88 protein-coding genes (2 of these 88 cut by a window edge) are annotated in these 115,343 nt (G+C 72.1%); 44 read left to right on the top strand and 44 right to left on the bottom strand.

All coding sequences use genetic code 11. The features are described from left to right. Positions 1-1,038: the 5' portion of an Nramp family divalent metal transporter gene (locus tag ACZ6TI_RS12610; RefSeq protein ID WP_465345146.1), read on the bottom strand. It extends 402 nt beyond the left edge of the window; only the first 1,038 of its 1,440 coding nucleotides appear in the window; its start codon is at positions 1,036-1,038; its stop codon lies beyond the left edge, outside the window. A gap of 143 nt (positions 1,039-1,181) precedes the next feature. Here ACZ6TI_RS12610 and ACZ6TI_RS12605 point away from each other — a divergent pair, with 143 nt between their 5' ends. Both ACZ6TI_RS12605 and metH read left to right on the top strand, forming a co-directional pair. Next, on the top strand, positions 1,182-1,469 hold the full coding sequence (locus ACZ6TI_RS12605) for a hypothetical protein (RefSeq protein WP_465345145.1): 288 nt from the start codon (positions 1,182-1,184) through the stop codon (positions 1,467-1,469). A gap of 204 nt (positions 1,470-1,673) precedes the next feature. Continuing rightward, a complete protein-coding gene (gene metH / locus ACZ6TI_RS12600; protein ID WP_465345144.1) occupies positions 1,674-5,450 on the top strand; it encodes a methionine synthase in 3,777 nt (1,258 codons plus the stop codon). A gap of 9 nt (positions 5,451-5,459) precedes the next feature. Here the strand turns inward: metH and ACZ6TI_RS12595 are convergent, their stop codons facing one another. Genes ACZ6TI_RS12595 through ACZ6TI_RS12585 form a run of 3 tightly spaced genes read right to left on the bottom strand, consistent with a single transcriptional unit; the run spans position 5,460 to position 10,194 of the window. Continuing rightward, positions 5,460-6,617: an MFS transporter gene (locus ACZ6TI_RS12595; protein ID WP_465345143.1), complete on the bottom strand. Its 1,158-nt coding sequence runs from the start codon at positions 6,615-6,617 to the stop codon at positions 5,460-5,462. After that, positions 6,527-6,829, bottom strand: a complete 303-nt coding sequence (locus tag ACZ6TI_RS12590) for a hypothetical protein (protein ID WP_465345142.1) — start codon at positions 6,827-6,829, stop codon at positions 6,527-6,529. Before ACZ6TI_RS12590 ends, ACZ6TI_RS12595 begins: the two co-directional genes overlap by 91 nt. A 5-nt stretch (positions 6,830-6,834) precedes the next feature. Beyond that, entirely contained in the window at positions 6,835-10,194 is a 3,360-nt protein-coding gene (locus ACZ6TI_RS12585; RefSeq protein WP_465345141.1) for an AMP-binding protein, read from the bottom strand. Between the two features lie 100 nt (positions 10,195-10,294). Here ACZ6TI_RS12585 and ACZ6TI_RS12580 point away from each other — a divergent pair, with 100 nt between their 5' ends. The 12 genes from ACZ6TI_RS12580 (at position 10,295) to ACZ6TI_RS12525 (ending at position 38,019) form a co-directional block, all read left to right on the top strand. Next, positions 10,295-11,923: a PfaD family polyunsaturated fatty acid/polyketide biosynthesis protein gene (locus tag ACZ6TI_RS12580; RefSeq protein ID WP_465345140.1), complete on the top strand. Its 1,629-nt coding sequence runs from the start codon at positions 10,295-10,297 to the stop codon at positions 11,921-11,923. An 8-nt stretch (positions 11,924-11,931) separates the two neighbouring features. Further along, positions 11,932-17,532, top strand: a complete 5,601-nt coding sequence (locus tag ACZ6TI_RS12575; RefSeq protein WP_465345139.1) for an SDR family NAD(P)-dependent oxidoreductase — start codon at positions 11,932-11,934, stop codon at positions 17,530-17,532. Further along, a complete protein-coding gene (locus ACZ6TI_RS12570) occupies positions 17,529-23,501 on the top strand; it encodes a beta-ketoacyl synthase N-terminal-like domain-containing protein (protein WP_465345138.1) in 5,973 nt (1,990 codons plus the stop codon). The genes ACZ6TI_RS12575 and ACZ6TI_RS12570 overlap by 4 nt, the downstream gene beginning before the upstream one ends. 44 nt (positions 23,502-23,545) lie before the next feature. After that, positions 23,546-24,466 carry a DUF6929 family protein gene (locus ACZ6TI_RS12565; protein WP_465345137.1) on the top strand — a complete coding sequence of 307 codons (921 nt, stop codon included), beginning with the start codon at positions 23,546-23,548 and terminating at the stop codon, positions 24,464-24,466. Positions 24,467-24,689: 223 nt separating this feature from the next. Continuing rightward, entirely contained in the window at positions 24,690-30,398 is a 5,709-nt protein-coding gene (locus ACZ6TI_RS12560; protein ID WP_465345447.1) for a ThuA domain-containing protein, read from the top strand. A gap of 2 nt (positions 30,399-30,400) precedes the next feature. Further along, positions 30,401-30,949, top strand: a complete 549-nt coding sequence (locus ACZ6TI_RS12555; RefSeq protein ID WP_465345136.1) for a hypothetical protein — start codon at positions 30,401-30,403, stop codon at positions 30,947-30,949. Next, positions 30,924-32,156, top strand: a complete 1,233-nt coding sequence (locus tag ACZ6TI_RS12550) for a sarcosine oxidase subunit beta family protein (protein WP_465345135.1) — start codon at positions 30,924-30,926, stop codon at positions 32,154-32,156. The genes ACZ6TI_RS12555 and ACZ6TI_RS12550 overlap by 26 nt, the downstream gene beginning before the upstream one ends. A 15-nt stretch (positions 32,157-32,171) precedes the next feature. Beyond that, complete coding sequence (locus ACZ6TI_RS12545) at positions 32,172-32,438, top strand: sarcosine oxidase subunit delta (RefSeq protein ID WP_465345134.1); 267 nt, start codon at positions 32,172-32,174, stop codon at positions 32,436-32,438. Beyond that, positions 32,435-35,236 carry a 2Fe-2S iron-sulfur cluster-binding protein gene (locus ACZ6TI_RS12540; protein WP_465345133.1) on the top strand — a complete coding sequence of 934 codons (2,802 nt, stop codon included), beginning with the start codon at positions 32,435-32,437 and terminating at the stop codon, positions 35,234-35,236. Before ACZ6TI_RS12545 ends, ACZ6TI_RS12540 begins: the two co-directional genes overlap by 4 nt. Continuing rightward, a complete protein-coding gene (locus ACZ6TI_RS12535; protein WP_465345132.1) occupies positions 35,229-35,756 on the top strand; it encodes a sarcosine oxidase subunit gamma in 528 nt (175 codons plus the stop codon). The genes ACZ6TI_RS12540 and ACZ6TI_RS12535 overlap by 8 nt, the downstream gene beginning before the upstream one ends. A 109-nt stretch (positions 35,757-35,865) precedes the next feature. Then, positions 35,866-37,422 carry a trypsin-like serine protease gene (locus ACZ6TI_RS12530; RefSeq protein ID WP_465345131.1) on the top strand — a complete coding sequence of 519 codons (1,557 nt, stop codon included), beginning with the start codon at positions 35,866-35,868 and terminating at the stop codon, positions 37,420-37,422. A gap of 54 nt (positions 37,423-37,476) precedes the next feature. Then, complete coding sequence (locus ACZ6TI_RS12525; protein WP_465345130.1) at positions 37,477-38,019, top strand: hypothetical protein; 543 nt, start codon at positions 37,477-37,479, stop codon at positions 38,017-38,019. Between the two features lies 1 nt (position 38,020). Here ACZ6TI_RS12525 and ACZ6TI_RS12520 read toward each other — a convergent pair whose 3' ends face one another. Both ACZ6TI_RS12520 and ACZ6TI_RS12515 read right to left on the bottom strand, forming a co-directional pair. Continuing rightward, positions 38,021-39,382: an alpha/beta hydrolase gene (locus tag ACZ6TI_RS12520; RefSeq protein ID WP_465345129.1), complete on the bottom strand. Its 1,362-nt coding sequence runs from the start codon at positions 39,380-39,382 to the stop codon at positions 38,021-38,023. A gap of 75 nt (positions 39,383-39,457) precedes the next feature. Next, positions 39,458-40,288 (bottom strand): helix-turn-helix transcriptional regulator, encoded by an 831-nt coding sequence (locus tag ACZ6TI_RS12515; RefSeq protein ID WP_465345128.1) that lies wholly within the window; start codon positions 40,286-40,288, stop codon positions 39,458-39,460. Between the two features lie 50 nt (positions 40,289-40,338). Between ACZ6TI_RS12515 and ACZ6TI_RS12510 the strand changes: the two genes are divergently transcribed. The 4 genes from ACZ6TI_RS12510 (at position 40,339) to nhaA (ending at position 43,955) form a co-directional block, all read left to right on the top strand. Continuing rightward, complete coding sequence (locus ACZ6TI_RS12510) at positions 40,339-41,010, top strand: hypothetical protein (RefSeq protein WP_465345127.1); 672 nt, start codon at positions 40,339-40,341, stop codon at positions 41,008-41,010. Continuing rightward, positions 41,007-41,369, top strand: coding sequence for a YciI family protein (locus tag ACZ6TI_RS12505; protein WP_465345126.1), 363 nt, complete (start codon positions 41,007-41,009; stop codon positions 41,367-41,369). The genes ACZ6TI_RS12510 and ACZ6TI_RS12505 overlap by 4 nt, the downstream gene beginning before the upstream one ends. After that, positions 41,366-42,568, top strand: a complete 1,203-nt coding sequence (locus ACZ6TI_RS12500) for an RNA polymerase sigma factor (protein ID WP_465345125.1) — start codon at positions 41,366-41,368, stop codon at positions 42,566-42,568. Before ACZ6TI_RS12505 ends, ACZ6TI_RS12500 begins: the two co-directional genes overlap by 4 nt. A 103-nt stretch (positions 42,569-42,671) precedes the next feature. After that, positions 42,672-43,955, top strand: coding sequence for a Na+/H+ antiporter NhaA (gene nhaA, locus ACZ6TI_RS12495; RefSeq protein ID WP_465345124.1), 1,284 nt, complete (start codon positions 42,672-42,674; stop codon positions 43,953-43,955). A 150-nt stretch (positions 43,956-44,105) separates the two neighbouring features. Here nhaA and ACZ6TI_RS12490 read toward each other — a convergent pair whose 3' ends face one another. Beyond that, on the bottom strand, positions 44,106-45,257 hold the full coding sequence (locus ACZ6TI_RS12490; protein WP_465345123.1) for an FAD-dependent monooxygenase: 1,152 nt from the start codon (positions 45,255-45,257) through the stop codon (positions 44,106-44,108). A 208-nt stretch (positions 45,258-45,465) separates the two neighbouring features. On the opposite strand from ACZ6TI_RS12490, the gene ACZ6TI_RS12485 reads away from it, so the two are divergent. The 3 genes from ACZ6TI_RS12485 to ACZ6TI_RS12475 are packed head-to-tail and all read left to right on the top strand — an operon-like array spanning position 45,466 to position 48,262. Continuing rightward, positions 45,466-46,206, top strand: a complete 741-nt coding sequence (locus tag ACZ6TI_RS12485; protein ID WP_465345122.1) for an ABC transporter ATP-binding protein — start codon at positions 45,466-45,468, stop codon at positions 46,204-46,206. Next, positions 46,203-47,774: a hypothetical protein gene (locus tag ACZ6TI_RS12480; protein ID WP_465345121.1), complete on the top strand. Its 1,572-nt coding sequence runs from the start codon at positions 46,203-46,205 to the stop codon at positions 47,772-47,774. Before ACZ6TI_RS12485 ends, ACZ6TI_RS12480 begins: the two co-directional genes overlap by 4 nt. Positions 47,775-47,815: 41 nt before the next feature. Beyond that, positions 47,816-48,262: a CBS domain-containing protein gene (locus ACZ6TI_RS12475; protein WP_465345120.1), complete on the top strand. Its 447-nt coding sequence runs from the start codon at positions 47,816-47,818 to the stop codon at positions 48,260-48,262. 7 nt (positions 48,263-48,269) lie between these two features. Here the strand turns inward: ACZ6TI_RS12475 and ACZ6TI_RS12470 are convergent, their stop codons facing one another. The 3 genes from ACZ6TI_RS12470 to ACZ6TI_RS12460 form a co-directional block, all read right to left on the bottom strand. Beyond that, a complete protein-coding gene (locus ACZ6TI_RS12470) occupies positions 48,270-49,565 on the bottom strand; it encodes an ArsB/NhaD family transporter (protein ID WP_465345119.1) in 1,296 nt (431 codons plus the stop codon). Positions 49,566-49,669: 104 nt separating this feature from the next. Beyond that, on the bottom strand, positions 49,670-51,526 hold the full coding sequence (locus ACZ6TI_RS12465; RefSeq protein WP_465345118.1) for a sensor histidine kinase: 1,857 nt from the start codon (positions 51,524-51,526) through the stop codon (positions 49,670-49,672). Positions 51,527-51,637: 111 nt separating this feature from the next. Beyond that, on the bottom strand, positions 51,638-52,342 hold the full coding sequence (locus ACZ6TI_RS12460; RefSeq protein ID WP_465345117.1) for a flavodoxin family protein: 705 nt from the start codon (positions 52,340-52,342) through the stop codon (positions 51,638-51,640). Between the two features lie 198 nt (positions 52,343-52,540). On the opposite strand from ACZ6TI_RS12460, the gene ACZ6TI_RS12455 reads away from it, so the two are divergent. Beyond that, positions 52,541-53,329: a class I SAM-dependent methyltransferase gene (locus ACZ6TI_RS12455; protein ID WP_465345116.1), complete on the top strand. Its 789-nt coding sequence runs from the start codon at positions 52,541-52,543 to the stop codon at positions 53,327-53,329. Here the strand turns inward: ACZ6TI_RS12455 and ACZ6TI_RS12450 are convergent, their stop codons facing one another. The 5 genes from ACZ6TI_RS12450 to ACZ6TI_RS12430 are packed head-to-tail and all read right to left on the bottom strand — an operon-like array spanning position 53,330 to position 58,590. Further along, positions 53,330-53,902: a nucleotidyltransferase family protein gene (locus ACZ6TI_RS12450; RefSeq protein WP_465345115.1), complete on the bottom strand. Its 573-nt coding sequence runs from the start codon at positions 53,900-53,902 to the stop codon at positions 53,330-53,332. Next, positions 53,902-56,076, bottom strand: a complete 2,175-nt coding sequence (locus ACZ6TI_RS12445) for a non-ribosomal peptide synthetase (protein WP_465345114.1) — start codon at positions 56,074-56,076, stop codon at positions 53,902-53,904. Before ACZ6TI_RS12445 ends, ACZ6TI_RS12450 begins: the two co-directional genes overlap by 1 nt. 22 nt (positions 56,077-56,098) lie before the next feature. Continuing rightward, positions 56,099-56,830, bottom strand: a complete 732-nt coding sequence (locus tag ACZ6TI_RS12440) for a thioesterase II family protein (protein WP_465345113.1) — start codon at positions 56,828-56,830, stop codon at positions 56,099-56,101. A 16-nt stretch (positions 56,831-56,846) separates the two neighbouring features. Further along, entirely contained in the window at positions 56,847-57,476 is a 630-nt protein-coding gene (locus ACZ6TI_RS12435; protein WP_465345112.1) for a tryptophan 2,3-dioxygenase family protein, read from the bottom strand. Beyond that, positions 57,460-58,590: a pyridoxal phosphate-dependent aminotransferase gene (locus ACZ6TI_RS12430; RefSeq protein WP_465345111.1), complete on the bottom strand. Its 1,131-nt coding sequence runs from the start codon at positions 58,588-58,590 to the stop codon at positions 57,460-57,462. The genes ACZ6TI_RS12435 and ACZ6TI_RS12430 overlap by 17 nt, the downstream gene beginning before the upstream one ends. A 217-nt stretch (positions 58,591-58,807) precedes the next feature. On the opposite strand from ACZ6TI_RS12430, the gene ACZ6TI_RS12425 reads away from it, so the two are divergent. Continuing rightward, positions 58,808-60,022: a cytochrome P450 gene (locus ACZ6TI_RS12425; protein WP_465345110.1), complete on the top strand. Its 1,215-nt coding sequence runs from the start codon at positions 58,808-58,810 to the stop codon at positions 60,020-60,022. On the opposite strand, the gene ACZ6TI_RS12420 is transcribed toward ACZ6TI_RS12425, so the two are convergent. From ACZ6TI_RS12420 to ACZ6TI_RS12410, 3 genes are read right to left on the bottom strand one after another with little or no spacing between them, the layout of a single operon-like run. Then, positions 60,010-60,501: a methyltransferase gene (locus tag ACZ6TI_RS12420; RefSeq protein WP_465345109.1), complete on the bottom strand. Its 492-nt coding sequence runs from the start codon at positions 60,499-60,501 to the stop codon at positions 60,010-60,012. The two genes, ACZ6TI_RS12425 and ACZ6TI_RS12420, sit on opposite strands and share 13 nt — an antisense overlap. After that, positions 60,474-60,755 carry a methyltransferase family protein gene (locus tag ACZ6TI_RS12415; protein WP_465345108.1) on the bottom strand — a complete coding sequence of 94 codons (282 nt, stop codon included), beginning with the start codon at positions 60,753-60,755 and terminating at the stop codon, positions 60,474-60,476. Before ACZ6TI_RS12415 ends, ACZ6TI_RS12420 begins: the two co-directional genes overlap by 28 nt. Before the next feature lie 26 nt (positions 60,756-60,781). Next, a complete protein-coding gene (locus tag ACZ6TI_RS12410; RefSeq protein WP_465345107.1) occupies positions 60,782-61,609 on the bottom strand; it encodes an acyl-CoA thioesterase in 828 nt (275 codons plus the stop codon). Between the two features lie 226 nt (positions 61,610-61,835). On the opposite strand from ACZ6TI_RS12410, the gene ACZ6TI_RS12405 reads away from it, so the two are divergent. From ACZ6TI_RS12405 to ACZ6TI_RS12390, 4 genes are read left to right on the top strand one after another with little or no spacing between them, the layout of a single operon-like run. Then, entirely contained in the window at positions 61,836-66,374 is a 4,539-nt protein-coding gene (locus ACZ6TI_RS12405) for a non-ribosomal peptide synthetase (protein WP_465345106.1), read from the top strand. Further along, positions 66,371-67,402: an NAD-dependent epimerase/dehydratase family protein gene (locus ACZ6TI_RS12400; protein ID WP_465345105.1), complete on the top strand. Its 1,032-nt coding sequence runs from the start codon at positions 66,371-66,373 to the stop codon at positions 67,400-67,402. The genes ACZ6TI_RS12405 and ACZ6TI_RS12400 overlap by 4 nt, the downstream gene beginning before the upstream one ends. Then, a complete protein-coding gene (locus ACZ6TI_RS12395) occupies positions 67,399-68,175 on the top strand; it encodes a thioesterase II family protein (protein WP_465345104.1) in 777 nt (258 codons plus the stop codon). The genes ACZ6TI_RS12400 and ACZ6TI_RS12395 overlap by 4 nt, the downstream gene beginning before the upstream one ends. Before the next feature lie 43 nt (positions 68,176-68,218). Then, entirely contained in the window at positions 68,219-69,427 is a 1,209-nt protein-coding gene (locus ACZ6TI_RS12390) for a cytochrome P450 (RefSeq protein ID WP_465345103.1), read from the top strand. Between the two features lie 9 nt (positions 69,428-69,436). Here ACZ6TI_RS12390 and ACZ6TI_RS12385 read toward each other — a convergent pair whose 3' ends face one another. Next, a complete protein-coding gene (locus ACZ6TI_RS12385) occupies positions 69,437-71,095 on the bottom strand; it encodes an AMP-binding protein (RefSeq protein WP_465345102.1) in 1,659 nt (552 codons plus the stop codon). Positions 71,096-71,235: 140 nt separating this feature from the next. Between ACZ6TI_RS12385 and ACZ6TI_RS12380 the strand changes: the two genes are divergently transcribed. After that, entirely contained in the window at positions 71,236-71,517 is a 282-nt protein-coding gene (locus ACZ6TI_RS12380; protein ID WP_465345101.1) for an acyl carrier protein, read from the top strand. Here ACZ6TI_RS12380 and ACZ6TI_RS12375 read toward each other — a convergent pair. Continuing rightward, positions 71,503-72,555 (bottom strand): phosphotransferase family protein, encoded by a 1,053-nt coding sequence (locus ACZ6TI_RS12375; protein ID WP_465345100.1) that lies wholly within the window; start codon positions 72,553-72,555, stop codon positions 71,503-71,505. The genes ACZ6TI_RS12380 and ACZ6TI_RS12375 overlap by 15 nt on opposite strands. Continuing rightward, complete coding sequence (locus ACZ6TI_RS12370) at positions 72,552-73,814, bottom strand: cytochrome P450 (RefSeq protein ID WP_465345099.1); 1,263 nt, start codon at positions 73,812-73,814, stop codon at positions 72,552-72,554. Before ACZ6TI_RS12370 ends, ACZ6TI_RS12375 begins: the two co-directional genes overlap by 4 nt. A 156-nt stretch (positions 73,815-73,970) precedes the next feature. Between ACZ6TI_RS12370 and ACZ6TI_RS12365 the strand changes: the two genes are divergently transcribed. From ACZ6TI_RS12365 to ACZ6TI_RS12355, 3 genes are read left to right on the top strand one after another with little or no spacing between them, the layout of a single operon-like run. Continuing rightward, the gene (locus ACZ6TI_RS12365) at positions 73,971-75,416 is read left to right on the top strand and encodes a 4-hydroxyphenylacetate 3-hydroxylase family protein (protein WP_465345098.1); all 1,446 of its coding nucleotides are present in this window, start codon (positions 73,971-73,973) and stop codon (positions 75,414-75,416) included. Between the two features lie 41 nt (positions 75,417-75,457). Beyond that, a complete protein-coding gene (locus ACZ6TI_RS12360) occupies positions 75,458-76,300 on the top strand; it encodes an FAD binding domain-containing protein (RefSeq protein WP_465345097.1) in 843 nt (280 codons plus the stop codon). Next, positions 76,293-79,073: a molybdopterin-dependent oxidoreductase gene (locus tag ACZ6TI_RS12355; RefSeq protein WP_465345096.1), complete on the top strand. Its 2,781-nt coding sequence runs from the start codon at positions 76,293-76,295 to the stop codon at positions 79,071-79,073. Before ACZ6TI_RS12360 ends, ACZ6TI_RS12355 begins: the two co-directional genes overlap by 8 nt. Here ACZ6TI_RS12355 and ACZ6TI_RS12350 read toward each other — a convergent pair. Next, positions 79,042-80,571, bottom strand: coding sequence for a GMC family oxidoreductase (locus tag ACZ6TI_RS12350; protein ID WP_465345095.1), 1,530 nt, complete (start codon positions 80,569-80,571; stop codon positions 79,042-79,044). The genes ACZ6TI_RS12355 and ACZ6TI_RS12350 overlap by 32 nt on opposite strands. Positions 80,572-80,656: 85 nt before the next feature. On the opposite strand from ACZ6TI_RS12350, the gene ACZ6TI_RS12345 reads away from it, so the two are divergent. After that, on the top strand, positions 80,657-81,760 hold the full coding sequence (locus ACZ6TI_RS12345) for an XdhC family protein (RefSeq protein WP_465345094.1): 1,104 nt from the start codon (positions 80,657-80,659) through the stop codon (positions 81,758-81,760). Between the two features lie 6 nt (positions 81,761-81,766). On the opposite strand, the gene ACZ6TI_RS12340 is transcribed toward ACZ6TI_RS12345, so the two are convergent. From ACZ6TI_RS12340 to ACZ6TI_RS12330, 3 genes are all read right to left on the bottom strand, one after another. Continuing rightward, positions 81,767-82,504, bottom strand: a complete 738-nt coding sequence (locus tag ACZ6TI_RS12340) for an ABC transporter permease (RefSeq protein WP_465345093.1) — start codon at positions 82,502-82,504, stop codon at positions 81,767-81,769. 113 nt (positions 82,505-82,617) lie between these two features. Continuing rightward, positions 82,618-83,412 (bottom strand): DUF7065 domain-containing protein, encoded by a 795-nt coding sequence (locus ACZ6TI_RS12335; protein ID WP_465345092.1) that lies wholly within the window; start codon positions 83,410-83,412, stop codon positions 82,618-82,620. Between the two features lie 9 nt (positions 83,413-83,421). Continuing rightward, positions 83,422-84,447: a ParB/RepB/Spo0J family partition protein gene (locus tag ACZ6TI_RS12330; protein WP_465345091.1), complete on the bottom strand. Its 1,026-nt coding sequence runs from the start codon at positions 84,445-84,447 to the stop codon at positions 83,422-83,424. Positions 84,448-84,714: 267 nt separating this feature from the next. On the opposite strand from ACZ6TI_RS12330, the gene ACZ6TI_RS12325 reads away from it, so the two are divergent. The 4 genes from ACZ6TI_RS12325 to ACZ6TI_RS12310 are packed head-to-tail and all read left to right on the top strand — an operon-like array spanning position 84,715 to position 88,404. Then, complete coding sequence (locus ACZ6TI_RS12325) at positions 84,715-85,857, top strand: acyl-CoA dehydrogenase family protein (RefSeq protein ID WP_465345090.1); 1,143 nt, start codon at positions 84,715-84,717, stop codon at positions 85,855-85,857. Then, the gene (locus ACZ6TI_RS12320) at positions 85,854-87,317 is read left to right on the top strand and encodes an amino acid adenylation domain-containing protein (RefSeq protein WP_465345089.1); all 1,464 of its coding nucleotides are present in this window, start codon (positions 85,854-85,856) and stop codon (positions 87,315-87,317) included. Before ACZ6TI_RS12325 ends, ACZ6TI_RS12320 begins: the two co-directional genes overlap by 4 nt. Continuing rightward, positions 87,314-87,577, top strand: coding sequence for an acyl carrier protein (locus tag ACZ6TI_RS12315; RefSeq protein WP_465345088.1), 264 nt, complete (start codon positions 87,314-87,316; stop codon positions 87,575-87,577). The genes ACZ6TI_RS12320 and ACZ6TI_RS12315 overlap by 4 nt, the downstream gene beginning before the upstream one ends. After that, a complete protein-coding gene (locus ACZ6TI_RS12310; protein WP_465345087.1) occupies positions 87,574-88,404 on the top strand; it encodes an alpha/beta fold hydrolase in 831 nt (276 codons plus the stop codon). Before ACZ6TI_RS12315 ends, ACZ6TI_RS12310 begins: the two co-directional genes overlap by 4 nt. A 55-nt stretch (positions 88,405-88,459) precedes the next feature. Here the strand turns inward: ACZ6TI_RS12310 and ACZ6TI_RS12305 are convergent, their stop codons facing one another. Beyond that, positions 88,460-89,386, bottom strand: coding sequence for a thioesterase family protein (locus ACZ6TI_RS12305; protein WP_465345086.1), 927 nt, complete (start codon positions 89,384-89,386; stop codon positions 88,460-88,462). Positions 89,387-89,579: 193 nt separating this feature from the next. Between ACZ6TI_RS12305 and ACZ6TI_RS12300 the strand changes: the two genes are divergently transcribed. Next, positions 89,580-90,452 carry an ABC transporter ATP-binding protein gene (locus ACZ6TI_RS12300; protein WP_465345085.1) on the top strand — a complete coding sequence of 291 codons (873 nt, stop codon included), beginning with the start codon at positions 89,580-89,582 and terminating at the stop codon, positions 90,450-90,452. Here ACZ6TI_RS12300 and ACZ6TI_RS12295 read toward each other — a convergent pair. The 4 genes from ACZ6TI_RS12295 to ACZ6TI_RS12280 all read right to left on the bottom strand — a co-directional run bounded on the left by ACZ6TI_RS12295 (position 90,390) and on the right by ACZ6TI_RS12280 (position 94,058). Beyond that, positions 90,390-91,700, bottom strand: coding sequence for a condensation domain-containing protein (locus ACZ6TI_RS12295; protein WP_465345084.1), 1,311 nt, complete (start codon positions 91,698-91,700; stop codon positions 90,390-90,392). The two genes, ACZ6TI_RS12300 and ACZ6TI_RS12295, sit on opposite strands and share 63 nt — an antisense overlap. Continuing rightward, the gene (locus ACZ6TI_RS12290; RefSeq protein WP_465345083.1) at positions 91,688-92,806 is read right to left on the bottom strand and encodes a cytochrome P450; all 1,119 of its coding nucleotides are present in this window, start codon (positions 92,804-92,806) and stop codon (positions 91,688-91,690) included. Before ACZ6TI_RS12290 ends, ACZ6TI_RS12295 begins: the two co-directional genes overlap by 13 nt. A gap of 167 nt (positions 92,807-92,973) precedes the next feature. Next, complete coding sequence (locus ACZ6TI_RS12285; RefSeq protein WP_465345082.1) at positions 92,974-93,606, bottom strand: O-methyltransferase; 633 nt, start codon at positions 93,604-93,606, stop codon at positions 92,974-92,976. Continuing rightward, positions 93,603-94,058, bottom strand: a complete 456-nt coding sequence (locus ACZ6TI_RS12280; protein WP_465345081.1) for a VOC family protein — start codon at positions 94,056-94,058, stop codon at positions 93,603-93,605. The genes ACZ6TI_RS12285 and ACZ6TI_RS12280 overlap by 4 nt, the downstream gene beginning before the upstream one ends. 66 nt (positions 94,059-94,124) lie before the next feature. On the opposite strand from ACZ6TI_RS12280, the gene ACZ6TI_RS12275 reads away from it, so the two are divergent. Beyond that, on the top strand, positions 94,125-95,732 hold the full coding sequence (locus tag ACZ6TI_RS12275; RefSeq protein WP_465345080.1) for a (2,3-dihydroxybenzoyl)adenylate synthase: 1,608 nt from the start codon (positions 94,125-94,127) through the stop codon (positions 95,730-95,732). Position 95,733: 1 nt separating this feature from the next. Beyond that, positions 95,734-96,477, top strand: a complete 744-nt coding sequence (locus ACZ6TI_RS12270) for an SDR family NAD(P)-dependent oxidoreductase (protein ID WP_465345079.1) — start codon at positions 95,734-95,736, stop codon at positions 96,475-96,477. A gap of 10 nt (positions 96,478-96,487) precedes the next feature. Here the strand turns inward: ACZ6TI_RS12270 and ACZ6TI_RS12265 are convergent, their stop codons facing one another. After that, positions 96,488-99,772 carry a non-ribosomal peptide synthetase gene (locus ACZ6TI_RS12265; RefSeq protein ID WP_465345078.1) on the bottom strand — a complete coding sequence of 1,095 codons (3,285 nt, stop codon included), beginning with the start codon at positions 99,770-99,772 and terminating at the stop codon, positions 96,488-96,490. 235 nt (positions 99,773-100,007) lie between these two features. Between ACZ6TI_RS12265 and ACZ6TI_RS12260 the strand changes: the two genes are divergently transcribed. Then, positions 100,008-101,288: an aminotransferase class V-fold PLP-dependent enzyme gene (locus tag ACZ6TI_RS12260; protein ID WP_465345077.1), complete on the top strand. Its 1,281-nt coding sequence runs from the start codon at positions 100,008-100,010 to the stop codon at positions 101,286-101,288. Here the strand turns inward: ACZ6TI_RS12260 and ACZ6TI_RS12255 are convergent. Genes ACZ6TI_RS12255 through ACZ6TI_RS12240 form a run of 4 tightly spaced genes read right to left on the bottom strand, consistent with a single transcriptional unit; the run spans position 101,285 to position 106,174 of the window. Continuing rightward, on the bottom strand, positions 101,285-102,493 hold the full coding sequence (locus ACZ6TI_RS12255; protein WP_465345076.1) for a molybdopterin molybdotransferase MoeA: 1,209 nt from the start codon (positions 102,491-102,493) through the stop codon (positions 101,285-101,287). The genes ACZ6TI_RS12260 and ACZ6TI_RS12255 overlap by 4 nt on opposite strands. Beyond that, positions 102,490-103,650, bottom strand: coding sequence for a cytochrome P450 (locus ACZ6TI_RS12250; RefSeq protein ID WP_465345075.1), 1,161 nt, complete (start codon positions 103,648-103,650; stop codon positions 102,490-102,492). Before ACZ6TI_RS12250 ends, ACZ6TI_RS12255 begins: the two co-directional genes overlap by 4 nt. 23 nt (positions 103,651-103,673) lie before the next feature. Continuing rightward, positions 103,674-104,855, bottom strand: a complete 1,182-nt coding sequence (locus tag ACZ6TI_RS12245) for a cytochrome P450 (protein WP_465345074.1) — start codon at positions 104,853-104,855, stop codon at positions 103,674-103,676. Then, the gene (locus tag ACZ6TI_RS12240; protein ID WP_465345073.1) at positions 104,852-106,174 is read right to left on the bottom strand and encodes a tetratricopeptide repeat protein; all 1,323 of its coding nucleotides are present in this window, start codon (positions 106,172-106,174) and stop codon (positions 104,852-104,854) included. The genes ACZ6TI_RS12245 and ACZ6TI_RS12240 overlap by 4 nt, the downstream gene beginning before the upstream one ends. A 178-nt stretch (positions 106,175-106,352) precedes the next feature. Between ACZ6TI_RS12240 and ACZ6TI_RS12235 the strand changes: the two genes are divergently transcribed. Together ACZ6TI_RS12235 and ACZ6TI_RS12230 are read left to right on the top strand one after the other, a co-directional pair. Then, a complete protein-coding gene (locus tag ACZ6TI_RS12235) occupies positions 106,353-107,387 on the top strand; it encodes a methyltransferase (protein ID WP_465345072.1) in 1,035 nt (344 codons plus the stop codon). Positions 107,388-107,472: 85 nt separating this feature from the next. After that, positions 107,473-108,291, top strand: coding sequence for an endonuclease/exonuclease/phosphatase family protein (locus tag ACZ6TI_RS12230; RefSeq protein ID WP_465345071.1), 819 nt, complete (start codon positions 107,473-107,475; stop codon positions 108,289-108,291). 129 nt (positions 108,292-108,420) lie between these two features. Here the strand turns inward: ACZ6TI_RS12230 and ACZ6TI_RS12225 are convergent, their stop codons facing one another. The 7 genes from ACZ6TI_RS12225 to ACZ6TI_RS12195 form a co-directional block, all read right to left on the bottom strand. After that, entirely contained in the window at positions 108,421-109,308 is an 888-nt protein-coding gene (locus ACZ6TI_RS12225) for an FG-GAP repeat domain-containing protein (RefSeq protein ID WP_465345070.1), read from the bottom strand. Positions 109,309-109,389: 81 nt separating this feature from the next. Continuing rightward, positions 109,390-109,836 carry an SRPBCC family protein gene (locus ACZ6TI_RS12220; RefSeq protein WP_465345069.1) on the bottom strand — a complete coding sequence of 149 codons (447 nt, stop codon included), beginning with the start codon at positions 109,834-109,836 and terminating at the stop codon, positions 109,390-109,392. Between the two features lies 1 nt (position 109,837). Beyond that, positions 109,838-110,185 (bottom strand): ArsR/SmtB family transcription factor, encoded by a 348-nt coding sequence (locus tag ACZ6TI_RS12215; RefSeq protein WP_465345068.1) that lies wholly within the window; start codon positions 110,183-110,185, stop codon positions 109,838-109,840. After that, positions 110,182-110,625 (bottom strand): SRPBCC family protein, encoded by a 444-nt coding sequence (locus ACZ6TI_RS12210; protein ID WP_465345067.1) that lies wholly within the window; start codon positions 110,623-110,625, stop codon positions 110,182-110,184. The genes ACZ6TI_RS12215 and ACZ6TI_RS12210 overlap by 4 nt, the downstream gene beginning before the upstream one ends. Positions 110,626-110,662: 37 nt before the next feature. Beyond that, complete coding sequence (locus ACZ6TI_RS12205) at positions 110,663-111,871, bottom strand: MFS transporter (RefSeq protein ID WP_465345066.1); 1,209 nt, start codon at positions 111,869-111,871, stop codon at positions 110,663-110,665. An 18-nt stretch (positions 111,872-111,889) separates the two neighbouring features. Then, on the bottom strand, positions 111,890-112,228 hold the full coding sequence (locus tag ACZ6TI_RS12200; RefSeq protein ID WP_465345065.1) for an ArsR/SmtB family transcription factor: 339 nt from the start codon (positions 112,226-112,228) through the stop codon (positions 111,890-111,892). Beyond that, complete coding sequence (locus ACZ6TI_RS12195) at positions 112,218-112,649, bottom strand: SRPBCC domain-containing protein (protein ID WP_465345064.1); 432 nt, start codon at positions 112,647-112,649, stop codon at positions 112,218-112,220. Before ACZ6TI_RS12195 ends, ACZ6TI_RS12200 begins: the two co-directional genes overlap by 11 nt. Before the next feature lie 40 nt (positions 112,650-112,689). Between ACZ6TI_RS12195 and ACZ6TI_RS12190 the strand changes: the two genes are divergently transcribed. After that, entirely contained in the window at positions 112,690-112,995 is a 306-nt protein-coding gene (locus ACZ6TI_RS12190) for a hypothetical protein (protein ID WP_465345063.1), read from the top strand. A gap of 51 nt (positions 112,996-113,046) precedes the next feature. Here the strand turns inward: ACZ6TI_RS12190 and ACZ6TI_RS12185 are convergent, their stop codons facing one another. Continuing rightward, positions 113,047-113,496 (bottom strand): DUF4383 domain-containing protein, encoded by a 450-nt coding sequence (locus ACZ6TI_RS12185; protein ID WP_465345062.1) that lies wholly within the window; start codon positions 113,494-113,496, stop codon positions 113,047-113,049. A gap of 162 nt (positions 113,497-113,658) precedes the next feature. On the opposite strand from ACZ6TI_RS12185, the gene ACZ6TI_RS12180 reads away from it, so the two are divergent. Then, positions 113,659-114,480, top strand: a complete 822-nt coding sequence (locus ACZ6TI_RS12180; RefSeq protein ID WP_465345061.1) for an MBL fold metallo-hydrolase — start codon at positions 113,659-113,661, stop codon at positions 114,478-114,480. An 89-nt stretch (positions 114,481-114,569) separates the two neighbouring features. Here ACZ6TI_RS12180 and ACZ6TI_RS12175 read toward each other — a convergent pair whose 3' ends face one another. Further along, positions 114,570-115,343 carry the 3' portion of a hypothetical protein gene (locus ACZ6TI_RS12175; protein ID WP_465345060.1) on the bottom strand. Its footprint extends 609 nt past the window's final position, so the window shows 774 of its 1,383 coding nt (coding positions 610-1,383); its start codon lies beyond the right edge, outside the window — the gene reads right to left on this strand; it ends in the stop codon at positions 114,570-114,572.

Below are 115,343 nucleotides of genomic sequence, written 5' to 3'. Positions count from 1 at the left end.
GTATTGGAACCACGATCCGACCCGCTCACCCAGGACCTGACCCTCGATCTCGAGGAAGCCGATGCTGTTCTCCAGGCCCTCGCGGCCGAACACCGTGGAGTACGCGAGCAGCGAGGTGAACATGATCGTGAGGAACGTGATGAGGACGAAGGTGGTGAGCTGCTCGATGTTCGCGAACTTCCACCAGCCGCGCCAGCGCCGCAGGTTGTCCGGGGTGGGCTCGAAGGCGTACCCGGTGCTCGGCTCCGCCTCGGGCTGGCCGGTCACAGGGCTGACCAGCCGTGGCACATACGTACCCATGCCGTAGCCCTTGTCGCGGATCCAGTTCGATTGAACGAGGTTCTGCCCGCCGCCCGCACCGGCGAACGCGAGCGCCCCGAGCAGCAGCGCGAAGCCCAGCTCCTCGATCGGCAGCCCCGGCTGCGTCACCACCTGCGGCAGGTCGTTGTATGCCGCCGCGCCGATCGCGAAGACCGCACCGATCAGGAACAGCGCCACCACCGCGGCGACCTTCACCATCTGCGCCTTCTCGAGCGCGACGTAGACCACCGGCGCGAGCGTGAGGACCAGGCCGATGATCAGCAGCATGCAGACCGCGATCACCGTGCGGTTGCCACCGAAGATGTACGTGGTCAGCGTCGCCGAGCTCGTCGCCCAGCCCGGCCACAGGTTCGCGAAGTAGGTGAGGATCGCGAAGAACAGACCCCAGTGCCGCCAGTACCGGCTGAACCCGGTGAGGGCGGTCTCGCCGGTGGCCAGCGTGTATCGCTCGATCTCCATGTTGAGGAAGTACTGGGTGATCAGGCCGACCAGCGCCGCCCACACGAACACCAGCCCGACCTGCGAGGCGATGTAGGGGAACAGCACGAACTCGCCGGAGGCCAGGCCGACGCCGGCGGCGATGATGCCCGGCCCGATCAGCTTCCAGTAGCCGCGCGGCTCGTCCGGCATGTCGCGGATCCGCGGCGCCGGGAGGTGCCGGGTGGGGAAGGCAGCCACCACTCCGGTCGCATTGCTCGCCTTGTCGGAAGTCGCCACCGCAGCCTCCTTGATCGGGACTCCCACCCTGCTCGAAGCAGGTGTCCTGTGTCAACGGTCACATCGACGGGCCGGCAGATCCCTCCACCCGGGCACGATGTCGATCACCCGAATGAGCGCGGACCGCGATATCGTTGCCGCATATGGCTACCTTCCGCAGTGCTTCGACGCTCGTTTCCTCAGACGGCACCAGGACGCCCGGCACCGCCGCGCTCTTCGCCGAGCCCGCGCGCAAGGGCGGAGTTCCGCCGTGGGCCGGTGACTTCCGGCCCGCGAACAGCGCCGGGCACGGTCCCCGAAATTCGGTCGGAAAGTCCTTCACGTTGGAGCTGCCGGACGGCAGCACGGGCAAGGTCGTGGTGCAGAGCGTCAAGAGCGGCAAGGGCGGCGTCACGCTCGCGCTGATGGGCCAGGACGCGCCTCCCTTCTGACGCTCCGATCCGGAGGCTCTGACGCTCCGATCCGGAGGCGGTGACGGCGTGTCCCCGAACCTCGGCGACCTGCTGGACACCGCCCGGTAGGCGCCGCCTCCAAGCCGTGCCGGACTGCGACGTCGCTCACATCTTGGCCCGATCCGGTGCTTGTCCGGCGGTCCGCGTTCGCGGGTTGGCTCGCGGGCTGACAGAATCGTGCAAATGTCCTTGCGCCCGGATGCCACCGCACAGCTGACCGAACTCCTGCGGTCCCGGATCCTCGTCCTCGACGGCGCCATGGGCACGATGATCCAGCGGCACGTCTTCACCGAGCAGGACTTCCGGGGTGAGCGGTTCGCGGAGTGGCCGTCCGACGTGCGGGGCAACAACGACCTGCTGTCGATCACCCAGCCCGAGGCGATCCGCGAGATCCACCGCGACTACCTGCGGGCCGGGGCCGACCTGATCGAGACGAACACCTTCAACGCCCAGCGGATCTCCCTCGCCGACTACGGCATGCAGGACATCGCCTATGAGCTCAACCTCGAGGCGGCCCGGCTGGCCCGGGTGGAGTGCGACGCGGCGACCGCGGCCGGCCCGGCCCGGCCCCGGTTCGTGGTCGGCGCGCTGGGCCCGACCAACCGGACGGCGTCGATCTCGCCGGACGTCAACGACCCGGGCGCGCGCAACGTCACGTACACCGAATTGGTCGACGCCTACCTGGAGCAGGCCAACGGCCTGGTCGACGGCGGCGCCGACATCCTGATGATCGAGACGATCTTCGACACGCTCAATGCCAAGGCCGCGATCTTCGCGCTGGAGACCCTCTTCGAGCAGCGCGAGCGCCGCTGGCCGGTGATGATCTCCGGCACCATCACCGACGCCTCCGGCCGGACGCTGTCCGGGCAGGTCACCGAGGCGTTCTGGAACTCGGTGCGGCACGCGCGGCCGCTGCTCGTCGGGCTCAACTGCGCGCTCGGCGCGCAGGAGATGCGGCCCTACCTGGCCGAGGTGTCGCGGCTGGCCGACTGCTTCGTGTCCTGCTATCCGAACGCCGGCCTGCCGAACCAGTTCGGCGAATACGACGAGGTGCCCGCGCAGACCGCCGCGATCGTGCGGGAGTTCGCCGAGAGTGGCCTGCTCAACGTGCTCGGCGGATGCTGCGGCACCACCCCGGAGCACATCGCGGCCATGGCCGAGGCGGTCGACGGCCTCGACCCCCGGGTGCCGGCCACCCCCGGCACGGCCTGCCGGCTGTCCGGCCTCGAGCCGCTCAACATCACCGCCGAGTCACTGTTCGTCAACGTCGGCGAGCGGACCAACATCACCGGCTCGGCGCGGTTCCGCAACCTGATCCGCGACGGCGACTACCCGGCCGCGCTGTCGGTCGCCCGTCAGCAGGTCGAGAACGGCGCCCAGGTCATCGACATCAACATGGACGAGGGCATGATCGACGGCGTTGCCGCGATGGACCGCTTCGTCAAGCTGATCGCGAGCGAGCCGGACATCAGCCGGGTCCCGCTGATGGTCGACTCGTCGAAGTTCGAGGTGATCGAGGCCGGGCTGCGCTGCGTGCAGGGCAAGCCGATCGTGAACTCGATCTCGCTGAAGGAGGGCGAGGAGAAGTTCCGCGCCCAGGCGCGGCTGTGCCGCAAGTACGGCGCCGCCGTCGTCGTGATGGCCTTCGACGAGGAGGGGCAGGCCGACAACCTCGAGCGCCGCGAGCAGATCTGCGAGCGGGCCTACCGGATCCTCGTCGACGACGTCGGCTTCCCGGCCGAGGACATCATCTTCGACCCGAACATCTTCGCGGTCGCGACCGGCATCGAGGAGCACGCGAACTACGGCGTCGACTTCATCGAGGGGACGCGCTGGATCAAGCAGAACCTGCCGGGCGCTCTGGTGTCCGGTGGGGTTTCCAATGTGTCCTTCTCGTTCCGCGGCAACAACGCCGTGCGGGAGGCGATCCACGCGGTCTTCCTCTATCACGCCGTCGCCGCCGGCATGGACATGGGCATCGTGAACGCCGGCGCCCTGGTCGTCTATGACGAGGTCGACCCGGTGCTGCGCGAGCGCATCGAGGACGTGATCCTGGGCCGTCGCCGCGACGCCGGGGAGCGGCTGCTGGAGATCGCCACCGAGTTCGCCGGCGACGGCCGCAAGGCCGAGGCGGTCAACGACGCCTGGCGTTCGCTGCCGGTCGGCGAACGCATCACGCATGCCCTGGTCAAGGGCATCGACGACAACGTGGAAGACGACACCGAGGAGCTCCGGGCGCTCATCGAGGCCCGCGGCGGCCAGCCCATCGAGGTCATCGAGGGCCCGCTGATGGCCGGCATGAACGTCGTCGGCGACCTGTTCGGCGCCGGGAAGATGTTCCTGCCGCAGGTGGTCAAGTCGGCGCGGGTGATGAAGAAGGCCGTCGCCTATCTGATCCCGTTCATCGAGGCGACCAAGACACCGGAGAGCGCCGGCCGCAGCAACGGCGTCGTCATCATGGCCACCGTCAAGGGCGACGTGCACGACATCGGCAAGAACATCGTCGGCGTGGTCCTGCAGTGCAACAACTACGACGTCATCGACCTCGGCGTGATGGTGCCCGCCGAGAAGATCCTCGCCGCGGCCGAGGAACACGGCGCCGACATCATCGGGCTGTCCGGGCTGATCACCCCGTCGCTGGAGGAGATGGTCGGCTTCGCGGCCGAGATGGAGCGCCGCGGGCTGGAGATCCCCCTGCTCCTCGGTGGTGCCACCACCTCCCGGGCGCACACCGCGGTCAAGGTCGACCAGAAATACCACGGGCCGGTCGTCTGGGTGAAGGACGCCTCGCGCTCGGTGCCGGTCGTCGCGGCGCTGCTCTCCGACGAGCAGCGCCCGGGTCTGCTCGCCGAGGTCAAGGCCGACTACGAGGCGCTGCGGGAGCGGTACGCCGCCCGCAACGAGACGAAGGTGATGCTGCCGATCGCGGCGGCGCGGGAGAACCACACGCCGATCGACTGGACCGGCTATCGCCCGCCGCGCCCCCGGCTGATCGCCGCGCAGTCGCCGCGGATCCAGCACGACGGCCGGCCGGCGCCGGCGGCACACCAGTTCGTCAAGACGTTCCCCGACTACCCGATCAGCGAACTGCGCGAGTACATCGACTGGCAGCCGTTCTTCAACGCGTGGGAGATGAAGGGCCGGTTCCCCGACATCCTCAACAACCCGGCCACCGGGGAGGCCGCCCGCCGGCTCTACGACGACGCCCAGGTGATGCTCGACCGGATCATCGCCGAGAAGTGGATCAGCGCGGCCGGTGTCTTCGGTCTGTTCCCCGCCAACGCGGCCGGCGACGACATCGAGGTCTACACCGGCGAGGACCGCACCGCGATGCTCGGCACCCTGCACCAGCTGCGGCAGCAGACCGAGCACCGGGCCGGGGTCCCGCACCGGTCGCTCGCCGACTTCGTCGCGCCCCGGGACACCGGCCTGCCGGACTATGTCGGCGCGTTCGCGGTGACCGCCGGTCTCGGCATCGGCGACAAGATCGCCGAGTTCAAGGCCGCGCTGGACGACTACAGCGCCATCCTGCTGGAGTCACTCGCCGACCGGCTGGCCGAGGCCTTCGCCGAGCGGCTGCACGAGCGGGTCCGCACCGAGTTCTGGGCATACCAGCCGGACGAGAAGCTCGACAACGAGGCGCTGATCAAGGAGAAGTACGTCGGCATCCGGCCCGCTCCCGGCTACCCGGCCTGCCCCGAGCACACCGAGAAGCAGACGATCTGGCAGCTGCTCGACGTCCAGGCCAACACCGGCATCGAGCTGACCGAGAGCATGGCCATGTGGCCCGGCGCCGCGGTCAGCGGTCTGTACTTCTCGCACCCGCAGTCGCAGTACTTCGTGCTCGGCCAGATCGGCCGCGACCAGGTCGAGGAGTACGCACGCCGCAAGGGCTGGACCGTCTCCGAGGCGGAGAAGTGGCTGGCCCCCAATCTCGGCTACCGCTCGGACAACGACTGACCGCCGCCGTCACGCCCGGGTGTTCCGGGGCAGGACGGCGGCCATGCCCAGGCCGGCCGCGACGAATGCGGCGGCGGTGAGCAGGGCCGGCGTGAGGCCGTCGACGAAGTCGGCCCGGGTGTAGGCGCCGGTGGAGGCGAAGATCGAGACCAGGACCGCCACGCCGACCGCCACGCCCAGCTCGCGCACGGTGCTGTTGGTGCCGATCGCCATGCCCTCCGCGTCACGCGGTGCGGCGTCGATGGCGAGCGTGCTGATCGGCGGGTAGCTCACGCCCAGCCCGATCCCGGCCAGCAGGAACGGTCCGGCGAGCACCGGATAGGCGACGTCGGTGGAGAAGACCGCGGCCATCCAGCAGAGCGCGACGACCACCATCGCCTGGCCGGCCAGGATCAGCCGGACCGCACCCCACCGGTTCACCAGCAGCCCGGCCACCGGCCCGGCGACCAGGGGAGCCAGCGAGCAGGGGAGGGTCCGCAGGCCGGCCTCCAGCGGGTCGTGGCCCTGCACGACCTGGAAGAACAGGGCGAGCAGGAAGATGCTGCCGAACACGCCGACGTTGAACGTGAACGCGAGGGCGTTGACCAGGCTGAACGTGCGCGACCGGAACAACCGCACGGACAGCATCGGGGACCGGGCGTGCACCTCCCAGCCGGTGAACACCAGGGTCAGCGCCGCGCCGCCGCCGATCGCGACCAGCACCCGGCCGGAGGTCCAGCCGTGCACCGGCGCCTGCACCACACCCCAGACCAGCGCGAAGATCGCGGCGGAGAGCAGGACCATGCCGGCTGGGTCGAGGCGGACCGGCGGCCCGTGCGACTCGGCCAGCAGCGCACCGGCGAGCAGGACCGCGACCAGGCCCACCGGCACGTTCAGCCAGAAGATCCAGGTCCAGTGCAGGCTCTGCACGACCACCCCGCCGAGGACCGGTCCGATCGCGATGCCGAGCCCACTGAACGCGCTCAGCACGCCGATCGCCATCGCACGCTGCCCGGCCGGCACCGACGTCACCAGCAGCGTGAGCGACAGCGTCACCACGAGCGCGCCGCCCGCACCCTGGACCGCCCGCGCCGCCATCAGCGTGCCGGCGGTCGTGGCCAGCGCGCAGGCGGCCGAGGCGGCGACGAACGTGACGATGCCGGCCAGGAAGACCGCCCGCCGCCCCACCGATCGCCCAGCGCCGCCGCTGGCAGCAGCAGGGCCGCGAACGGGAGCGTGTACGCGTCGGCGATCCACTGCAGGTCGCCGACCGAAGCGTCGAGCGCGGACTGGATCGCCGGCATCGCGGTCGTGACGACGAGGTTGTCCAGATGGACCATGAACGCCGGGAGCCCGACCGCGGCGATCAGTAACGCCGTCCGCTTCCGCTCATCGAGCACGGAAGTCATCGAGCACGGAAGCCGGTGAGCTCGTCCGCGAACGTGGTCGTCCACTCATCGATCTCCGCTCCCGACCAGTTCAGGTGCCGTGCCGAATACTCCCAGCGGAAGCGCGTCGTGCCCGCGACGATGGCGCATTCCAGATAGAGCGGCGGCTGCCGCACGCCCGCCTCGGGATCCCACATGTCGCCGAGCGGGGAGTCACGCAGCGAGAAGAGGCCGCTGCCACTGCGCGTCGGCGCCTCTCCCTGGAAGTTGAACCACAGCGTCGGCGAAGGCGCGTCCGGGATGCCGTTGCGCAGATACTTGAGCGCGTCGAACGAGATTCCCGCGGAGGGGACCAGGGCGAGTCGCCCGGCCACCGCGGTCAACGTCTCTTCCGGGCTCTGGCCGGTGCTGTCCTCGAAGGTGAGCGGGAACGCGCACTGGATGTCGCCGGCCGTCCGGGAGAGGTCGAGGCCGTGCACCGCCGTCTGCCGCCCGAAACTGGACAGCTCGATGACGAGGCGGCCACTTCGCCATCGGCGTTGAGCGGTCCGCACCAGCGCCGCGAGCAGCGTCGTAGCGATCGGAGCCCGGGGGCCGGCCGGGCCACCCGTGCGCACGTTGCGGAGCGTACGCGTCTCGTCGGGTTTGAGGTCTTGGAAGGCGAATTCCAGGTCTTTCATCCGGATGTCCGGACGCGGGTCGAAGACGGCCGGCGGCGGCACGGTGAGCTGGTCGCGCCAGAAGTCCAGATCGGCGGTCGCGTCCCCGCGCGCGAAGTCGTGCTGCCAGCGGGAGAACACCTCGAACGTCGCCGACGCCCGCGGCTGGGTGCGGGGCTCCCGGCAGAGGCGGTCCAGGTCGTCGACCAGGATGCCCAGCGTGACGCCGTCCATGACGAGGTGGTTGACGGTGATGAAGAGGCGTTGCTCCGAGCCGGTCTCCACCAGCAGGAGACGCAGCACCGGGCCGTGCTCCAGGCTGAGCCGGCGATGCTGGTCGTCGAGCAGGGGGAGGAGAGCGTCGGGTTCGCTCAGCGTGACCGACTCGACGGCGAAGCTGCTCTCGACGTCGCCGTAGCGCTGGGTGAAGTGGCCGTCGGCCCGGCGGAACCGCAGGCGCAGCGCCTCGTGCCGGGCGACCAGCGCGGACACGGCTCGGCGCAGCTGTTCCGGCGTGAGCCGCTCATGCACGTCCAGCATGACCGCGCGGTTCCACCAGTTCCACTGTCCCCGGTGCAGGGCGGCCGTCTGCCCGGCGCTCAACGGGACCTCGCCGGTGTCCGGCGCTTCCGATCGATCGCTCGGCGGGGAGGGTGCGAGTGCGAACTCCCGCACGACCGAGGCCGCCGTCTCCCGCAGGGTCGAACCGTCATCGGCGCTCGCCGGCGCCACCCGCACCCCGGTGCGGTCCTCGACGCGTTTCGCGAGGTCCATCAGTCCGAGGGAGTCGAGGCCGAGATCGCGCAACGGCACGTCCACCGGCACGTCGCTCGACTGCAGCATGGCGGCGACCTCGGCTTGCAGCAGCCGGAGCACATACTCCGCGCCGTGCTGCTCACTAGCCGGAGCCGGAGCCGAAGTCCGGTGATGTCCGGAGTGCGCCGATGAGCGCAACGAGCCGGTCACCCATCGCTCCCGGCATTCCCCGCGCCGCGGTTTGCCGCTGGTCGTCTTGGGCAGGCTGTCCGGCTTCATCAGCAGGACCTCGTGGCACTGCACGCCGCAGTGTGCGGCCACCGCGGCTCGAATCGCCGCCACCGCCCGTTCGAGCGGGACGGTCTCTCTGCCTTCGAGGGGCTTGCGGCGCAGCTCAGCGGCCACGACGACGCGTTCGACGCCATCCACCCGCACGCCGAAGGCGACCGCGTTGCCCGGCCGCAGGATCGGGTCGGCGGCCACCACCGCCGCCTCCAGGTCCGCCGGATGGATGTTGCGGCCGCCGATGATGATCAGGTCTTTGAGGCGCCCGCAGACGAAGACCTCGCCGTCGCCGGCGACCACCCCGAGATCACCGGTACGCAGGAAGCGCCGCTCGTCCCCGGTCGCCAGGCGCGCGGCGAAGACGGCCGCGTTCTCCTCGTCGGTGCGTCCCCAGTAGCCGTCCGACACGCTCGGGCTCGACACCCAGAGCTCCCCGACGACGCCGGGGTCTTGTGGCAGCCGGGTGCCGGGGTCGACGGCGATCACCGACACGCCCAGCTCCGCGTCCGGGAGGCCGCTCCCCACCAGCGTCACCACGGGCGCGCCCGGCGCGGGCGGGACGATCACGCCGTCCCGGTCCAGCACCGCCCGATCGCCGTGGAGCAGGGTCGGCCCGCCGCCGACCTGACCGCAGACGAACAGTACGGCCTCCGCCATGCCGTAGACGTTGCAGAACGACGCCGGATCGAACCGCATCGGCGCCAGCCCCGCTTCGACGCGGTCCATGGTCGCCGGAAGCATCGGCTCGCCGCCCTGCAGCGTGGCGCGCAGCGACGACAGGTCGAGCGTCTCGCCGCCGCGCAGGCCACGCAGGACGTAGTCGTAGCCGAAGTTCGGCCCGGCGATGTGCGTGCCGCGATAGCGATCGATCGCCTCCAGCCAGAGGCGTGGCGCGGCGAGGAAGGTCAGCGGGGAGAAGGCGATGCAGCGCGCGCCGGTGTGCATCGCGTTGAGGATCCCGCCCGCCAGTCCCATGTCGTGGAACAGCGGCACCCAGCCGACGAGCACCGACGCGCTGCCGACCCGGGTGTTGCGGGCGATGAGTTCGAGGTTGTGCTGGAGATTCCGGTGGCGCACGACCACGCCCTTGGGCGCCGAGGTGGAGCCCGAGGTGTATTGCAGATAAACGATGTCGTCCGGGCCGAACGTGTCCGCCGCGCGGGCGAGCGCGTCGGCGGACGCCTCCGGCTCCGCCCGCTTGCTGCGGTTCGACAGCAGCCAGGTGAGCGCGGGCCAGCTCGAATTGTCGCGGCCGCGCAGGCGGTTCGAGACGGTGTCCCGCACCGACGCGAGGGTGGTGAGCGCGCGGTACTTCGCGTGCGTGAGCGCCACCCGCGCACCGCTGTCCTCGACGATGTGCCGCAGCTTCGGCAGTTCCCGATCGAGATGCCTCGGATCGGGGCTCGCCACCGGGACCGCGATCGCGCCGGCCAGCAGGCAGCCGAAGAAGCCGGTGACGAATTCGAGGCCGTCCGGCGGAAACACCAGCAGGACGCGATCGCCGGGACCCACCCCGGCCGTCCGGAGGAGATCGGCGGTCCCGGCCGCGCGCCGCACGATCTCCTCGCAGTCGGCCGCATCCACCTCATTCCCGTGCCGGTCGAGAAACGAATAGAGGGGCGCCCGGGGAGCGGCGCCGAGGCGCTCGACCATCGTGGTGAGGAGGCTGGCGGTCACGCGTGAGTCCGTTCTGATTGGCGAACATGACTTCCGGGTCTAACGTAGACGCCAGTCGCTCTCAGGGTCCGCGCGCCGCCAACGGGGAGAAGGTGCTGTGGTGGACGCGTCTGTCCCGGTTCGTGCCGCGCCCGCGCTGCGCTGGATTCCGGGCGAGCGCGCGGCTGACTTCTCGCCCGCGGGCATCGTCGAGGGCGTTCGCCGGTTTCGCGAGCCCGTGCACATCGTCCGCGGCCGGGCCGGCCACGAACCGGGGCTCGGGCTGGGCGGGCGACCGGCGGCCGGCGGAGATCAGGGATGCGAGCTGGTCGGCGCGCTGCCCGCGCTCTACCCCGAATGGCTCGGCGACCGGTCCTTCAACCGGACCCACGGCGTGCGATTTCCGTACGTGGCCGGGGAGATGGCCAACGGCATCGCGACCGTCGCATCGGTCGTGGCGATGGCCCGCGCGCAGATGCTCGGCTTCTTCGGAGCCGCCGGACTCGCGATGCCGGCCCTCGAGCGTGCGGTGGACGAACTGCGCCGCGGCCTGCCTGACCGGGACAACTGGGGCGTCAACCTGATCCACTCGCCGACCGAGCCCGGACACGAGGAACGCCTGGTCGACCTGCTGATCCGCGCCGCGGTGCCGAGGGTCTCGGCATCCGCCTATATGGAGCTGACCCCGGCCGTCGTCCGGTGCGCGGTCGCCGGGCTGCGCGCGGACTCCGATGTCGACGGCGGCGTCGTGCGGGCCCGCCAGCTGTTCGCGAAGGTGTCCCGGCCCGAGGTCGCCGCGAAGTTCCTCGCCCCGGCGCCACCCGAGATCCTGCGCCGGCTCGTCGAGCGCGGCCAGATCACCCGGGACGAGGCCGGCCTGGCCGCGCGGGTGCCGCTCGCCGGGGACGTCACCGTCGAGGCGGACAGCGGCGGGCACACCGACAACCGGCCGCTCGCCGTCGTGCTCCCGGTGATCACGGCGCTGCGGGACGAGCTGAAGCTGCGGCACGGATTCGCCCGGCCCAGCCGGGTCGGCGCCGCCGGTGGACTGGGCGACCCGGCCGGGGTCGCGGCCGCGTTCGCCGCCGGGGCGGCCTATGTGGTGACCGGCACCATCAACCAGCTCTCCGCCGAGGCGGGGCTCTCGGACGCGGCGAAGGGGCTGCTCGCGCAGGCGGATCTCGCCGACGTGGTGATGGCGCCCGCCGCGGACATGTTCGAGTACGGCATCAAGGTGCAGGTGCTGCGGCGCGGCACGCTGTTCGCCGCCCGTGCGGGCCTGCTCTACGACGCCTACCTGGCCCATCGGTCGCTCGAGGAGATTCCCGATGCGACCCGTGAGCGGCTCGAGAAGGACGTCCTGCGTGCCACCTTCGAGGACTGCTGGCAGCAGACCCGCCGGTTCTGGCTGGACCGCGACCCGGGCGAGGTCGACCGGGCCGAGCAGGACCCGCGTCATCGGATGGCGCTGGTCTTCCGGTCCTATCTGGGGTTGTCGAGCCGCTGGGCGATCACCGGAGAGCCGACCCGGCTGACCGACTTCCAGATCTGGTGCGGCCCGGCGATCGGCTCGTTCAACCGCTGGGTGGCGGGCAGCCCGCTCGCCCAGCCCGCGCGGCGCACGGTCGTGCAGATCGCCCTCAACCTGCTGGAGGGCGCGGCCCAGGTGACCCGCGCTCAGCAGCTGCGCTCGTACGGCGTCCCGGTGCCCGGGGAGGCCTTCGCGCCGCGTCCACGTCTGCTGTCCTGAGGAGCGCCATGATTCCGATCGCGGTGGTGGGGGTGGCCGCCCTCATGCCCGGCTCTCGCGACGCGGGCGAGTTCTGGCGCAACATCGTCGCGGGCCGGGATCTGATCACCGAGGTGCCACCCGGCCGCTGGCCCGCCGACGGGTTCTACGACCCGGACCCGGCGACCCCGGACACGACCTACAGCCACCGTGGCGCGTTCCTGCCCGACATCGAGTTCGACGCCCTCGCCCACGGGCTGCCGCCGAACACGCTCGCGGCCATCGACCCGGCCCAGTTGCTGGGCCTCACCGTGGCCGACGCGCTGCTGGCCGACCTGGACCGAAACCTGGCCGGCCCACTCGACCGGGAACGCGTCAGCGTCATCCTGGGCAGCTCCACCCTCAGCCGGGTGGGCACGATGGACGCGCGGATCCAGCGTCCGCTGTGGCTCAAGGCCCTGCACGAGCAGGGCATCGGGGAGGCCGAGGCGCTGCGGATCTGCGATCGGATCAGCGAGCAGTACGTGCCGTGGCAGGAGGACTCGTTCCCCGGCCTGCTGTCGAACGTGGTCGCCGGCCGGATCGCCAACCGCCTCGACCTGCACGGCACCAACTGCACCGTGGACGCCGCCTGCGCCAGCTCGCTCGCGGCGGTGGCGGCCGCGGCCAACGAGCTGGCTCTGGGCCAGGCGGACCTGGTCGTCACCGGCGGGGTGGACGCGACGAACAACCCGCTGATGTACGTGTGCTTCAGCAAGACCCCGGCGCTCTCGCCGACCGGTGACGCGCGCCCGTTCGCCGCGGACGCCGACGGCACGCTGCTCGGCGAGGGCCTGGCGATGCTGGGTCTCAAGCGCCTGGACGCCGCCGAGCGCGACGGTGACCGCGTCTACGCCGTGATTCGCGGGCTCGGCACCTCCTCGGACGGCCGCGGCGGCGCCATCTACGCGCCGATGGCCACCGGCCAGGTGCGGGCCCTGCGGCGGGCCTACGAGGCCGCGGGATACGGCCCGGACACGGTCGATCTGGTCGAGGCGCACGGCACCGCGACTCGCGCCGGAGACGCCGCCGAGTTCGAGTCGTTGCGCCGGGTCTTCGGCGAGACCGGGCGCTCCGACAGCGGCTGGTGCGCGCTCGGCAGCGTCAAGTCGCAGATCGGGCACACCAAGGCGGCCGCGGGCGCGGCCGGGCTGGTCAAGACGGTGCTGGCCCTGCACCAGCGGACGCTTCCGCCGACCATCAAGGTGCGCGAACCCCATCCCGGCCTCGGCATCGAGGACAGCCCGTTCTATCTGAACACGGTCGCGCGGCCGTGGACCCGGCGCGCGTCGCACGCGCGGCGGGCATCGGTCTCCAGCTTCGGCTTCGGCGGCGCCAACTTCCACGTCACGATGGAAGAGCATCGCGACGGCGACGCGCCGGCCCGGATCCGGACCGGCGCCGGCGAGCTCGTCCTGCTCAGCGCCGGCTCGCCGGAGGACCTGGTCGCCGCCGACCGGTTCGAAGCCGCCGATCCGCACCGGCTGGCCCTGGTGGCGAGCGACGACGACGATCGCCGGCAGAAGCTCGGCCGGGCCGCCGAGGTGATCGCCCGGCAACCCGGCGTGCCGTTCACCCTTCCCGGCGGCGTCTGCTATGCGTGCGGACCCGCCGACCCCGGCCGGATCGCGTTCGTCTTCCCCGGCCAGGGCTCGCAGTACGTCGGGATGGGCGCCGAGATCGCCCTGGCCCTGCCGGCCGCCCAGGACGTCTGGGACTTCGCGGCCGGCCCCGACCTGGCCGACGTGGTCTTCCCGCCGCCGGTCTTCACCGACGAGCAGCGCGCGGCGCAGCAACGCCGGCTCACCGACACCCGGTGGGCGCAGCCGGCGCTGGCCGCGCACAGCCTGTCGCTGCTCGCGCTGCTCACCTCGATCGGACTCGCCCCGGACTGCGTGGCCGGCCACAGCCTCGGCGAGCTGGTCGCGCTGCACGCGGCCGGCGTCCTGGACGCGCAGAGCCTGCTGCGCCTGGCGAGGCGCCGGGGCGAACTGCTGGCGGGGGTCGGCGCCGAGCCGGGCACGATGCTCGCGGTCGACGCGGACGCGGACGTCGTGGAGGCGGCGATCAAGGACTCCGCCACCCCGGACGTCTGGCTCGCGAACCGGAACGCGCCCGGTCAGGTCGTCGTCTCCGGCGCCGTGCGGGCGATCGAGGCACTGCACGCGCGGCTCTCCGCCGACGGCCTCACCGCGCGCCGGCTCGCGGTCTCCGCCGCCTTCCACAGCCCGCTGATGCGGTCCGCCGAGGCGCCGATGCTCGACTTCCTGGAGACGCTCGACCTGGCCGCGCCGCGCATCGACGTCTATGCGAACGCCGACGCGGTGACATACCGGCGGGAGCCCGCGTCGATCCGGCGCGCTCTCGCCCGGCATCCCGGCGCGCCGGTCCTGTTCCACGACCAGATCGAGGCGATGTACGCCGCCGGCGTGCGGACGTTCGTCGAGGTGGGTCCCGGAACCGTGCTGACCGGGTTGATCGGGCGGATTCTCGGCGGCCGGGCGCACCTGGCGGTCAGCCTCGACCGGCGCGGCCGCGACGGTGTGACCACGTGTTACGAGGCTCTCGGCCGGCTCGCGGTGCACGGCGTCGCGATGGACCTGACGAAGTTGCCGGGGACTGAGACCCCGATGCCCGAAGCGAAGCGGCCGCAGATGCCGGTCCGCGTCAACGGCTCGGGCTACGTCCGTCCGCCCACACCCGAGCAAACCCGGCCGGCCCCGATCCGATCGACACCTTCCGCCCCCGTCCCACCGACCCTTCTGGAGCCTGCCGCCCCGATGACCGAGCCCGAGCCCAGCGCCGAATGGCTGACCGCGCTGCAGGAGATGCAGCGCCAGACCGCCGAGGCGCATATGCACTTCCAGCGCGTCCTCGCCGAATCGCACCAGGCCTTCCTGCAGATGGCCGAGAACACGTTCGCCGCCTTCACCGGGCAGCCGTCGCGCCCGGTCGCCCCGCGACCGACCGCTCCCGAGCCACCGCGCCTGGAGGCGCCGCGCCTGGAGGCACCACGCTTCGAGGCGCCGCCTTTAGAGACGCCGCGCGCCGCGTCGCCGTCGCCGGTGCTTCGTCCGCCCGATCCCGTGGCGCGACCACTGCCACCACCACCGCCCGCCGAGCCGGTCGCGGCCACCGAGCCGGTGAGCCTCGCCCTGCTGCTGTCCGTGGTGGCCGACAAGACCGGCTACCCGGTGGACATGCTCGACGGCGGCATGGATCTGGAGAGCGACCTCGGCATCGACTCGATCAAGCGGGTGGAGATCTTCGCGGCCGTCCGGGAGCGCGCGGAGGGCCTCCCGGCGACCGATTCGGAGCAGATGGCCCAGCTGTTCCGGGCCCGCACGCTGGACGAGGTGATGGGCGGCGTCGCCGCGGAGTCCGCCGGGCCGGCCGGTGACGGCCTGCCCCGATTACAGGTCCAGCCGGTCGCCGCACCGGCTTCCGGGTCGGCGCTGGCCGGCCTCCGAGACGGACCGATCGCCGTCGTCGACGGCGGCAGTGCCCTCGGGTACGCCGTGGTGGAACAGCTCCGCGCCCACGGCATCACGGCGAACCTCGACGACATGCCCGCACCCGACGCGCACGGCGTGATCCTGCTCGGCGGCCTCGCACCGGCGGAGCAGGCCGCCGCGGTGAGCCGGCAGGCGTTCCGGGCCGCCCGGGCCGCGGCGGCCGGCCTGGCCGGAAGCGGCGGTGTCTTCGTGACCGTGCAGGACACCGGCGGCTGCTTCGGCCTGATCGACCCCGATCCGGACCGCGCCTGGCTCGGCGGCTTCGCGGCGCTCACCAGAACCGCCGCCAAGGAGTGGCCCGCGGTCGCGGCCAAGGCGATCGACTGCCAGCGCGGCGGCCGCGGTCCGGCGGAGGTGGCCGCCGCGATCGTCGCCGAGCTGCTGACCGGCGGGCCGACCCCGGACGTGGGCCTGCGCGCCGACGGAACACGATGGACCCTGGGGGAGGCCGAGTCCGTCCCGGCCGCGCCCGCGGACCTCGGCGAGGACGCGGTTCTCGTCGTCAGCGGCGGCGCGCGTGGCGTCACCGCCGCCGCGATGCTCGCGCTCGCGGCGACGAGCCGGCCACGCCTGCTGCTCCTCGGGCGCACGGCACTGGTCGAGGAGCCCGGGTTCCTGGCGGCGGCCCGCGACGAGCCTTCGCTCATCCACCTGCTCGCCGCACGCGAGCGCACCGCCTCGCCGGCCGACCTGACCGCCCAGGCCCGCGCCGTCCTCGCCCGCCGGGAGGTGCGCGCGACGCTCGCCGGTCTCCAGCGTGCCGGGACAACCGTGCGATACGCGGCGATCGACGTCACCGACCGTTCCGCACTCGACCGCGAACTGGCCCGCACGCGCCGGGAGTGGGGTCCCGTCACCGGGCTCGTGCACGGCGCCGGAGTCCTCGCCGACAAGCCCATCGCGGCGAAGACCGACGAGCAGTTCGACCGCGTCTACGACACCAAGGTCGCCGGGCTCGCCGCCCTGCTCGACGCGACCGCCGCCGATCCGCTGGAACTGCTGTGCCTGTTCTCGTCCGTCGCCGCGCGTTACGGCAACCCCGGGCAGTGCGACTACGCGATGGCCAACGAGGTGCTCAATCAGGTGGCCCACGCCGAGCAGCGGCGGCGGCCGTCCTGCCGGGTCCGCGCGATCGGCTGGGGGCCGTGGGAAGCGGGCATGGTCACCGCGGCGCATGCCGCGCACTTCACGAACCTCGGTGTCCCGCTCATCCCGCTCGACGCGGGCGCGCGGGCCTTCGTCGCGGAGGTGAGCACGCCCGGCGACGCGGCCCAGGTGCTCATCGCCGGCGGTGATTTCGCCGCCGCGGGCCGGCCACGGCTCGCCGCCGAATTTTCGGTCGACGCGCGCACGCACGGCTTCCTGGCCGACCACGCACCGGCCGGCGTGCCGGTCCTTCCGGTGGCCATGGCGGTGGAGTGGTTCGCCGCCGCCGGGCAGGCGCGCCACCCGGGCCGCCCGGCCGCCCTGGCCGGCATCCGGGTGCTCCACCGGATCGAGCTGCCCGACCTGGCTACGCGCGGTCACCGCTTCACCGTCGAGGCCACGCCGGACGACGAACTGCGCATCGGAAACCACTACCGGGCCCGGCTCGCCGCCCCGGAACGCCCGCGCACCTGGACCGCGCCGACCGACCTGGAGCCGTTCACCGGATCGTCCGTCTACGACGAAGCCGCGTTGTTCCACGGTCCTCGATTCCAGGTGCTGCGACAGGTGCACGGACTGTCCCGGCACGGCGCCGAGGCGCAGGTCGTCGGCGCGCGGGCGGCCGGTTGGCCCGATGCTGCGTGGTGGACGGACCCGGCCGCCGTCGACGGCGCGCTGCAGGCCGCGGTTCTGTGGGTCCGGCACGCCACCGGCGCCGCGACACTGCCGATGAGCGTCGACGCGGTGCAGGTCCACCGCCCGGGACCGGCCCCGGCGGCGTTGCGCTGCCTCGTGCGCGCCGGGGCCGTCGCCACCGACGAGGCGCGCTGCGACATCGCGCTGCTCGACGAGGACGGCGAGGCGCGCACCGAGTTGCTCGGTGTCAGCCTGATCCGGCGTCCCGACCTGGCGCCGGCGGGCCGCGCGTGACCGAGCCGGGCTTCGAGCCGATCGCGATCGTCGGGCGCGGTTGCGTGCTGCCCGGAGCGCTGAGCCCCGAGCAGTTCTGGCGCAACATCGCGGCCGCCCGGGTCGACCTCGACGCGGTGCGGGAGGAGGACTGGCGGCTGCCGCCGGGCTCGCTCGGCGCCGGCCCGACGGCCGGTCTGGTCCGGGGCTTCACCGAGGTCTTCGAGCCGGACGGCTTCGCGACCGCGTCCGGAGACGTCGCCGCGTACGACCCGGCGTTGCAGTGGGTTCTGCACGCCGGACGGGCGGCTCTACGCGAGGCCGGTGACCACGCGCGCCCGGCGCGCAGCGGGCTGATCCTGGGCAACCTGGGATATCCCAGTCGGAGCCTGGCCGCGTACGCGGAAAGGGTCTGGCTGGGCGACCAGCCGGACCGGACCGACCCGCCGGCCCGCTTCTGCTCGGGGATGTGGGCGCACACCGTGGCGACCGCCCTCGGGCTGGGAGGCGGGTCCCTCGCCCTCGACGCGGCCTGCGCCTCCGCGCTGTACGCCATCAAGATCGCCTGTGACCGGCTGCACGACGGCACGGCCGACCTGATGCTGGCCGGTGCGGTGAGCGGCTGCGACGGGCTGATCATCGACTCCGGGTTCCAGGCTCTGGGCGCGTTGAGCCCGTCCGGCCGCAGCCGGCCGTTCCACCGTGCGGCCGACGGGCTGATCCCGGCCGAGGGCGCGGCCCTGCTCGCGTTCATGCGGCTGCGCGACGCGGTGGCCGCCGGCGTGCCGGTGCTCGGCGTCGTGCGCGGCATCGGCCTGTCGAACGACGGCCGCACCGGCGGGTTCCTGGTGCCGGCGGAGGCGGGTCAGATTCGCGCCATGCGCGCGGCGTACCGGTCGGCGGGTTGTGATCCGGAGACGGTGGAACTGCTGGAATGCCATGCCACGGGCACACCGGTCGGCGACGCCGTGGAGGCCCGGTCGTCCGCCGAGTGTTTCGGGGGACGGGTGGAACCACTGCCGATCGGGTCGGCGAAGTCGAACGTCGGCCACCTGCTGACCGCCTCCGGCGCGGCCGGGCTGCTGAAGCTGCTCGGCGCGATCGACCACGGGACGCTCCCCGCGACGGCCGGCGCCACCGACCCGATCGACGAACTGCGGGCCGGGCCGCTGCGGCTGCTCCGCTCCAACGAACCGTGGACCGGACCGCGGCGGCGCGCGGCGATCAGTGCCTTCGGATTCGGCGGCAACAACGCGCACCTGATCGTCGAGGCGTTCGACGGCACGCCGGCGTTCAGCGTCGCGATGCCCGGCCTTCCGCCGGACATCGCGATCGTCGCGATCGGCGCCCGCCTCGGGGACACGGACGCCGACGGGCTCCGGGACGCCGTGCTGAGCGGGTCGCCGCCCGGTGCGGCGCCGGACGCCATCGAGGTCGTGCTGGACGGCCTGCGCTACCCGCCGCACGATCTCGGTGAGACGCTGGGCCAGCAGATCCTGGTGCTGGAAGCCGCCCGCGACGCCGTCCGCGGCCTCGACCTTCCGCCGGAGCGCACGGCCGTGCTGGTGGGCCTGGGCTGCGATCCCGAGGTCGCTCGAGCGCACGCCCGCCGGCGCCTCGGGGCCGGCGACGAGTTCAGCCCGCCGCTCACCGCCGCCCGCGTGCTGGGCGCCATGGCGAACATCGCCGCCAACCGCATCGGCGGGCAGCTCGGGCTGTCCGGGCCGGGCTTCGCCGTCAGCGCCGAGGAAGCCTCCGGAATCGCGGCCCTGGAGCTGGCGACGCGGGCGCTGCGGGCCGGCGAGGTCGACGCCGCGCTCGTCGGCGCGGTCGACCTCTCCGACGAACCCGTGCACCGCGCCGCCCTGACCCAGTTGGGCCGGACCGCGAAGCCGATCGACGCGGCGGTCGTCCTCGTGCTCAAACGCCGCGACGACGCGTGCCGGGACGGCGATCGGATCATCGCCCTGATCGGCGGCGAAGACCCGGCCGACGCCTTCCCGACCGGTCTTCTCGGTGCGCCGCACGCCGCCGCCGGCCTGCTCGACGTCGCGGCCGCGGCATTCGCACTGCGGCACCGGGCCCGGCCGCGGGCGGGACAGGCCGCCGAGCCGCACCCCGGCGTGACGACGGTCGACGTCGTCACGCCCGTGCTCGGCGCCGCACCCGCCCGGGTTCGCCTGCGCGCCGCCGATGCCGAGCCGTGGGCGCCGGACCCGGTGCCCAGGCTGCACGTCTACTCGGGGGCGAACAGGTCCGATGTGCTGGCCGGCGTGGAGAGCGACACCGGTCCGGCGCGGCTGGCCGTCCTCGCCCGCGACCCCGCCCACCTGGCCGCCCAGCTCGACGCCGCGCGTGCCTGGCTGGGCGGCGAGGCGCTGCGCCCGCCCGGCGTGGCCTTCCGCGAGACCCCGATCGGCGGCGAGACGGCATTCGTCTACACCGAGGGCTCGTCTTTCTACCCCGGCATGGGCTCCGACCTCGCGCTGGCGTTCGCCCCCCTCGCGACCGGCGGGCTCCACGACGGCCGTGCGGCGCACGAGCTCCTGGACCAGATCCTCGCGGTCGGCTCTCTCTCGACCCTGCACACCCGAATCTCCCGCGAGGTGCTGGGCATCGAACCGCGGGCGGCGCTCGGGTTCTCCGCCGGGGAGTCGGCCGCCCTCGTCGCGCTGGGCGCGTGGAACGACGTGCCGGCCATGGCCGCCGACGCCCGCGCCGACGGAGTGTTCGCGCACGATCTCAGCGGCGAGCTGCGCGCGGTGCGCCGATTCTGGGCACGCCACGGCATCGCCGGCGAGCGCTGGGCCGGCTACCTCCTCGCGGCGGACCCGGAACAGGTGCGAGCCATGGTCGAGGACGAGCCGGCCGTGCACCTGTCCGCGGTCTGTGCCCCCGGGACGTGCGTGGTCTCCGGCGAGGAAAAGGCCTGCACAACGTTCGCCGAACGCTTCGACCCGGCCTCCCGCATCCGGCTGGACTACCTGGTGGCGCACGTGCCCGAGGTGGCCGAGCTGCGCGACCGCTGGCGTGCCCTGCACCGCCGGCCCACGACGAGCGTGCCGGGCATCCGGTTCTATCGCGGCGCGACCGGCGACTGGTATCACCCGACCGAGGAGTCGGCCGCCGACGCGATCACCGAGCAGATGATGGCGCCCGTCGACTTCCCCCACCTCATCGAACGCGCCTGGCAGGACGGCGTCCGCGTCTTCGTCGAGCAGGGCCCGGCGGCCCAGTGCACGGGCTGGATCCGCCGGATCCTCCGGGACCGGGAGCATGTCGCGGTGGCCCTGGACGCCCTGCCGGGCCAGGGCGTGTGGTCGCTGTCGATGGCTGTCGCGGAGCTGGCCGCCGCCGGCGTACCGGTGCGGCACGATGCGCTGCCGGCCTATTTCGCCCGGTCCGCGCCCGCGGCCGGGACCACGGTCCGCCTGCCCCGGCGGCTCCCCGCCCCGGTCCTGTTCGAGGTGATGGAACCCGCACCGGACCTCCGGCCGATGCCGGCGGAAACGACAGAGCCGGTCTCGCCCGCGGTGGCCTGGCGGACCGCCGTCACGGCCGCGCACCACCAGTACCTGGAGATCCAGGCCGCCGCGCACGCTCGATTCCTGAGCGGCCGAGCCGCGGCCATCGCCGCGCTCGTCCACACCGAGGCCCCGGCGGGCTTCCCCGGACCTCGGTTCGACCGCGCGCAGCTCGAACACCTGGCGCACGGCCGGATCTCCGAGGTGTTCGGACCCGCGTTCGCCGCACAGGACGCCGACGTGCGGCAGACCCGGATGCCGGGGCCGCCCCTGCTGCTCGCCGATCGCGTCCTCGGCATCGACGCCGTGCCGGGTGGGCTGGGCAAGGGCGTCATCTGGACCGAGACCGACGTGCACCACGACTCCTGGTACCTCGATCCCGCCGGCCGCATGCCCGCCGGCCTGGTCGTCGAGGCCGGCCAGGCCGATCTGCTGCTGATCAGCTGGCTCGGCGCCGACCTGCACAACCGGGGCGAGCGGGTCTATCGCCTGCTCGGCAGCGACGTGACGTTCCACGGCCCGCCGCCCGGACCGGGCCAGACCCTGCGCTTCGAGATCCGGGTCGTCGGCCACGTCGCGCACGGTCCGATCCGGCTCTTCTTCTTCGAGTACGACTGCCACGTGGGCGACGCTCTCCTGCTGACCGTGCGCAACGGCCAAGCGGGGTTCTTCACCGACGAAGAGCTCAGCCGCGGCGCGGGTGTGCTCTGGGATGCGGCCGCCCTCCGCCCGCCCGAAACCGCATCACCGGCCGCCTTCGACTCCAACGCGGTCGGCGCCTTCGCGGCCGGCCGCCCCGACGAGTGTTTCGGCCCCGGATGGGAGGCGACCCGCGCCCACGTGCGAACCCCGCGCATCGGATCGGGACGGCTGCGCCTGCTCGACGAGGTGCCCGTCTTCGACCCCGGGCGCGGGTATCTCCGAGCCGAAACCGCGGTCGGCCCGGACGACTGGTTCTTCGACGGCCACTTCCACAACGACCCCTGCATGCCCGGCACCCTCATGTCGGAGGCCTGCTTCCAGGCCGTCTCGTTCTATCTGGCCGCCGCCGGCCACACCATCGACCGGGACGGCTGGCGGTTCGAGCCGGATCCCGGGCGCGCCGCCCGGATGCGCTGCCGCAGCCAGGTCACCCCGGACAGCCGCACGCTGACCTATGAGGTCTTCGTCTCCGAGATCTCGGCCGGCCCGTTTCCGGCGGTCGTCGCGGATGTGCTGGTCACCGTCGACGGCGTGAAGGCCCTGCACGTCGCCGACTGCGCCGTGCGGCTGGTGCCGGACTGGCCGCTCGAGCACTGGCGGCACCTCGGCCCGCCCGCCGTGCAACGGACCGCGCGGCCCGAGCCGCTGCCCACGCTCGGCGGGCTCGCCGGGCACCGCGAGGAGCGGCCCGTCGGCCGGATCGGTGATCTGCCGCTCGGCTACGCCTCGCTGCTGGCCTGTGCCTGGGGGCGGCCGACGGACGCGCTCGGGCCGATGGCCGAGGCCTTCTCCGGTACCCGCCGCGGACCGCGCCTGCCCGGGCCGCCGTATCTGTTCATGAGCCGGGTCACCGCGGTCGAAGGTCCCTATCAGGGCATGGCGATCGGCAGCGCGGTCGTCGCGGAGTACGACGTGCCCGAGGAGGCCTGGTTCTTCGCCGACCACACCATGCCGGCGGCCGCCCTGATGGAGGTCGCCCTGCAACCCTGCGGCTGGCTGGGCTGTCATGTCGGCAGCCCGGTGCAGATCGACGCGGAGCTGCTGTTCCGCAACCTCGACGGCGACCTGCGACTGCGGCGTGAGGTGCGGCCGGGAACCCGCGTCATCCGCACCCGCGCCGAGCTCACGGACGTGTCCCGGGCCGCCGGAATGATCATCGAAACCTTCCGGATCGAGTGCCACGCGGACACCGAGCCGCTGCTGAGCGGCACCGCCGTGTTCGGATACTTCCTCACCACGGCCTTCGCGCAACAGCCCGGCCTGCCCCCGACGCCGGCCGAGCGCGCCGGCCTGACCGCTGTTTCGGAGCACCGATCGGCGTTCCACCATTCCGCCGGCCCGATGCTCACCATGCTCGACCGGATCACCGGCTACTGGCCGGAGGGCGGGGCGGCCGGGCTCGGCCGGCTGCGCGCCGAGAAGGACGTGGATGCCGGCGCCTGGTTCTTCAAGGCCCACTTCTTCCAGGACCCGGTCATGCCCGGCTCACTCGGCGTCGAGGCGATGTGCCAGCTGCTGCAGTGGTACCTGATCGACCGCGGCATCGGCGCGGACCTGCCCGGCGCACGCTTCGAGCCGGTGGCGCTCGACGAGCCGCTGAAGTGGTCCTATCGCGGCCAGATCGTGCCCACCGACCGCCTGCTGACGGTCGAGCTGGAGATTTTGGAGATCCGCGACCGGACCGTGTTCGCCCGGTGCTGGCTCTGGGTCGACGGCCGCCGGATCTACCGCGTCGACCGGCTCGCCGCCCGTATGGTCGTCTGACACCGGCCGGTGCCGGTCGGAGTGCGTGACTGAGGGGAGTCCTCGTGCGAGTGCGGGTGGATGGCATCTCTCGCCTGTCCTTCGACGACGGCTCGCCGGTGCGCGCCGCCTCGGCGATCGCCGCCTTCGGCGACGGGTGGCTGGTCGTGCAGGACGATGCCACCCACGCCGCCTGGTGGCGCCCGGACTCGGTGACCGCTGTGCGGGTGGTCGATCCGGTCGACGGCCTGGAGACGTTCAGCTCGGCCGCGGGCACGAAGCACCTGAAGCCCGACTTCGAGGCGGCCTGTCCGGTCACCGCCGATGGGGGATCGGGGGTCCTGCTGCTCGGCTCCGGATCGACCGCCGCCCGGATGCGAGCATCGCTGGTGACGCTCGGCCCGGACGGTCCGGCTTTCGTGGTGGCCGATCTGACTTCGCTGTACGAGCGGGTCGCCGCCCGGCTCGGTCTCGAAGTCGCGCGGTTGAACCTGGAAGGCGCATGTCAGGTGGGCGACCGGTTGCGGTGGTTCCAGCGCGGCAACGCCGCGGCCGGCGTGCCCACGGCCAGCGTCGACGTCGATCTCGCCCGATTGCTCGCCGCGCTGGCGGGCGCGGACGCAGACCTGATCGGGGTCACCGGCGTGCGCCACTACGACCTGGGATCCGTGGGTCACGTCGCGCTGGCGGTGACCGACGCGGTGGCGCTCGCGGACGGGCGGATCCTTCTCAGCGCGGCCGCGGAGGACACGCCGAACGCGGTGGACGACGGCCCGGTGGTCGGCGCAGTGGTGGCCCTGCTCGACGATCAGGCCGTCGTCGCGGTCGCCGGTTTGCCGCTGCTGTCCGGAGCCGTTGCCAAGGTCGAGGGCCTGGCGGTGCGCGAAACGACGCCCGGCGGGCTGCGGCTGCTGGCGGTGGTCGACGCCGACGACCCGGCGGCCGCGTCCCAGGCGATCGAGCTGAGCCTGCAGTGCGAGGACTGATCGGGTTATCAAACCGTTACATGCTCAACTCTTGCTCGAAACGTGGCCACCCACGAGGTTTGTACAAGCAATAAACAAATCTCGATGCGTGGCCGTGGCACGCCTGCGGATCGGGACCGGATGGCCTCGGCGGGCCGGCCCGGGAACCGCTGTCCACCCAGGACAAGGAGAACACGTGTCCCGTCCACGCCTGCTTACCGCCATCCTGCTCTCGTTCGCCCTCATGACCACGGTTCTGGCCGGCACACCGGCGGCGGCGCAGGCTGCCCCAGTGGCCGCTCCGGCCGCCGCCGACCCGTACTCGGTGCTGGTCTTCTCCAAGACCGCCGCCTTCCGGCACGACTCCATTCCGGCCGGTATCGCCGCAATCCGGCAGCTCGGCGCGGACCACGGCTTCACCGTCGACGCCACTGAGGACGGTGCCGCGTTCACCGACGCCAACCTCGCCAAGTATCGGGCGGTGATCTGGCTCTCCACCACCGGAGACGTGCTCGACCCCGGCCAGCAGTCGGCCTTCGAGCGCTACATCCAGGCCGGCGGCGGATACGCGGGCATCCACGCCGCCTCCGACACCGAGTACAGCTGGCCCTGGTACGGCGAACTGGTCGGCGCGTATTTCGCCAGCCACCCCGCCAACCAGCAGGCCACGGTGAAGGTGGAGGACCCCGCCCATCCGTCCACGGCCGACCTGCCGGAGCGCTGGTCCCGGTTCGACGAGTGGTACAACTTCCAGTCCAACCCGCGCGGCGACGTGCACGTGCTGGCCAGCCTGGACGAGACCAGCTACACCCCGGGCGCGGGCGCGATGGGCCAGGACCACCCGACCGCGTGGTGCCGGGACTACGACGGCGGCCGGACCTGGTACACCGGCGGCGGCCACACCCAGGAGTCGTACGCCGATCCGCAGTTCCTCGCCCACCTGCTCGGCGGCATCCAGACCGCCGCGGGAGTGCTGGACGCCGACTGCGGCGCCTCGCTGACCCCGAGCTTCGAGAAGGTCACGCTGGACGCGAACACCAGCAACCCGATGGAGCTCGACGTCGCCGCGGACGGCCGGGTGTTCTACGTGGAGCGCGACGGCCGCGTGCAGATCGTCAAGCCGGACACCGGGCGTACGGTGACCGCGGTTGACCTTGATGTTTTCACCGGGAACGAGGACGGCCTGATCGGCATCCGGCTCGACCCGGACTTCGCCGACAACGGCTGGGTCTATCTGTATTACGCCCGTAACGACGGAGTGGCCCGCAACCTGCTGTCCCGGTTCACCGTCACCGGCGACACCATCGACGTGGCCAGCGAGAAGGTCGTCCTGCAGGTCGACACCCAGCGCAACACCTGCTGCCACGCCGGCGGCAGCATGACCTTTGACCGGGCCGGCAATCTCTATCTGGCCACCGGTGACAACACGAACCCGTTCGAGTCGGACGCGTTCACCCCGATCGACGAGCGGCCCGGGCGGCAGGACTACGACGCCCAGCGGAGTTCCGGCAACACCAACGACCTGCGCGGCAAGGTGCTGCGGGTGCACCCGGAGGACGACGGGACCTACACCGTCCCGGCGGGCAACCTCTTCGCGCCGGGCACCGCGCGCACCCGCCCGGAGATCTATGCGATGGGCTTCCGCAACCCGTTCCGCATCGGCGTCGACCCGGCCACCGACACCCTCTACGTCGCCGACTACGGCCCCGACGCGGGTGCGCCCAACCCCAACCGGGGACCCGAGGGCACGGTGGAGTGGAACGCAGTCGCCGCCGCCGGCAACTTCGGATGGCCGTACTGCACGGGCGCCAACTATGCCTACAACGACTACCAGTTCCCGTCCGGGCCGAGCGGGGCACAGTTCAACTGCGCGGCGCCGGTGAACAACTCGCCCAACAACACCGGCCTGACCACGCTGCCGCCGGCCGTCAGCGCCACGGTGGACTATGACTATGGCGGCAACCCGCGCTTCCCGGAGATCGGCGGCGGCGGCGCGCCGATGGGCGGTCCGGTCTACCGGTACGACGCGGAGCTGACCTCCGAGCGCAAGTGGCCGGCCTACTTCGACGGCAAGGCGATGTTCGGCGAGTGGAACCAGTCGAAGATGTACACGATGCAGATGACCGCCGACGGCCGGTCCCTGGTCGACATCAACCAGCTGCTGACCGGCATGAGCTTCATCCGTCCGATGGACTTCGAGTTCGGCCCGGACGGCGCGATGTACATGATCGAGTGGGGCAGCGGCTTCGGCGGCGACAACGACGACTCCGGGGTCTACCGGATCGACTACGTCGCCGGTGACCGGGCCCCGCTCGCCGCGGCGAGCGCCACCCCGACCTCCGGGCCGGTGCCGCTGACCGCGCGGTTCTCCAGCGCCGGCTCCCGCGATCCGGACGGCGGCGCCCTGACCTTCGCCTGGGCGTTCGGCGATGGCGGAACCTCGGCCGAGCCCAACCCCACCCACACGTACACCGAGGCGGGCAACTACACCGCGCAGCTCACCGTCACCAACCCCAAGGGCCGCACCGCGGTGGCGAACGTGCTCGTGACGGTCGGCAACACCGCGCCGACGGTGACCATCGAGTTCCCGCCGGCCGGCGGCTTCTTCGAGTGGGGCGACCAGGTCAAGTACACGGTCACGGTGACCGACCCGGAGGACGGCGAGATCGACTGCGACCGGGTGCGGCTGCAGGTGCTGCTCGGCCACGACGAGCACGCCCACCCGCTGGAGCAGCACACCGGCTGCACCGGCACCGTGCAGACCGCGCTCGCCTCCGGGCACGGCGCCGAGGCGAACGTCTTCGCCCTCTTCGAGGCGACCTACACCGACGACGGCGGCACCGGTGGCGCCGAGCCGCTCACCGGGCGCGCGATCGAGAAGCTGCAGCCCAAGCGCAAGCAGGCCGAGTACTACACCGCGACCGGACGGGTGGCCGGCGCGACCGGCGGCGGCGACCCGGGCGTGCAGCGGGAGACCACCACCGACCCGGCCGGCGGCGGTCAGAACATCGGCTTCATCGAGGACGGGGACTGGTGGTCGCTCGATCCGGCCGACCTGACCGGCATCGACTCGATCCGCTTCCGCGTCGCCTCGGCCGCCGCCGGCGCGCGGATCGAGGTGCGCGCGAACGCCGCCGACGGACCGCTGGTCGCCACGGCCACCGTGCCGGGCACCGGCGGGTGGCAGAACTGGGTGGACGTCACGGCGCCGGTCACCGCCGCCGACACGAGTTCGCTGTTCTTCGTCGCCCGGGACCCGGCCGGCGGGGCGGGCTCCATAGTCAACGTGAACTGGATGGACTTCCTCGGGCGGGGCATCACCGAGAACGCGCCGCCGCAGGTCAGCGCCGTCGCCACACCGACAACCGGCACGGCGCCACTCGCCGTCGCCTTCGACGGCACGGCCACCGACGCCGAGGGCGACACCCCGCTGGCGTACGCCTGGGACTTCGGCGACGGCGGCACCGCGGACACGCTGGACGCCGATCACGTCTACCGGGTGCCCGGCGACTTCACCGCCACCCTGACGGTGACCGACAGCCGCGGCGCCAAGGCGTATGCCAACGTGCCGATCACGGTGGACGCGCCGAACACCGCCTGCTTCGGTGCGCGTTCGGACGACTTCCTGGGCACCGCGCTGAACCGCGGCCGCTGGTCGGTGGTCCGGGAGAACCAGACCTTCTCGGTCGCCGACGGGACGCTGCGCCTGCCGACCGCCGCGGGCGACCTCTACGGCACCCGCAACGACGCCACCAACCTGGTCCTGCAACCGGCGCCCGGTGGCGCCTGGCAGGCCACCACGAAGGTCGCCGTGCCGGTCACCGCGAACTATCAGCAGGCCGGCCTGATCGTGTACGGCGACGACGACAACTACGCCAAGCTCGACCTGCTCTTCAACGGCTCGCGCACGGTGGAGTTCATCCGGGAGACCGCCGCGGTCCCGCGCAACGAGGGCGGCGACAGCACCGCGGCGCCCGCCGGTGACGTGATCTATCTGCGGTTGACCAGCGACGGGACGAACCTGACGGCGGAGGCCTCCGGCGACGGACAGACCTTCACCCCGGTCGGCCGCTCCGCCGCGCTGGCCGGCATCGCGAACCCGCGTGTCGGGGTCTTCGCCCTCAACGGCGGCACCACCGCGCCGGTGGTGGACGCGGTCTTCGACTGGTTCCAGTTCACGCCGGACGCCCCGGCGGAACCGGTGGCGCCGTCGGACGAGTTCACCGGCGACGCGCTGGACAAGTGCCGGTGGGACGCGATCGTCCGGGAGGACCCGGCGACCTACCGGGTCACCGGCGGGGCGTTGCGGATCGACGTGCCGAACGGCGACATCTACACCGGGAGCAACACCGGGCCGACGAACTTCATCCTGCAGGACACGCCGTCCGGTGACTGGACCGTGGAGACGAAGGTCGACGGCAGCCTGCTGAACGAGCAGTACCAGCAGGCCGGGCTGCTCGTGTACGGCGACGACGACAACTACGTCAAGCTGGACTTCGTCCTGGACAACACCGCGGGCCAGCCGGTCAGCCGGCGGATCGAGTTCCGCAGCGAGATCGGCGCGGTGGTGCAGAATCCGCAACCGCAGCTCGGCAACCTGACGTCGGCGGTGTGGCACCTGCGGGTGGCCAAGGTGGGGAACACCTACACCGCCTCCTATTCGGCCGACGGCACGGAATGGACGTCGTTCGAGCCGCTGACCAACGCCGCGGTCGGTGCCACCCCGAAGGTGGGGCTGTTCAGCCTCGGCGCGGCGCAGACCGCGTCGAAGACGGTGTCGTTCGACTACTTCCGGATCGGCACCGGGGACAGCGACACCACCGCGCCGGTGACCGCCGCCGAGGTGTCCGGAACGCCGGTCGAGGGCTGGTACACCGGCGACGTCACGGTCACCCTGACCGCGGACGACGAGGAGGCGAGCACCGAGTATCAGCTGGACGGCGCCACCGCGTGGACCGCGTACACCGCCCCGATCGTCGTCGCCGGCGACGGCAACCATGAGGTGCGGTTCCGGTCGACCGACGCCGCCGGGAACGTGGAGGCGACCAAGTCGGTCGCCGTCAAGATCGACGGTACGGCTCCGGTCACGACGGCACAGTTCGCGCCGGCCAACGACAACGGCTGGCACGACGGGACCGTCCCGGTGGTGCTGACCTCGGCCGATGCCGGATCCGGGGTGGGGCTGCTGGAGTGGTCGCTGGACGGCGGCGCCTGGACGGCGTACACCGCGCCGGTGGACATCACCGGGGACGGGCAGCACGAGCTGCTCTACCGGGCCACCGACAAGGCCGGCAACGCCGAGACGCTCAAGTCGGCGGTCGTCCGGATCGACGGCAGCAAGCCGACCCTGCTGGTCTCCGGGCTGGCCGACGGTCAGCTCTACGGTGACAGCCAGGACGTCCGGATCTCGTGGCAGGCGGTCGACCCGACCTCCGGCATCGCGACCACGGCGGCCACCCTGGACGGGCGGGCCTACACCAACGGCGCCCTCCAGTCGCTGTACGAGCTGCCACTCGGCCTGCACGAGCTGACCGCGACCGCGACCGACAAGGCGGGGAACAGCACCTCGACCACGGTCCGGTTCTTCGTCACCACCTCGTTCCGGGACATGCAGAACCTGCTGGACCGCTTCAAGGCGACCGGACGGCTCTCCACCGCGGCGCATCGGCAGTTGTCCAACAAGCTGGACGCGGCCCGCGCCTCGGAGGCGGCCGGCAACGACAAGCGGGCGATCCAGCAGTTGACCGCGCTCAAGGCGCTCGCCACCAACGCAGCACTGGTCACCGACACGGACGTCCGGGACACCCTGGTCCGGGACGCCGACGCGATGATCGTGCGGCTGGGCGGCACGGCGAGCAAGGCCGGGGCGCGGGCGAACGCCGGCAAACCGGTCACCGGCGCCGGCCGGCTCGCCGGGGATCCCACCCGGATCTCCCCGGACCGTCCGCTCTGACGATGCGCATCCGCGGAGCTGCCGTCCTGCTGGGCCTGGTGCTGGCGATCCTGCCGGCACCGGGCCCGGCCTGGGCGCACGACGGAAAACTGAAGCTGGAGGTGGCCGGCGACGGCGCCACCGGCGTCACCGTGCAGGCCCGGCACGCCGACGGGCACCGGCTGGACGAGCTGGTCCGGCTGGTGCTCACCGCCACCGCCGAGGGCGGGCGGACGGTCGGACCGCTGCAACTCGAACCGGCCGGCGAGGGGCAGGGCTTCTACAGCAGCGGCCCGATCCTGGCCGCCGGAAGCTGGCGGGTGACGGTCCGCGCGCCGGCCCCGTTCACCAGCACGGCGACCGTCGAGGTGCGGGCCAGAGCGGCCCAATCCGCCCCGGCGCAGGCGGCGCCCATGTCGGCGGCGAATCAGGACGAGCCGGTGTGGCGGTGGTGGGGGGCGATCGGGCTCGGCGTCTTCGCCGTCCTGGCGATCGTCGTGGTGGCGGTGCGTCTCCGCCGCCGAACCTCGCCGATATCATCGCCCGATGACACCGCGTTCCCCCGGCGCTGATCTGCCCGAACACCCGGACTTCCTCTGGCGCAATCCGGAGCCGCGACGCTCCTACGACGTGGTGATCGTCGGCGGGGGCGGGCACGGCCTGGCGACCGCGCACTACCTGGCCAAGAACCACGGCATCACCAACGTCGCGGTGCTCGAGAAGGGCTGGCTGGCCGGCGGGAACATGGCTCGCAACACCACGCTGATCCGCTCGAACTACCTGTGGGACGAGAGCACGGCGATCTACGAGCACGCGCTGAAGCTCTGGGAGGGCCTGGAGGACGACCTGGGCTACCCGATCCTGTTCAGCCAGCGGGGTGTGCTCAACCTCGCGCACAACCTGCAGGACGTCCGGGACAGCGTGCGCCGGGTGGAGGCGAACAAGCTCAACGGGATCGACGCCGAATGGCTCGGCCCGGACGAGGTGCGCAAGATCTGCCCGATCGTCAACACATCGGCCGACATCCGTTACCCGGTGCTGGGCGCCACCTATCAGCCGCGGGCCGGCATCGCCAAGCACGACTACGTCGCCTGGGGCTTCGCCCGGCGGATCGATCAGGCCGGCATCGACCTGATCCAGGACTGCGAGGTCACCGGATTCGACACCGCCGGCGATCAGGTCACCGGGGTACGCACGACGCGAGGCGACATCGCCGCCGGCCGGGTGCTGCTCTGCGCCGCCGGCCACACCACCGTGCTCACCGACATGCTCGGCTTCCGGGTGCCGATCCAGAGCCACCCCCTGCAGGCCCTGGTCTCCGAGCTGCTGGAGCCGGTGCACCCGACGATCGTGATGTCGAACGCGGTGCACGTCTACGTCTCCCAGGCGCACAAGGGCGAGCTGGTGATGGGCGCCGGCGTCGACTCGTACAACGGCTACGGCCAGCGCGGCGCCTTCCACATCATCGAACGGCAGATGGCCGCCGCGGTGGAGTTGTTCCCGGTCTTCGCCCGCGCGCACCTGCTGCGCAGCTGGGCCGGCATCGTCGACACCAGCCCGGACGCGTCGCCGATCGCCGGCCGCACCCCCTTCGAGAACCTCTACCTCAACTGCGGCTGGGGGACCGGCGGCTTCAAGGCCACCCCCGGCATCGGCTGGTGCCTGGCCGAGACCGTCGCCACCGGCGAGCCGCACCCGTACGTGGCGCCGTTCGCGCTCGACCGGTTCGTCACCGGCGCCCTCGTCGACGAGCACGGCGCCGCCGCCGTGGCTCACTGATCCGCAGGAGCTCGCGTGCAACTCATCGAATGCCCGTGGTGCGGCCCCCGCGAGGAGGTCGAGTTCCACTACGGCGGACAGGCCCACGTGCCGTACCCGCGGGACCCCGCCGCCCTCTCCGACGAACAGTGGGCGCACTACGTGTTCTTCCGGGACAACCGCAAGGGCCGGTTCGCCGAGCGCTGGAACCACTCCGCCGGGTGCCGCCGCTGGTTCAACGCGATCCGCGACACCGCCACCTACCGCTTCGAGCGCGTCTACCGCCCAGGAGACCCGGCATGAGCTTCCGCACCACCACGGGCGGCCGCATCGATCGTGACCGGACCATCGGGTTCACCTTCGACGGCGAGTCGTTCACCGGCCACCCCGGCGACACCCTCGCCTCGGCGCTGCTGGCCGCCGGCCGGCACTCGATCGCGACCAGCGTCAAGCTCGGCCGGCCGCGGGGCATCACCGCCGCGTGGGCCGAGGACTCCGGCGGGCTGGTGCAGATCGAGGAGCCGTTCCCCGAGCCGATGCTGCTCGCCACCACGATCGAGCTGTATGAAGGTCTGTCCGCCAGCGGGCTGCCGGGTCAGGGCCGGCTCGCCGACATGCCCGACTCGGCCCGCTACGACGCCGTGCACCACCACGCCGACGTGCTGGTCGTCGGCGCCGGCCCGGCCGGGCTGACCGCCGCGCTCGCCGCCGCCCGGTCCGGCGCCCGGGTCGCCCTGGTCGACGAGCAGTCCGAGCCCGGCGGGTCCCTGCTGTCCGGCACCGACCTGCTCGACGACGCGCCGGCGCTCGACTGGGTCGCCGCTGTCACCGCCGAGCTGGGCGCGCACCCGGACGTGCTGCACCTGCAACGCACGACCGCCTTCGGCAGCTACGACGACGGTTTCGTGCTGGCCCTCGAGCGGCGGACCGACCACCTCGGCGCGGCCGCGCCCCGGCACGTCTCCCGGCAGCGGGTGTGGCGGCTGCGGGCGAAGAAGATCGTGCTGGCGACCGGCGCGCACGAGCGGCCGGTCGTGTTCTGCGACAACGACCGCCCCGGCATCATGCTGGCCGGCGCCGCCCGCACGTTCCTGCATCGCTATGGCGTGCTGCCCGGCCGGGAGGCGGTCGTCTTCACCACGAACGACAGCGCCTACGACGCCGCGCTCGACCTGCACCGCGCGGGCGTACCGGTGAAGGCCGTGGCCGACGCCCGCGCCGAGGTCCCGGCGCACCTGGCCGAGCGGTGCGCGGCGGCCGGGATCCGGGTCCTGCCCGGGTCCGTGGTGACCGGCACCCGCGGCGAGGAGCGGATCACCCACGCGCTGGTCGGAACCGAGTCGATCCCGTGCGATCTGCTCCTGGTCAGCGGGGGCTGGAACCCCGCGGTGCACCTGTTCAGCCAGGCCCGCGGCCGGTTGCGCTACGACGAGACCCTGGGCGCGTTCGTGCCGGGGGAGCGGCTCGACGGACTGGCCGTGGCCGGTGCCGCGGCCGGCGTGTTCGACCTGGCCGGGTGCCTGGCCGGCGGACGTGCGGCCCTGGGATTCGAACCGGTCGGCGGCGCCCCGATCGCCGCCGCAACCGTCCCGTCGGCCGCGCCTCTGGTGCTTTGGCGAGTGCCGGGCACGTCGGACGGCAGCCAGTTCGTCGACCTGCAGCGCGATGCCACGGTGGCCGACATCGCCCGCGCGGTCGGGGCGGGGATGCGGTCCATCGAGCACATCAAGCGGTACACGACGATCGGCACCGCGCACGATCAGGGGAAGACGTCCGGGGTGATCACCTCGGGCATCGTGGCCGAGATGCTCGGCGTACCCGTGCAGGAGACCGGGACCACGACGTTCCGCCCGCCGTACACCCCGATCGCCTTCGCCGCGCTGGCCGGCCGCGACCGCGGCCGTCTCTTCGACCCGGAGCGGCGCACCGCGCTGCACGACTGGCACGTCGCCGCCGGCGCCGTCTTCGAGGACGTCGGGCAGTGGAAGCGCCCGCGCTTCTACCCGCAGCCGGGCGAGGACCTGGAGGCCGCGGTGCTGCGCGAGTGCGCCGCCGCGCGCACCGGCGTCGGGATCATCGACGGCTCCACGCTCGGCAAGATCGATGTACGCGGCCCGGACGCCCCCGTCCTGCTCGACCTGCTCTACACGAACCTGATCAGCAGCCTCAAGCCCGGCATGGTCCGGTACGGCGTGATGTGCGGCGTCGACGGCATGGTGATCGACGACGGCACCGTGCTGCGGCTCGCCGAGGACCACTTCCTGGTGCTCACCACCACCGGCGGTGCGGCGAAGATCCTCGACTGGATGGAGGAGTGGCTGCAGACCGAGTGGCCGCACCTGCGCGTGCACCTGACCTCGGTCACCGAGCAGTGGGCCACCTTCCCGGTGGTCGGCCCGCGCTCCCGCGACGTCATCGGGGCCGTGTTCCCGGCCGTCGACGTCAGCAAGGAGGCGTTCCCCTTCATGGCGTTGCGCGACGCCGAGCTGGACGGCGTGCCGATCCGGCTGGCGCGGATCAGTTTCTCCGGGGAGCTGGCCTACGAGGTCTACGTAAAATCGTGGCACGCGGTCGCCGTCTGGGAGCGGCTGCTGGCGGCCGGTGAGCGATACGGCATCACGCCGTACGGCACCGAGACCATGCACGTGCTGCGGGCCGAGAAGGGCTACCCGATCATCGGGCAGGACACCGACGGCACGGTGACGCCGCACGACCTGGGCCTGGGGTGGGCGGTCTCGAAGAAGAAGGTCGACTTCGTCGGCAAGCGCTCCTTCACCCGGGCGGCCAACCAGGACGCGATGCGCAAGCACCTGGTCGGGCTCCTGCCCGCCGACCGGCACACCGTGCTTCCCGAGGGCTCGCAGATCATCGACTTCCGGGCCGACGGGCAGCTGCCCCCGCCGCCGGTGCCGATGCTGGGCCACGTCACGTCCAGCTACCGCAGCGCCGAGCTGGGCCGGCCGTTCGCCCTGGCGCTGGTCAAGGGCGGCCGCGACCGGATCGGCGACACCGTGCACGTTCCCGTCGACGGCACCCTGGTCCCCGCCGAGGTGACCGGTTCCGTGCTGGTCGATCCGGAAGGAGCCCGCCGCGATGGCTGAGCCACTGCTGCCGCGCACCCACCCGCTGCAGAACTGGACGGAGGCGTTCGCCGCGCTGCCGCCCGCGGTGGGCATCACCGTCGAGCCGTACGTACCGATGGTCAACGTGCGGCCGGCCCCGGACGGCCCGGGACCGGCCCTCCCGGCCGAGCCGAACACCTGGGCCGAGATCGACGGCGGCCGGGCGATCTGGCTCGGCCCGGACGAATGGCTGCTGACCGGTACGACCACAGTCCCGCCCGGCGGCACCGGCACCGACGTCTCCGCCCAGCGGATCACGGTGCGCCTGACCGGTGAGCGGGTCCGCGACGTCCTGGCCAAGGGCTGCTCGATCGACCTGCATCCGCGGGTCTTCGGCCGCGGGCGCAGCGCGCAGAGCACTCTCGGCCAGGCCGCGGTGGTGCTGCTCTCGCTCAGCGACGCCGGCGACGACTACATCGTGCTGGTCCGCTCGTCCTTCGCCGGCTACCTGGCCGTCTGGCTCCTCGACGCGACGCTCGAGTTCGCCGCGGCTCAGTAGGTTCTCCGGAGGCGCTCGACCTGCTTTCCCAGGGGGCCCAGCGACGGCGGTAAATCCCTTATAGTCCTGTGTGGACGCGGATCCGCGTGCGAATCGGGGGAGGATCTTGATGGGGTTCGGGGTGCGAAGTCGCGGCGTCGCGGTGCTGGCGGCGGTGGCCGTCGGCATGGCCGGCCTGGCGGCGGGGGATCAGGCATTGGCGGTGGCCGGCGGGTCGGCGCCGGCGGCCGCGGCCTATGGATACGTGGTCAAGGTCAACGTCGGAGAGGGCCGGAGTTGCAGCGGGGTGCGGCTGGACCCCACGCTCGTGGCCACCTCGAAGGAGTGCTTCCAGATCGGGTCCGCGGCGCCGGTGACCGGGCCGCCGGTGGTCGCTTCGACCGTCGTGACGCGCCCGGATCAGGGCTCGGCCTCGCGGACCGTGGCAATCGACTACCTGCATGTCCGGGACGACCGAAATCTGATTCTGGCGCACCTGGCCACGGGTGTGCCGGGCCTGCTCGGCGACGCCCCGGTGTCGGCCGCGGTCCCGGCCGTCGGCGAGACGCTGCGGGTGCTGGGATTCGGCCGGACCGCCGACCAATGGGTGCCGGAGCTGCCGCACACCGGACTGTTCTCGGTGCAGGACGTGTCGGCGACCGGCATCGGCATCGCACCGACCGAGGACGGCGCGGTCTGCAAGGGTGACGCCGGTGGCCCGGTGATCCGGGAGAACGGCGACGGGACCGCGAGCCTGGTCGCCGTGCTCGGCACCTCGTTCCAGGGCGGCTGCCTCGGCGAGACCGAGACCCGGCGGGACGCCACCGCGACCCGGGTCGACGACCTGGCCGGCTGGATCGGCCAGGCCCGGGAGTTCGAGCTGACCGGTGTCGTGCAGGCCGGCGCCGTGGCCGGCTGCCTGGTCCTGAACGACGGCACCGCGACCTACAACCTGGCCGGCGGCGACGGCGCCGTGGTCAAGGCCGGCGAGACCGTCCACGTCTACGGCTACCGGGCGCCGAGCCCGGCCGGATCGTGCGCCCAGGGCGTCCGGTTCCAGGTCACCCAGGCGTTCACGGTCGCGACGCTGGTCGGCACGGTGACCGCGGGAGCCGAGGGGTGCCTCTTCCTGTCGTCCGGGGGCGTGACCTATCGCCTGGTGGGCGGCGACCCGGCCGTCGTGAAGGTGGGCGCGAAACTGTCCGTCTCGGGCTACGCGCCGCCGGGAGTGGTCAGCAAGTGCGCGCAGGGCACGTCGTTCCGGGTGCTGTCGGTCGTGCCGGCGACGGTGGTCAGCCTGCGCGCCCGGGTCAACAGCAAGTTCGTCACCGCGGAAAGTGCCGGTGCCGCCGCCCTGATCGCCAACCGGGCCGCGGTCGGCGGGACGTGGGAGTTGTTCGACCTGTTCGACCTGGGCAAGGGCAATGTCGCCCTGCGCGCGAACGTCAACAACAAGTACGTGACCGCGGAGAACGCGGGAGCCGGTGCGCTGATCGCCAACCGGGACGTGGTCGGTGGCACGTGGGAGAAGTTCCAGCTGGTCCGCAATGCCGACGGCAGCGTCAGCTTCAAGGCGCAGGTCAACGGCAAGTTCGTCACCGCGGAGAATGCGGGCGCCGACCCGCTGATCGCCAACCGCGACACGATCGGCGGTTCGTGGGAGAGGTTCGATCTGATCGCCAGATGACGAGTCGGTGACCTGATGACGCCGGGGCCCCGGGCAGTTCGGCATACTGCCCGGGTGTCCGTCATCGTTCGGCCGAATCGTCTCGTTCTCGTCAACGGTGAGGAGGGCGCCGGGAAGTCGACCATCGTCCGTGCGCTGGTGCCACATACGCCGGACAGTGCCCGGATCGACGCCGAGGATCTCGGGCAGACCAACCCGTGCCACATGGACGACGAGTTCTTCGCCCTGCTCCGGCGCAACGTCGCCGGCCTGGTGGAGAACTTCTGGACCGCCGGCTACGCCACCGTCGTGGCCGGCAGTTTCGTCCGCGACTACCCCGACTACCTGGCTTTTCGTGGGCTGCTCACGCTGCCGTGTGCGGTGTTCCTGGTCGACCTCATCGTCGACAAGGAGGTGCGCGACGGCCGGCGGGTCACCCGGGCGAAGCAGACGACGCAGGAGTGGCGCGACATGGTCGATCTGACCCCGGAAGATCTGACCATCCGGCAGGCGGCCGACGCCGACTACCGATACATCGGCATCGACACCACCGGCATGGACGTCCCGCAGACCGTGCGACGCATCAAGCGCGCCATTCCGGAGATCTATGCGCGGTGACTCAACTCGTCGTGAGGAACTCCCGGACCGCCCGGTCGCCCTCGGCGTTGCGGCCCTGGATCGAGTGGCCCATGCCCTCGATGACGACCAGCCGGCCGTGCGGCGTGCGGGCCGCCTGCTCGCGGGCCCACTCCACCGGCGTGGACAGGTCGCGGTCACCGTTGATCAGCAGCACCGGCATGGTCAGCCGGGAGTGCGGCGGCCGCGGGTTGGGCCGGGCCGGCGGCCAGTGCCGGCAGCCCTGGACGATGCCCTGTTCCACCGCGGTCCGCGGTTCGAACGGCCACGCCTCGGCGGTCGAGATCTTGTCCAGGGCGCGGATCACGGCTTCGTCCCGCACCCACAGCGGCGCGCTCGCGTCGCCCCACGGCGCGCTTCGCAGGTCCGCGCAGAGTGTCGCCACGTGCAGGCCGGCGCTGTATTCGGCCGGTGGCGTGACGGCGCCGTGCTGCAGGTCCTCGATGGCGGCGTGCAACGGGCCGGGGTCGCCCTGCGCGGCCCGGTGCAGCAGGTCGAGCACCGGATAGAACGTGGTCCCGGTCAGCTTCGGGTCGACGATGCTCGCGATGATCAGCAGGTCGAGGACGCCTGCCCCGTTGTCGTGCCGGCGCACCACGCCGGCGAGTTCGGCGGCCGGATCGTAGCCGCACTGCTGCTCCCGGCACGCCTTGCGCAGCACCGAGCCGGCCCGGTGCAGGCTGTCCAGATAGAGGGCGTCGGGACCGTCCTGCGGGACGACCGAGTCGAGGACCATCCGGCGCACCCGCTGTGGGTGGGTCAGGCCGTACTGTCCGGCCACGAAGCTGCCGTAGGACACCCCGTCGAGCGTCCACCGCGGCACACCCAGCGCACGGCGCAGATCCTCCAGGTCGGCCACGGTGTCCGCGGTCGGGTAGTGATTGCGGGTGCGGCCGAGCAGGTCGGCGCACTCCCGCACGGCGGCCGCCGACGGCGGGGTGACGTCCGAGGAGCCCACCTCCGCCTGCAGCCGCGGGCAGTCGATCGCGCCGGCGCCGGTGCCCCGCTGGTCGATCATGACCAGGCGGTAGTCGTCGAGCAGGTAGGACAGCCGCTGGGCGATCCGCGGCACGAGCGCGGGACCGGGCTGGCCGGGGCCGCCGGACAGAACCATCAACACGCCCCGGGGAGCGTCCGCGTTGCCGGCGACGGCCACGCGGAGCCGCAGCGAGCCGGGCCGATGGCCGCTGCGATCGAGCGGCACGGTCAGATAGGCGCAGGTGAACGTGGTGATCTCCGCGCACGGCCGGGCGTCGGCCAGGGCCGGGGGACGGGTCGCGCCGCTGAGCGGAACGATCAGCACGACACTGACCAGAATGGCGACCGCTCGGGTCAGCGTTGACATGAGATCTCCTGTCGCAGGCGCGGCTCGCCTGTCATCCGACACCGGGCCCGCCGCCGCGGCGTTGGACATTGATGCTCAGGTCAGCATTCGCTGCACCGCGCTCGGCGCCCGGCCCAGATGCCTGCGCACGACCCGGGTCAGGTGGGACTGGTCGGCGAAGCCGTAGCGGGCGGCCAGCGTCCGCAGGCAGTCGGCGCCGTCCTCCAGGTCGGCCAGGACCGCGCGGATCCGGATCCGGTTGCGATGCTCGGTGAGCGTCTCCCCGGTGACCGCGCGAAAGACCCGGCTCAGGTGGTGCGGCGAGCAGTTGACCTGCGCCGCGATCTCGCTCAGCCCGCACGTGTAGCCACCCGCGGCGAGGACCTCACGGGCGTCCGCGACCAGCCGCCGGTGCACGTCGGCGGTGGACGGTCGTCGCGAGCCGCGGCCGGCGACGTGGGGTGCGAGACGGTCCAGGATGGCGTGCAGCCGCTCGGCCACCGCGAGCGGGTCGAAGCCCCGCCGGCAGGCGGCGACGAGCACGCGGTGGTCCAGGTCCGTGGCATCGTCCAGCGGCAACCGGTACGCCGTCCGCGGCCACCGATCGGCGAGTTCGGCATCGAGCAGGACCGAGGTGAAGGTGTCGCCGCCGCCCAGCGGATGCGCCACGCGCATCTCGTCGCCGGGACGCATCAAAATCGCGGCGCCACTGTCGACGAAGACCTCCCGGCCGTTGAGCCGCAACAGGTAGGCGCCGGACCGGGGCAGCACGAGCCGGTGCGCCGACTCGTATCCGACCCGGCCGAACCGCCTGCCGTCCTGCCCGCAGCGGGCGTCGAGCAGGCTCATGCCGTCGACGTGCCCGAGGCACCGGCCGCTGCCGGGCGCTCCGGCGTACCGGCCCTTGCACTCGCATGTCCGTCCCATGGGACCTCCGCCTGCCGAGTATGCCCGCTGCCGGTGGGTAGCATCGCCCGATGCACCGGCTGCGGACTCTCCTGCTCGTCACGGCGGGCCCGGCGCTGCTCGCCGCCGCCGGTCTCGCCCACCCGGGCGGCCTGTCCGCCGCGACCGCCCACCACTGGGTCCAGCTGCACATCGCCCTCCTGCCGGTGTTCCCGCTGCTCGCTCTCGCGTTCGTGGTGTTGCTCCGGGGCCGGCCACGCACCGGCGTCGCGGGCGTCGCCACGGTGGTGGCCTGGGTGGCGGCCGCCGTCTACGCGGCCGGCTACACCGGTCTGGACGCCGTCGCCGGCATCGGGGCGGGCACGGTCGCCGGGCAGCCCGGCGACCAGGCCGAGCTCCGCCGGCTGGTGCTCGCGCTCTATGCCGCCGGCGACGGGATCGGGCGCGTCGGCGTCTATGCCCTGATGGTCGCCGTGCTGGCGGCCACGGTGGCGTTGACGACGTGGCACGGGCCGTGGGTTCTGCCGGGCACGGCGGTCCTGCTGGGCGCGTCCTATTCGTTCCTCGACAGCCACATCTTCTGGCCGCGCGGCGTGCTGACCATGGTGGCGATGGCGGTGGGCTTCGGCCTGTGGGCCTGGGCGGCAACAAGACGGCCGGTCCATGTCGGTTCCGGGCCGTCGGCTCCGACTGAGGGCCGGCGTCCACCTGCGGACGCCGACCTGGAGAGGGATCACCGATGAAGTACATGCTGATGATGTTCGGCGGGGTGGGCGAGTCGCCGGCCGAGCGCAGCCCGGAGTGGATCACCGAGATGCAGACCACGATGATGCGGATGGACCGCGAGCTGCGGGAGTCCGGCGAGGTGGTGGAGAGCCGGCATCTGACCGATCCGGCGCGGGCCACGACCGTACGTTTCACCGCCGGCGCCCCGACGCCGACCGATGGACCGTTCGCCGAGATCAAGGAGACGCTGGCCGGCTACTGGGTGCTCGAGTGCTCCCACGAGCGAGCGGTCGAGATCGCCGCACAGGTCGTGGCGGTCACCGAATCCCCGATGGAGGTCCGCCGCGTGATGGACGAGCAGCCCGAGCAGATGTGACCGAGCCGGCGCGATTCGAGGACCTGCTGCGCGAGTCGGCGCCGCAGGTCCTCGCCGGGCTGGTTCGCCGGCACGGTCAGTTCGACGCGTGCGAGGACGCGGTGCAGGAGGCCCTGCTGGCCGCCGCCCGGCAGTGGCCGTCGGAGGGTGTTCCCTCATCGGCGCGGGCCTGGCTGACCACGGTCGCGACCCGGCACCTGATCGACCTCTGGCGCAGTGACAGCGCTCGCCGGCGCCGGGAGGCCACCGCGGCACTCGACCCGACCGGCCAGGCCACCACCGCGGCCGACGACACCCTGATCCTGCTGTTCCTGTGCTGTCACCCGGCCCTGTCCGAACCGTCGCAGCTGGCCCTGACCCTGCGGGCGGTCGGCGGCCTGAGCACCGCGCGGATCGCCACCGCCTTCCTGGTGCCCGAGGACACCATGTCGCAGCGGATCAGGCGGGCGAAGCAGCGCATCCGCGAGACCGGCGCGCGTTTCGAGATGCCCGCGGAGGCCGACCGCGCGGCCCGGATCTCGGTGGTCCGGCACGTGCTCTACCTGATCTTCAACGAGGGCTACACCGACCTGAGCCGCCCGGACCTGGCCGCCGAGGCGATCCGGCTGACCCGGATGGCGCTCCGGTTGTTGCCGGACGACGGCGAGGTCGCGGGTCTGCTCGCGCTGATGCTGCTCACCGACGCGCGCCGGCCCGCCCGCACCGACGACAACGGCCTGTTGGTGCCGCTGGACGAGCAGGACCGCGCACGCTGGGATCGCTCGGCCATCGCCGAGGGGCAGAACCTGCTGACGCGTACGCTCGGCCGCGGACCCGCCGGCCCGTACCAGGTCCAGGCGGCGATCGCCGCGCTGCACGACGAAGCCTCGGCGGCGACCGATACGGACTGGCCGCAGATCCTCGCGCTCTACGACGTGCTGGGCCAGGTCGCACCCGGGCCCATGGTCACGCTCAGCCGCGCGGTGGCGGTGGCCAAGGTGCACGGCCCGTCCGCCGGGCTCGCCGCGCTGGGCCTGCTGGACGGCGACGACCGGCTGGCCCACACGCACCGGCTGGAGGCGGTCCGCGCCCATCTGCTGGAGGAGGCAGGCGACCCGGACGCCGCACACGACGCCTATCTGCGCGCCGCCCGGGCGACGGCCAGCCTCCCCGAACAGCACTACCTCACCCGGCGGGCGGCCCGCCTGCGGCCGCGGTGAGCTGATGCCCGCGCGACGCCGGTCGAATCCCGGTAGAGTCGGCTCTGGTGCGCCGGGAAGTCTGGTCGGCATGCGATGCCTCGACCCCGGAAAGTGACGTTCCGTGACACCTGCACCCAAGCGCACCCACCACATCCTCAGCCGCGGCTCCTGGCCCGAGGCGAAACGGATCGCCGACATCCTCCGCAAGGAGACCATCGGCGGCGCGCTGCTGCTGGCCGGCGCCCTGATCGCCCTCATCTGGGCAAACTCAACCTGGTCGGACCGGTACGAGTCGCTGCTGGGCTTCACCGTGGGACCGGCCGCCCTGCACCTCGACCTGCCTCTGGCGACGTGGGCGGGCGACGGCCTGCTGGCGATCTTCTTCTTCGTGGCCGGCCTCGAGCTCAAACGTGAGTTCGTCGCGGGCGACCTGCGCGATCCGCGCCGGGCCGCGGTGCCGGTGGCCGCCGCAGTCGGTGGCGTGATCGTGCCCGCGGTGATCTACACGGTGGTCAATCTCGGCGGTGCGACCGAGGGCTGGGCGATTCCGACCGCCACCGACATCGCGTTCGCGCTGGCCGTGCTCGCGGTCGTCGGCCGGTGTCTGCCGGCCGCGCTGCGCACCTTCCTGCTGACTCTCGCCGTGGTCGACGACCTGCTCGCCATCATGATCATCGCGATCTTCTACACCGCGCACCTGTCCGTGCTGCCGTTGCTCGCGGCGGTGATCCCGCTGGGTTTGTTCACCGTGCTGGTGCAGCGGCGGGTCCGCTCGGGCTGGCTGTTGCTGCCGCTGGCCTTCGCGGCCTGGGCGCTGATGCACGCCTCGGGTGTGCACGCGACGGTGGCCGGGGTGCTGCTCGGCTTCGCCGTCCCGGTGCTGCGCCGCGACGGCGCGGACGGGCCGGGGCTGGCCGAGCATTTCGAGCACCGGTTCCGGCCGATCTCGGCGGGAGTGGCGGTGCCGATCTTCGCGCTGATGTCGGCCGGGGTGGCGGTCGGCGGCTTCGACGGGCTCGCCGCGGCGCTGTCCGACCCGGTCGCGATCGGCATCATGCTCGGCCTCGTGGTCGGCAAGCCGGTCGGCATCGTCGCGGCGACCTGGCTGACCGCCCGCTTCACCCGGGCGAAGATCGACGCCGGCCTGGCGTGGATCGACGTCGTCGGGCTGTCGGTGCTGGCCGGCATCGGTTTCACCGTGTCGCTGCTGATCGGCGAGCTGGCCTTCGGCATCGGCAGCGAGCGGGACGGCAACGCCAAGGTGGCGGTGCTGGCCGGCTCGCTCGCCGCGGCCGTCCTGGCGACGATCGTGCTTCGGATCCGCAACCGCACCTACCGGCGGATCTACGACGCCGAGCAGGTCGACCGCGACCACGACGACGTCCCGGACGTCTACCAACACTGATTGCGAGGAGGACGGCGTCCTGGACCGGCTGGGTCTTCGCCTTCCTGGCGATTCGTGGCCCGCCCCGGTGGCGTTGTGGCTGTCCTTCCGGCGGTCCGGGCTGGACATGCGAGAGCAGGCCGCGGCGATGTGGCCGAAGGGCCCATCGAGTCAGGTCTCGAGGTAGCGCCGAGTGAGGTATCGCTGCACCGGCCCGATCGCGGCGAGCCGCAGCGGGAGCTGGGCCAGCTGGAGGGCGATGGCGTTCTCGGGGGCGTAGACACCTTTGACCCGTCTGGCCAGGCGCTGCTTCGCCTCCACCTGTGGGCGCAGTCCGGCTTCCCATTCGGGGAGTGCCCGGCCGAGGTCGTTGTCGTGTCGGTCGAGGGCGTCGCCGAGGTGGCCGGCGCCGCCGACGGCGAGCGCGGCGCCGTACCCGGCGAACAGGGTCACGCACCAGCCGGCGTCGCCGAGCAGGACCACCCGGCCGTCGCTCCACCGCTCGGTGACGATCTGGCTGACCGAGTCGAAGTACAGGGATTCAATGGTGTCCAGTTGGTGCAGCAGCGAGGGAACGAGCCAGCCGATGCCGCTGTAGACGTGCCGCAGCACAGCTTTCGGATCGTCGAGCGGAATGCCTGCCGCGTGGTGTGCGCGGAAGCCGAAGAACGCGACGGAGCGGCCGTCGCCGACACTGATCACCGCGACCGTGCGGCCGCGATGCGTCAAGGTGCCAGTCGCACCCGGTGGCAACTCAGCGGGCGCCTCCGGCAGTCCGCACGCGGCGACGATGTGGTCGAGGTCGCGCCGGAACCGCTCCTCCGGCCCGAACACCATGGCCCGCACGGCCGAGTGGAGACCGTCGGCGCCGATGACGAGGTCGGCGCGCTCGACTGTCCCGTCGGTCAAAGTGGCCGTGGCGAGCCGTTCGTTCTGATCGATCGCGGTGACGGTGGTGCCGAATCGGACGTCCACTCTGCCGTCGATCGCCTCGTGCAGCACCGACTCGATGTCACCGCGGAGGATGTTCATGGTGCGGCGGCCCATCGTGGCCGCGATCACCGCACGGCTGAGGGCGAACCGCCGGGAGCCGTCAGCCCGGTGGTAGATGAGCTCCTCGGTGATGAACGAGCGGCCGGCCAGCGCGGGCAGAATGCCCATCCGCTCGGCGACGTCAGAGCCGACCCCGCCGAAGGTGACCGCGTAGCCCTCGGTGCGACGTGCCGGAGCGCGCTCGACGAGGAGGCAGTTCCAGCCGGACTGCAGCAGGCGGAGTGCGGCGGACTGACCAGCGATTCCGGCTCCGATGATGATCGCGCGCATGACGACTTCGATCCGCCGACCAGGCTTCCCGGCACACCATCGGCTCTCAACGGAGAGGCAGCGACTTCGGACACCAGAATGGCGTCCATACGTCGGCACCGTACCACCGCCTGTCGGCCTGAGGGCTGGACTTCGGGGAGTACGTTCACAGCAGGTGCGCCGGGAAGCCTGGTCGGCAGTCGAGTCCTGCTGCCGACCGGAGGCCGTGATGAGCGTTGCCGCGTTGCGTACCGAAAATCTCTCCAAGCGTTATGGGCGCGTGTGCGCGCTCGATTCGCTCGACCTGGAGGTCGCCGCCGGGGAGGTCTTCGGATTTCTCGGCCCGAACGGGGCCGGCAAGTCGACCACCATCCGACTGCTGCTCGGGTTCGCCCGTCCGACCACCGGCCGCGCCTGGATCTTCGACGGCGACGCGGCCGAGGTCGCCGTCGCGCACCGGCGCCTGGCGCACGTCCCGGCGGACGTGTCCCTCTGGCCGCGCCTCACCGGCGCCGAGGTGCTCGAGCTGCTGGCCCGCACCGGGCCCGGCATCGACGTCGACTATCGGGCGGAGCTGGTCGACCGTTTCGAGCTGGACCCGAGCAAGCCGGCCCGCGTCTACTCGACCGGGAACCGGCAGAAGGTGGCGCTGGTCGCCGCGTTCGGCACCCGCGCGCCGTTGTTGATCCTCGACGAACCGACCAGCGGTCTCGACCCGCTGATGGAGCGCGAGTTCCGCCGCTGTGTCGCAGAGGCCCGCGACCGCGGGCAGACGGTCTTCCTCAGCTCGCACCAGCTCGCCGAGGTGGAGGCGGTCTGCGATCGGGCGGCGATCCTGCGGGCCGGCCGGCTGGTCGACGTGGCGACCATCGCCGATCTGCGCCGCCTGCACCGCACCGGGGCGGACGGCGCGGGTGAGCCCAGCCTCGAAGAGATTTTCCTGGCCTACTACGGGGAGTCCGGCCGATGACCGCCGTGGTGGGGCTCGCGCTGCGGCAGACCCGGCGCGGCGCGATCGTCGTGATCCTGCTCTGCTCGGCCCTGTCCGCGGTCGTCGTGCTGACCTACCGCGCGACCGTGGGCGCCGACGCGGGCGCCCTGGCCGTGCTGGCGGCCAACCCTGCCGTCCGGACGCTGTTCGGCGAGCCGGTGGCCCTGGACCAGCCGGGCGGTTTCGCGGTCTGGCGCACCGGCATGGTGCTGGCCGTGATCCTCGGTGCCTGGGGACTGCTGGCCGTCACCCGGACCACGCGCGGCGAGGAGGAGGCGGGCCGCTGGGATCTCCTGCTGGCCGGACCGTTTACTCTCACCGCGGTGGTCGCCCGGCATCTCGCGGTGCCCGCCACGGTCATGCTCGTCGCGGGGTCGTCGGTCGGCGTGACGCTCGCCGTCGCCGGGACCGGCGTGCGAGGCTCGCTGCTGCACGGTGCGGGCCTGGCCTTCCTGGGTGTGTTCTTCGTCGGGGTCGCCGGGCTGGCGGCGCAGGTGTTCCCGGCGCGGGCGAGCGCCACCGCCGCGGCGGCCGCGGTGCTGGCGGCGAGTCTGCTGGCGCGCATGGTCGGCGACGGAGTGTCCGCGCTGTCGTGGTTGCGTTGGATGACTCCGTTCGGGCTCGTCGAGCTCACCCGGCCGTACGAAGCGAACCGGTGGACGCCGCTGCTGGTGCTCGCCGGGGCCTCGGTCGTCGTGGTCGGGGGCGCGGTCGCCGCGGCGTCGCCCCGGGACCTGCGTGGCGGCTGGCTGACGCCGTCGGGCGGTCGGCGGCCTCGGTACGCCCTGCTGGGCTCGATCGGCGGTTTCGCGGTGCGCCGGGCGGTGCGCCCGGTGGTCGGCTGGGCGCTCGCCGTCGCCGCCTATTACCTGCTCATCGGTCTGATCGCGAAGTCGGTGATCGGACTCCTCGCGGGCAATCCACGCTTCGCGGACCTGGCCGCTCAGGCCGGTTTCGGCGGCCTCGGTCTCGTCGAGGGCTTCGCTGCCACCCTGTTCGGGTTGGTGGCGGTGCCGGTCGGCGTGTTCACCGCGGTCCGCCTCGCGGCGTTCGCCGCGGATGAGTCGGATCGCCGGCTCACCCTGCTCTTCGCCGGGCCGGTCACTCGCGCCCGCCTGGTGGCCGCCGAGGTCGCCGTGACCGCGGCCGGTGCCGTCCTGCTCGCGCTGGTCGCCGGCCTGGCCGCGTGGTCCGGCGCCGCTGTTACCGGCGCCGGGCTCGGCCTGCCGGAGGCCGTTGCCGGTGCGATCAACGCGCTGCCGATCGCGGCGCTGTGCCTCGGCGCCGGTGTGCTCGCCCTCGGCTTCGTTCCGCGTGCGACCGCGGCGATCGGCATGCTGCCCGCGGTCGGGGGATTCCTCCTCGCCATCATCGCCGCCGGTGTGGGTGCCCCGGAGTGGGTCGCCGAACTCTCCCCGTTCGCGCATCTGGCCCGGGTGCCCATGGTCGCGCCGGACTGGCCGGCCACCGCGACGATGAGCGCGCTCGCCCTGGTCCTGGGCCTGCTCGGGCTCGCCGGATACCGGCGTCGCGACCAGCTCGGGTGAGCCGGGCGCGCGTATCGTGACGCTCATGCGAGGTGAGCGTCATGCGGGCCGGTGACCTGTCGATGCCGATGAGCACGGTCGGGGAGGACACACCCGCGCGAGAGGCGGCCAAGGTGCTGGCCGCCCAGGATCTGCCCGGCCTGATCGTGGTGGACGGCAGGGGCCGCCCGCTGACCGTGCTGGCCGGCACGCAGGTGTTGCGGATGGCGCTGCCGTCCTATTGCCAGGAGGATCCGGCGCTGGCCCGGGTGATCGACGAGGCCGCCGCCGACGTGATCATGGACGGCATCGGGAATCGCACGGTCGCCGACCTGTTGCCGCGGAACCGCCCGGAGCTGCCCGCGGTCAGCGCCGACGCCACCATGCTGGAGGTCGCCTCGGTGATGGCGCGCTCGAACGTGCCGCTGGTCGCGGTGGTCGACAAGGAGCGGGTGATGACCGGCGCGATCACGCTGGACGGCCTGCTGGACCGCCTGCTGGGCACCTGACGGCTGCTCAGAATGTGAAGAAGCGCAGCCAGAGGTAGGGCACCGCCATGGCCACCGAGATCGCGGTGACGATCAGGCCGTACTTGGTGAAGCCCCAGAAGGTGATCCGGTGGCCGGCGCGCTCCGCGATGCCGAGCACGACGACGTTCGCGGAAGCGCCGACGGCGGTGGCGTTGCCACCGAGGTCGGCGCCGATCGCCAGGGCCCACCACAGCACCTGGGCGCGGTCGAGGCCGCCCGAGGCGTTCACCAGCTCGCCGACGATCGGGCTCATCGTCGCGACGTAGGGAATGTTGTCGACGATCGCCGACAGTCCCGCCGAGGCCCAGAGCAGCAGCATGGTGGCCGGCTCCAACCGGCCGCCGACGGCGTCGATGGCGGCGTTCGCGAGCTGGTCGATCACGCCCGTGGTGACCAGCCCGCCGACCATGACGAAGAGCCCGGCGAAGAAGATCAGCGTGGGCCACTCCACGTCCTTGGCGATCTCGTTCGCGTCCAGGCGGGAGAGGGCGAGCAGGAGCAGGCCGCCGAGCAGGGCGATCACCGACGGCTCGAGGCCGAGCAGGGTGTGCAGCGTGAACGCCACGAGCACCACGCCGAGCACGCTGAGGCTGAGGACGACCAGCCGCGGTTCCCGGATCGCGTCGCGTTCCCGCAGGGCCATGATCTGGGCGGCGCGTTCGGCGTCGTAGCGGAAGGCTCTGCGGAACATGATGCGGCAGAGCAGCACGAGCACGACGAGCACGACGGCCACGAACGGCGCCATCACGGAGAGGAAGTCGTTGAAGGTCAGGCCGGACCGGCTGGCGATGATGATGTTCGGCGGATCGCCGACCAGGGTGGCTGCGCCACCGATGTTCGAGGCCAGGACCTCGGCGATCAGGAAAGGCACCGGGGGTACGCCGAGCCGGTCGCACACGAGCAGAGTGACCGGCGCGACGAGCAACACCGTGGTGACGTTGTCGAGGGCGGCGGAGACCAACCCGGTGACGACGATCAGGATCACCATGATCGGGAACGGGCGACCGCGGGCTTTCTTGGCGGACCAGATGGCGACGTACTCGAAAAGGCCGGTGCGTTTCAGCACGCCGACGATGAGCATCATGCCGAGCAGCAGGAAGATGACGTTCCAGTCGATGCCGGAGTCCTCGGAGAAGAACGCGTGCTCCGCGTTCGTCGCCCCGAGCGCCAGCATGATCGCCGCGCCGCCCACCGCGACCGCCACTCGGTTGATCTTCTCGGTGGCGATCAGCGCATAGGCCACGACGAAGACGGCGACGGCCACCCAGGCGATCACGCTCATGTGTGGCACCGTCCCCGGAAGTGGTCAGCCGTCGTCGACCGCCGACCAGACTTCCCGGCACACCGAGATCAAACTAGCAGCAGACCTCCGGAATGCGGCCCGCGTCAGGCTGAGCCGCGCAGTGCCACTTCGATGTCGCGTTCGCCGGCCGGCTGGGGGAGCGCCCCGGACTGCGGCAGGGTGAACCAGAACAGGCTGCCGCCGCCGGGATTGTCGTCGACACCGATCTCGCCGCCGTGGCGGTCTATGATGCGGGCCACGATGGCTAGACCGAGGCCGGTGCCCGGGTACGGCTGACTGCCGGGTGCCCGGACGAACGCGTCGAAGATCGCCACCCGCTGATCCGCGGCTATCCCGATCCCGCGGTCGCGGATCTCGAACCGCCAATAGCCGTCGTCGGCGGGCGTGGCACTGATGCGGATCTGTGGTGACCGGCCGGGTGGAGTGTATTTGAGGGCGTTGCCGATCAGATTGTCGAACACCTGCCGCAGCAGGGTGGCATCGCCCTGGACGGTGGGTAGCGGCCGTACGGAGATCGCGGGTGGTGCGTCGCCGGCCGGCGTCACGCGGTCGTCGATGACCGCGGCGACGAGCGGGGTCAGGTCGACGCCGGCCGTCTCCAGGAGGCGGCTGTCCGCGGTGGCGTAGTCGAGCAGGTCGTCGATGAGGGTCTGCATCTGCCGGGTGCCGGCTTGCAGCCGGTCGATGAAGAACCGTTGATCGGCGGGCAGAGCTTCGGCCTGCTCGCGCAGAACCTCGGTGTAGCCGGTGATCCGTGCCAGCGGGTTGCGTAAGTCATGAGCGACGACGCCGGCGAATCCCTGGAGTTCGGCTTCGCGATGGCGCAGCTGGGTTTCCACCGCCTCCCGGCGGGTGATGTCCTCGCGCAGCGCGGCGGTGGCCGTTTCGACTTGACGCAGTGCCCGGTCCCGGGAGTTGAGCACGGTGCGGGTGAGGCCGGCCAGCAGGCCGGTGATCGTGCCACCGATCAGCAGGGCCAGCGAACCGCGGTGCAGGTCGGTGGCGGGCAGCAGCCGCTTGGTGGGATGCACCACCAGCTGCCAGGCCCGCGAGGAGGCTTTCACCGTGACGTAACGGGCCGGGGTGCCGGTGTCCAACCGAGCCGCGGGCTGCCAGCCGGCGACCGGTACGACGTCGCCGGCGTTGCCGTCGGACAGCGTGACGGCGACGCTCTCACCGGCCGCGAGACCGATCGTCTGCCGCAGGAAGTCGTCCCCGCGCAGACCCATGACCAGCCAGCCGCGGAACCGGCCGAAGTCGGTGGCGGCGGGGGAGGTGGCCTGAACGGGCGCGGCGAAGACGAATGACTGCTGTTGCTGATCGATCGGAAGCAACGCGTCCTTGAGGAGCCGGTAGGTGCGGCTCACGGTGACCTGGCCCGTGTCACGGGCGGTCTGCAGCGCTTCGGATGCCTCCACCGACGCGTTCAGGTCGTGGCCCACGGCGGGCTTGGCGCCGTCCAAGGGGCGGCTGAGGACCAGGAACCGATGTTCGGCCGCGCTCCCGGCCGGGCGCAGCGTCAGGTCGTCGACGCCACGGGCACGCCAATAGGCCTGAACCCGCGGAATGCTGTCGGCAGTCGCCGGAACGACCATGCCGACCCCGGAGGCGCCGGGCAGGCGCTGCCGGTCGACCTTCGCCGTGGTGGCGGCGAACTCGTCCGCCTCGAGCTCGGCCTGGGCGCCCAGCGCCGCTGCCAGATCGACCAGAAATCCGGTGTATCGACGAATCTCGGCGGCCACCAGCGTGGAGACCAGGGTCGTCTGCTGGCCGAGGGCGCGGTGCACCCGTTCCCGGTCGGCGCGGTGCAGCGTTGCGGCGGCCAGCAAAGTTCCGATCAGGCCCAGCGTGATCACGCACACCATGAGCCACACCGACCGGCGGCTGCTCGATGGCAAAGCGACATCCGACGGCGTGGCCATGATCGCGGGTCCACGCACGCTTCCGACGCTACGCCCGCCGCTGGTTCGCACGGGCCGATTCCGGCGGACGTGATGTTCGACTCTTCCGGTCCCGGCACGCGGGCCTCGCTCGTCGGGGCCGCGGGAACCTCAGCGGTACTCCGGGTTGGCGAAGTCGAAGCGGCAGCCCGCGTCCCACTCGCTGCGCTGGTTGCCGTGTGCCGGGATGCCGCCGGCGTCCTTGAGCATCCGGGCCAGGTGCAGCAGGTTCCAGGTCATGAAGGTGGTGTTGCGGTTGGTGAAGTCGTTCTCCGGGCCGCCCGAGCCGGGGTCGAGATAGGACGGTCCCGGGCCGGCCGGGCCGATCCAGCCCGCGTCGGCCTGTGGCGGGATGGTATAGCCGAGGTGCTGGAGGCTGTAGAGCACGTTCTGCGCGCAGTGCTTGACGCCGTCCTCGTTGCCGGTGATCAGGCAGCCGCCGACCCGGCCGTAGAAGGCGTACTGGCCGGCCGTGTTCAACCGGCTGGAGCAGGCGTAGAGGCGCTCGATGACCTTCTTGGTGATCGAGCCGTTGTCGCCGAGCCAGATCGGCCCGGCGATGACCAGGATGTCGGCGGCCAGCACCCGCTCGAAGAGGGCCGGCCACTCGTCGGTGGCCCAGCCGTGCGCGGTCATGTCCGGCCAGACACCGGTGGCGATGTCGTGGTCGACGGCGCGGATCACGTCCACCGTGACCCCTTGCTTCTGCAGGATGCCGCGGCTTACATCGATCAGGCCGCCGGTGTGGCTGAGCTCGGGGGAGCGCTTGAGGGTGCAGTTGAGGTAAAGAGCGCGCAGATCGCCGTAGCTGGTCATGCCTCATCGTGCCCCGCACCGGCCGCCCCGGCGGCACGGATCCTCCTTACCGCGTCCTTACAGGTGCGTGCGGACGTTCTCCGACTCACGGCACGGGCGCCAGGGCGGGCACGGCGGCCGGTCGCGCGCGCGGCGATGGCCACATAGTGACCGCCGGCACCGGTCGCGGACCGGGGACGGCCGGGCTAGCCTGGCCGGGTGACTGGCACAGACGCGGACATTCAGCACGAACCCGACTGGCAGGACTGGCTGCGCCGCTGGGACGCGCAGCAGGAGGGCTATGTCCCCGAGCGGGAGGCACGGTTCTCCGCGATGTTCGACGCGCTGGACGCCCTGCTGCCCGAGTCGTTCGTGGCCCTCGATCTCGCCTCTGGACCGGGATCGCTCAGTCAGCGGTTGCTCGCCCGGTTCCCCCGCGCGCGGGCGATCGCGGTCGACATGGACCCGGTGATGGTGACCCTCGGGCGGAACGCGCTCGGCACGGTGGACGGGCGCCTGCGGTGGATCGAAGCCGACCTGGCGTCCGCCGACTGGCTGGGCGAGCTGGGCGAAACCCGCCTCGACGCGGTGCTCAGCAGCACCGCCATGCACTGGCTGCCGCCCGAGGCGCTCACCCGCGTCTGCCGCGAGGCCGCCCAGTTGCTGCGGCCCGGCGGCCTCTTCCTCAACGGCGACCACCTGGCCTTCGGCCCCGGGCTGCCGACCTTCGAGCGGCTCAGCGAGCACGTGCTGGACCGGACCTGGTCGGACGCCTCCTTCGCGGAGCGTGGCATCGAGACGGCGGAGCAGTGGTGGGAGGCGGCGGCCGCCGAGCCCGCGCTCGCCGCGCAGCTGGCCGCTCGGGACAAGCTCCTCGCCGGCAAGCAGCGGCAGCAGTCGCCGCCCGGCTTCGACTTCCACGTGTCGGCGCTGCGCGAGGCCGGCTTCGCCGAGGTCGGGACCATCTGGCAGGCGTTCTCCGACCGGGTGCTGCTGGCCGTGCGCTGATCAGGCGAAACGCCGCATCGCCTCGGGGGTGTCGACGTCGAGATCGTCCGCCACGTCCCCGACGTCGACCACCGTCACCTCCCCGGCGTGCGCGCGCAGGTAATCGCGGGCGCCGTGGTCGCCGCTCGCCAGACCGGCCACCCCGGACCAGTGGTCGCGCCCGAGCAGCACCGGGTGGCCGCGCCGGCCCTGGTAACCGCCCATCACCAGCGCGCCGGGGGAGGCGTGGGCGGCGACCCGGCGGACCGCCTCCGGTGTCACGCCGGGCATGTCGACCAGCAGCACCAGCGCGGCCTCCGCCGGCGTGCCGGCCAGCGCGGCCAGGCCCACCCGCAGCGACGACGCCATGCCGGTCGGCCAGTCCGGGTTGTCGACGAAGGTCAGCCGCGTCGCGGCGGCGCGGACCCGGCCCGCCTCGGCGCCGACGACCACGACGGTCCGGGCGCAGCCGCCCGCCTGGGCCAGATCCGCCGCGTGGAGCACGAGTGGCCGGCCCCGGAACGGCACCAGCGCCTTCGCCATGCCGTAGCGCCGCCCGCCGCCGGCGGCCAGGATCAGGCCGGTCACCTCCATCAGGCGGGCCCGTCCAACACAGCGGCGATCCCGGCCGGCGTCGGGTGCTCGAACACGTGCTGCACCGGCAGCTCGACGCCGAGCTCCGCACGGATGCGGCTCACCAGCCGGACCGCCGCGATGGAATGCCCGCCGCACTGGAAGAAGTCGTCCCGCACGCCCACCGCCGGCAGCCCCAGCACTTCGGCGAACAGCGTGCAGAGCTGGCGTTCCCGGCCGGTGGCGGGCGCGTCTCCGGAGGTCGGCGCCTGCGGATCCGGCAGCGCGTTCCGGTCGATCTTGCCGTTCGCCGTGACCGGGAACTCGTCGAGCATCGTGATGGCCGCCGGCAGCATGTGCTCGGGCAGCGAGGCGCGCAGGTGCTGGCGCAGCTCGCCGCCGTCGAGCGGGGCGCCGTTGACCGGGCGGACGTACGCGGCCACGTAGCGGTCCGCGGGGTCCTCGTTGCGCACCACCACGACCGCGTGATCGACCGCCGGGTGCTGCTGCAACGCCGCCTCGATCTCGCCCAGCTCGATCCGGTAGCCGCGGATCTTCACCTGATTGTCGACCCGGCCCAGGAAGTGCAGCTCGCCCTCCTCGTCCCACACGCCCCGGTCGCCGGAGCGGTACAGGCGCGCACCCGGCGCCCCGAAGGGATCGGGCACGAACTTCTCCGCGGTCAGTTCCGGGCGGTGCAGATATCCGCGGGCGACGCCGGGACCGCCGATGCAGATCTCGCCCGGCGCGCCCGGCGGGACGAGACGCAGGTGGTGGTCCATGAGATAGATGCGGGTGTTGACGAACGGACGGCCGATCGACAGCGGACCGCCCGGCCGCAGCGGCCCGGTGATGGTGGCGCCGACCGTCGTCTCGGTGGGGCCGTAGCCGTTGATGACCCGGGTGCGGTCGCCCCAGCGCCGCACGATCGCCGGGGTGCAGACGTCCCCGGTGGAGACCAGCACCCCGCCGGCCGGCAGCGCGGCGTCGGGCAGCGCGGTGACGGCCGCCGGGGGCAGGGTGGCGTGGGTGATCCGGTGCTTGATCAGGGTCTCCGCGAGAGGCTCGCCGGGCAGCAGGTCGCCGGCGTCGGCGAGCACCAGCGTGGCCCCGGAGAACAGGGCCAGCGACAGGTCCCAGAACGCGGCGTCGAAGCTCACCGAGGCCCACTGCAGCACGCGGTCGCCGGGTCCGGCGCCGACCGCCGCGGCCTGGGTGGCGGCCAGGCTCGCCGCCCCCGCGTGCGTCACCACGACGCCCTTGGGGCGGCCGGTCGAGCCGGACGTGTAGATCACGTACATCGGATCGTGCGGCGTGGCGGCGCCGGCGCGTACCGGAGGCTCGAGATCTTGATCGTCGGCGTCGGACGGCGGCTCTTCGTCCAGGCGGATGATCTCGATGTCGCGCCGGTGCCAGGCCGGGTGGACGGCGTCGGCGGTCGTGGTCAGCAGGATCGGCGGCCGCGCGTCGTCGAGCATGAACGCCAGCCGCTCGGTGGGATAGGCGACGTCCAGCGGCAGGTACGCGCCGCCGGCCTTGTGCACCGCGAGCAGCGCCACCACCAGCTCGACCGACCGGGGCACCGCCACCGCGACGATGACCTCGGCCCGGACGCCGAGCCCGGTCAGCCGCCGGGCCAGCCGGTCTGCCTGCGCGTCGAGGTCGGCGTAGCTGATCTCGCGGTCCCGGTGAACCAGCGCGATCGCGTCGGGGTGTGCGCGCACCTGCCGTTCGAACAGCTCGGCAGCCGACAGGTCCGGCACCGTCTCGGCACGGCCGGCCCAGGCGGTCAACCGCTCGTGCTCCGCCCCGGACACGAGCCGCACGCGCGACAACGAGGTCTCCGGGGCGGTCCGCGCCTGCTCGGCCACCCGCCGCACCATGGCCGCCGCCAGCTCGGGCAGGCCCGGCGACCGGCTCGTCGTGGCGTCGCCCAGCCGCACGGTCATGGCGTCGGTTCCGGTGCCGGTCCACGCCACGGTGGCCGCGTCGGCGGCGGGCTCGGCGACCTCGGCCTCGGCGGTGTCCGCCGTCCTGCGCAGGACATCGCCGAGAGTCCGGCAGTCGGTCAGCAGCAGTTCCCGCTGCCGCCATCGGCCGGCGCCGGTGCGAGCCGCGACCGTCACCGTGTCGGTGCGGTCGAGCGCGCCCGCGACGACCGCCAACGCGGCCTGCAGCGTGGTGGTCAGGTTCACGGCTCCGGCCTCCAGAGAATGATCACGCCAGCGACAGCAATGCGGAGACGACGCGCGCCGACTGTGCGGACAGATAGAAGTGCGCCCCGGCGAAGACGCGCAGCTCGAACGGCCCGGTCGTGGACTTGGCCCACGCCTCGGCCTGGGCCCGGCTCACGTCCGGATCGTCGGCGCCGAGGAACGCGGTGACCGGGCAGGAGACCGTGGTCTCCGGGGCCGGCCGGTAGTTCTCCAGGATGAAGTAGTCCTGCCGGAGCCCGGGCAGCACCAGATCCCGCAACGCGGGCAGGCTGGCCAGTTGTTGCTCGGTGCCGCCGAGGCGCAGCATGTCGGTCCACAACTCGTCGTCGCCCCACCGGTGTTTGGTGGTCCGCACCTGGTCCGGCGCCTGCGGGCCGGGCCGGCCGGACGTCACCAGATGCCGCACCGGGGCGGACCCGCGACGCTGCAGCCACCGGGCCACCTCGAACGCCACCGTGGCCCCGAAGCTGTGGCCGAACAGCAGCACGGGCAGGGGGTCGTCGGCCAGCGCCTGCCAGATCTCCCCGGCCAGCGCGTCCATCGACGTGGCGGCCTCGTCGTTGAGGCGGTCCTGCCGCCCGCTGTACTGGACCGCGGTCAACCGGATCGACGGGGGCAGCAGCGTGGTCCAGGGCCGGTAGGTGGTCGCGGCACCGCCGGCGTGCGGGAAGCACACCAGGTGCACGGCCGCGCCCGGCGGGCGGCTGTACGGCCGCAGACACGAGCCGGTCATCTTCCCGCCCTCCGCCTCAGCTGAACGCCACGGCGCTCGCCCGCTGCTCCAGATAGGAGACGCCACTCGTGCCGCCGGTGCCACGCCGGTTCGCCACGAGCCGCCGGGCGACGTCGATGTGCAGCACGCACCACGCCTCCGTCCGCGCCACGAAGTCGTCGAGCTCCTCCCACAGCCGCACCAGCACCTCGTGCCCGACCTCACGCGGGTCGCACTCCTGCAGCCGGTTGCTCAGCTCCCACACGTACGGGTTGTCGAGACCCTTGAGCAGCAATCCGAACTGCGCCGACTGCGCGCCGCTGGCGCCTTCCAGGGCCGGGCGGAACGCGTCGAAGTCGGCCCGGCTGAGGTGCGCGAGGTCCCGCAGCGTCGCGATGACCAGATCGAGGACGACCCGGGCCCGCCGGATCGGTGGCAGCGCACGGTCGAGCCGGCGACGCCCGACCAGCTCCGCGGCGAGCCGGAGGTCGGTGTAGACCTGCGACAGCCACAACTCACTGGCCTGATGGGTGACGATGAAGAAGCGTTCCGCGGCGTGCACCTCGGCGTCCGCGGCGGGAGTCAGCGGCCGGGGGGCGCCGAGGACGGCGTCCAGCCGGAGATATTCGTCGTAGCTGAGGCTGATGGCCCTACCTCCCTCCGGCATCGGGCGGCTCGGCTGAGCTCGCCCGCAGGAAACGGGCGATGCGCTGGATGCCGGTCACCGTGGCCTCCCGCTCGGCGCAGAGGGTGACCCGCGCCAGGCGGTCGGCCACCGGATCGTCTCCGGGCAGGAAGCCGCGTCCCGGCGCGATGCCGACGTCGGCCTCGTCGAGCAGCCGGCGGCAGAACGCATAAGTGTCCTTTGTGTACGCCGACAGGTCGAGGAGCATGTACCAGCCGCCGGCCGGCTCGGCGTACACCGCCCCCAGGGGCGCCAGCAGCTTCACCGCCTCGTCGCGGGTCGCCCGCACGTAGGCCCGGTGCTCGGTCAGGTGGTCCGGGACCTGTAGTGCGGCCAGGCCCGCGTACTGCACCGGGGTGGCCGGGGCGACCAGCGTCGCCTCCTGCACGCGGGCGAGCAGCTGCGCGCAGTCCGCCCGGGGCACGGTCGCGTACCCGAGCCGGCAGCCCGTCATCGAGAAGCCCTTGGAGAACGTGTGCACGGAGAACACGATCCGCTCGTCCGGCGGCGCGGCCCGGTCGAGCTCGGCGATGCGGCACGGCTCGCCCTCGTAGACGAAGTCCTCGTACGCCTCGTCGCTGATGATCCAGACACCGCGCCGGGCCGCCCACGCGTGGATCTCCTCGAGGTCGGCCGCGCTCCACACGTGCCCGGAGGGATTGGCGGGGGAGTTGACCAGCAGGGCGATGGTGCGTTCGTTCGCCGCCTCGTCGAGCACCTCGGTCAGCGACCGGTCGGGATCGGGCATGGTGGCGAATCGCGGTTCGAGGCCGGCCAGCAGGATCTGCTGCTCGTGCATGGGCCAGTGCACCCGGGGCAGGATCACCTCGCCGCCGTCGATCGCGATCGACTGGAAGATCGCGCTGATCACCTGGCACGAGCCGGGCGCCACGAACACCCGGTCCGGGCTCGGCGCGCCGTTGTCGTGCAGACGCTCGGCCAGCGCCGCCCGCAGCAGCGGCAGTCCGGGGGCGTCGGTGTAGGACGTGTGGCCGTCGCGGATGGCGGCGACGTAACCCTCGGCCGCTGCGGCCGGCATCCGCAGGTGCGGCTCGCCGACGTGCAGGGCGATCGCCGGACGCGGATGTCCGGTCACCAGGCGGTGTATCTCGTGCAGGCAGGAAACGGGCAGGCGGCGGCTTCGCTGTGTCCGATCGTCCTCAAGAAGCATCTCGGCACCTCACGATGTCACCGCTGCGAAACCTCGGACCATCGCCGACCCTGACCGACAGGCGATGGCCAAGTCAACGAACGCGCCCGGACGTCCGGACGCGTCGGTTGTGGACCGACGACCGGCTCCGCACGATGAGGCGATGGCGGACCCGATCGGCGATCTCGATCTGATAGACCTGACTGATCCGCGCACCTTCCTCCGCGCCGACCGGCACGAGATGTGGCGCGCGTTCCGCACCCGCAGCCCGGTCCACTGGCAGCCGCCGCGGGACGGCCTGCCCGGCTTCTGGGCGCTGTCGCGATATCGGGACGTGCGGGCGGTCTACGGCGACGCGGACCACTTCGTGTCCGAGGGCGGCACGGTCCTCACCACGCTGCTCGCCGGCGGCGACTCCGCCGCCGGCAAGATGCTCGAGGTGACCGACGGTGTGCGGCACCGCGAGATCAAGGCGGTGATGCAACGCTCCTTCTCGCCACGGGTGATCGGCCGGCTCACCGAGCGGGTGCGGGCCCGCGCCCGGCAGTTGCTCGCCGAGGTGGTCGGCGCCGGGGAGTTCGACTTCGCCCGGCGGGTGGCCGAGGAGCTGCCGATCGGCACGATCGCCGACCTGATGGACGTGCCGGCCGCCGACCGGCCGATGCTGTTGCGGTGCAACAAACTGGCGCTCAGCTCGGACACCGGCACCACCTCGCCGCTGGAGTCGATCGCCGCGCGCAACGAGATCCTGCTGTACTTCGCCGACCTCGTCACCGCCCGGCGCAAGGAGCCCGGTGACGACGTGGTGAGCGCCCTCGCCACCGCGACCGTCAACGGCGCGCCGCTCGCCGAGGACGAGATCGTCTACAACTGTTACAGCCTGATCATCGGCGGCGACGAGTCGAGCCGGGTCTCCGCGACCGGCACGGTGCTGGCGCTGGCCGGCTTCCCCGACCAGTGGCGGGCGTTGCGCGACGGATCCGTGCCGGTCGACGCGGCCACCGAGGAGGCGTTGCGCTGGACCACGCCGGCCCTGCACTTCGGTCGCCGGGCCCGGACCGACGTCTCGGTCGGCGGGGTCCGGATCCGGGCCGGCGACATCGTGACCCTGTGGAACATCTCGGCGGACTTCGACGAGGCGGAGTTCGCCGAGCCGGAGCGGTTCCGCCTGGGGCGCCGGCCCAACCGGCACGTCGCCCTCGGCCACGGCCCGCACTTCTGCCTGGGCGCCTTCCTCGGCCGGGCCGAGCTGTCCGCGCTGCTGTCCGGCCTGCGCGACCTCGTCCGTGACATCGAGGTGACCGGTACGCCGCGGCCGATCTACTCGAACTTCCTCAACGGCTACAGCGCGCTCCCGGTGCGGTTTCAGCCCCGCTGAGGCCGGCTCATCTCGATGATCGTGCGCGGGCGGCCGGGAATGACCGAGCCGACCTCCAGGCCGGCCGCCGCGGCCAGCTCGCCCAGTTCGTCAAGGGTGCGATCCCGGCCGCGGACATAGCAGAGCATCCGCAGGTCCCCCTCGGTGTCCGAGCGTCCGTCCTCGTCGAGGCTCATCGCCTCCTCCAACACCAGCACCTTTCCGGTCTCCCCGGCGGCCTCGGCGCAGCGCCGCAGGATGCGGACCGCGTGCTCGTCGTCCCAGTCGTGCAGGACCCCGGTGAGCAGGTAGCCGCCGGCTCCGGCCGGGAGGGGTTCGAAGAAGTCGCCCGCCGCGGCGTCGGCCCGGTCGCTCAGTCCGGCGGCCGCGATCGCCCGCTCGGCGCGGGCCGCCGGTCCGGCCAGCTCGATCACCGTGCCGCGCAGGCCGTCGTGGGCGCGCAGAATGGCGATCAGCAGGCTGCCGTTGCCGCCACCCACATCGACGCCGCCGTCAGACCGTACGTGCCGTCCTCCGCGCGCGTCAGCACCTTGGCGGCCACCAGATGGGCCAGCAGCCGTCCCAGGGCGTCCTGGTCGGCGTCCACCTTGGCGGCCAGCGCCTCGGCCGTGCGGGTGCCGTCCGCCACGTGGTCGGCCAGCCGCAACGTCGCCGCGACCCGGACGGCCATCGGCGTCACCAGGTCGGCGGCGGCCCACGCACCGCCCTGCCAGCCGGCCGCTTCCTCGGTCATGGTGCCTCCCTCTTGGAAAACCGACCCTAGCGAAGCGTCCGGCACATCAGCTGCGAGCCGCCGCTGGCGGTCAGCGTGCCGTCCATCGAGCGGGTCTGTGCGATGCCGCTCACCAGGCCGGCGCCCGCGGCGGTGCTCCGGGCGGACACGAGCAGGTAGTCCTCGGGTGGCGGCGGCGAGTGGAACGCGACGTACAGGTCGATGCTCACGGCCAGGTGGCGGCCGCCCTCCAGGGCCCACGCGACGGCCGGGAAGATGGCGGTGTCGATCGTGATGAGCTCCCGGCAGGCGTCCATCCAGGGGTCCTCGAAATATGCCCGCGGCCGGAACTTGGCCCAGCTGTGGATCTCCAGCTCGTCCGGCCGGCTCCGGTCGTAGACCGCCCGGAGCTCGAGGTTGCGCCAGAACGTCCCGGTGGCCGTGGCCGACGTGGTGGACGTGCTCGCGAGATGCCGGTCGAGCACCAGCTCGGGGACCTGCTCGGGCGGCGGCACGTCCGGCCGCCCGGAGAGCCGTCGTTCCGGACCTTTCATATCGTCGGCGATCGTCCAGACCTGCGCGTTCAGCACCGGGGTGCCACGCTGGCTCATCCGCACGGCGAGCGACGTCGCGTTGCGCGAGCCGCGTACGCAATCGACCTCGAGATCGACCGCGTCGAACCTCGCCGGTGCGAGGTAGTGGCAGCTCAGGCTGGCCGGCAGCGGCCCGGCGGAGTGCGCCCCGGCGGCGCGCAGCGCGACGGCGGCCAGATAGCCACCCACCGGCCCCCACAGCGCCCAGTCGGGGGAGAGGGTCGCCCGGTACCGGCCGTCGCCGGTGCGCTCGACCGCGGTGTCTTCCGCCAGATCGCCCATGCGTCCGTCCTCAGCTGTCGTCGGATTCCGTATGTGCTCCCTATGGGGTGCGCCGCGACGCGCGCAAGGCCGGCGACCAACTGCGCGAGTTCCTCACTCGGACAACGGCCGTGGTCCAACGCGACCGCTTGCGGCCCGGCCCGGCGTCGCTCCAGGGTGGTCGGAGCTTCAGGCGCACCGGAAACCGGTGCCGTTGGTCGCAGGCGAGCGGCAAGGAGACAGGGGCTTGATAGAGGAGAGGGCAAGCGCTCACCCGGCCGAACTCGTCGACCGCCTGGAGGCGGCCGGCGTGCAGCTCTGGGCGGCGGACGGTCAGCTCAGGTTCCGCGCGCCGCACGGCGCACTCTCCGATGAGGACCGGGCTCGGCTGCGACAGCAGCGTTCCGCGGTGCTGGACTATCTGCGCGACGACGTCGACCCGGCCGTGCTGGTGGCCGAGCCCGAGCGGGCGCACGACCCGTTCCCGCTCACCGACGTGCAGACCGCCTATCTGCTCGGGCGCAGCGAGGCCCTGGACTACGGCGGCGTCGGCTGTCAGGTCTACCTCGAGGCCGACCTCGCCGAGGCGCAGCCGCAACGGCTTGCCGCGGCCTGGCAGAGCCTGATCGAACGGCACCCGATGCTGCGGGCGGTGGTCGACGAGCGTGGTTTCCAGCAGATCCTGCGCGAGACCCCGCGATTCGAGATGCCGGTCCTCGATCTGAGTGCGGAGACGCCGGCCCGGGCGGCGGACGAGGTGGCCGCGGTCCGCGAGCGGATGTGCCGCCACTCCTACGAGCCCGGCCGATGGCCGATGTACGACGTCCGGCTGTCGCTCACCCCGGACCGCTCGGTGCTGCACCTCTCGTTCGACCTGCTGATCGCCGACTTCATGAGCGTCCAACTGCTCCTGGACGAGTTGCACCGGCTGAGCCACGACCCCGGCACACCGCTGCCCGCGCTGGATGTCACCTTCCGCGACTATCACGCGGCCCAGCAGCGGTTGCGGACCCGGCGCGGATACCGGCGTGCCCGCGACTACTGGTGGCAGCGGATCGACGACCTGCCGCCGGCGCCCAAGCTGCCGATGCGGCCCGACCCGCAGAAGCGCGGGCACGCCGAGTTCCAGCGGTGGCAGACCCGGTTGAGCCCCGCCCAGTGGCGGCGGCTGCAGGAGCTGAGCGGGAGCCACGGGCTGACGCCGTCCGGGGTGGTGCTCGCCGCCTATGCGGAGACCATCGGCCGCTGGACCTCGCAGGACGGCTTCACCCTCGGCGTCACCACACTGAACCGGCTGCCGCTGCACGAGCGGATCGACCAGGTCGTCGGCGACTTCAGCTCGGTGAGCCTGCTCGAAGTGCGCCCGGGCGCCGACCACACCGTCGCCGAGCAGGCACAGGCGCTGCAGGAGCAGCTGTGGGCCGACCTGGACCACATGGCCTTCTCGGGCGTCCAGGTGCTGCGCGAGCTCGGCGTCCGCCGCGGCCGGGCGGAGGCGCTGATGCCCATCGTGTTCACCAGCGCGATCGCGCTCGACAACCGGGAACCGGAGTTCTGGCGCGACGCGACCCTGGTGCACGGGCTGACCCAGACGCCACAGGTGTGGATCGACTGCCAGGCGCTGGTGGCCGGCGACGCGCTGATGGTCGACTGGGACGTGCGCGCGGGAGTCTTCCCGGACGGTCTGATCGACGACATGTTCGCGGCCTTCGAGGGGTTGCTGCACGGCCTGACCGACGGTCCGGACCGGTGGGCACGGCCGGCGCTCCTGCCACTGCCGGCCGCACAGGCGCAGCGGCGCCGCGACGCGAACGCGACCGGGACACCCGAGATCCCGGCCCACCGGCTGCTGCACGAGCCGCTCGTCGAACAGGCCCTCCGGACGCCCGGCCGTCCCGCGGTGACCGGCTCGTGGGGCACGCTGACCTATGACGACCTGCTGCGCCGGGCGGCGGGCCTCGCGGCCGAGCTGGCCGACCGGGCCCGGCCCGGCACGCCGATCGCGGTGATCGCGGATCGCGGCCCCGGCCAGCTCGTCGGCGTGCTCGGCGTGCTGCTCGCCGGGGCGCCCTATCTGCCGATCGACACCAATCAGCCGGATCTGCGGCGCGACAACATGCTCGCGGACGCGGGGGTGACCACCGTGGTCACCGAGGAGCATCTGCGCGACCAGGGTTCCTGGCCGGACGGCGTGCAGCTGGTCGCCATCGGCGAGCGGGCCGGAGCCGGGCTGGATCTAGCGTCCTTCTGCCGGGAGGCGCTCGCGCGGCCCGTTCCGGATCTGGCGTACGTCATCTTCACCTCCGGCTCGACCGGGCGGCCGAAGGGCGTGCAGATCAGCCATCGCGCCGCGCTGAACACCGTGGAGGACGTCAACCGCCGGTTCGGGGTCGGCCCGGACGACCGCATCCTCGGCCTCACGAACCTCGGCTTCGACCTCTCGGTCTACGACATGTTCGGCCCGCTGGCGGTCGGCGGCTGCCTCGTCGTGCCCGACCACGATCAGCGCGGCATGCCGTCGCACTGGGCCGAGCTGATCGCCGGGCACCGGGTCACGCTGTGGAACTCAGTGCCGGCCCACCTGCAGATGCTGGCCGACTTCCTCGCCACCGCGCCGGACCAGGACGTCTCGTCGGTGCGGCTCGCGCTGCTCTCCGGCGACTGGATCCCGGTCAACCTGCCCGAGCGGATCCGCCGGTTCGTGCCCGAGCTCGAACTGGTCAGCCTCGGCGGCGCCACCGAGGGGTCGATCTGGTCGATCTGCTATCCGGTCGGCGCGGTGGACGAGCGATGGAAGAGCATCCCGTACGGCAAGCCGCTGGCGAACCAGCACATGTACGTCCTCGGCCGGCGCTGGCAGGAGTGCCCCGACGGGGTCCCGGGCGAGATCTGCATCGGTGGCGCCGGGGTGGCCGACGGCTACCTCGGGGATGCCGAGCGCACCGCGGAACGGTTCGTCCAGCATCCGCGCACCGGCGAGCGGCTCTACCGCACCGGCGACCTCGGCCGCTACCTGCCGGACGGGAACATCGAGTTCCTCGGCCGCGAGGACAACCAGGTCAAGATCCGCGGTCACCGCATCGAGCTGGCCGAGATCGAGGCCGCCCTGGTGGCCGATCCGCAGGTGGCCAACGCCGCGGTGATCACCGACGACTCGTCGCGGTGGGACCGCCGGCTGGTCGCGTTCGTCGAGCCCGGCCCGCGCGCCGGCGACGGGAACGACCGTGCGGCCGGGGTGGCCGAGGCGGCCGCCGCGACGGCCCGCCGGAGCACCGAGGGCGTGGACCGCACCGAGTACGTCGCCTATCTCCGCCGCCTGGACCGGATCGCCCTGCTGTCCATGCTGCGCACGTTCCAGCACTACGGACTCTTCCAGCGCCCGGCGGACGTGCACTCGCTGGACGCGATCATCGCCGCGACCAAGGCGCCGGCCCGGCACCATCGGGTCGTCCGGCGCTGGGTGCGCGCGCTGACCGACCACGGCCTGCTGACCGCCGCGGGCGCCGGTGGCTATCGCACCGATCTGCGGGTCGAGCCGGCCGCGATCGACACGGCCTGGGCCGAGGCGGACGAGTCGGTGGCCCGCCTGGATCCCGCCTCGGCCAAGGTGCACGACTACTTCAAGGCGTGCACCGGAAGCCTGCCCGAGGTCCTGCGCAGCGAGGGGGCCGACGCGGTGCAGCTGCTCTTCCCCGAGGGCCGGGTGGACATCGGGGAGTCGCTGTACAACATCACGCTCTTCAACCGCTGGGCCAACGAGATCCTCACGACCGCGATCACCACGGTCGCGGATCGGGGCGCGAAGCCGTTCCGGGTGCTCGAGGTGGGCGCCGGCGTCGGCGGCACCAGCATGGACGTCATCCCGGCGCTCGCCGACCTGGACGTGGAGTACACCTTCACCGACCTCTCCCAGTTCTTCCTCAACCGGGCGAAGGAGACCTTCGGCGAGTTCCCGTGGGTGCGCTACGCGACGCTCGACATCGACACCGACTTCCGGGCACAGGGTTTCGCGCCGAACTCGTTCGACGCCATCGTGATGGGCGACGTCTTCCACGCGACCCGGCACGTCGGCAGCACCCTCGAGGCGCTGCGCGAGCTGCTGGCGCCCGGTGGCTGGCTGCTGTTCGCGGAGATGACGCGCGACCACTACCAGATCATGACCTCGATGGAGCTGCTGCTCACCGACGGCCGGGCCGAGGACTTCGCCGACCTGCGGCACGGCCGGGACCAGACCTTCGTGGGACACCGGGACTGGCTCGCGCTGCTCGGCGACGACCTGGTCTTCGCCCTGCCGGGCGAGCAGGACGTCTTCACCGACATCGGGCTCTACGTGTACGCGAGCCAGGTCAAGACCGACCGGGAGCCGCTGCGGCCGCAACAGGTCGTGGAGGCCGCCGCGCGCCGGCTGCCCGCCGCGATGGTGCCGAGCACGGTGCAGATCGTGGACCACCTCCCGCTGACCGCGAACGGCAAGATCGACCGCGACCGGTTGACGGCCCTGATCCCGCGGTCCGGCCGGGCCGCGGAGCCGACGGCCGACGAACCGGTCGACGACCTCGAACGGCGGATCGCCGCGCTCTTCCGCGACGTCCTCGACGTGCCGGTCGGTCGGTCCCAGGGCTTCTACGACCTCGGCGGCGACTCCCTGCTCGCGTCGCAGCTGGCCGGCCGGCTGATCGAGGAGCTGCCCGAGGCGCACGCGCTGTCGTTCAACACCGTGCTGCGGACGCTGCTGGAAGGCCCGTCCGTGATGGCTCTCGCCCCGCAGCTCCGGGACGGCCCGTGACCGCCGTCGGCGTCCTCGGCGGCAGCGGGTCGGTCGGCCGCGCGGTGGTCGGCCGGCTGCTGGACCAGGGACTGAAGCCGGTGGTCGGCGGCCGGAACCCGGCGACGGCCGACGTGCGGGTCGACGCCGCCGATCCGGCCACTGTGGAGCGGTTCTGCGCCTCGGTGCGGCTGGTGGTCAACTGCACTGCCGCGCCGCCGCGGGCCCGTGCGGCGGTGGCGCGGACGGCGGCCGCGAACGGTGTGGCCTACGTCGATCCGGGCGGCGACGAGCCACTCCACGAGCTGCTGTCCGGCGACGCCCTCGCCGCGCCGGTGGTGCTGTCGGCCGGCATGCTGCCCGGACTGACCGGCCTGCTGCCCCGGCGCCTCGGTCTGAGCCCCGGCGACCGGCTGATCGGCTACGCCGGCGGACAGGACCGGTTCTCGCTCGGTGGGGCCGCCGACTACCTGGCCGCCGTGGACTCCGCGGCGGGCCGCACGTTCGCCGTGTGGCGCAACGGTTCCCGGGTGCCACGGGCCGGTGTGGCAGCCCTCGAGGGAGAGGTCCCGCACTTCGCCGAGCCGGCCGGCGGGGTGCCCTATCTGAGCCCCGAGATGGAACGGCTGGCCCGCGCCACCGGCCTCGCCGAGCTGGTCTTCTACACCGTCTTCCCGGGCGCCCGGCTGCGCGAGACCCTGGCCGCGGCCGGCGCCGGAGCGGTGGACGCGGAGGCCGTCGTCCGGGCCAGCGAGCTCGACCTGTTCGGGCGGACGCGATACCAGCGAATCGTGTTCCAGCTGCCCGGCGAGCCGGCCACGCCGACCCTGGTGCTGACCGGCGCCGGCTCCAGCGAGCTGACCGGGGCGACCGCGGCGACGACGGTGGCGGCGGTGCTCGACGGGGCCGTCGCGCCGGGCCTGCACTATGCCGCCGAGACGCTGGATCCGGTGTGGGCGCTGGACCGGCTGCTGACCACCGATGCGGTCACCGACTTCCGGATGTTCGAGGACCGGCCCTTGGAGGGCGTCGAGGAGGGCGTTCTATGAACTCCCGCAATGCGCGCCGCTATGCCAGCGGTGTGTGGTTGCGGTGCGGGTGCCCGCGACCCGACGCGCGGATCAGCCTGCTGGCCTTCCCGCACGCGGGCGGCTCGGCCTCGTTCTTCCGGTCCTGGGACCGGCGGCTGCCGGCCACGGTGGAGCTGACCGCCGTGCAGTACCCGGGACGGCTCGACCGGCTGCGCGAGCCGCTGATCGACGACGTGCACCGGCTCGCCGACGGGGTCACGAACGCGGTGTGCGCCCAGTTCTCGCCGGAACGCCGGGTCGCGCTGCTCGGCCACAGCATGGGCGCTGTGGTGGCGTACGAGACCGCGGTCCGGCTGGAGGCGCTGGGCCGGCCGCCGGTCGCGACCTTCCTGTCCAGCCATCCGGCGCCCGGCGTCCCGCTGCGCAACGCCCTGTCCGAGTTCACCGACCAGGCGCTGATCGGCGAGCTGCGGCGGCTGGGCGCCACCCCGGCGGACGTGATCGACGGGCCGAAGTTCCGCGACTACGTGCTGGCCGGCCTGCGCAGCGACTACCGGGCGATGGCGCGCTACCGCCCGTCGCCGCGACGGCTGACCACTCCCGTTGTGGGATTGGTCGGCGCGGACGACCCTGACGTGAGCCCGGACGACATGCGGCCGTGGGCCGAGATGACCGACGGGCCGATGACACTGCACGTCTTTCCGGGCGACCACTTCTATCTCATCGCGCAGCGCGACGCGGTCCTCGCGGCCGCCGCTCGGCACCTGGGCGACGAGGGCGCGCCGGCATGAGCGTCAGTCCGGACCCGAGGCCGACCGCGAAGGAGATGCGCCCGTGAGCCTGCCGCCCAAGTACGACCCGTTCGAGGTCGCTCGTCTCGACGACCCCTATCCCGTCTACCGGCGGCTCCGGGAGACCGCGCCGCTGTGCCGGGGCGGCCCGGCGCAGTGGGTCGTCACGCGCTATGCGGACGTCGCCCCGCTGATCAACGACGACCGCCTCGGCGCCGAGTTCGACCAGGACTACCACCGGATCGCGCTGGGCGGCGGCGCCCTGGCGGACTTCTTCGGGCACGTGATGCTGAACCGCGACCCCCCGACGCACACGGTGCTGCGCCGCCTCTTCGGCCGCGAGTTCACCACCCGTGCGGTGCGGGAGCGGGGTCGCGCCATCGACGCCATGGTCGCCGATCTGCTCGCGCCCGCCGTCGAGCAGGGCCGCTTCGACGCGGCCACCGATCTGGCCGACCGGCTGCCGATCCGGGTGCTCGCCGACTTCGTCGGGATGGATCCGGAGAACCTCGACGAGGTGCGTGAGCCGGCCCGGGTGCTGGCCCAGGCCTTCGCGACCTATCTGCCGGAGGACGAGCGCACCGAGACGGTCGCGGCGCTGAAGTGGATGCAGGACCGCGTCGCGGCTCTCTTCGACGAGAAGCAGCGGCGTCCCGGCGACGACGTGGTGTCGCGGCTCTGCCGGGTCGAGGAGGCCGACAGCGGCCGGCAGGCGCTGATCGACAACGTGGTCTTCCTGCTGTTCGCCGGCTTCTCCACGACCACCGATCTGCTCTCCGGCGGCCTCGCGGCGCTGGCCGAGCGGCCGGACCAGGTGGCGGCCCTGCGGGCCGGCCCGGACCCGGCGCCCCGCGCGGTCGAGGAGCTGCTGAGATTCGATGCTCCGGTGCAGGTCAAGAGCAGGATGGTGCACCGGGCGGTGGAGGTCGCCGGGCGTACGATCCGGCCGGGACGGGTCATCATCCTGCATCTCGGATCGGCGAACCACGACGAGCAGAAGTTCGCCGACCCGGACGAGCTCGATGTGACCCGCCACCCGAACCCGCATCTCAGCTTCGGGGGTGGCGGGATCCACGTGTGTCTCGGTGCGGCGCTGGCCCGGGCCGAGGCGGCGTCGGTGCTGCGGTTCATCGCCCGGCACTTCGCGCACCTGGAGCCCGAGGGTCCGGTCGTGCGCCGGTACAGCCCGAATTTCCGCTCCAACCTGAGCGTGCCGATCCGGGTCGTCCCGCGCCGGCCGCCGGGCGACTGAGCGTCTTGCTCAGTCGCCCGCGCCGGCGGTGCTGCCGGCCACCGGCGTGCCGGAGACCTCGGTGCCCTCGATGTTCCCGGCCGCATAGGCGGTCCACATGTCCCGGCGCCTCGGTTTGCCGCTGGTGGTGCGGTAGATCGACTGGCGGGGAACGTCGAGGACGGCGAACGGCATGCCCTCGGTGACCCGGGGGAGCGTGGCCTCGGCGGCGGCGATCCACTCCGGGTTCGGGCGTTCGATCAGCAGCACGCCGGTCGCGCCGGCCGCCGTCGAGCCGAGGAGGACCGCGAAGCGCATGCGCGGCAGACCGGCCTGCACCAGCGCGCTCTCCACGTCCTCGGCGAAGACCGTGCGGCCGCGGACCTTCATGGCGTCCCCGAGCCGCCCGATGACGAACAGCTGCCCGGCGTCCATGAAGCCCGCGTCGCCGGTCCACAGCGCGCCGTCGCGCCACTCGGTGAGGCTCGCCGTGCCCTCGCTGCCGGTGTATCCCTCGGCGACCGACGCGCCGCGCACCACGATGTGACCGACGTGCCGGTCCGGCTGCGGCGTGCCGGCCTCGTCCAGGACCGCGACGGTAACGCCGTCCAGCGCCCGTCCACAGCCGACCACCGGCTGCGCCAGCGCCCCGGTGGACGTCACCGGCTCGCCGAGGGACACCAGGTGGGACGCGACCGGCACGGTGGCGAACTCCTCGCGCAGCCCGAGCCCGGTGACCGCGAGGGTGGCCTCCGCCAGCCCGTACGCCGGCAGCAGCGCACGCCGGTCGAACCCGAACGGGCCCATCAACGCCAGGAACCGCTCCAGCACGTCGACGTCGATGCGCTCGGCGCCGACGATGAGCGCCCGCCACCCGGAGAAGTCCGAGCCGGCGAGCAGCTCGGGGGTGAGCCGGCGGACGATGTGGTCCAGGCCGAACGGCGGCATCGCGGTCATCGCCGCGCCCGGCGCGCTGAAGCAGGACAGGTAGCAGGCCGGGTCGCGGACGAAGTCCGAGGGCTCCTGCAGCCACAGATCGCGCTGCTGGACGACCGGGGTGAGCAGGCATCCGGTCAGTCCCATGTCGTGATGGACCGGCAGCCACGACGCGGTCGCGTCCCCCGAGCCCATCCCCAGCCAGGTCTTGATGGCGTCGATGTTCGCCGCGAGCGCGCTGATCGGCACCCGCACGCCCTTCACCCGGCCGCTCGATCCCGAGGTGAACTGGAGCAGCGCGGCGCTCGCCGGCCGCGCCGGGGTGCCCTCGCCGCCGGCCGCGAGCTGGGCCGCGGTGCGGATCTGGGTGCCGTAGCCGCCATAGGCGAGCCGCTCCACCAGCTCGCCGGAGGTGACCAGCATGGCGGGCTGGGCGATTTCGCTGATCGCGTTCAGATGCCGGGCGTAGCGCATCTCGCTCTGGAAGAGGTGCGGCGGCGCGACCGGGCACGGGATGGCGCCGGCCAGCATGATCCCGTAGAGCACGGCTACGTAGTCCGGTCCGGTGCGTTCGACGACGAGAACGCGGTCATCGTGCCGGATGCCCGCCTCGGTGAGGCCGCCGGCGATCCGGCGGGCCCGCCCGGCCAGATCCTCGTACGACCACCACTCCCATTCGCTTTTCCGCCAGAACCTTATGCCTCGGTCGGATTCCGGCGTCTCGATCCAAAAGGTCAATGGGTTGGTAGTCACGTCGGACACTCCTTCGATCCGCTCGCTGCGATATACGATCAGAATGTCGGATCAGCTGCGTCCACGTCACCATGCGCACGGTGGGCAGCTGCCGCGATCATCGCGGATTCAGCAGACGAAGAAATGGTGGTGAGGACGGGATGAGCAGCGAAGCCGAGGCGACCGAGCCGGACGTCCGGGCACGGGTCCGATCGATCATCCGGCAGGTGGCGCCGAACCCGGGCGGATACCGGGAGGACGGCCCCACCAGCCTGGTCGACGATCTCGCGTACCACTCGCTCGCCCTGCTGGAGCTGGGTTTCACGCTGGAGGACGAGTTCGATCTCCCGCCGCTCGACCAGGCCCAGGTGCAGCACATCACGACGGTCGGCGAGATCGAGGATCTGGTGCTCGAGCTGCAGCGCGCCTCAGTGCAGAAATGAGCTCGCGCCGAGATCGGCGGCGTGCATTCCGTGCCGGTTCGTCATGGTGGCGAACATGTCCTCGCCGCGCTCGGTGCGAGTCACCAGCGTCGATCCGACAATGCTCATGAGCAGACCGCCGAAAGCAAATCGGCGATAGTCGCGCCAGCAGTCGTCGAATGACAGTTCGATGCCATATCGGCGAAGCGCGCCGACATATTGCCACACCACGTCCCGTTCGGTCTTCCGGCGCTGCGCGACGTCGACGCTGGCTCCGAGAAAATAGGAGAGATCGGTGACCGCGGGCCGGTGCGCCGCGGTCTGCCAGTCGAGCACGGTGACCCGGCCCTCCGCCGCGACGAGGTTGTCCGCCCGGAAGTCGCCGTGCACCAGCGTCCGCGGCCCGGGGCTGTCCCGCAGGTAGCGCTCGACGTTCGGCACGAACCCGTCGAGCACCTCGATCACCTCGGGGCGCAGCCGCTCACCGAAGCGGCGCAGGAAGCGTGGATAGACGGTGCGGACGAGCGAGGCCATCCAGCCGGCGTCCGGGCCGTCGTGGCGCGGCAGCCAGGCGAGCGCGTCCAGGGCCGGGTCCGCCCACATCGGCCCGTGCAGGGCGGCGAGCTGATCCACGGCCTGCGCCACCCGGCCGGGATCGCAGCCCTCGACCTGGTCCAGCATGCGTCCGGCGCCGAGATCCTCCAGCAGCAGCGTGAACGTGCCGGGCGGCTGGTCGTGGCAGGACACCCAGCAGCGCGGCACCCGCACCGGCAGCCGCGGAGCGAGGTCGCGATAGAAGAGCGCCTCGATCTCGTACGCCCGGCTCACCTTGGCCGCCGTCCGGCTGGCCGGCGACGCCGCCGCGAGCTTCAGCACACAGCTCGCCGGCCCCGCGCCGGCCGGGTCGTAGCCCAGCCGCAGCCGGTAGGTGTCCGCCATCTGGCCGGTGCCCAGCGCGGTCGCGGTCACCGTGGTCACAATGGCCGGGCCGATCCACTCCGACAGCGCGGCGGTGCACCAGGCCGGCGTGATCTCCTCGACCGAGCGCAGCCCGTTCACAGGGTGAGCGGCAGGTGGTAGAGCCCGCGCAGGCCGGCGGCGGGTTTCCAGTGCAGCCGGGTGGCGTCGCCGGAGAAGCCGGGGAAGCGCTCGAGGAAGCGGGACAGCGCGACCGCCCCCTCGATCCGGGCCAGCCAGGGCCCGGCGCAGTAGTGCGAGCCCAGGGCGAAACCCAGGTGCCGGTTGTCGGTGCGGCCGAGGTCGAGCCGGCGCGGATCGGCGAACACCGCCGGGTCGTTGTTCGCGGCGCCGATCAGCACCGTGACGGCCCGCCGCGGCGGAACCGGGACGCCGTCGACCTCCAGGCCCTCGGCGGCGATCCGCCAGGCCGCCTGGATCGGCGACTCGAAGCGAATGAACTCCTCGATCGCGGTCGGCATCAGCTCCGGCTCCTCGGACAGCCGTTTGCGCTGCTCGGGGAAGCGCAGCAGGGCGGAAACCGCGTTGCCCAGCAGATTCGTGATGACCTCGTGCCCGGCCACCAGCAGCATCATGACGAGCGTGCGCAGCTGGGCGTCGTCGAACTCGCCCTCGTGCCGCTCCAGCAGCCGGGTGATCAGGTCGTCGCCCGGCTCCGCCTTCTTCCGGCGCAGCGTGTCGGCGATGTACGCGTCGAACGCGTGGAAGGCCGCGGCCATCCGCGCGGTCCCGGCGCCTTTGATCATCGGATCGACCAGCACCAGATAGCCGTCCGACCACTCCTGGAGCCGGCGGGCGTCCTGCGGCGGCAACCCGAGCAGCTCGGCGGCGACGAGGATCGGCAGCTGGGCCGAGAAGTCGTCGATCAGGTCGATCCGGCCGCGGGCGGCGGCCTTGTCGAGGAGCGTGTCCACCCAGAACTCCATCCGCGGCCGGAGTTCCTCGATCCGCCGCCGGCTGAAGTCGTAGCTGATCGCCTTGCGCATCCGCTGGTGCATGTCGTCGGACACGTTGGTCAGCGAGTTGTCCTGCGCGCGTTCTTCGGCCGGGCTGAAACGCGCGAAGCGCATGAACATGCGACTGCGCAGGGAGGCGTCGAGCTTGCGGTTGGAGGTGTAGCGGCGGTCGCCGAGCACCTCGGTCGCCAGCGCGTGGCTGGTGACCACATAGGAGCCGGTCACCTTGCTGTAGTAGACCGGCGCGGCGGCGCGCAGCCGGTCGAGCTCGGGATAGGGATCCCGGATGTACGAGGCGCCATAAGGGTTGTAGCGGCCGGCGATGGCGCCCAGCGGCCGCAGCGGCCACTTCAGCTCCACCGCGCGTTGCGCGAGTCCAAGCACGGATCCGTCCCCTCGGAGTGCACGGCGACCTTCACAGGCAGGATGGCCGCGGGCCGGTTGAGGGAACAACCTCCGCGGGTCGGCCAGGGTGGCTTCGGCCGCGCCGGCGGGGTGATGATGGCGATCGCCTTGGCCCATCGTGGTGAGGAGCCTCCGATGCGCAGTGGAGCCGAATACCTGGCGTCGCTGAAGGACGACCGGGAGATCTACCTCGACGGCGAGCGGGTGGCCGACGTGGTCGGTCACCCCGCCTTCGCGCCGGTGGCGCACACCGTCGCCGAGCTGTACGACCTCGCCGCCGACCCGCGCCACGCCATGACCTACGTGGCCCCGGAGACCGGGCGCGAGGCCAACCGAGTCTTCTGCATCCCGCGGTCCCGTGACGATCTGACCGTCCGCCGCCGGGCCATCGAGACCTGGGCCCGGCACACCCACGGATGGATGGGTCGCGGTCCGGACCACGTGGGCGCGTTCCTGGCCGGCTTCGCCTCCTGCCCGCAGGCGTTCGCCGATGCGCCGCACGACTTCGCGGCCAACGTCACGGCCCACTACCGGCGGCTTCTCGACGAGAGCCTGTTCCTTTCGTACGCGATCATTCCGCCGCAGTTCTCCCGGGCGGGCACGGCGCACGACTGGGACGCCGAGTTCATCCAGACCGGGGTGGTCGAGGAGCGGCCGGACGGGATCGTGGTCCGTGGCGCGCAGATGCTGGCCACCGGCGCCGCGGTCGCGGACGAGATCCTGATCTCCTGCATCAAGCCGCTGGCGCCGGAGGACCGGGACTTCGCGGTGAGCTTCCTGCTGCCGATCGCGACGCCGGGCCTGAAGCTCTACTGCCGGCGGTCCTATGCGACCGGTGCGACCAGTGCCTTCGACTACCCGCTGTCCAGCCGCTACGACGAGACCGACGCCCTGGTGGTCCTCGACGACGTGCTGGTCCCGTGGGACCGGGTGTTCGTCGACCGCGACGTCGCCGGCCTGCGCCGGCAGTTCTTCGACACCGGCGCCCATGTGCTGGGCAACAGCCAGGCCCAGATCCGGTTCGTGGCCAAGCTGCGGTTCGTGCTGGGACTGGCCCGCAAGGTGACCGAGGTCAACGAGACCGACCGGATCCCGGGCGTGCAGGAGAAACTGGGCGAGCTCGCCAGCCTCGCCGCGTCGGTCGAGTCCGCGGTCCTGGCAGCGGAGTACGAAGCCGCGCCGGACGGCAACGGGATGTGGCGGCCCGGCGCGCGGGCGCTCTACGGCGCCATGGGCTGGCAGGCCGAGCTCTACCCGAGGGTCCTCGCGATCGTCCGCGATCTGGCCGGCGGCGGCGTGCTGCAGCTGCCGTCGAGCGTGCGGGACATGACCGATCCGGCGATCCGGGCGGACATCGACCGCTACGTGCGGTCCCCCGGCGCCACCGCCGAGGAGCGGGTCAAGCTCTTCAAGCTGGTGTGGGACGCGGTCGGATCGGAGTTCGCCGGCCGCCACCACCAGTACGAGATGTTCTACGCGGGCGCGCCCTTCGTCGCGAAGGGCTACGCCTTCCGCAACTACGGCTACCCGGGGACGGTCGCCGAAGTGGATGAGTTTCTGGCCGCCTACTCGGCGGATTGAGAAGTCGCTAGGGTCCGTCAGGACCCGGGAGGTGGGCACACGTGAAACCCGCCCAGTTCGCTTACCAGGCTCCGATGAGCGCCAAGGAAGCCGTGGCCCTGCTGGCCGAGCACGGCGACGAGGCCCGGCTCCTCGCCGGCGGCCAGGCGCTGATGCCGCTGCTGGCCGACCGAACGGTTCGGACCCGGCATCTCATCGATCTGAACCACGCCACGGATCTGTCCTTCGTGACCCGGGAGGGGTCCTGGCTGAAGATCGGTGCGCTGACCCGGCTGCGACAGCTGGAGAAGGATCCGGTCGTGCGCGCCGTCGCGCCGCTGCTGGGCATGGCGGCCGCGCTCGCCGGTCCGGTCCAGGTCCGCAACCGGGCCACGCTGGGCGGCGCTCTGGCGCAGGCGGATCCCGCCGCCGAGTTCCCGGCGGTGGCGCTCGCGCTGGAGGCCCGCATCGAACTGCGTGGCGACGGGGTGGTCCGGCACGTGCCGGCCGCCGACTTCTTCCTCGGTGCCCGGGAAACCGCCCGCACCGGCACCGAACTGCTTGCCGCGGTGGAGTTTCCGGCACCGTCCGAACCTTGGGGGTACACCATCGAGAAGGTCGCTCCGCAGTCGATCGGATTCGGGCTGGCCGGCGCCGTGGTGCTGCTCGGCGGGGACGTCAGCAGGCTGGCACTGTTCGGTGTCACGCCGGCGCCGTCGAGATCCGCCGGGGCGGAGGAGGCCCTGGCCCGGCACGCGACCGCCGACGAGGTCGCGGACGCCGCGCTGGCCGGGCTCGATCCGCCGGACGCGCGCGGGATCCGCGGGACCACCCGGATCGCGCTGGCCCGGGGCGCCATCGTCCGGGCCGTGCACCGGGCCCGGGGTCAGGTGCCCCATGTCTGACCGGATCTCCGAACGGATCGACGTGCAGATGACCCTGAACGGCCACCGCGTGCAGGCCGGCACGACGGCCCGGACCACGCTGGCCGACTTCCTCCGCGAGGACTGCCGGTTGACCGCCACCCACCTCGGCTGCGAGCAGGGCGCCTGCGGCGCGTGCACGGTCTCGATGGACGGGTCCACGGTCCTGTCCTGCCTGGTGCTCGCGGTGCAGGCGGACGGGGCGGAGATCTGGACCGCCGAGGGCCTGGCCGAGTCGGGCGGGGTCACGCCGCTGATGACCGGACTGCGCGCCGAGCACGGCATCCAATGTGGATTCTGCACGCCCGGTCTCCTGGTCCGGGGGGCCGAACTCCTCCAGGAGCACGCGGTGCCGAGCGAGCCGGAGATCCGGGCCGGCCTGTGCGGAAACCTGTGCCGCTGCACCGGGTACACGAACGTCGTCAAGGCGGTCGCCCGCGCCGCGTCGGCCGGCGGGCCGTCGCAGAACGGGGCGTCGCGGCCGGCGGAGAGCGCGCTGCGGCGTGAGGACCTGCGGCTGCTCGCCGGGCACGGCGAGTTCGTCAACGACGTGTGCCAGACCGACGCGCTGCACGTCGCGTTCCTGCGCAGCGACATCGCCGCCGGACGGTTGACCCGCCTCGACGTGTCCGCGGCGCGGGCCCTCGACGGCGTGGCCGCGGTGCTGACCGCCGAGGATCTGAACCCGCACGCCGGCTCGCTGCTGCCGACGCCGATGCTGGAGGCCGGCGGCTCACCGCTGGTGCCGCTGGTCGCCGATCGGGTGCACTACGCGGGGGAGCCCCTCGCGATGGTCCTCGCGCAGGACCGCTATGTGGCCGAGGACGCGCTGGAACTGATCGAGGTCGAGCTGGAGCCGGACGACCCGGTGCTCGATCCGGAGACCGCGACGGACGACACCGCCGGCCTGGTATACCCGGAAACCGGATCGAACCTCTGCCAGGAGGTGAAGTCGCCGGTCCGGCCCGCCCTGCGGCGCGCGCTGGAGGACTCACCGCACGTCGTACGCGCCACCTTCCACCAGCAGCGGCACGCCAACGCGCCACTCGAGCCGCGCGGGGTGGTGGCCTCCTACGATCCGGTCACCGGCGCGCTGCGGTCGTGGATCTCGACCCAGAACCCGCACGAGGCGAAGCTGGCGATGTCCCGGGCGACCGGCGTGGCGGCCGAGCAGGTGCGGGTCAGCGTCGGGGACGTGGGCGGCAGCTTCGGCCAGAAGTTCTGGGCCGGCCGCGAGGAGCTGACCGTCGCGCTCGCCTCGCGCCTGCTCGGCCGCACGCTCAAGTGGATCGAGGACCGGCGGGAGAACCTGGCCGCGTCCCCCTACGCCCGTGGCGACATCGGCACCGGGACGTTCGCGCTGGACGAGGACGGCCGCTTCCTCGGGTGCTTCCTGGAGCACCTGGAGGACACCGGCGCCTACCCGACCGGCGTGATCGGCCTGGCCGGGCCGTTCGTCGGCATGATGTTCACCGGGCCCTACCGGATTCCGCTGCACGCCTTCCATTTCCGCTCGGTGCGCACGAACACCTGCCCGCGCGGGGCCTACCGCGGGCCGTGGGCGTTCGCCACGGTCGCGCGCGAGGAGATGATCGACGAGGTCGCGCGTGCGGTCGGGCTCGACCCGCTGGAACTGCGCCGCCGCAACGTGATCTCGGCCGCCGAGCTGCCGTACTCGCTGCCGACGCGGATGATGCTCGACCACGTGACCCCGGCGGACACGCTGGAGGAGGTCGCGCGGCGGCTCGGCTACGAGGAGCTGCGCCGGCGTCAGCGGCGAGCGTTCGAGGGCGAGGGCCGGCTGCTCGGCATCGGGCTCGCGCTGTGCGTGGAGCCGTCCAGCATGGGCACGATGCAGCCCCTCGACAGCGACACCGCCCGGCTGCTGGTGGAGCCGGACGGCACGGTCACCGCCTTCCTGGCGACCGGTTCCGGCGGCCAGGGCGTCGAGACGACGATGGCCCAGGTGGTGGCGGGCGAGCTGGACATCGAGGTGGAAGCGGTCCGGGTGGTGCAGGGCGACACCGACGCCACACCGTACGGCCGGGGAACCGGCGCCAGTGGCACCGCGGTGATCACCGGCAGCGCCTGCCGCGCCGCGGCCGCCGAGCTGATGATCGCCGCGAAGGAGCTCGCCGCCGAGCTGCTGAAAGTGCCCGCCGACCGGATCGAGCCGCGCCGGGGCGTGCTCGGCGATCACCTGAACCCGGGCGCCACCGTGTCCTGGGCCGACCTGGCCGAGGCGGCGCCGAGCGGCGGGCTGCGGGCCGTCGGCAGCTTCAAGGCCCCGCCGGTGACCTGGTCGAACGCCTGCCACGGCTGCCTGGTCGAGGTGGACCGGGACCTCGGCCTGGTCCGGATCGAGCGGTACGTGGTCGCCGAGGACTGCGGCAGGATCATCAACACGAAGGTGGTCGAGGGCCAGATCGCGGGCGGCGTGCTGCAGGGCATCGGCGGTGCGCTGTTCGAAGAGGTGCGCTACGACCAGCAGGGCCGTCCGCTGACGCTGAGCTTCGCCGACTACCCGATCCCGATCGCGACCGACGCGCCCGACGTCGAGTGCGGGCACATCGAGACGCCGTCCCCGACCCCCGGCGGCCACAAGGGCATGGGCCAGGGCGGCGCGGTCGGCGCCCTGCCGTGCGTCTTCAATGCGGTCGCGGACGCGCTGGCTCTGGTCGGCGCCCGCGTCGACCGCACGCCGGTGGACCCGGAGCGGATTCTCACCGCGCTCGCTGAAGCCGCCGCCGGATAGCGGCGGCCAGCCGCTCGGCCACCATCACCGTGCTGAGATACGGCGGCACCCCGCACGGCGCCGGCATCACCGAGGCATCCGCCACCCACAGCCCCTCCACCCCGAGCACCCGCCCTTCCGGGTCCACCACGCTGCCGGGGTCGCCCGGCGGACCCATCCGGCAGGTGCCCGAGGGGTGGTACTGCGGGCGGCAGTTCTCCCGCAGCCACCGGCCGAGGTCCCCGTCCGGCACCTCCGGGCGGGTTGCGACGACCTCGCGCAGGGCGGGGTGGTCGAGCATCTCGGCGGCGTGCCGGACGGCGCCGCGCATCCGGTCCAGGTCCCCGGCATCCGCGAGCAGCCGCAGGTCGATCACCGGATCGTCGGTCGCCTCCGGGCTCCGCAGCCGCACACCGCCGGTCGAGACCGGCCGCATGAGCGAGACCATCAGGCCGCCCGCCGCCGGGCCGAAAGTCCGGTCGAGCGGGAGGAACTGCAGGTCGCCGGATCGCGTGCGTAACAAGTAGCCGCCCGATTCGGTCCGCCGCGATCGCGCCGCGGCGGCGTCGGTGAGCCGCAGGTCCAGCAGGATGCCGGGATGGTCGCTCAGCCCGGCGCCGACGCCGGCGAGGGCGGCGACGACGTCGATGCCCAGGGCGCCGAGCGGCCCGGGCGGGCCGACTCCCGAGCGCAGCAGGACGGCGGGGGAGTGCAGCGCGCCGGCGCAGAGCACGACCGCGGGCGTGGACACGACCTCCCGGTGGTCCGCGGCGATCAGCTCGACCCCGCACACCCGGCCCGCGTCGAAGAGCACCCGCGCCACCGTGTGCTCGCCGGCGACCCGCAGCCCGGGCCGGTCGCGGGCCGGTTCCAGATGGCTGTCGTTGCTGGAGACCCGGACGCCGTCGCGGCGATGCCACGCGGCGGGGGAGACGCCGGTGCTGCCCTCCGCGTTCAGGTCGGGATGGTCGGGGTGGCCGAGGCCGGTGGCGGCCGCGTGCAGTGCCGCGCTGAGCGGTCCCTGCCGGTCCGCCGGCGGGCGGGAGATCGGCACCGGGCCGCCGGAGCCATGGCCGGGGCGGTCGCCGAAGTCCAGATCGTCCTCCAGCGCGACGAACGCGGGCAGCACGTCCGGCCAGGACCAGCCGCCGCATCCGGCGCGTGCCCAGACGTCGAAGTCGGCTCTCGTGCCCCGCACCGCGAGCTGGCCGTTGATCGCCGAGCTGCCACCGGCGCCCCGGCCCAGCGCGTACGGGCGCAGCGGCTGGCTCTCGGTGCACCGGGCCTGCAGCGTCGGCCAGCGCAGCGAGCGCATCGCCAGGGCTCGGCCGATGTCCGGGCCGCGTACCGCGCGCGGGGTGTCGGCGGTGCGGTAGTCCGGTCCCGCCTCGACCAGCAGGACGCGGCCCGGATCAGACTCGGACAGACGGGCGGCGAGCACCGCGCCGGCCGCCCCGGCGCCGACCACCACGACATCCGCGGTGGGCGGGATCGCAAACTCGCAGAGGGGCACGGACATGGTGCTCATTCTTATTGCTTGATGCATTTACGAGCCAGGGTAAAGTTGGGCCGGACGCGTTTCCGTGGCGAATGAGGAAACAACCATGCGTGATGTGCTCGAACCAATTCTTGACTGGTATGACAGCGGCATGACTTTCGGGCTGGCGACGGTCGTCAACACATTCCGGAGCGCCCCGCGGCAGCCCGGTGCGGCGATGGCCGTGTCCACGCAGGACGAGGTCGTGGGCAGTGTGTCCGGCGGATGCGTCGAGGGCGCGGTCTTCGAGGTGGCCAAACAGGCGATCGAGACCGGCGAGCCGTATTACGAGAAATACGGCTTCAGCGACGACGACGCGTTCGCCGTCGGACTGACGTGCGGGGGAATCCTGCACGTCTATGTGGAACAGGTGAACAAACAGACGTTCCCGGAGTTGCGCGCGATCGCCGATTCGGTGCACAAACGCGAGCCGGTCGCGGTCGCGACCATTATCAATGGCGCGCGGAAAGCCGGCGCGCGGCGGGTGATCTGGAACGACCACACCTCCGGCTCGCTCGGATCGGACGGCCTGGACCACGCGATCGACGACGACGCCCGCGGGATGCTCGCGCAGGGTGTCACCGGCGAACGGCACTACGGGGTCGACGGGCAGCGGCGCATGGAGGAGGTCTCGGTCTTCGTGCAGGCGTTCGCGCCGCCGCCGAAGATGCTGGTGTTCGGCGCCATCGACTTCGCCGCGGCCGTCGCGCGGGTCGGCAAGTTCCTCGGTTACCACGTGACGGTGTGCGACGCGCGCGGCGTCTTCGCCACGGCCAAGCGCTTCCCGGACGCGGACGAGGTGGTGGTCCGCTGGCCGCACGACTTCCTCGAGGAGGCGGAGGTCGACGCGCGGACCGCGATCTGTGTGCTGACCCACGACCCCAAGTTCGACGTGCCGCTGCTCAAGGTCGCGTTGCGCACGGAGGCCGGCTACATCGGCGCCATGGGCAGCCGGCGCACGCACGACGACCGCACGGCCAAGCTGCTCGAGGCCGGGGTCACCGACGAGCAGCTCGCGCGCCTGCGCTCGCCGATCGGTCTCGACGTGCACGCCCGCACTCCGGAGGAGACGGCGGTGGCGATCGCGGCCGAGCTCATCCAGACCCGCTGGGGTGGTTCCGGCCAGCCGCTCATGGAAACGCGAGGCCGCATCCACGGCCTCGCGTCCTGACGGCGCCTAGGAAGCGAAGTACAACTTGCGCTTCTCGTGGTCGTAGAAGACCGCGGAGAGTACGAAGCAGCCGGCCGCCATCGCGAGCAGGATGACGACCGGGCGCAGCACGTCGCCGACGCCGCCGTTCTCCGCGATGACGCTGTGGAAGCCCTTGAAGGACCAGTAGACCGGCGACGCGGGCGCGATCGCCTGCACCCAGCCGGGCAGCCGGTCCAGTGGCGACAGTGCCCCTCCGGTGCCGACCAGCAGCAGTGCCGCGAGGCTGACCAGCGCGTTGAGCTGCTGGATGCCGGTGCAGACCACGCTGAGCAGCAGTCCGAAGCCGACCTCGAAGGCGACCAGGGCGATCGCGACCAGGGCGACCCCGAGCAGGCTCCCGTGGAAGCGCAGCCCGAAGACCAGCCAGCTGAACGGGAAGAGCAGCAGGTACTGCGCCAGGAAGGCCACCGCCAGCGGGGTCAGCTTGCCGACGACCACGTCGATCGGCCGGGTGCCGCTGGACCGCAGGCGGTCCCAGGTGCGCCAGCCGTGGTCGCGATAGAAGGCCAGGCCGATGGCGGAGATCCCGAAGAAGCCGAACAGCGCGGCCATCCCCGGAACCGCCCGGTCCGGGCCGCCGACCAGGCCCTTGGCGAAGAACAACAGGAGCACGCCGGGAATGACGATGAGGATCACCACGATCCACGGGTCGGTCCTCATCAGCCGGGCCTCGTGGCGGGCGATCGTCAGCACTCGTGGCATCGTCAAGATCCCCTCAACGGCAGTCGCGGCAACAGGTCCACATAGTCTGGCCACAGAGCCCGGGGCCGGCGCAACGAAGCAATCTTTGTCGCGCGAGTGAGGAAGATGCGCAGTCAAGCACCGGTCCGGTCGGGGTGGTTCCACTCCCGCCAGCCGATGCCGTCGCCGGTCGCCCCGGCCCGCACCCGGGTCATCGCCCGGCGCAGCAGGCTCCGCCCGCCGTCCGGTGCGGGCAGGTCGAGGGTGACGTGCCCGACGTCGGCGAACTCGAGCAGCGTGTCGTTGAGCCGGAGGGTGTCCACACCGGCCGCGGCCGCGCGCACGATCTCAGTGGGCCGGCCGGGCCGCATCAGATAGCCGTCCGGCAGGATCCGGCCCCGCGCGTCCAGGGCGGTGGCCTGCACCCGGGTGCCGTCGGCGAGGCGGACGGCGCACCAGGTCCAGTCGAAGCGCCACCAGTCCCGGACGCCCCAGGAATGGTCCCGCTGAGCCGGCCCGTCCAGCCGGAACCGCCGGCTGCCGAGGTGGATGTCGCCGACCGCCCAACCGGGCTGCTCCAGGCGGCTGCCGCGCGGGTAGCGGTACTCGGGCGCCCGCCCGGTCCAGGCCAGATCCATCGTGAAACCGTCTCCGGCGGCGGCGAGATGCCATCCGGCGGCGGCCGGCTCGACCAGCAGCCGCAGGGACTCGTCGGTGGTCTGCCAGGGCGGATCTCCGCGGCCGGTCAGCGGGCGATCGATGGCGCATCCGGCCGACCCGTCGGCGGACACCACATAGGCCCACCACCAGCGCCGGCCGAGATTGGGGTAGTCACCGACCCGGACGAAGCCGCCGATCGAGCCGTCCAGCGCGGCGAAGTCGAAATACCAGGACTCGCCCCACAGGCGGTCGGCGCCGGGCTCGCGCACCCCGGCCGCCTAGAAGGGTCCGCGGCGGCGCATCTCGTTGGCGAGCTCGAGCCAGGACTCGGCGATCGAGCAGGCCACGTCGGCGACGAGGCACATGCAGTGGTCCGGCACCCGGGTGGCCAGCAGGTCCCAGTCCTTGTCCACCTGCTGGCTCTGGGAGTACAGCCACCGCAGCATGGCGCGGCCGTGCTCGGTCATCCGGACGGCGGGGTCCTGGCTGAGGTTCTGCAGGATCTCCTCGCGGCACTCGGTGGTGTGCGGCTGTTCGCTCTTGATCCGCTCCTGGAGCTTGCGCTCGGGCGTGGGCCGTTCGACGTGGGTGCCGGCACGGCGGCGCGCCGGCACCGGATCTTCCCCTCGGCGGAGCCGATCCCGTACGTCGCGGACCGTGCTCGGGGAGATGCCGGCCTTGCGGGCGATCTCGCGGGAGGAGGACTCCGGGTTGAGGGCGATCAGCTCGCTCGCGAACCGCCGGCCGTCGAAGGTGCTCAGCGGGCGGACCCGGCCGTCGCGGCCGAGGCGGTCACGGACCTCGGGCAGGGCGTGCACCGCGTCCGCGCGGACGGCGCCGACCGTCTTGGCCGAGAGCCCGGACGCGTCGGCGATGGCCCGGTCGGACCAGTACGGGTTCGAGTGCAGGATGCGGGCCGCCGCCGCCTTGCGATCCGACAGCGTGAGAGGCAGGCCGTGCCGCACGTTCGCCTTGACCGCCATCACGAAGGCCTCGGCGTCGTCGCCGTCGTACAGGATCGCGTCGACGGTCTCCTCGCCGCGCAGGATCGCGGCCTTCAGGCGGTGCATCCCATCGATGACCCGCATTGTCTCTCGGTGGACGAGAATGGGGGGCAGCTCGTCCTTCAGTTCCGCGAGCGACCGCACGTGGTCCGGGTCCTCACCCTGCAGGCGGGGCGAATCGGCGGGTAATAAATCGGAAATCAGCAGCCGGACCCGGTCGTACGACGACGGTGTCCGGTGTGGCGGCACGACCAGCGAGTTTCCCGGAGCGGCATGCTCTTTATCGACGCAATGCTCCATTGATGTGTCCCCCGTTGCTACGATTCGTCCCCGCGACGCAAGGTTTTCCGGGCCACCTCTCACGGTCATTGGCTATGACAGGTTTGTCAACCCGGCGTTACATCGAATGCCGTGATCATCTGCGGTATTCCGCAGACTGTCCACGGCGGACAGTGATCTTTGGACAGTAGTCGCCGCGCTGATCCACTCGACAGGTCGAAGTCGCTGTGTTCACATTGCCGAAGACCTCGACCGTGCCCTTCCGCCTCGGACGAGATGGTGCCGTTCATGGAATTTGATCTGACAGAAGCGCAGCGTAAGCGTTACGACGAGATGATCGCGGGGGTCCGCGAGCCGTCGTCGGCGCTTCTCGCCGGCGAAACCCGATCCCCGTTCAGCCGCTCGCAGTGGACTGCCGCGGCGCGCCTCGGCGTGCTCGGCCTGTGTTTGCCGATCGAGTTCGGCGGCGGCGATCTGGGCGCCCTGGACACCGCCTTATGCCTAGAAGCGTTTACGGAGAGTGGTGGCGACACCGGCCTCGGATTCGCCATCAGCGCCCATTTGCTGGCATGCGCCGTGCCGGTCCGCGATTTCGGCGCCGGAGCGGTGCGCGCTGAGTTACTTGAAGGAATGATCAAAGGTGAAATCATTGCGGCGAATGCGATGACCGAAGACGGTGCGGGATCCGATATCGGACAATTGGGAACAATGGTGGAACGCGTCAATGACGAATATGTCGTGAATGGCGTGAAGTCATTCGTCAGCAACGCGCCGGCCGCTGATCTCTTCGTCATCTATGGAACGTCCGACCCGGATGCCGGTTACCTGGGCCAGACCGCGCTGGTCGTGCCCCGCTCCCTGCCGGGCATCACCGTCGGGGAGCCGATCGCCAAGATGGGTCTGCACTCCTGCCCGGCCGGGCGGGTGGAGTTCACCGACTGCCGGGTGCCGGTCAGCCACCGGCTCGGCGCGGAGGGGCAGGGCGGCGCCATCTTCCAGCATTCGATGAGCTGGGAGCGCAGCTGCCTGCTCGCCATCTATCTGGGCCAGATGCGCCGGCAACTGGACAGCTGCGTGGCACACGCCAAGCAGCGCCGCCAGTTCGGCCGGGCGATCGGCGCGTTCCAGGCGGTGTCGCACCGGATCGCCACGATGACCCAGCGCCTGGAGGCGGCCCGGCTGCTGCTCTACCGCGCATGCTGGCTGCTCGACCAGGGGCGGGCGGATCCCGCGGCGACCGCGATGGCCAAGCTCGCGGTGTCGGAGGCGACCGTCGCCAACAGCCTGGACGCGGTCGGCATCTTCGGTGGGGCGGGCTATCTGGCGGACACCGGCATCGAGGCACAGCTTCGCGACTCCGTACCCAGCGCGATCTTCTCCGGCACCAGCGACATCCAGCGGGAGATCATCGCCGGCCGAGCCGGGCTATGACCCTGCATCAGCTCGCCATCGACGCGGCGGCGCGGTGGCCGGATCGGCCGGCGGTGAGCGGATCGGCCGGGGTGATCCGCTATGCCGACCTCGACCGGCGGGCGAACGCCCTGGCCGCGCGGATGCGGACGGCCGGCGTCGCCCGCGGCGACCGGGTAGCCCTCTGGGCGGACAAGTCGCCGGATGTGGTGGTGGCCATGCAGGCCGTGCTGCGGCTCGGCGCGGTCTATGTGCCGCTGGACCCGTCGACCCCGGCCGCCCGGGCCGCCGCCGTGCTGCGCGACTGCGCACCCCGGCTGTTGTGCGGAAGCGGGCCGCGCCGGCCCCGGCCGGCCGGCCTCGACCAACCCGTGTTCGACCTCACCGAGTCGGCGCCGGAGCCGGCCGCGCCGGTCAACGAGCCGGTCGGCGCCGACGAGCCCGCCTTCATCCTCTACACCTCCGGGTCCACCGGCGTGCCGAAGGGCGTGTGCATCAGCCACCGCAACGCACGGGCGTTCGTCGACTGGGCGGCGGCGGAGCTGGCGGTGGCGCCGGCCGACCGGTTCGCCAACCACGCCGGGCTCACCTTCGACCTGTCGGTCCTGGACGTCTACGCGGCGTTCGCCGGGGGAGCGCTGGTGCACCTGATCCCCGCCGAGCTCGCGTACGCGCCCCGGCGCCTGGTGGATCTGCTGCACGAGGAGCGGATCAGCGTGTGGTACTCGGTGCCCTCGGCGCTGACCCTGATGCTCCGGGAGGGCGGCCTGCTGGACCGGCCGGCGCCCACCGCCCTGCGCGCGGTGCTCTTCGCCGGCGAGCCGTTCCCGATCGCCCAGGTGCGCCGTCTCGCCGCGTGGACCGGCGCCCGGCTGCTCAACCTCTACGGCCCCACCGAGACCAACGTGTGCACCTACCACCAGGTCGGGGCCGCCGATCTGGATCGCGACCGCCCGGCTCCGATCGGCGTCGCGGCGAGCGGGGACACGGTGTGGGCCACCCGGCCGGACGGCGGGCGCGCCGGCGCGGGGGAGGAGGGGGAGTTGTGGGTCGACGGGCCCACCGTGATGCGCGGCTACTGGGGCCGCGAACCGCATCGGGGGCCGTATCCCACCGGCGACATCGTCCGGGTGTTGCCCGGGGGCGCGCTCGACTACGTCGGCCGCAAGGACCTGATGGTGAAGGTGCGCGGCTACCGGATCGAACTGGGCGACGTCGAGGCCGCCCTCGCCGCGCACCCCGATGTCGAGGAGGCCGCGGTGGTGGCGACCGGGGTGGGCACGGACGCGCGGCTGGAGGCGTTCGTGGTCCCGGTGGCCGGGCGCGTGCCGGGGCTGCTGACGCTCAAACGGCACAGCGCCGAGCGGCTCCCGCCGTACATGATCGCCGACCGGATCCACGTGGTCACCGGGCTTCCGCGCAATCGGAATGGCAAAGTGGACCGAGCGGCACTCGCCCGGAACGGAGGCCGATCGAGTTGATCGATGATCAGGTGGTGTCCGAGCTGCTCGGCTTCATCCGCAGCGCATTCCTCGACGGTGACCCGGGCGGGGAGCTGACCGATGAGACGCCGCTGCTGGCCTGGGGCATCCTCGACTCGTTCAAGACGGCGCGGCTGCTGAACTTCATCGAGGACGACCTCGGCACGCGGATCCCGCCGGAGCAGCTGTTCGCCGGGAACCTCAAGGACGTTCGCAGCATCGCCGAGATGGTCCACGCGAACGGCGACGCCCTGCCATGAGCTCCGACATTCCGCGTTATGTGGATCTTGCGGCCGGCCGGTTCCACTACCGCCGGTGGACCTCGGGCGCCGGCGGTCCGACCGCTCTGCTGGTGCACGGCAACGGCAGTTCCTGGCGGACCTGGTCCCGGGTCGGCCCGGCGCTGCACGCCGGCGGCGCGGAGGTGTTCGCCCTGGATCTGCGGGGCAGCGGAGCCAGCGTCCGGACCCCGGCCGGATCGTACGGCCTGCCGGAGATCGCCGGAGACCTGCACGACTTCATCGAAGCCCTGCGGCTGCGCGCTCCCGTGGTGATCGGGCACTGCTGGGGGGCCGCCGCGGCGCTCGCCCTCGCGACCGGCGCGGTCCGCGATCGGCCGCCGCCGGCGATCAGTGGTCTCGTCCTCGAGGAGCTGCCGCCGGACATGGCGTCCACCCCGGACCAGCCGGTGATCCAGGACTTCCTGCGGCTGATGCGCAAGCCCCGGGATTACGTGGAGAAATGGGTGGACCTGGTCTGCCGGAACTGGGATCTGATCGATCGCCGCAGCCTGGTCGAGGACATCTGCGCCACCGATCTGGAAATCTATCTCAGCGCGGTCGGCGACGGCGCCGCCGCGGGTGCCCTGCTGCCCGTTCTCGCGCGATTGGAGATACCGGCTCTGGTCCTTCGCGGGAACCCGGTCCGCGGCGGAATGCTGGATGCCGCGAATTGGCAGTCGATCCGGCGCCATCTCCCGGAAAACGGCGCCATGCACGAATTCGACGGCAGCGGACACGAGGTCCATCGCGGCGACTACGCGGAATTCATGCGCATCGTGACGGAATTCCTGCACAAAAACGGGTAGCGACGGCGTCTGCCGTCGCTACCCGGAATGCGTGGTCGCCGCGAGGAGGAGTCGATCAGCTCTCCCGGAGTTCGAACCACGACTTCTGCAGCCGTGCCATCAGCTTGGGATCCGAGAAGTCGTGATAGGTCATCTGGGCGTGCGACGTGACGAGCAGATCGCCGTCCTCGGTCCACAGCCGCGCCTCGCCGCCGAGGATCCCGTCACCGACGTAGGAACCGACGGCGTCGGCGAGCAGCCACTGCGCGTCGGGGTGGAAGGTGTGGAAGTTCACGGTCAGGTTGAGCGTCGGCGCGATGAACCGCAGCGGCGGCGTGAACGGGTCCGCGACCACCGGGAACTGCATGGCGGCAGCGATGATCACGTAGCGGCCGGCGTCGGCCCACGAGGTCGAGAGGTTCTCGCCGATGGGCATCCGCTGCCATCCGCGGACGTGCGCGTCACGCCGCGGCGTGAAGTGCAGCTCGTCCTCCGGGATCTTGTCGACGCCGGGGTAGTCGTGGGACCCCATCAGTCCCTTGATCATGCGGAACTCGAGGTTCTTCCAGAAGGGCTCCTCGCCCATCAGCTGGATCACGTCCTCGTCGAGGATCGTGGTCTCCAGCTCATCCGGTTTGGGGGCTTCCGGGGCCGGCTGCCAATTGACGTGCGGGCTCCACTGGCCGGTCGGCGCCGCCGACACCAGTGCGACCAATACGTCGTTGCCGTTCTGCGTCATGCGCACCATCAGCGATTCGGCCCGCTCGGTGGTCTGCAGAGTGGTGACCTCGAGATCGGCGGGGCCGAATGTCGCCTCGTTCAGATAATGACACGAAACGCTTACCGGCTTGACCATCGCGCTCGATGCCTCGGCGGCGCGAAGCGCGATCGCGGTCAAATATCCGCCGACCGGAACCCACATCTTCCAGTCTTCGGAAATGTTTCCCCGATACTTGCCCTCGCCCGTTTTCTCGACTGCGGTTTGCTGCTCCAGACTGGTCATAGGCGATGTTTACCATGGGCGTGAGGACAGTCGATACCGCGCGATATCCGCCGACGGCGAGGGGGTGTCGACTGTGTGTTCTACGCAGTTGGCCATCCGCCGCGCGGGACCACGCCGTCCGTCGATGGCACGATGAGTGGGACCGCCGGGCCGCGTCATGACCCACCAGCGAACACCTGATCGTGGAGGATGCATGGGAGCCGTCGACCTCGCCTCTGACCGGCCGGCCGCGCAGGTTCGCGGGCTGCGTAAGTCCTATGGCGACGTGGTCGCCCTGCGCGGGCTGGACCTCGAGATCCCGCCGGGCTCGGTGGTCGGCCTGATCGGGCCCAACGGTGCGGGGAAGACCACCGCGGTGCGGTGCATCGCCGGCCTGCTCACCCCGGACGACGGCGAGGTGGTCATCGCACCGGGCCGCACCCTCCAGAGATCGCGGCTGGCGGTTGCCACCCAGGAGATCGAGCTGTATCCGGGGCTGCCCTCCCGGACGAACCTGACCTTCTTCGCCCGCCTGTCCGGCGTCGCCGACCCGGACGCGTTGCTGGCCGAGATCACCGCCGAGCTCGACCTCGAGCCGCTGCTCGACCGCCGGCCCGCCGATCTGTCGATCGGGCAGCAGCGCCTGGTCCACGTGGCCGCGGCCCTGATGTCGGCGCCGCAGCTCCTGCTGCTGGACGAGCCGACGGCCGCCCTCGACCTCAAGGCGCGCACCGCGGTGCTGGACGCGATCACCCGGCGCCGGGAGGCCGGCGTCGCGGTCCTGCTCTCCAGCCACCAGCTCAACGACATCGAGGCGGTCTGCGACACCGTGGTGATGATCAGCAGCGGCGAGGTCATCGCCAAGGGCCGCCTCGACGAGCTGATCGCGGAATATGGCGGCGCCCGGATCGAGGTGACCGTGGACGGCAAGACGCAGGTGGTCGACGGCGACGACGTGACCGCGGCGATCGCCCAGGTCTCGGCCGGCGGCGGCCGGGTGGAGGCGGTCGAGGTGATCAAGCCGTCACTGGAGGCGGTGCTGCTCACCCTCACCGGCATGCGCGACCTGGACCCGACCCGGTCCTGATCCCGCGATCGCGCCGGCGACGGCCACGTAATCGCTGACCAGCCGCGTCGCGAAGGCGTCGTCCAGCCGGGCGCGGTTGTAGCAGAGCACCACCCGGAAGCCGCCGTGCTGCGGATAGAGCTGGAACTCGCACTCGAAGCGGCTGCCGAGCTGGTCGACGACCACGATCTCCGCCTCGGCGCCCGCGATGCGCATCGTCCCGGGCAGCTGCGGCACCAGTTGGAACATGACGTCGTCGGCCCGCCGGCCGGGCTCGGCGACGGTCACGCCCGGCAGCAGTTGATAGGGCAGCCGCTGATGGACGAACGCGTTCATCGCCGTCTCGTGGGTGCGGCGCAGGGCCTCGCCGAAGTCGTCCGGGCGGTCGATCCGGATCCGCAGCACGGCCATGTTCGCCAGCAGCCCGACCGTGTCGCGCAGCTCCGGCCGCGTGCGATTGCCGAGGAACGAGGCGACCGCCAGGTCCTCGTCGCCGGTGTGCTCGCGCAGCACCAGGTAATAGACGGCGAGCATGGCCGACGCGAGGGTGGTGTGCTGCTGCCGGGCGATCCGCGTCAATGCGGTGACCGTGCCCGCGTCGATGGCGCCGGTGGCGCTGGCGCTCACCCACGGATCGCCGGACCGGGCCGGCCGCAGCGGCAGCCGCGGAACCCGGGCGCCGGCGAGATGGTCCGTCCAGAAGGTCCGGTCCTCGGCCGACTCGGGCCCGGCGAGCCAGTCCTGCTGCCACTCGCAGAACCGGGGGTACTGCCAGCGCACGCGGGGGAGCGGGCCGCCGTCGCCGGCCAGCGCGTGCAGATCCCGCACCAGCAGCCCGCACGAGGCGCCGTCGGTCGCCGCGTGGTTCAGGTTGAGGCACAGCCCGTGTTCGTCGTCGCCGAGCCGGAAGAGCGTGACGCGCGTCGGCCAGCGCTCGGCGTCGACCGGCCGGCGTACCTCCTCGGTGACGGCGTCACGCAGGGCGGCGACCGGGTCGCCGGCGTCGAGGTCCCGGCGGTGCAGGCGCACCGGCCGGGGGTCGTGCACCACCTGGGTGAGCCGGGCGCCCCGCCCGGAGAAGGTGGTCCGGAGGCTGTCGTGCCGCGCGGTCAGCGCCGTCAGGCCGTCGCTGAGGCGGTCGACGTCGACCGGCCCGCGCAGGCGCAGGACGATCGGGCAGTTGGTCGACCCGTCCTCGCCCCGGAACTGCTCGAGCAGCCACAGCAGGCGCTGCGCCACCGAGGCCGGGAGACTCCTCACCTCGGCCATACGGTCACCGGCTGGGCGGAGAAGCCGCGCAGGACAAGGCTGTTGCGCCGGGTGAACTCGCCCCTCGGCGCCAGGCCGCCGGTCGCCCGGACCAGCGCGTCGAGCGCGGCGACCAGCTCCACCTTGGCCAGTGACGCGCCCAGGCAGCGGTGGTGGCCGAAACCGAACGCGAGATGCGGGTTCGGCGCACGGTCGAGATCGAACGTGTCCGGGTCCGCGAAGACCTGTTCGTCGCGGTTGGCCGAGCCGAAGAGGACGAGCAGCCGCGCCCCGGCCGGCAGGTCGACGCCGCCCAGCCGGTCCGCGTCCACGGTGGCGCGCCACAGCCCCTGCACCGAGGTGTCGTAACGCAGCGCCTCCTCGACCACCGGGTCGGCCAGCTCGGGGGCGGCCCAGAGCCGGCGCTGCACCTCGGGGTTGCGGACCAGCATGTCGACGATGTTGGTGAACAGGCTGGTGGTGGTCTCCACCCCCGCGACCAGCAGGAAGGCGCAGAACGCCATCACCTCGTGATCGGAGAGCCCGGCCGCGTCGGTGGCGGCGACCACGCTGAACAGGTCGTCGCTCGGTGCCTTCTTGCGCCGGCGGATCTCGGAGTAGAAGTAGCGGAACATGTCGTAGCCGCGTCCCAGCTGGGTGTCGGCGGCGCCGGCCGCGTCGAGGTCGTCGGTGATCACCTCGGCCCACTGCCGGAACTCGGCGCGCATCTCGGGCGGCACGCCAAGCAGCTCCGCCAGCACCAGGGCCGGCAGGGGAGCGGCGAGATCCTGATAGATGTCGGCCGTTCCGCGCTCGGAGTTCGCCAGCAGGCCGGCCACCAGCTCGGCCGCGATCCGCTCGATCGAGGGGAGCAGCCCGGTGATCGCCGCACGCCGGAACGGGCCGAGCACCGCGCGCCGCAGCCGGGTGTGCTCGGGCGGATCCGTCGCGATCAGCACCCGGACGCCGGGCGCCCCGATCCGGTAGTCCACGGACTGCGGCGCGTGCGGGCCGAGCACCGCGCCCATGCCCAGACGGGAGGAGAAGCGGTGCGGGTTGCCGAGCACCTCGACCACGTCGGCGTGCCGGGTGACGGCCCACAGATCGTGCGACTCGAGGTAGCGCACCGGCGCCTGCTCCCGCAGCCATCGATACCCCGGATAGGGGTCCGAAACGGTGGACGGATGGTCCGGATCGAAAGGGCAGGAGGGCGGGAGTTCAGCCGCCCGATCGGCTGACTTCATAACTGCCGAGGTTGTCAGCCCGCGCCGGGGACGTCGAGAGCCGGACCCGCTCAGGCGTGGGCGGCGCGGCGGATCAGGGAGAGGCCGGCGCGGACCGTCAGCATCACCTGGATCAGGTCGGCGCGATCCGCCACATAGGAGTTGAACGCCTCGACCGCGGCCGCCTCCTCGGGATCGGGGGTGATGGCGAACTGCAGCACGTTGTCGACGGCGACCACGCCGTGCTCGCCGAGCAACGGGATCACGGCTTCCAGATATCGGATGTAGGACGGCCGATCCGCGTCGAGGAAGACCAGATCGAAGGGGGCGGCAAGCTCGGCGAGGGTGGTGCCGGCGGGTGCCTCGCGGAGCTCGATGCGATCCGCGTACGGCGAGAGCGCGAAGTGCCGGCGAGCCATGGCGGCGTGCCGCGCGTCGCACTCGAGAGTCACGATCCGGCAGTCGCCGGGCATCGCCTCGGCCATGCTCAGCGCGGAATAGCCGGTGAACGTGCCGATCTCCAGGATGCGCCGCGGGCGTTGGATCGCCACCAGCGTCGCGAGCAGACCCCCCTCGACCGCGCCGATCATCATCTCCGGTCGGTCGGTTTCCGCGGCGGTCGCGGCGGCCACCTCGGCGAGCAGTTTCGATGGCGGGGTGGTGTGCTCCCGGGCGTACTGATCGATCTTGGGCCGGACGATCATGCCGTGTCGCCTCGCTCTCCGGTGGTGACCGCGCCCCAGTCCCGGGCCGGTACGTCCCGCACGTGCTGACTGAACTCCCAAAGGTGGCCCTCACAGTCCCGCACGAGGTACTGCCGCAGCCCCCAGGGCTTGTCGGTGGGCCGGTGCAGCGCCTCGACACCCGCCCGCTCGGCCGCCGCGAAGTGCCGATCGACGTCGTCGACCCACACGATCACCTTGCACACATGGCCGTCATCGGCGGGGCCGCGCAACAACCCGCCGGCCGCGGTCAGCATCACCACGCCGCCGTTCCCGGTGTCCATGTCGGCGTGGCTCATCCGGCCGTCGTCGCGGGTGTGCCGCAGCAGCTGCCGGAAACCGAACACTGTGGACAGCCAGTCGACCGCCACGGCCACGTCCCGGTAGACGAGCTCGGGCACGACGCGCGGAAAGCCGTCGTCCGGGTTGTACATCGCCGGACCGTACAACGTGGCGCGCGGGCGGCGGTGGGTGGTCAAATACCGGCAGGAGGCCTGGCGATGATTGAGTTCGACCGATTCCCCGAGGAGTTCGCGCGGCGTTACCGGGAGGCCGGGCACTGGACCGGGGCGAGGCTCGGCGATCTGCTCCGGGAGTGGGCCGCGCGGCCCGAGCCACGCACCGCGATCGTCGACGGGGCCGGACGCCGGTGGAGTTACGCGGAGCTGGACGCCCGGGCCGACCGGCTGGCCGCCGGACTCCGGGAGCTCGGCATCGGGCCGGGCGATCCGGTCGTGGTGCAGCTGCCCAACTCCGCCGCCTTCGCCGTGGTCAGCATCGCGCTGTTCCGGCTGGGCGCGCCGCCGGTGTTCGCCCTGCCGAGCCACCGCCGCAGCGAGATCGCCTATCTGTGTGAGGCCGCGGGGGCGGTCGCCTATGTGATTCCCGACGTTCACCAGGGATTCGACTACCGCACCCTCGCCGCCGAGGTGGCGCGCAGCGTCAAGACGGTCGAGCACGTGCTGGTGGACGGAGATCCGGGCGACGCCGTCGCGCTGGACGGCGTCGACGCCGACCCGCGGCCGCTCGCCGGGCCGGATCCGGCGGACATCGCGTTCTTCCTGTTGTCCGGCGGCACCACCGGGCTGCCGAAGCTGATCCCGCGGACCCACGACGACTACGCATACCAGCTGCGGGCGACCGCGGAGGGGCTGCGCCACACCGAGGAGAGCACCTATCTGGCCGCGCTCCCGGTCGCGCACAACGCCGCGCTGGGCTGTCCCGGGCTGCTCGGCACGCTGCTGGTCGGCGGAAAGATCGTCATGCCGCCGAGCCCGGCCCCGGACGACTGCTTCGATCTGGTCGAGTCCGAGGCGGTCACGCTCACCACGCTGATGCCCCCGCTGGTGCTGCTCTGGCTGGAGGCGGCCGGCTTCTACGACGTCGACTTCTCCCGGCTGCTGGTGCAGGTGGGCAGCGCCCGATTCCCGCCGGAGCTCGCCCGCCGCATCTACAGCGAGCTCGGCGCATCGCTGACGCACTGGTTCGGGATGGCCGAGGGGCTGCTCACCTTCACCCGGCTCGACGACCCGCGGGACGTCATCATCCACACCCAGGGGCGTCCACTCAGCGCGGACGACGAGTTGCGGGTGGTCGACGAGCACGACCGGGACGTGCCGCCGGGCGAGATCGGCGAGCTGCTGACCCGCGGGCCGTACACGATCCGGGGTTATTTCCGGGTGCCGGAGCACAACGCGAAGGCCTTCACCGCGGACGGTTTCCTGCGCACCGGTGACCTGGTCCGGCTGAACCCGGACGGCACGATGGTCGTCGAGGGCCGCATCAAGGACGTCATCAACCGCGGCGGCGAGAAGGTCTCGGCCGGTGAGGTGGAGGACCTGCTGATCACCCATCCCGCGGTCCGCGAGGTCGCCATCGTGGCCATGCCGGACCGCGTCCTCGGCGAGCGGGCCTGCGCCTGGGTCGTGCCGCGCGGCGAGGCGCCGAGCCTGGAGAAGGTCCGGTCGTTCCTGCGGGCGGAGGGTCTCGCCGACTACAAGCTGCCCGACCGGCTGGAGCTGGCCGAGGGCTTCCCGCACACCAAGGTCGGCAAGGTCGACAAGGCGGAGCTGCGGGAGATGGTGGCGGCCCGGCTGGAGGGCCGCTGACGTGCCGGTCGAGCCCGTGGTCGTGGTCACCGGGGCCGGATCCGGGCTGGGCCGCGCGCTGGCCGTCTCGCTGGCGGCGAAGGGACACCGGCTCGCGCTCGTCGGTCGCGACAAGGAGAAGCTGCGCGAGACCCGGGCGCGGATGGCCGGCGCGGACTGCCTGATCCTGCCGGTGGACATCACCGAGGACGGCGCGGCCGAGCACATCGTCCGGCACACGCTCGACGAGTTCCAGCGCATCGACGCGCTGGTCAACAACGCCGGGCTGGCCCGGATGGCGCGCATCGAGGGTCTGACGCGCGCCGATGCCGAGGCGATGGTCGGCACCAACCTCGTCGGGCCGGCGCTGCTGATCCGGCACGCGGTCACGGCCCTGCGCGAGACGAAGGGCACCGTGGTGAACGTCGGGTCGATCGGCGGCCTGCTCGCCGTGCCCTCCCGCGCGCTCTATGGCGCGAGCAAGGCGGCCGTGCACCACCTGACCCGCTCGCTGGCCCGCGAACTCGCCCCGGACGTGCGGGTCAACGCGGTGCTGCCCGGCGCCATCGACACCCCGATGTACGACGACCTGGGCGCCGACGCGGCCGGCGTGGCCGCACTCCGGCGCTCGATGGTCGACAGCACCCCGATGGGCCGGATGGGCACGCCGGAGGACGTGGTGCCGTGGGTCGAGCACCTCCTCGGACCGGCCGGCCGCTGGGTCACCGGCAGCCTGTTCGTCATCGACGGCGGCCGTTCCTGCTGAGCACCGCGGGTCAGATGACACCCTCTTCGGTGTCCGCGGTGGCCGCCTCGATCAGCGCGGCCAGATCGGCGACGGTCGGCCCGGTGAAGAGCCGCCGCAGCGACACCTCCACCCCGAACCGCTGCCGCACCTTCTCCAGCAGCTGGGTGGCGAGCAGGCTGTCCCCGCCCAGGGCGAAGAAGCTCTCGCTGCGGCCCACCGTGGCGGCCCGCAGCAGGGCCGCCCAGATCTCGGCCAGCTCGGTCTCCAGCGGCCCCTGCGGCGCCTCGCCGCGGGCCCGGTCGGCCGACGCCGCGATGAGGGCGGGCAGCGCCTTGCGGTCCACCTTGCCGTTGGCGCTCAGCGGCACCTCGGGCAGCACCACCAGCTCGTCGGGCAGCATGTAGGCCGGCAACCGGTCGCCCAGGAAGGTCCGGAGCTCCGCCGGTGCGACCGCTCCGCCCTCGACCACCACGGCCGCGCCGATCCGGGTGTTGCCCAGCCTGGTGGCGGCCGCCCGCCGGACACCCGGATGCGCGGCGAGCGCCGCCTCGATCTCACCGAGCTCGATCCGGTGGCCGCGGATCTTCACCTGGTCGTCGGTGCGCCCGAGGAACTCCAGGGTGCCGTCCGGCCAGTACCGGCCGAGGTCGCCGGTCCGGTACCAGCGCTCCCCGGCGTGCCGCACGAACTGCCGGTCGGTCCGCTCCGGATCCCCGCGATAGCCGCGGGCCACGCCCGCGCCGCCGATCCACAATTCCCCGGGTACGAAGTCCGGGCAGTCCCGTCCCCGTCCGTCGCTGACCCGGTACTTCTGGCCCCGCAGCGGCCGTCCATAGGGGATCGACCGCCAGTGTCCGGGCACCGCACCGACATCGAAGGCGTTGGACCAGATCGAGCCTTCGGTGGCGCCGCCGAGCGCGGTCAGCCGGCAGTGCGGCGCGGCCTCGGCGAGGCGGCCCGGCAGGTCCAGCCCGACCCAGTCGCCGGAGACCAGGGCCAGTTTCAACCCCGGCACGTCGCCGACCACCAGCAGCATGTCGAGCAGGGCCGGCACCGTGTTCCACACCGTGACGTTCCAGCGCCGGACCAGCCGCGCCCATTCGCGGGCCTCACGGCGGAGCGACTCCTCGACCAGGACCACCGCGCCGCCGGCCGACAGCAGCCCGAAGACGTCGTACACCGACAGGTCGAAGTCCAGCGCGGACACCGCCAGCACCCGGTCCTGCGGCCCGACGCCGTACCGTTCGTTGATCTCGTCGATGGTGTTCCGCGCGGCCCGGTGCGTGATCTCCACGCCCTTGGGCGTGCCGGTCGACCCCGAGGTGTAGATCACGTAGGCCAGGTCGTCCGGGTCGGCGGCCACCGGCGCGGACAGTGCCGGGCCGTCGCCCGGCAGCTCGGTCAGCACCTGGCCCACGCCGGCGCCGGCGTAGATCTCGTCGCGGCGCAGGTCCGGTTGCTCCACGCCGACCGGCACATAGGCCGCCCCCGCGGCCAGCACGCCGAGCACGGCCACGATCTGGTCCGGGCCCTTGGCCATCGTGACGGCGACCGGATCGCCGGGCCGCACCCCGCCGGCCACCAGGCGGCCCGCCACGACCAGGGCGCGCCGAGCCAGCTCGCCGTAGGACAGCCGGCCGTCGTCCCCCCACAGCAACGCGGGCCGACCGGGCTCGCGCGCCGCCCGTGCGAAGAAGTCCTCGTGCAGCAGCCGCGCCGGGTGCGCCGCGCCGGTGTCGTCGACCGCGGCCCGGATCGCCGCCTGGCCGGCCGGCAGCGAGAGTGGCTGGGCCGTCGCCCAGTCCGCCTCGCGCAGCCACTCCACCAGGTCCACGTACGCCGTGAACATCGCGTCGATCACGCCCGGCGGGAAGAGCTCCTCGATCACGTCCCAGTTCAGCAGCAGGCCGCCGTCCTGCTCGGTCACCTGCTGATCGATCCACACCTGCGGGGTCTCCGACGTGGTCCACACCGGGTCGCCGAGGCAGCGCCGCACCTCGGTCCCGAACAGCTCACCAAGGCCGATGGCGCTGGTGAACACGACCGGCGCCATCATCCAGTCGCCGGGCCGTTCGCGGGCCAGGTCGCGCAGCACACTGACGCCGGGGTACTCGATGTGGGCCATGTCGGACTGGAGGCGGCGCTGCACGCGCTTGGCCTGCTCGGCGAACGGCAGGTCCTCGGACATGTCCATCGCCAGCAGCAGCAGGTTGGTGAAGTCGCCGACCAGCATCGGGGCGTCCGGGTGCAACTCCTCGCGGTCGAACACCGGCAGGTTGAGCAGGAACCGGGGATCCGCGCTCCACCGGGCCAGCACCTCGGCGAACGCGGTCGCGAAGGTGACCGGCAGGGTGATTCCGAACTTGGCGGCCCGCTCGGCGAGGCGCTGCCGGTCGGCCGCGGACAGCCAGTGGTGGCGCCGGTTGACCCCGACCCGGACCAGCCGTTCCGGGTCGTCCGCCAGCGGCAGTTGCGGTGCGCCGGGCAGCTCGGCCAGGCGCTCCCGCCAGTACGATCGCGCCCGGTCCAGGCTGTCCGACCGGCGCGCCGCGGCCTCCGCGAGATAACGCGGGAAGGAGAAGGAGATTCCCGGGAGTTCCTCGTCCGGGCGCAGGTAGAGCTCGGCCAGGTCGGCCAGGATCACCTGGTAGCTCTGCGCGTCGGAGACCAGCATGTCGATGTTGATGTGGGTGCGGGTGACGCCGGCCGGCAGCAGGGAGAGCTGGACGTCGAAGACCTCGCCCTCCTCCACCAGGAGCCGCTTGTGCGACAGGCTCCGGCGCAGTTCCTCGGCGGCGGCCGGTGACGCGTCGCGCAGGTCGTGCACGGTCAGCCCGGGCCACCTGCTCGCCGCCCGGATCTGCTGGCGGCCGTCGGCGGTGAACCGGGCCCGCAGCATGCCGTGCCGTCGCAGGAGCGCCCGGACGGCCTGCTCCAGCCGGTCCCGATCCAGGCCCGAGCCGTCGAACTCCGCGTAGAAGTGCGCGCTGACCCCGCCGAGCATCTGGCTCTCGTCGCGTCCCACCCAGTACGCCTGCTGCATGGCGGCCAGCTCGAACGGCGCCGCCTCGTCGACGGTCACCCCGGCGGCTTTCGGCGCCTGGGCGGCCACCCGCTCCTCGGCGAGCGCCGACCAGGCGCGCAGACTCGGCTTCTGGATCAGGTCGGCGAACTTGAGCGGCACCCCGGCCCGGCGCCACAGGGAGGCCAGGCGCATCACCGTGATGGAGTCGACGCCGTGGCCGATCAGATCGTCGTCGTCGGCGATCGCGGCCGGGTCGGCGCCGATGGCCTCGGCCACCGCCTGCCGCATCGATTCCACCATGGATTGCTGACCGATCACGATGACTCCCGACATGAGATCCGGCCGCGGGCATCGGATTCGGTGGTGTCTCGGGCCGGAGCGGGGCCGGCCGGCGCGATGGCGTGATGCCGAGCGGAGGACCCGACCATAGGCGATTCCGGCGGCCGGTTGAAGCGGGCGATCAGTGCCGTGGTGGCGGACGCCGCACCAAAACTAGGGTGGCGGGCGGAGAAGGGAGCACCGCGTGACCCAGGCGCAAGCGGCTGTGCGGCAGTTCGATCTGGATGCCATCCGGGCGGATTTCCCGATCCTGCGGCGCCGGGTGCGCGGCGATCACCCACTGATCTATCTCGACTCCGGCGCGACGTCGCAGAAGCCGTTGCGGGTGCTCGACGCCGAGCGCGAATTCTATGCCGGACACAATGCCGGGGCGCACCGCGGCACGCATCTGCTCGCCGAGGAGGCGACGGATGTGTACGAGGGCGCGCGTGCCCGGATCGCGGCGTTCATCGGGGCCGACGCCGCCGAGGTGGTGTTCACGAAGAGCGCGACCGAGGCGATCAACCTGGTCACGTACGCGATCAGCAACGCCTCCACGACGGACGAGGGAGCGGACCGCTTCCGCCTCGGCCCCGGCGACGAGGTCCTGGTGACCGAGCTCGAGCACCACGCGAATCTCGTTCCGTGGCAACAGCTCTGCCGCCGCACCGGCGCGACGCTGCGCTGGGTGCCGGTGACCCCGGAGGGCCGGCTCGACCTGGACGCCGCCGGGCGCCTGATCACCCCGCGCACCCGGTTCGTGGCGGTGACCCACCAGTCGAACGTGACCGGCGCGATCTCCCCGGTGGCCGACATCGTCGAGCGGGCGCACGAGGTCGGCGCGCTGGTGCTGGTCGACGCTGCCCAGTCGGTGCCGCACTTCCCGGTGGACGTGCGGCTGCTGGGCGCCGACTTCCTCTGTTTCTCCGGCCACAAGATGCTCGCCCCGTACGGCACCGGCGTGCTCTTCGGCCGGGCCGAGCTGCTCGCCGCGATGCCGCCGTTCCACACCGGCGGCTCGATGATCGAGATGGTCACGATGGAACGCTCCACCTTCCTGCCGCCCCCGCAGCGCTTCGAGACCGGGGTGCCGCTGGCGGCGCAGGCGGCCGGCCTGGCGGCGGCCTGTGACTACCTCACCGAGCTCGGCATGGCGAACGTCGCCGCGCACGAGGAATCGCTGACCGGCCATGCCCTCGAGACGGTGAGCGCCATCCCCGGCGTGCGCGTCATCGGCCCGGCCACGACCAAGGATCGCGGCAGCTCGGTCTCCTTCGTCGTCGACGGGGTGCACCCGCACGACGTGGGCCAGCACCTCGACGGGCTCGGCATCGCGGTGCGCGCGGGTCACCACTGCGCCTGGCCGCTGCATCGGGCGCTCGGGGCGCAGTCGAGCACGCGGGCGTCGTTCTATCTCTACAACACGCACGCGGAGGTCGACGCGCTCGGCAGCGGCATCCGCGACGCGATCAAGTTCTTCGCCTAGGGCCGTCCATCCGGCGGTAGCGGCAGCGGCACCCACGGCCGGGTCTCGCCGGCCGTTCCCTCGGTGCCGGGCGCGATCACTGCGAACCCGTCGGCACTCACCAGTCCGCGCAGCATCGCCGACGTGTTGTGCCGGACCGGCCGGGCCTCGCCCTCCTCGATCCGGACCGGCACGAGATGGGTGGCCCCGCCGCGGCCGGGAACCCGCGCCGCCAGCCGTGCCGTCGGCAGCGGCCGCCGCACCCGGCCGGCGAGCCCGTGCAGCAGCGGCTGCGCCAGCGTGAGCAGAGAGATGATCGCGGACAGCGGATTGCCCGGCATGGCGACCACGAACCGGGCCCGCCCGCCCGGCTCCGGCACCGCGGCCAGCACCATGGAGAGGCCGGGCCGCACGGCCACCCGATCGATGACGTACCGGCCGCCCAGCGACGCCAGCGCGGCCCGCAGATGGTCGACGGGTCCGTGCATGGTGCCGCCGACGGTGCACACCACGTCGGCGTGCTCCAGCGCCGTCCCGATCGCCGAGGTCTGAGCGTCCAGGGTGTCCTCGACCGGGCCGGACGCGTCCGGCGTGACGGCGCCGAGCCGCCGCAGCCAGGCGGGCAGCTGCGGGCCCATCCCGTCGCGCACCCGTCCCCGGCTCGGCAACCCGGCGGTGCGCAACTCGTCGCCGAACACCACCACCGCGGCCCGGATCGCCGGGGACACCAGGAGCGTGTCGTTGCCGCTCACCGCCGCCAGCCCGATCACCGCCGGGGTCACCGGCTCACCGGCCGCCACCAGGCATTCCCCGCGCGCCGCCTCGTCGCCCGGCTCGCGCCACTCCGGTACGGGCCGGGCCTGCCCGTCCACCCACCCGTCCGGCCGTCGCCGGGCGTCCTCCACCCGGATGATCTGCTCGGTCCCGCCGGGAAGCATGGCGCCGGTGGCGATCTCCACCGCGGCGCCCGCGTCCAGCGGTCCGGGCGCCGACCCGGCCAGCACTTTTCCGGTCACCGGCCACGGACCCCGCCCGCGGACCGCATAACCGTCCATGGTGGATGTCCGCCAGGCCGGCACGTCGCTGCGAGCGGTCAGTGGAGCCGCCAGGGTGAGCCCGTCGGCCCGGGTCAGCGGCACCGCCACCGGCGCCGGCCGGGCGCCGAGTCCCGCTGCGTAAGCGACCGCCCGCGCCTCGGTCCATGCCGGCGGCCCGCCCACGGTCACGCCTGGAACGTGACCGGAAGCGAGGCGATGCTGCGCACCGTGGTGGTGGGCAGCCGGACGGGCGTGCCGGTCAGCCGCAGCGCCGACGGCGCGTCGTGCAGGGCGCGGATCAACTGCCCGAGGGCGAGCTGGCCGAACAGCGATCCGACACACGAGTGCGGACCCCAGCCGAACCCGAGGTGCTTGTTGGGCGTGCGGTCGAGCACGAGCTCCTGCGGCCGCGGAAACTGCACCGGGTCCCGGTTCGCGGCGGCCAGGGCGATGAACACCGGGTCGCCCGGCCGCACCGTGACACCCCGGATCTGTGTCTCGCGGCGTGCCACCCGGCTGGTTGCCTGTGTCGGCCCGTCGTACCGCACGATCTCCTCGACCCCGGTGCCCAGCAGCGCCGGGTCGCCGAGCTGCTCGAAGACGTCGGGTCGCTTGATGAGCAGGTGGGCGACCGTGCCGGAGGCGGCGAAGATGGTGCCGTAGCTGCCGATGAAGAGCAGGCCGATGGTGTTCTTCACGACCGGCAGCGGCACGCCGAGCTCGGTGGCGCGGTTCTTCAGCGTCAGCATCGTGCCGTGGGTGTCCTCCGCGTTGAGCCAGCCGTCGATGAGCGCGCCGAAGGCCTCGCGGGTGCGGCGCTCCGCCGTGCCGTCGTCGGAACCCAGGTCCGCGTCGAACTTGCGGGCCATGCCCTCGCCGATCGCCTTGAAGACCCGCGGGTCCGGGCTGCGGACACCGAGGAACTCGGCGGTGATCGTGCCGGCCAGGGGAGCGGCGACCTCGCTCATCCAGTCGAAGGACGGCCGTGCCGCCACCCCCGCGAAGATCCGGTCGATGCTCGCGCGGACGTTGTGGCCGATCTCCTCGAGGTTCTGGGCGTGGATCGATCCGATGATCAGCCGCCGCAGCTCGGCCTGGCTCGACGATTCGATGTTCTGCACGCCCGCGCCGGACTCGGTGGTGGCCTCGCCGACCCGGCGCGGGTCACGGACGAACAGCTCGGCGTCCATCAGGATGTTGCGGCAGTCCTCATAGCGGGTGACGAACCAGGCGCCGGCCTTCTCGTGCCAGAAGATCGGATGACGCTCCTGGAGGTCCGCGTACACCGGGTACGGATCCTCCAGCATGGCGGGACTGAGCGGGTCGAAGTCGATGACGGAGCTCATGGCTGGCACGCCTTTCGGTGGGTTCAGCGGACCGAGACCTGCAGCCGCGTCGGTCCGCGGCGGTTCAGCAGGCGGTTCCAGGTCGGCTCCTCGACGAGCGCGAGGTCCGGGAAGCGGCGCACCATCCGGCCGAACGTCAGCTGGCCGTGCAGGCGCGCGAGGGCGGCCCCGAAGCACCCGTGGATGCCGCGGGCGAAGGAGAGGTGCTCGTTCGCGCCTTTGCGACGCAGGTCCAGGTCGTCCGCGGTCGGTCCCCACTTGTCCGGGTCGTGGTTCGCCGACGCGAGGGACATGACGATCGCCGTGCCGGCCTCGACCTTGCGGCCGTGGATCTCGATGTCCTCGAGCGGGTAGCGGCCGGTGAGCTGCAGCGGAGCCTCGTACCGGAGGATCTCCTCGACCGCGTTGCGGTCGAGCGCGGGGTCGTCGCGCAGCTCGGCGGCCTGGTCCGGGTTGCGGGTCAGAGCCAGCACGCCGTACGCGAGATGGCTCGCGGTCGGCTCCGGGGCGGACACATTGAGCAGCATGACGTGGTTGACCAGCTCCTCCTCGTCGAAGCCGCCACCGGTGACGGACAGCAGCCGGGAGATGACGTCGTCGCCCGGATGCGCGCGCTTGTGGGCGCACAGCTCACGCAGATAGCCGCGCATCTCGTCCCGGGACCGGACGATCGCGCCGGTCACCTCCGGGGTGGCGATCGGCTCGGTCAGGTTGACGATGTCCGAGGTCCAGGCGTGCAGCTGGGCCCGGTCCTCCACCGGCATGCCGAGCAGCTCGCAGATCGCCTGGAACGGGATCGGGCTCGCGACGTCCGCCAGGAAGTCCGCCTCGCCCTTCTCCTCGAGCACGTCCAGGTGCTCGTCGATGAGCTGGGTGAGCCGGGGCCGGTACGCCTCGATGTGCCCGGGAGTGAGCCCCTTGGACAGCTGCTGGCGCCATCTCGTGTGCTCCGGCGGATCCCGGAACAGGATCACCGAGATGTCCTCGTACGGCAGCTCCAGCTCCGGCCCGGTCTTGAGGTTGCGGTGGTCGACGCTGAACCGGGCCCGATCGTGCAGGAAGGCATCGATGTCCCCGTGCCGGGTGACCAGCCAGACGCCGTCCGGGCCGATGATCCGGTGGCAGGGATCCTCCTCCCGCAGCTGCCGGAAGAAGGGGTAGGGGTTGGCGACGAACGCCGGGTCGAACGGGTTGTAGATGATCATCGCGGGTTCTTCGCCTTCTCGTGGCCGCGCGGCAGGCCCGCCGTGGCGAGGTCGTCGGCATAGCGGACCACCTCGCTCTTCGGGTGGATGTTCTCGAGCGCGGGGATCATTCCTTTGCCGACCTCGGCGGTGATGTCCGGATTGATCTGCAGGATCTGCCGGGTCAGCTCACGGGCGTACGCCTGGTCTCCCTCGCGCTGGTGGAACGCGGTGAGGGCGACCCGGCACAGGATGTTGTCGTCGTTCTCCTGCCGGACCTTCTCCAGCAGCTCGATCGCCTCGGTCTTCCGGCCGGCGCCGTAGTTGATGTAGGCGAGCGCCATCAGCAACCCGTGCGGCGGGAAGGGATCGAGGCGCAGCGCCCGGCGGATCGAGCGGCTGGCCTCCAGGCGCTGGTTGCCCTGGGCGAGCGCGACCCCGCGCATGGCGTGCGGCCAGGTGATGCACGGGTCCGCGATGATCGAGCGATCCTCGTGCTTGACCGCCTCCCGCCAGTTGCCCCGGGAGATCTCGACCACGCCGAGGATTCCGTGGCACGCCCCGGAATCAGCGTCGATCTTGACACCCTGCAGCGCGAGCGACCGGGCGTGGTCGAGATGGCCGTCGTCCAGACTCCAGCCCTGGGTGTGCTCCTGGGTGTACGTTCCGGCGAGGAGGCCATAGGCGTTGGCGTGCCCCGGATCCTCCTCGATGGCCCGCTGGAAGAGGACGCGCGCCTCGAGCAGATTCTTGTGATGCAGCTGGCGCATGTGGTAATAGCCGCGCCAGACCGACTCGACCGAGCGGATGCTGGTCGGCGGCCTGGTCAGCCGGTCGAGCTCGGCCGACTCCAGCTGGAAGCCGACCGCCTTGAGGATCCGCTCGATGATCTCGACCTGGACCGCGTGCATGTCGTCGAGCCCGGCCTCGAACGACTCCGCCCAGAGGGTCTTGCCGGGGTGCGCCTCGATGAGCTCGGCGTCGATGGTGAGCCGGTCCCCTTTGCGCGCCACCGAGCCGCGCAGGATGTACCGGACCCCCAGTTCGGTGCCGATCCGGGTGGGATCCGCGCCGGTTCCCTTGTAGGAGAAGGCGGACTCGGAGGAGATGACGAACACGGCCCGGCTGCTGCGCCCGATGTTCTCGGTCAGACCCGTGGTCACGCCGTCGGTCAGATATTCGTCCTCCTCGCCGGTGCTCTCGAACGGCAGCACCACAATGGATGGTCCATTGTCCGGCGGTGCCGGATTCTTCGGTGGCCGGCTGATTCCCAGGGCGTCGACGACGAGGCCGCGAAGGTATGGGCGCACGTCCCACCGATTTGTGCGAGATCTGCTCATGGTCCCCTCTTTCGCAAGGCCACCCATGGTTGTCACAGCCCTCCGCCGAGCACAACGGCCGGGGAATGCGCGCGCGGATGCCCGGGATCCCTGACGCCGCCGACCATCCGCGCACTCTTGCGACGCGCCGCGGGCGGCTGACAATCTCCCCCTGGTACCGGCCGGAGGAGGAGACCAGATGTCCGACGAGGTCCGCACGAACAGCCGTCCCCGCATCGACGTCGCGTCGGTGCAGCGACTCGCTGAGCTGGCCGACTACGTTGTCCCCTTCGCGATCCGGGCGGTCGGCACGCTGGGCGTGGCCGACCATCTCGTCGACGGGCCGCTGCCGGTCAACGATCTGGCCAAGCGCTGCAACGCGGATCCCGCCGCTCTGGCCCGCGTGCTGCGCGCGGTGGCCGGCAAGGGCATCTTCACCGAGTGCGAACCGGGTGTCTTCGCGCTGACGCCACTGGCTCAGCCGCTGCGCAGCGATCACCCGATCTCGTTGCGCGACGCGTACCCGTTCCTGGTCGGCGACATTCAGGCGTGGGCGCGTTTCGACTACACGCTGCGCACCGGCGCCTCGTCCTTCGAGCACGTCCACGGGATGGGCTACTGGGACTACATGGCGGAACATCCGGACGAGAGCAAGCGATTCGACGGCTCGCAGGCCGCCGGAACCCGGATGGAGGTGCGGACGCTGCTGTCCGCGTACGACTCGTGGCACGAGATGACCACTGTGGTCGACCTCGGCGGTGGCAACGGCACCTTCCTGGCGGGTCTGCTGTCCCGGTTCCGGCATCTGCGGGGCACCCTGTTCGACCAGCCGCACGTCGTGGCGAACGCGCCCGAGGTGCTGCGCGAGGCCGGGCTGACCGATCGGTGCGAGGTCGTGGGCGGCAGTTTCTTCGACGGGGTGCCGGCCGGCGCGGACGCGTACCTGCTCAAGCGGGTGCTGTGGTCGTGGGGCGGGCAACGGGCCCACGAACTGCTCGGCCAGGTCCGTGCGGCGATGCGCGACGACAGCCGGCTGCTGGTGCACGAGCCGGTGGTCTATCCCGGTGACAGCGACGAGGTCGGCCGGGTCTACGACCTCATCCTGCTGGCGATGGGTGGCGGCTGCGCACGCACCGAGGAGGAGCTGACCGCGCTGGTCGAGGGCGCCGGGCTGCGGATCGCCCGGGTGATCCGGACGCCGATGTTCCCGTTGGTCGAGATCGTCCGCGCCTGACCCGCGGGAGGGGTGCCGACTGCGCGTTCGCCTCAGTTGGCCAGTAATCCGGTTTCATTCCCGGCCGGGTGGGAAATTGCGTGCGATGACCGATCACATGGTCCGCGCGATGACGTGGAACATCTGGTGGAGGTTCGGGCCGCACTGGCGCGACCGGCAGCCGGCCATCCGCACGACACTGGAGGGCCTCCGGCCGGACGTCCTGGCGCTGCAGGAGGTCTGGGCCGGTGCCGGCACGACCCAGGCCGAGGAACTGGCGGACGCGCTGGGCATGCGGTCCGTCTTCGCCTCGCCGTCCTACCCGCCCGCGCCGAAGGACGCCGACGTGGCGGACGCGGCCGGCTTCGATCTCGGCATCGCGCTGCTGAGCCGGTGGCCGATCCTCGGTCACGAGGCGCTGGTGATGCCGGCCCGGCACCGCGACTGGGATCCGGTGGCGCTGTGCGTCCGCCTCGATCATCCGGCCGGGCCGCTGCCGGTCGTGGTCGCCTGCCTCGACTACGGCGTCCCGTACACCGACGACCGGATCGCGCAGGGCGCCTTCGTGGCCGACCTCGCCACCGCCCCGCGCTTCGACGGCCCGTGCCCGGTCCTGCTGATGGGCGACCTGAACGCGGCGGTCGACTCGCCGGTGCTGCGGCCGGTGCGCGACGTGCTGACCGACGCGTGGACCGCCGGGCAGGGCGCGGCCGACGCGATCACCCTGCCGTCGACCCATCCGTCGGCGCCGCTGGAGGCCGGGCCCCAGCTGGTCGACCAGCGCATCGACCACATCTTCTTCCGCCCCGGACGCGAGGATCAGCACGTGCTGGTGGAGGGTGTGCGGCTCGCCGGCGAGCCGGTCGGCGGCATCCATCCCTCCGACCATCGGGCCGTGGTCGCCGACCTGCGCTGGCGCGGCTGATGAAGCCCGGCTGTCCGGTGGGCGTCGACCGCCGTTGATCCGCACACCGCGACCGTGTTACCTATGGGGGTTGCGTCGCGGCCGGTCGTCAACGGCCCGCGGCCGCGCCCAGGAACTCGTCCAGCGTCGTCAGGTGGCCAGGAAGTAGTTGTCCCACCCTTCGCCGAAGGTGACCGCCGGGCCGTAGCCGCCGGTCCCGGTGCCGTGCCAGCCGCGCAGCTCGCCGAAGTCGGTGTCGACGGCCACCAGGTCGCCGATCCCGTCGCCGTTCAGGTCGCCCATGCCGGAGATGTTGGCGCTGACCGTGTACGGCGCCCAGCCGCACCCGATCTGCGCGAACGCGCGGAACCCGCCCTGCCCGTCGCCCTCGAACCGGTACAGGCACGCGTTCGGCTCGTCGCCCTCGTTGGCCGCGACCAGGTCCGCGTTGCCGTCGCCGGTGATGTCCCCGGCGCCGGTCATGGTCGCCGCGAAGTTGCGGTATTCGCAGTTGATCCGCTCGCGCGGCCCGAATCCGCCGTTGCCGTCGCCCAACGCCCGGAACAGGCAGCCGTTCCCGTCCCGCACCATGATCAGGTCGCCGTTGCCGTCGTTGTTCAGGTCGCCGGCGCCGTGCAGGCCACGCCAGAACAGATCCCAGCCGCAGCCGAACCTGGTCGCTGCCCCGAAATTGCCGTCGCCGGTGCCGAGCCAGCGATACATGCAGCCGTCCCGGTGGTCGACCGACACCAGGTCGCCGATCCCGTCGCGGTTCAGATCGCCGGGCGCGCTCAAGGCGTACTTGAGATCGCCCCAGCCGCAACCGACCAGTGCGCGCGCGGTGAATCCGCCGCCGGCGACGCCGTTCCAGCGGTAGAGGCAGTCGTTGCCCAGGGGGACGGCCAGGATGTCGCTGATGCCGTCGCTGTTGTAGTCATTGAGCTTGTGGGTGATCGCCGCCCGCGCGGGCGACGCGGGAACGACGAGGCCGGCGCCCAGTGCGAGCAGGGCGACCGCCGCAATCCGAGCCAGTCTCATGCCGACCAGAGTGCGACCGCGGCGCGAGAGATCGCCACCATCCTGCGCGCATGCGTTGCGCATGCGCGCAAGAAAGGCGGCTCAATGCCAGTCGCTGATCTGGACGTCTCGTGGCGCCGGTTGCCCCTCGCCGGTCTCCACCAAGGACTTCAGGCTCATCAGGTACGAGCCCCACTTGGTGCTGCAGTGGTTCATGAACTCGACCGGCTCCGCCCAGCCCTCGTGTGCGAAGAGGACGATCGTGTAGTCGCCGTCCTGCCGCAGCCGGAAGTCGACGGTCGTGCCGATCCACTCCTCGGGGCCGTCGACCACCCGCCACGTCACGCGCTCGGCCGGCTTCGACTCGATGACCTCCATGTCGAAGCCGCCCACCGGTGGGAACCGGAACTGCAGCACGCCACCGACCTCGGCGCTGCCCTTGGTGTCGCCGGTCCACCAGTTCGCCAGCCCATCCACAGTGGTCAGTGCTTTGTAGACCGCGGCGGGCGTGGTGTCCTTGGCTCCGACCCGATGCAGGATGTCCACCATCTCAGTTCTCCTTCGTCTCGTCCTGGGTGCGCTGGATCGCCTCGGCGATCCGCTTGATCCGTCGCAGTCGGGCGTCCCACGCCGACCCGACCGAGGCCAGCTGGGCCACCGCGCGGGCAACCTGGGCGTCGTCCACCCGATATCGCTTCTCCCGGCCGGCCGGCGCGCCGCGCACCAGGCCGGCCCGCTCCAGCACGCCGAGGTGTTTGGCCACCGCCTGCCGGGTCACCGGCAGCTGCCGGCCCAGCGACGTCGCGGTGCCCGGCCCGTCGAGGAGCAGGTCGACCATCCGGCGCCGGGTCGGGTCTCCGATCGCCGACCAGAGATCGTCGTCGACCGCGGTGCTCATCGCGCCGCGACCTTCACCGCATAGGGCGCCAGCCGCGCCAGATAGAAGTCCCAGCCCTTGCCGTGCTCGTCGAACTGCTCCTCGAGGACGGCGATCTCCCAGCCCATCTCGCGGAAGCCGCTCTCGGTCATCCTCAGCAGCGTCCCGCCGCCGGACGGCTTCAGGTCGAACGTGACCAGCAGCGAGTTGCCCGCCGCCGCCACATCGCCGGCCGGGTGCGTCCAGCGGAACGAGAACAATGTCGGCGGCCGCGCCTCGACCACGGTGAACGCCACCACCGTGTCGCCGAACGCGATCCGGCCGGGCGCGCCGGGCGTCATCTCATAGCTCGCCTCGTCCGGCCACCACTCCTTCAGGTGGTCCGGGCTGCTCACCACCTCGAAGACGGTCTCCGGCGACGCCTCGACGAAGATCTCCCGCTCGATCGTTCCGAACTCCATGTGCCCGTCCTCCTGCAACGTTTGGTTGCGCATCACGTTAGTCGGCCTTCACACCAGGAGCAACCATAGGTTGCACTGCGGCGGTCGCGGGTGGGCGCAGGAAGCTGGTCGCCCAGGCGGCCGGGATGGCGAGCACCGCGATGATCAGGCCGGCGATCACCGCGGCCGAGACGCTGAAGCCGCCGATCGCCACGCCGCCGGCGAACGAGCCGGCCGCGATGCCCACGTTGGCCGCGGAGGCGGGCAGCGACTGCGCGACTGCGCCGCCCGGCCCGGCCAGGGCGACCACGCGGACCTGCATCGAGGGCGCCATGCCCATCGCGAACGCGCCCACGGCCAGCAGCGCCAGCGCCACCAGCGCCGCGCTCGCGCCGACGACGTACAGCGTCAGCAGGCAGGCCGCGACGCCGATGGTGCCGACGATCAGGGTGCGCGCGGCGTCGGTGTCGGCGAACCGGCCGCCGCCCCACGAGCCGGCCGCGGTGGCCACCCCGTAGGCCAGCAGGAACACGCTGACCAGGCCGCCGGAGACGCCGGTGACGGTCTGCAGGAACGGCACGATGTAGGTCAGCGCGGCGTACACCGACGCGAAGATCAGCGCGGTCAGCCCCAGCACGGCGAGCACCCGCGGCGCGAGCGCGTGCCGCAGTTGGCCGGCCGCACCGCCGCCGGTGCTCGGCACGGACGGCACGACCGCCAGCGTGGCGACCAGCGCGCCGACCGCCAGCACGATGGCCGCGGCGAACGAGCCACGCCAGCCCAGCGCCTGCCCGGCCAGCGTGCCCAGCGGCACACCGAGCGCTCCCGAGACGGTGATGCCGCACATCACCACGGCGATGGCCCGGCCGGTGCGCTCCGGCGGCACGACCGCGCTGCCGGTGGTGAAGGCCGCGGCGATGAACACGCCCTGGAACGCGCCGGTCAGCACGCGGGCCACCACGAACAGGGCGAAGCCGGTGGTCAGCACCGCGGCCAGGTTGCCCGCGACGAACAAGACGAGGGCGCCGGCCAGGACGGTCCGTCGATCCAGGCGGATGGTCACGGCGGTCAGAACCGGACCGCCGAGAGCGAGACCCATCGCGTACGCGGTGACGAGCGCACCGGCCGCCGGGATGGAGACCCGCAGGTCGGCGGCGATCAGGTCGAGCACGCCGACGACCAGCAGCTCGGTGCTGCCGATCACGAACATGCCGAGGAACAGGGTGGCCAGGGCCAGGTTCGGGCGGCCCGCCCGTGGCGTACTCATCGGAATGGCCTTTCGAAGTCAGGATCGCTCACCGTCGAGGTGGCTGGTCAACGCGTCGAGCCGGTCGTCCCAGTCGCGTGCCAGCGCGGTCAGGAACTGCTGCGCCACCCGCATCGGGGCGGAACGCAGCCGGAAGCGCACCCGGCGCCGCTCGCCGGGCTCGGCCGTGACCAGACCGGCCTCGGCCAGCAGGCCCAGATGCTTGGCGACGGCCTGCCGGGTGATCGGCAGCCGGCCGGCCAGATCGGTCGCGGTCGCCGGGCCCTTCGCGGCCAGCTCGGCCAGGATCGACCGGCGGGTCGGATCGGCCAGGGCCGCGAAGACCTGCTCGGCCACGGCCTCGATGTCAGGACGCATCGAGGTAGGCCACCAGCTCGGCGAGCTCCTTGCCCCAGCCCTCGACGTTGCCGCCGTAGGCCTTGTCGAAGGTCTCCTGGGCCAGCTGCGCGAAGCCGGACTCGACCACGGTGAGCCGGGTGCCGCCGTCGATCGGCTCGAGGGTGAACTCGACATACGTCCGGCGCGGGTCGCCCTCGTCGAGACCGTGGATGTCCCAGGTGAAGGCGAACACGGCCGGCTCGTCGAGGCGCTCGATGCGCAGCTCGGCGGTGTCGCCGCTGTCCCACGACAGATGCACGGCGCCGCCCTCGCGCCGGTCGACGGTCGCCCGGTTGCCGAACCAGGTGCCCAGCCCCTCGGCGGTGGTGATCGCCGCCCAGACCTTCCGCGGCGGGTGGGCGACCTCGACGACGCGCTCGATGCGATCGGGAAAAGCCATCACGACCTCCAGCTAGTAGCAACTCAACGGTTGCAACACTATGGCAACCGATCGGTTGCGTCAAGAGGTGTTGATCGGGCCGCTTTTCGGTGTTCGGGGCGAGGCCATGTGGGGTCAGGCGCCCGGCGGATGTTTCGGCTACTCGCACGCGATGGGCGGCTGCGACCTGAGCCGGGTCACCTTCTTCGGCGCCGCCGCGGCCAACGCGCTGATGGCCGCGCACCGGCAGGCTCGGGCGGTCGGAAGTGACTTCTTCCTTCGTGGCGCACGGGGGATGGCCGACCTGGTGCTGGGCATCATCGATCCGGAAGGGGCGGTCCCGCGCCGGCCCGGCGACGACGGGTGAGCCTGGCCGGTGTGGTGCCGCTGCCCCCCAGCAAGCGGCACCACACCGTGATCATGCGGAGACGGAACGACGACGCGTGGTGAGCAGGCCGAGGGCGATCATGCCCAGGCCGAGGAACAGGTGCAGCCAGTTGTCGGCGCCGTTGACCGGCACGAAGTTGGCGGCGCTGCCGTGGTCGATGAGCAGACCGTAGAGCCACAGGACCAGATAGACGGCGCCGCCGCCGATCAGGAAGAGGCGGGCGCCGGAGACCGTGCGGGCCATGGCCACGCCGGCGATGCCGAACAGCAGGTGCACGAGATTGTGCAGGATGGACACCTGGAAGACACCGAGCAGTTTCGCGCCGGACTCGTGACCCGCGAAGGTCATCAGGTCGTAGTCGGTGGTGATGCCGGGTATGAAGCCGAGGACACCGACCAGCAGGAACACGATTCCGACGGCGAGCGCCGTGGTTTGGACGAGAGCGCGGCGAGAGGTTGTCCGCGCGCGGGAAGTAGCCATGAAACACCTCCGGTAGGGATGACGGAGCGCGCATACCCGGACTGTTCGCGGCCATACGTGTCGGCTCCGACAATTTGCGGACGGCCGACCACAAAGGTCGATCGATCGCCGGACCGGTGTGAACGCCTCGCTCCGGGGTACGCGGGCGACGGAGGTGGAGACGTGGCGGAAGCGGCTGAACCGCAGGCGAGCATCACGTTCGTGGGCAATGCGACGACGGTGTTGCGGCTCGGGGACTTCACGGTGCTGACCGATCCGAACTTCGTGACCGCCGGCAGCCGGCTGCACCTCGGCTACGGCGCCTGGACGAAGCGGATCCTCGATCCCGCGCTGTCGGTGGCGCAGTTGCCACGCCTGGACGCCGTCCTGCTGTCCCATCTGCACGCCGACCACTTCGATCGGGTGGCACGCGACCAGTTGCCGAGACCCACCCCGATCATCACCACGCCCCAGGCGGTGCGGCGGCTGCGCCGCTGGGAGTTCCGGGCTGTTCGCGGCCTGCCGACCTGGGAGACCCACGACTGGAGCCGCGGCCGCCAGCGGCTGCGCGTCACCGCCGTGCCGGGGCGCCACGGCCCGGGGTTCGCCGACCGCCTGCTGCCGGACGTCATGGGCTCGGTGGTGGAGCTCCTGATCGACGACGTGTGCCGGATCCGGCTCTACATCACCGGCGACACCCTGCACCGGCCGTTTCTGGCCGATGTCCCGCGCCGGTGCGGCGACATCGACGCCATGGTCATCCACCTGGGCGGCACCCGGCTGCTCGGCATGCTGCTCACCATGGACGACCGGCAGGGCGTCGCGCTGACCGAGATGATCCGGCCCGGGCTCACCGTTCCGGTGCATCACGACGACTACACGGTGTTCACGTCGCCCCTGGCGGACTATCTGGCCAGGGCGCGGGAGCACGGCCTGTCCGGCGTGCGGCCGATCAGCCGCGGCGACACCATGCCCTTGCCGCTGCGCGCGGGCGCCGGCGGCTGACGATCACCGGAGGCCTGGCGCGGCCGGTGTCACGGCGTATCGGCTCCGAGCCGGGCGGCGGGCATCGACCGGCGGTTGATCCACACTTTTCAGACGACCAGCAGACCGAGCGGTGCTCCGGTGCGCGTCAGCTGCCGGACCGCCTCGGCGGCCGGCATCGGCGGGAGCTGCGGGCCGGACGCGGCCAGCGTGGAGAGAAACCAGGTCGCGTGGCGTGGCGCGGCGGGCAACATCGGGTACCGCCCGGCGATCGCGGTGTCCACTGTGCCCCGGCGACGGGCGAACGCGGCCACCGATCGCCACTGCCGCAGCGGGGCGGTGTCGTCGTGCAGGGTGCCCGGCGGTTCGGGCAGCACACTGACCTCGTCGAACGGCTCACTGCCGGCCAGCCACAGTTGCGCGGCGTCGGTGACCGTTCGCGACGACGACTCACACCAGTACGGCACCGACCCGGTGGCGATCGTCTGCCACGGGTCCATCATCCGGCCGGTGCCGACGAAGCACCGGCGGCCTCCGTTCGAGGGCCGCAGCCACGCCCGGTACAGGTCGGCCACGCAGGCGCTGAGCGCCTGCGCGTTCTGATAGAGCACGCGGTGGACGGCCGTTCCGGTATCGGCGCTCAGCTGGCGGAGTTCGGCTTCCAGCCGGGGCTCGCCGCTGGTGTCCGCGTATTGCGACGGGATGCCGGGGCTCACGGCCGGCCAGTCCCGCACGCCGATGCCGGACAACAGTCCCCGGAACGACGGGCAGGCCAGGGTGTAGTGGTCCGGACGCCAGCCGGTGGTCGGGGTGCCGATCTGGAAGCCGTAGCCGCTCGGCCCGTCCAGCACCGGCCAGGTGCGCAGGTCGCGGATCAGCACCGC

The sequence above is a fragment of the Actinoplanes sp. NPDC051388 genome, assembly GCF_055586225.1.
This window is presented reverse-complemented; position numbering and strand designations above follow the sequence as displayed.

What these genes read in the sequence shown, in the direction of transcription:
- ACZ6TI_RS12605 (WP_465345145.1), top strand. Translation starts at nt 1,182, where the DNA reads ATGGCTACCTTCCGCAGTGCTTCGACGCTCGTTTCCTCAGACGGCACC.
- metH (WP_465345144.1), top strand. Translation starts at nt 1,674, where the DNA reads ATGTCCTTGCGCCCGGATGCCACCGCACAGCTGACCGAACTCCTGCGG.
- ACZ6TI_RS12575 (WP_465345139.1), top strand. Translation starts at nt 11,932, where the DNA reads ATGATTCCGATCGCGGTGGTGGGGGTGGCCGCCCTCATGCCCGGCTCT.
- ACZ6TI_RS12560 (WP_465345447.1), top strand. Translation starts at nt 24,690, where the DNA reads ATGACCACGGTTCTGGCCGGCACACCGGCGGCGGCGCAGGCTGCCCCA.
- ACZ6TI_RS12555 (WP_465345136.1), top strand. Translation starts at nt 30,401, where the DNA reads ATGCGCATCCGCGGAGCTGCCGTCCTGCTGGGCCTGGTGCTGGCGATC.
- ACZ6TI_RS12550 (WP_465345135.1), top strand. Translation starts at nt 30,924, where the DNA reads ATGACACCGCGTTCCCCCGGCGCTGATCTGCCCGAACACCCGGACTTC.
- ACZ6TI_RS12540 (WP_465345133.1), top strand. Translation starts at nt 32,435, where the DNA reads ATGAGCTTCCGCACCACCACGGGCGGCCGCATCGATCGTGACCGGACC.
- ACZ6TI_RS12535 (WP_465345132.1), top strand. Translation starts at nt 35,229, where the DNA reads ATGGCTGAGCCACTGCTGCCGCGCACCCACCCGCTGCAGAACTGGACG.
- ACZ6TI_RS12530 (WP_465345131.1), top strand. Translation starts at nt 35,866, where the DNA reads ATGGGGTTCGGGGTGCGAAGTCGCGGCGTCGCGGTGCTGGCGGCGGTG.
- ACZ6TI_RS12520 (WP_465345129.1), bottom strand. Translation starts at nt 39,382, where the DNA reads ATGTCAACGCTGACCCGAGCGGTCGCCATTCTGGTCAGTGTCGTGCTG.
- ACZ6TI_RS12515 (WP_465345128.1), bottom strand. Translation starts at nt 40,288, where the DNA reads ATGGGACGGACATGCGAGTGCAAGGGCCGGTACGCCGGAGCGCCCGGC.
- ACZ6TI_RS12510 (WP_465345127.1), top strand. Translation starts at nt 40,339, where the DNA reads ATGCACCGGCTGCGGACTCTCCTGCTCGTCACGGCGGGCCCGGCGCTG.
- ACZ6TI_RS12505 (WP_465345126.1), top strand. Translation starts at nt 41,007, where the DNA reads ATGAAGTACATGCTGATGATGTTCGGCGGGGTGGGCGAGTCGCCGGCC.
- ACZ6TI_RS12490 (WP_465345123.1), bottom strand. Translation starts at nt 45,257, where the DNA reads ATGCGCGCGATCATCATCGGAGCCGGAATCGCTGGTCAGTCCGCCGCA.
- ACZ6TI_RS12485 (WP_465345122.1), top strand. Translation starts at nt 45,466, where the DNA reads ATGAGCGTTGCCGCGTTGCGTACCGAAAATCTCTCCAAGCGTTATGGG.
- ACZ6TI_RS12480 (WP_465345121.1), top strand. Translation starts at nt 46,203, where the DNA reads ATGACCGCCGTGGTGGGGCTCGCGCTGCGGCAGACCCGGCGCGGCGCG.
- ACZ6TI_RS12475 (WP_465345120.1), top strand. Translation starts at nt 47,816, where the DNA reads ATGCGGGCCGGTGACCTGTCGATGCCGATGAGCACGGTCGGGGAGGAC.
- ACZ6TI_RS12470 (WP_465345119.1), bottom strand. Translation starts at nt 49,565, where the DNA reads ATGAGCGTGATCGCCTGGGTGGCCGTCGCCGTCTTCGTCGTGGCCTAT.
- ACZ6TI_RS12460 (WP_465345117.1), bottom strand. Translation starts at nt 52,342, where the DNA reads ATGACCAGCTACGGCGATCTGCGCGCTCTTTACCTCAACTGCACCCTC.
- ACZ6TI_RS12450 (WP_465345115.1), bottom strand. Translation starts at nt 53,902, where the DNA reads ATGGAGGTGACCGGCCTGATCCTGGCCGCCGGCGGCGGGCGGCGCTAC.
- ACZ6TI_RS12440 (WP_465345113.1), bottom strand. Translation starts at nt 56,830, where the DNA reads ATGACCGGCTCGTGTCTGCGGCCGTACAGCCGCCCGCCGGGCGCGGCC.
- ACZ6TI_RS12435 (WP_465345112.1), bottom strand. Translation starts at nt 57,476, where the DNA reads ATGCCGGAGGGAGGTAGGGCCATCAGCCTCAGCTACGACGAATATCTC.
- ACZ6TI_RS12425 (WP_465345110.1), top strand. Translation starts at nt 58,808, where the DNA reads ATGGCGGACCCGATCGGCGATCTCGATCTGATAGACCTGACTGATCCG.
- ACZ6TI_RS12415 (WP_465345108.1), bottom strand. Translation starts at nt 60,755, where the DNA reads ATGACCGAGGAAGCGGCCGGCTGGCAGGGCGGTGCGTGGGCCGCCGCC.
- ACZ6TI_RS12410 (WP_465345107.1), bottom strand. Translation starts at nt 61,609, where the DNA reads ATGGGCGATCTGGCGGAAGACACCGCGGTCGAGCGCACCGGCGACGGC.
- ACZ6TI_RS12395 (WP_465345104.1), top strand. Translation starts at nt 67,399, where the DNA reads ATGAACTCCCGCAATGCGCGCCGCTATGCCAGCGGTGTGTGGTTGCGG.
- ACZ6TI_RS12380 (WP_465345101.1), top strand. Translation starts at nt 71,236, where the DNA reads ATGAGCAGCGAAGCCGAGGCGACCGAGCCGGACGTCCGGGCACGGGTC.
- ACZ6TI_RS12365 (WP_465345098.1), top strand. Translation starts at nt 73,971, where the DNA reads ATGCGCAGTGGAGCCGAATACCTGGCGTCGCTGAAGGACGACCGGGAG.
- ACZ6TI_RS12355 (WP_465345096.1), top strand. Translation starts at nt 76,293, where the DNA reads ATGTCTGACCGGATCTCCGAACGGATCGACGTGCAGATGACCCTGAAC.
- ACZ6TI_RS12350 (WP_465345095.1), bottom strand. Translation starts at nt 80,571, where the DNA reads ATGTCCGTGCCCCTCTGCGAGTTTGCGATCCCGCCCACCGCGGATGTC.
- ACZ6TI_RS12345 (WP_465345094.1), top strand. Translation starts at nt 80,657, where the DNA reads ATGCGTGATGTGCTCGAACCAATTCTTGACTGGTATGACAGCGGCATG.
- ACZ6TI_RS12340 (WP_465345093.1), bottom strand. Translation starts at nt 82,504, where the DNA reads ATGCCACGAGTGCTGACGATCGCCCGCCACGAGGCCCGGCTGATGAGG.
- ACZ6TI_RS12330 (WP_465345091.1), bottom strand. Translation starts at nt 84,447, where the DNA reads ATGGAGCATTGCGTCGATAAAGAGCATGCCGCTCCGGGAAACTCGCTG.
- ACZ6TI_RS12325 (WP_465345090.1), top strand. Translation starts at nt 84,715, where the DNA reads ATGGAATTTGATCTGACAGAAGCGCAGCGTAAGCGTTACGACGAGATG.
- ACZ6TI_RS12320 (WP_465345089.1), top strand. Translation starts at nt 85,854, where the DNA reads ATGACCCTGCATCAGCTCGCCATCGACGCGGCGGCGCGGTGGCCGGAT.
- ACZ6TI_RS12310 (WP_465345087.1), top strand. Translation starts at nt 87,574, where the DNA reads ATGAGCTCCGACATTCCGCGTTATGTGGATCTTGCGGCCGGCCGGTTC.
- ACZ6TI_RS12305 (WP_465345086.1), bottom strand. Translation starts at nt 89,386, where the DNA reads ATGACCAGTCTGGAGCAGCAAACCGCAGTCGAGAAAACGGGCGAGGGC.
- ACZ6TI_RS12300 (WP_465345085.1), top strand. Translation starts at nt 89,580, where the DNA reads ATGGGAGCCGTCGACCTCGCCTCTGACCGGCCGGCCGCGCAGGTTCGC.
- ACZ6TI_RS12295 (WP_465345084.1), bottom strand. Translation starts at nt 91,700, where the DNA reads ATGGCCGAGGTGAGGAGTCTCCCGGCCTCGGTGGCGCAGCGCCTGCTG.
- ACZ6TI_RS12285 (WP_465345082.1), bottom strand. Translation starts at nt 93,606, where the DNA reads ATGATCGTCCGGCCCAAGATCGATCAGTACGCCCGGGAGCACACCACC.
- ACZ6TI_RS12280 (WP_465345081.1), bottom strand. Translation starts at nt 94,058, where the DNA reads ATGTACAACCCGGACGACGGCTTTCCGCGCGTCGTGCCCGAGCTCGTC.
- ACZ6TI_RS12275 (WP_465345080.1), top strand. Translation starts at nt 94,125, where the DNA reads ATGATTGAGTTCGACCGATTCCCCGAGGAGTTCGCGCGGCGTTACCGG.
- ACZ6TI_RS12265 (WP_465345078.1), bottom strand. Translation starts at nt 99,772, where the DNA reads ATGCGGCAGGCGGTGGCCGAGGCCATCGGCGCCGACCCGGCCGCGATC.
- ACZ6TI_RS12250 (WP_465345075.1), bottom strand. Translation starts at nt 103,650, where the DNA reads ATGAGCTCCGTCATCGACTTCGACCCGCTCAGTCCCGCCATGCTGGAG.
- ACZ6TI_RS12245 (WP_465345074.1), bottom strand. Translation starts at nt 104,855, where the DNA reads ATGATCATCTACAACCCGTTCGACCCGGCGTTCGTCGCCAACCCCTAC.
- ACZ6TI_RS12240 (WP_465345073.1), bottom strand. Translation starts at nt 106,174, where the DNA reads ATGAGCAGATCTCGCACAAATCGGTGGGACGTGCGCCCATACCTTCGC.
- ACZ6TI_RS12235 (WP_465345072.1), top strand. Translation starts at nt 106,353, where the DNA reads ATGTCCGACGAGGTCCGCACGAACAGCCGTCCCCGCATCGACGTCGCG.
- ACZ6TI_RS12230 (WP_465345071.1), top strand. Translation starts at nt 107,473, where the DNA reads ATGACCGATCACATGGTCCGCGCGATGACGTGGAACATCTGGTGGAGG.
- ACZ6TI_RS12225 (WP_465345070.1), bottom strand. Translation starts at nt 109,308, where the DNA reads ATGAGACTGGCTCGGATTGCGGCGGTCGCCCTGCTCGCACTGGGCGCC.
- ACZ6TI_RS12220 (WP_465345069.1), bottom strand. Translation starts at nt 109,836, where the DNA reads ATGGTGGACATCCTGCATCGGGTCGGAGCCAAGGACACCACGCCCGCC.
- ACZ6TI_RS12215 (WP_465345068.1), bottom strand. Translation starts at nt 110,185, where the DNA reads ATGAGCACCGCGGTCGACGACGATCTCTGGTCGGCGATCGGAGACCCG.
- ACZ6TI_RS12210 (WP_465345067.1), bottom strand. Translation starts at nt 110,625, where the DNA reads ATGGAGTTCGGAACGATCGAGCGGGAGATCTTCGTCGAGGCGTCGCCG.
- ACZ6TI_RS12205 (WP_465345066.1), bottom strand. Translation starts at nt 111,871, where the DNA reads ATGAGTACGCCACGGGCGGGCCGCCCGAACCTGGCCCTGGCCACCCTG.
- ACZ6TI_RS12200 (WP_465345065.1), bottom strand. Translation starts at nt 112,228, where the DNA reads ATGCGTCCTGACATCGAGGCCGTGGCCGAGCAGGTCTTCGCGGCCCTG.
- ACZ6TI_RS12195 (WP_465345064.1), bottom strand. Translation starts at nt 112,649, where the DNA reads ATGGCTTTTCCCGATCGCATCGAGCGCGTCGTCGAGGTCGCCCACCCG.
- ACZ6TI_RS12190 (WP_465345063.1), top strand. Translation starts at nt 112,690, where the DNA reads ATGGCAACCGATCGGTTGCGTCAAGAGGTGTTGATCGGGCCGCTTTTC.
- ACZ6TI_RS12185 (WP_465345062.1), bottom strand. Translation starts at nt 113,496, where the DNA reads ATGGCTACTTCCCGCGCGCGGACAACCTCTCGCCGCGCTCTCGTCCAA.